The 115,343-nt window shown below is 60.2% G+C and carries 101 protein-coding genes and 7 tRNA genes (2 of these 108 running past the window's edge); 82 read left to right on the forward strand and 26 right to left on the reverse strand.

The genetic code is table 11. The features are described from left to right. From F8O05_RS03925 to F8O05_RS03940, 4 genes are all read right to left on the reverse strand, one after another. Window positions 1-2,320 carry the 5' portion of an AAA family ATPase gene (locus F8O05_RS03925; protein WP_158051462.1) on the reverse strand. The gene continues 713 nt to the left of window position 1, outside the view, so only the first 2,320 of its 3,033 coding nucleotides appear in the window; it begins with the start codon at window positions 2,318-2,320; its stop codon lies off the left edge, out of view. Continuing rightward, window positions 2,317-3,483, reverse strand: coding sequence for an exonuclease SbcCD subunit D (locus F8O05_RS03930; protein WP_158051463.1), 1,167 nt, complete (start codon window positions 3,481-3,483; stop codon window positions 2,317-2,319). The genes F8O05_RS03925 and F8O05_RS03930 overlap by 4 nt, the downstream gene beginning before the upstream one ends. Window positions 3,484-3,537: 54 nt before the next feature. Continuing rightward, the gene (locus tag F8O05_RS03935; protein WP_158051464.1) at window positions 3,538-4,014 is read right to left on the reverse strand and encodes a hypothetical protein; all 477 of its coding nucleotides are present in this window, start codon (window positions 4,012-4,014) and stop codon (window positions 3,538-3,540) included. Between the two features lie 77 nt (window positions 4,015-4,091). Further along, a complete protein-coding gene (locus tag F8O05_RS03940) occupies window positions 4,092-4,937 on the reverse strand; it encodes a DUF3097 family protein (protein ID WP_158051465.1) in 846 nt (281 codons plus the stop codon). A gap of 125 nt (window positions 4,938-5,062) precedes the next feature. On the opposite strand from F8O05_RS03940, the gene F8O05_RS03945 reads away from it, so the two are divergent. From F8O05_RS03945 to def, 6 genes are all read left to right on the forward strand, one after another. Further along, entirely contained in the window at window positions 5,063-5,563 is a 501-nt protein-coding gene (locus F8O05_RS03945) for an FHA domain-containing protein (protein ID WP_158051741.1), read from the forward strand. A 5-nt stretch (window positions 5,564-5,568) separates the two neighbouring features. Then, on the forward strand, window positions 5,569-6,285 hold the full coding sequence (gene ftsR / locus F8O05_RS03950) for a transcriptional regulator FtsR (RefSeq protein ID WP_158051466.1): 717 nt from the start codon (window positions 5,569-5,571) through the stop codon (window positions 6,283-6,285). Between the two features lie 328 nt (window positions 6,286-6,613). Further along, window positions 6,614-7,159, forward strand: coding sequence for a MerR family transcriptional regulator (locus F8O05_RS03955; protein ID WP_158051467.1), 546 nt, complete (start codon window positions 6,614-6,616; stop codon window positions 7,157-7,159). Between the two features lie 110 nt (window positions 7,160-7,269). Continuing rightward, window positions 7,270-10,698, forward strand: a complete 3,429-nt coding sequence (locus F8O05_RS03960; RefSeq protein WP_158051468.1) for a pyruvate carboxylase — start codon at window positions 7,270-7,272, stop codon at window positions 10,696-10,698. A 42-nt stretch (window positions 10,699-10,740) separates the two neighbouring features. Beyond that, window positions 10,741-12,171: a mycothione reductase gene (locus F8O05_RS03965; RefSeq protein ID WP_158051469.1), complete on the forward strand. Its 1,431-nt coding sequence runs from the start codon at window positions 10,741-10,743 to the stop codon at window positions 12,169-12,171. Beyond that, window positions 12,168-12,659 (forward strand): peptide deformylase, encoded by a 492-nt coding sequence (gene def, locus F8O05_RS03970; RefSeq protein ID WP_158051470.1) that lies wholly within the window; start codon window positions 12,168-12,170, stop codon window positions 12,657-12,659. The genes F8O05_RS03965 and def overlap by 4 nt, the downstream gene beginning before the upstream one ends. Before the next feature lie 123 nt (window positions 12,660-12,782). Here def and F8O05_RS03975 read toward each other — a convergent pair whose 3' ends face one another. Beyond that, window positions 12,783-14,639, reverse strand: coding sequence for an AMP-dependent synthetase/ligase (locus tag F8O05_RS03975; protein ID WP_158051471.1), 1,857 nt, complete (start codon window positions 14,637-14,639; stop codon window positions 12,783-12,785). 276 nt (window positions 14,640-14,915) lie between these two features. Between F8O05_RS03975 and F8O05_RS03980 the strand changes: the two genes are divergently transcribed. Continuing rightward, window positions 14,916-15,608 carry a lysophospholipid acyltransferase family protein gene (locus F8O05_RS03980; protein WP_158051472.1) on the forward strand — a complete coding sequence of 231 codons (693 nt, stop codon included), beginning with the start codon at window positions 14,916-14,918 and terminating at the stop codon, window positions 15,606-15,608. A 120-nt stretch (window positions 15,609-15,728) separates the two neighbouring features. Beyond that, a complete protein-coding gene (locus F8O05_RS03985) occupies window positions 15,729-17,129 on the forward strand; it encodes a class II 3-deoxy-7-phosphoheptulonate synthase (RefSeq protein WP_158051473.1) in 1,401 nt (466 codons plus the stop codon). A gap of 128 nt (window positions 17,130-17,257) precedes the next feature. Here F8O05_RS03985 and pknB read toward each other — a convergent pair whose 3' ends face one another. Next, window positions 17,258-19,279: a Stk1 family PASTA domain-containing Ser/Thr kinase gene (pknB, locus tag F8O05_RS03990; protein WP_158051474.1), complete on the reverse strand. Its 2,022-nt coding sequence runs from the start codon at window positions 19,277-19,279 to the stop codon at window positions 17,258-17,260. 90 nt (window positions 19,280-19,369) lie between these two features. Between pknB and F8O05_RS03995 the strand changes: the two genes are divergently transcribed. Further along, window positions 19,370-19,714 carry an Rv2175c family DNA-binding protein gene (locus F8O05_RS03995; protein ID WP_158051475.1) on the forward strand — a complete coding sequence of 115 codons (345 nt, stop codon included), beginning with the start codon at window positions 19,370-19,372 and terminating at the stop codon, window positions 19,712-19,714. A 53-nt stretch (window positions 19,715-19,767) separates the two neighbouring features. Here the strand turns inward: F8O05_RS03995 and F8O05_RS04000 are convergent, their stop codons facing one another. Beyond that, entirely contained in the window at window positions 19,768-20,856 is a 1,089-nt protein-coding gene (locus tag F8O05_RS04000) for a polyprenyl synthetase family protein (RefSeq protein ID WP_158051476.1), read from the reverse strand. Between the two features lie 85 nt (window positions 20,857-20,941). Here F8O05_RS04000 and F8O05_RS04005 point away from each other — a divergent pair, with 85 nt between their 5' ends. The 24 genes from F8O05_RS04005 to F8O05_RS04120 all read left to right on the forward strand — a co-directional run bounded on the left by F8O05_RS04005 (window position 20,942) and on the right by F8O05_RS04120 (window position 47,945). After that, complete coding sequence (locus tag F8O05_RS04005) at window positions 20,942-21,346, forward strand: DUF3040 domain-containing protein (RefSeq protein WP_158051477.1); 405 nt, start codon at window positions 20,942-20,944, stop codon at window positions 21,344-21,346. Between the two features lie 332 nt (window positions 21,347-21,678). Beyond that, the gene (gene mraZ, locus F8O05_RS04010; protein WP_158051478.1) at window positions 21,679-22,110 is read left to right on the forward strand and encodes a division/cell wall cluster transcriptional repressor MraZ; all 432 of its coding nucleotides are present in this window, start codon (window positions 21,679-21,681) and stop codon (window positions 22,108-22,110) included. Window positions 22,111-22,254: 144 nt separating this feature from the next. Beyond that, complete coding sequence (gene rsmH, locus F8O05_RS04015) at window positions 22,255-23,223, forward strand: 16S rRNA (cytosine(1402)-N(4))-methyltransferase RsmH (protein WP_158051479.1); 969 nt, start codon at window positions 22,255-22,257, stop codon at window positions 23,221-23,223. Then, a complete protein-coding gene (locus F8O05_RS04020) occupies window positions 23,220-23,768 on the forward strand; it encodes a hypothetical protein (RefSeq protein WP_158051480.1) in 549 nt (182 codons plus the stop codon). The genes rsmH and F8O05_RS04020 overlap by 4 nt, the downstream gene beginning before the upstream one ends. Before the next feature lie 64 nt (window positions 23,769-23,832). Further along, on the forward strand, window positions 23,833-25,614 hold the full coding sequence (locus tag F8O05_RS04025) for a peptidoglycan D,D-transpeptidase FtsI family protein (protein ID WP_158051481.1): 1,782 nt from the start codon (window positions 23,833-23,835) through the stop codon (window positions 25,612-25,614). Between the two features lie 15 nt (window positions 25,615-25,629). Then, window positions 25,630-26,745, forward strand: coding sequence for a Mur ligase family protein (locus F8O05_RS04030; RefSeq protein ID WP_158051482.1), 1,116 nt, complete (start codon window positions 25,630-25,632; stop codon window positions 26,743-26,745). Beyond that, the gene (locus tag F8O05_RS04035) at window positions 26,742-28,160 is read left to right on the forward strand and encodes a UDP-N-acetylmuramoyl-tripeptide--D-alanyl-D-alanine ligase (protein ID WP_158051483.1); all 1,419 of its coding nucleotides are present in this window, start codon (window positions 26,742-26,744) and stop codon (window positions 28,158-28,160) included. Before F8O05_RS04030 ends, F8O05_RS04035 begins: the two co-directional genes overlap by 4 nt. Beyond that, window positions 28,157-29,266, forward strand: a complete 1,110-nt coding sequence (gene mraY, locus F8O05_RS04040; protein ID WP_158051484.1) for a phospho-N-acetylmuramoyl-pentapeptide-transferase — start codon at window positions 28,157-28,159, stop codon at window positions 29,264-29,266. The genes F8O05_RS04035 and mraY overlap by 4 nt, the downstream gene beginning before the upstream one ends. Next, window positions 29,266-30,780 (forward strand): UDP-N-acetylmuramoyl-L-alanine--D-glutamate ligase, encoded by a 1,515-nt coding sequence (murD, locus tag F8O05_RS04045; protein ID WP_158051485.1) that lies wholly within the window; start codon window positions 29,266-29,268, stop codon window positions 30,778-30,780. Before mraY ends, murD begins: the two co-directional genes overlap by 1 nt. Further along, complete coding sequence (gene ftsW / locus F8O05_RS04050) at window positions 30,737-32,077, forward strand: putative lipid II flippase FtsW (protein WP_158051486.1); 1,341 nt, start codon at window positions 30,737-30,739, stop codon at window positions 32,075-32,077. The genes murD and ftsW overlap by 44 nt, the downstream gene beginning before the upstream one ends. Next, a complete protein-coding gene (locus F8O05_RS04055) occupies window positions 32,074-33,156 on the forward strand; it encodes a UDP-N-acetylglucosamine--N-acetylmuramyl-(pentapeptide) pyrophosphoryl-undecaprenol N-acetylglucosamine transferase (protein WP_158051487.1) in 1,083 nt (360 codons plus the stop codon). Before ftsW ends, F8O05_RS04055 begins: the two co-directional genes overlap by 4 nt. A gap of 172 nt (window positions 33,157-33,328) precedes the next feature. After that, complete coding sequence (gene murC, locus F8O05_RS04060) at window positions 33,329-34,753, forward strand: UDP-N-acetylmuramate--L-alanine ligase (RefSeq protein WP_158051488.1); 1,425 nt, start codon at window positions 33,329-33,331, stop codon at window positions 34,751-34,753. Between the two features lie 3 nt (window positions 34,754-34,756). Then, the gene (locus F8O05_RS04065; RefSeq protein ID WP_158051489.1) at window positions 34,757-35,548 is read left to right on the forward strand and encodes an FtsQ-type POTRA domain-containing protein; all 792 of its coding nucleotides are present in this window, start codon (window positions 34,757-34,759) and stop codon (window positions 35,546-35,548) included. 245 nt (window positions 35,549-35,793) lie between these two features. Then, window positions 35,794-37,080, forward strand: coding sequence for a cell division protein FtsZ (gene ftsZ, locus F8O05_RS04070; protein WP_158051490.1), 1,287 nt, complete (start codon window positions 35,794-35,796; stop codon window positions 37,078-37,080). Between the two features lie 9 nt (window positions 37,081-37,089). Beyond that, on the forward strand, window positions 37,090-37,818 hold the full coding sequence (locus F8O05_RS04075) for a YggS family pyridoxal phosphate-dependent enzyme (protein ID WP_404811356.1): 729 nt from the start codon (window positions 37,090-37,092) through the stop codon (window positions 37,816-37,818). Window positions 37,819-37,857: 39 nt separating this feature from the next. Continuing rightward, entirely contained in the window at window positions 37,858-38,385 is a 528-nt protein-coding gene (locus F8O05_RS04080; RefSeq protein WP_158051491.1) for a cell division protein SepF, read from the forward strand. 184 nt (window positions 38,386-38,569) lie between these two features. Further along, complete coding sequence (locus tag F8O05_RS04085; protein WP_158051492.1) at window positions 38,570-38,866, forward strand: YggT family protein; 297 nt, start codon at window positions 38,570-38,572, stop codon at window positions 38,864-38,866. 158 nt (window positions 38,867-39,024) lie between these two features. Continuing rightward, complete coding sequence (locus F8O05_RS04090; protein ID WP_158051493.1) at window positions 39,025-39,738, forward strand: DivIVA domain-containing protein; 714 nt, start codon at window positions 39,025-39,027, stop codon at window positions 39,736-39,738. 66 nt (window positions 39,739-39,804) lie between these two features. Further along, entirely contained in the window at window positions 39,805-40,380 is a 576-nt protein-coding gene (gene lspA / locus F8O05_RS04095) for a signal peptidase II (RefSeq protein WP_158051743.1), read from the forward strand. Beyond that, complete coding sequence (locus F8O05_RS04100) at window positions 40,377-41,306, forward strand: RluA family pseudouridine synthase (protein WP_158051494.1); 930 nt, start codon at window positions 40,377-40,379, stop codon at window positions 41,304-41,306. The genes lspA and F8O05_RS04100 overlap by 4 nt, the downstream gene beginning before the upstream one ends. A gap of 109 nt (window positions 41,307-41,415) precedes the next feature. Beyond that, entirely contained in the window at window positions 41,416-44,922 is a 3,507-nt protein-coding gene (dnaE, locus tag F8O05_RS04105; protein WP_158051495.1) for a DNA polymerase III subunit alpha, read from the forward strand. 27 nt (window positions 44,923-44,949) lie between these two features. After that, window positions 44,950-46,269, forward strand: coding sequence for a histidinol dehydrogenase (gene hisD / locus F8O05_RS04110; RefSeq protein ID WP_158051496.1), 1,320 nt, complete (start codon window positions 44,950-44,952; stop codon window positions 46,267-46,269). 8 nt (window positions 46,270-46,277) lie between these two features. Beyond that, entirely contained in the window at window positions 46,278-46,787 is a 510-nt protein-coding gene (gene nrdR, locus F8O05_RS04115) for a transcriptional regulator NrdR (RefSeq protein WP_158051497.1), read from the forward strand. Window positions 46,788-46,844: 57 nt separating this feature from the next. Then, entirely contained in the window at window positions 46,845-47,945 is a 1,101-nt protein-coding gene (locus F8O05_RS04120; protein WP_158051498.1) for a quinone-dependent dihydroorotate dehydrogenase, read from the forward strand. A gap of 75 nt (window positions 47,946-48,020) precedes the next feature. On the opposite strand, the gene F8O05_RS04125 is transcribed toward F8O05_RS04120, so the two are convergent. Continuing rightward, complete coding sequence (locus F8O05_RS04125; protein WP_158051499.1) at window positions 48,021-48,695, reverse strand: DUF3043 domain-containing protein; 675 nt, start codon at window positions 48,693-48,695, stop codon at window positions 48,021-48,023. Between the two features lie 228 nt (window positions 48,696-48,923). Here F8O05_RS04125 and F8O05_RS04130 point away from each other — a divergent pair, with 228 nt between their 5' ends. The 13 genes from F8O05_RS04130 to F8O05_RS04190 all read left to right on the forward strand — a co-directional run bounded on the left by F8O05_RS04130 (window position 48,924) and on the right by F8O05_RS04190 (window position 65,069). After that, on the forward strand, window positions 48,924-50,519 hold the full coding sequence (locus F8O05_RS04130) for an ABC transporter substrate-binding protein (RefSeq protein WP_158051500.1): 1,596 nt from the start codon (window positions 48,924-48,926) through the stop codon (window positions 50,517-50,519). A 3-nt stretch (window positions 50,520-50,522) separates the two neighbouring features. Further along, window positions 50,523-51,467, forward strand: a complete 945-nt coding sequence (locus F8O05_RS04135; RefSeq protein ID WP_158051501.1) for an ABC transporter permease — start codon at window positions 50,523-50,525, stop codon at window positions 51,465-51,467. Window positions 51,468-51,479: 12 nt separating this feature from the next. Next, window positions 51,480-52,385, forward strand: a complete 906-nt coding sequence (locus F8O05_RS04140; protein ID WP_158051502.1) for an ABC transporter permease — start codon at window positions 51,480-51,482, stop codon at window positions 52,383-52,385. After that, on the forward strand, window positions 52,382-54,022 hold the full coding sequence (locus F8O05_RS04145) for a dipeptide ABC transporter ATP-binding protein (protein WP_158051503.1): 1,641 nt from the start codon (window positions 52,382-52,384) through the stop codon (window positions 54,020-54,022). Before F8O05_RS04140 ends, F8O05_RS04145 begins: the two co-directional genes overlap by 4 nt. Then, entirely contained in the window at window positions 54,019-55,227 is a 1,209-nt protein-coding gene (locus F8O05_RS04150; protein WP_158051504.1) for an LLM class flavin-dependent oxidoreductase, read from the forward strand. The genes F8O05_RS04145 and F8O05_RS04150 overlap by 4 nt, the downstream gene beginning before the upstream one ends. After that, the gene (locus tag F8O05_RS04155; RefSeq protein WP_158051505.1) at window positions 55,224-56,546 is read left to right on the forward strand and encodes an NtaA/DmoA family FMN-dependent monooxygenase; all 1,323 of its coding nucleotides are present in this window, start codon (window positions 55,224-55,226) and stop codon (window positions 56,544-56,546) included. Before F8O05_RS04150 ends, F8O05_RS04155 begins: the two co-directional genes overlap by 4 nt. After that, window positions 56,543-58,627, forward strand: coding sequence for an FAD/NAD(P)-binding protein (locus F8O05_RS04160; RefSeq protein WP_158051506.1), 2,085 nt, complete (start codon window positions 56,543-56,545; stop codon window positions 58,625-58,627). The genes F8O05_RS04155 and F8O05_RS04160 overlap by 4 nt, the downstream gene beginning before the upstream one ends. Before the next feature lie 80 nt (window positions 58,628-58,707). Continuing rightward, window positions 58,708-60,102: a dipeptidase gene (locus F8O05_RS04165; RefSeq protein WP_158051507.1), complete on the forward strand. Its 1,395-nt coding sequence runs from the start codon at window positions 58,708-58,710 to the stop codon at window positions 60,100-60,102. A 128-nt stretch (window positions 60,103-60,230) separates the two neighbouring features. After that, window positions 60,231-60,596 carry a HesB/IscA family protein gene (locus tag F8O05_RS04170; RefSeq protein WP_158051508.1) on the forward strand — a complete coding sequence of 122 codons (366 nt, stop codon included), beginning with the start codon at window positions 60,231-60,233 and terminating at the stop codon, window positions 60,594-60,596. 254 nt (window positions 60,597-60,850) lie between these two features. After that, window positions 60,851-61,732, forward strand: coding sequence for an aa3-type cytochrome oxidase subunit II (gene ctaC, locus F8O05_RS04175; protein ID WP_225735724.1), 882 nt, complete (start codon window positions 60,851-60,853; stop codon window positions 61,730-61,732). A gap of 11 nt (window positions 61,733-61,743) precedes the next feature. After that, window positions 61,744-63,462: an aa3-type cytochrome oxidase subunit I gene (gene ctaD, locus F8O05_RS04180; RefSeq protein ID WP_158051509.1), complete on the forward strand. Its 1,719-nt coding sequence runs from the start codon at window positions 61,744-61,746 to the stop codon at window positions 63,460-63,462. Window positions 63,463-63,471: 9 nt separating this feature from the next. Continuing rightward, window positions 63,472-63,888, forward strand: a complete 417-nt coding sequence (gene ctaF / locus F8O05_RS04185) for an aa3-type cytochrome oxidase subunit IV (RefSeq protein ID WP_158051510.1) — start codon at window positions 63,472-63,474, stop codon at window positions 63,886-63,888. A 56-nt stretch (window positions 63,889-63,944) separates the two neighbouring features. Then, window positions 63,945-65,069: a winged helix DNA-binding domain-containing protein gene (locus F8O05_RS04190; protein ID WP_158051511.1), complete on the forward strand. Its 1,125-nt coding sequence runs from the start codon at window positions 63,945-63,947 to the stop codon at window positions 65,067-65,069. A 108-nt stretch (window positions 65,070-65,177) separates the two neighbouring features. Here F8O05_RS04190 and qcrB read toward each other — a convergent pair whose 3' ends face one another. The 4 genes from qcrB to ctaE are packed head-to-tail and all read right to left on the reverse strand — an operon-like array spanning window position 65,178 to window position 69,418. Beyond that, on the reverse strand, window positions 65,178-66,791 hold the full coding sequence (gene qcrB / locus F8O05_RS04195; protein WP_158051512.1) for a cytochrome bc1 complex cytochrome b subunit: 1,614 nt from the start codon (window positions 66,789-66,791) through the stop codon (window positions 65,178-65,180). Next, complete coding sequence (gene qcrA / locus F8O05_RS04200) at window positions 66,775-67,857, reverse strand: cytochrome bc1 complex Rieske iron-sulfur subunit (RefSeq protein WP_158051513.1); 1,083 nt, start codon at window positions 67,855-67,857, stop codon at window positions 66,775-66,777. The genes qcrB and qcrA overlap by 17 nt, the downstream gene beginning before the upstream one ends. A 54-nt stretch (window positions 67,858-67,911) precedes the next feature. Next, window positions 67,912-68,748: a cytochrome bc1 complex diheme cytochrome c subunit gene (gene qcrC / locus F8O05_RS04205; RefSeq protein ID WP_158051514.1), complete on the reverse strand. Its 837-nt coding sequence runs from the start codon at window positions 68,746-68,748 to the stop codon at window positions 67,912-67,914. A 34-nt stretch (window positions 68,749-68,782) separates the two neighbouring features. Then, window positions 68,783-69,418, reverse strand: a complete 636-nt coding sequence (gene ctaE / locus F8O05_RS04210; RefSeq protein ID WP_158051515.1) for an aa3-type cytochrome oxidase subunit III — start codon at window positions 69,416-69,418, stop codon at window positions 68,783-68,785. 128 nt (window positions 69,419-69,546) lie between these two features. On the opposite strand from ctaE, the gene trpD reads away from it, so the two are divergent. The 8 genes from trpD to paaZ all read left to right on the forward strand — a co-directional run bounded on the left by trpD (window position 69,547) and on the right by paaZ (window position 77,209). Continuing rightward, window positions 69,547-70,617, forward strand: coding sequence for an anthranilate phosphoribosyltransferase (gene trpD, locus F8O05_RS04215; RefSeq protein WP_158051516.1), 1,071 nt, complete (start codon window positions 69,547-69,549; stop codon window positions 70,615-70,617). 40 nt (window positions 70,618-70,657) lie between these two features. Continuing rightward, window positions 70,658-70,918, forward strand: coding sequence for an HPr family phosphocarrier protein (locus F8O05_RS04220; RefSeq protein ID WP_192497031.1), 261 nt, complete (start codon window positions 70,658-70,660; stop codon window positions 70,916-70,918). Between the two features lie 15 nt (window positions 70,919-70,933). Then, a complete protein-coding gene (locus F8O05_RS04225) occupies window positions 70,934-71,443 on the forward strand; it encodes a hypothetical protein (protein ID WP_158051517.1) in 510 nt (169 codons plus the stop codon). A 126-nt stretch (window positions 71,444-71,569) separates the two neighbouring features. Next, complete coding sequence (locus tag F8O05_RS04230) at window positions 71,570-71,851, forward strand: GlsB/YeaQ/YmgE family stress response membrane protein (RefSeq protein ID WP_192497032.1); 282 nt, start codon at window positions 71,570-71,572, stop codon at window positions 71,849-71,851. Window positions 71,852-72,027: 176 nt separating this feature from the next. Next, the gene (locus tag F8O05_RS04235) at window positions 72,028-73,242 is read left to right on the forward strand and encodes a thiolase family protein (protein WP_158051519.1); all 1,215 of its coding nucleotides are present in this window, start codon (window positions 72,028-72,030) and stop codon (window positions 73,240-73,242) included. Beyond that, window positions 73,242-74,069 (forward strand): enoyl-CoA hydratase/isomerase family protein, encoded by an 828-nt coding sequence (locus F8O05_RS04240; RefSeq protein ID WP_158051520.1) that lies wholly within the window; start codon window positions 73,242-73,244, stop codon window positions 74,067-74,069. Before F8O05_RS04235 ends, F8O05_RS04240 begins: the two co-directional genes overlap by 1 nt. Then, window positions 74,070-74,933 (forward strand): 3-hydroxyacyl-CoA dehydrogenase family protein, encoded by an 864-nt coding sequence (locus F8O05_RS04245; RefSeq protein ID WP_158051521.1) that lies wholly within the window; start codon window positions 74,070-74,072, stop codon window positions 74,931-74,933. A gap of 143 nt (window positions 74,934-75,076) precedes the next feature. Further along, complete coding sequence (gene paaZ, locus F8O05_RS04250; protein ID WP_158051522.1) at window positions 75,077-77,209, forward strand: phenylacetic acid degradation bifunctional protein PaaZ; 2,133 nt, start codon at window positions 75,077-75,079, stop codon at window positions 77,207-77,209. A gap of 87 nt (window positions 77,210-77,296) precedes the next feature. Here the strand turns inward: paaZ and F8O05_RS04255 are convergent, their stop codons facing one another. The 3 genes from F8O05_RS04255 to F8O05_RS04265 all read right to left on the reverse strand — a co-directional run bounded on the left by F8O05_RS04255 (window position 77,297) and on the right by F8O05_RS04265 (window position 79,866). Next, the gene (locus F8O05_RS04255) at window positions 77,297-77,917 is read right to left on the reverse strand and encodes a TetR/AcrR family transcriptional regulator (protein WP_318655807.1); all 621 of its coding nucleotides are present in this window, start codon (window positions 77,915-77,917) and stop codon (window positions 77,297-77,299) included. Between the two features lie 23 nt (window positions 77,918-77,940). Beyond that, window positions 77,941-79,320, reverse strand: a complete 1,380-nt coding sequence (locus F8O05_RS04260) for an AMP-binding protein (RefSeq protein WP_158051523.1) — start codon at window positions 79,318-79,320, stop codon at window positions 77,941-77,943. An 87-nt stretch (window positions 79,321-79,407) separates the two neighbouring features. Next, window positions 79,408-79,866: a hotdog fold thioesterase gene (locus tag F8O05_RS04265; protein ID WP_225735725.1), complete on the reverse strand. Its 459-nt coding sequence runs from the start codon at window positions 79,864-79,866 to the stop codon at window positions 79,408-79,410. A gap of 246 nt (window positions 79,867-80,112) precedes the next feature. Here F8O05_RS04265 and paaA point away from each other — a divergent pair, with 246 nt between their 5' ends. From paaA to F8O05_RS04295, 6 genes are all read left to right on the forward strand, one after another. After that, window positions 80,113-81,105, forward strand: coding sequence for a 1,2-phenylacetyl-CoA epoxidase subunit PaaA (gene paaA / locus F8O05_RS04270; RefSeq protein WP_158051524.1), 993 nt, complete (start codon window positions 80,113-80,115; stop codon window positions 81,103-81,105). Window positions 81,106-81,176: 71 nt separating this feature from the next. Further along, complete coding sequence (paaB, locus tag F8O05_RS04275) at window positions 81,177-81,494, forward strand: 1,2-phenylacetyl-CoA epoxidase subunit PaaB (RefSeq protein WP_158051525.1); 318 nt, start codon at window positions 81,177-81,179, stop codon at window positions 81,492-81,494. Beyond that, entirely contained in the window at window positions 81,491-82,321 is an 831-nt protein-coding gene (gene paaC, locus F8O05_RS04280) for a 1,2-phenylacetyl-CoA epoxidase subunit PaaC (protein WP_158051526.1), read from the forward strand. The genes paaB and paaC overlap by 4 nt, the downstream gene beginning before the upstream one ends. 6 nt (window positions 82,322-82,327) lie before the next feature. After that, on the forward strand, window positions 82,328-82,882 hold the full coding sequence (paaD, locus tag F8O05_RS04285; RefSeq protein WP_158051748.1) for a 1,2-phenylacetyl-CoA epoxidase subunit PaaD: 555 nt from the start codon (window positions 82,328-82,330) through the stop codon (window positions 82,880-82,882). Further along, entirely contained in the window at window positions 82,882-84,096 is a 1,215-nt protein-coding gene (gene paaE, locus F8O05_RS04290; protein WP_158051527.1) for a 1,2-phenylacetyl-CoA epoxidase subunit PaaE, read from the forward strand. Before paaD ends, paaE begins: the two co-directional genes overlap by 1 nt. Before the next feature lie 89 nt (window positions 84,097-84,185). Continuing rightward, window positions 84,186-84,956 carry an enoyl-CoA hydratase/isomerase family protein gene (locus tag F8O05_RS04295; RefSeq protein WP_158051749.1) on the forward strand — a complete coding sequence of 257 codons (771 nt, stop codon included), beginning with the start codon at window positions 84,186-84,188 and terminating at the stop codon, window positions 84,954-84,956. A 45-nt stretch (window positions 84,957-85,001) separates the two neighbouring features. On the opposite strand, the gene F8O05_RS04300 is transcribed toward F8O05_RS04295, so the two are convergent. Next, window positions 85,002-87,491, reverse strand: coding sequence for a DNA gyrase/topoisomerase IV subunit A (locus F8O05_RS04300; protein ID WP_158051528.1), 2,490 nt, complete (start codon window positions 87,489-87,491; stop codon window positions 85,002-85,004). Between the two features lie 77 nt (window positions 87,492-87,568). On the opposite strand from F8O05_RS04300, the gene F8O05_RS04305 reads away from it, so the two are divergent. After that, window positions 87,569-88,699, forward strand: a complete 1,131-nt coding sequence (locus F8O05_RS04305; RefSeq protein ID WP_192497033.1) for an alkaline phosphatase family protein — start codon at window positions 87,569-87,571, stop codon at window positions 88,697-88,699. A 16-nt stretch (window positions 88,700-88,715) separates the two neighbouring features. On the opposite strand, the gene sepH is transcribed toward F8O05_RS04305, so the two are convergent. Further along, on the reverse strand, window positions 88,716-89,798 hold the full coding sequence (gene sepH, locus F8O05_RS04310; RefSeq protein WP_158051530.1) for a septation protein SepH: 1,083 nt from the start codon (window positions 89,796-89,798) through the stop codon (window positions 88,716-88,718). A gap of 190 nt (window positions 89,799-89,988) precedes the next feature. On the opposite strand from sepH, the gene F8O05_RS04315 reads away from it, so the two are divergent. Further along, window positions 89,989-90,285, forward strand: a complete 297-nt coding sequence (locus F8O05_RS04315; protein WP_158051531.1) for a DUF4193 domain-containing protein — start codon at window positions 89,989-89,991, stop codon at window positions 90,283-90,285. Between the two features lie 180 nt (window positions 90,286-90,465). Here the strand turns inward: F8O05_RS04315 and F8O05_RS04320 are convergent, their stop codons facing one another. Then, window positions 90,466-90,924 carry a DUF3093 domain-containing protein gene (locus F8O05_RS04320; RefSeq protein WP_158051532.1) on the reverse strand — a complete coding sequence of 153 codons (459 nt, stop codon included), beginning with the start codon at window positions 90,922-90,924 and terminating at the stop codon, window positions 90,466-90,468. Window positions 90,925-91,009: 85 nt separating this feature from the next. Here F8O05_RS04320 and dut point away from each other — a divergent pair, with 85 nt between their 5' ends. The 5 genes from dut to dxs all read left to right on the forward strand — a co-directional run bounded on the left by dut (window position 91,010) and on the right by dxs (window position 98,133). Beyond that, a complete protein-coding gene (gene dut, locus F8O05_RS04325) occupies window positions 91,010-91,444 on the forward strand; it encodes a dUTP diphosphatase (protein WP_158051533.1) in 435 nt (144 codons plus the stop codon). Window positions 91,445-91,515: 71 nt separating this feature from the next. Further along, window positions 91,516-92,283, forward strand: a complete 768-nt coding sequence (locus F8O05_RS04330; protein WP_158051534.1) for a DUF3710 domain-containing protein — start codon at window positions 91,516-91,518, stop codon at window positions 92,281-92,283. 3 nt (window positions 92,284-92,286) lie between these two features. Beyond that, window positions 92,287-93,090: a DUF3159 domain-containing protein gene (locus tag F8O05_RS04335; protein ID WP_158051535.1), complete on the forward strand. Its 804-nt coding sequence runs from the start codon at window positions 92,287-92,289 to the stop codon at window positions 93,088-93,090. A gap of 68 nt (window positions 93,091-93,158) precedes the next feature. Then, window positions 93,159-95,975: an aconitate hydratase AcnA gene (gene acnA / locus F8O05_RS04340; RefSeq protein ID WP_158051536.1), complete on the forward strand. Its 2,817-nt coding sequence runs from the start codon at window positions 93,159-93,161 to the stop codon at window positions 95,973-95,975. A gap of 187 nt (window positions 95,976-96,162) precedes the next feature. Next, window positions 96,163-98,133: a 1-deoxy-D-xylulose-5-phosphate synthase gene (gene dxs / locus F8O05_RS04345; protein ID WP_225735726.1), complete on the forward strand. Its 1,971-nt coding sequence runs from the start codon at window positions 96,163-96,165 to the stop codon at window positions 98,131-98,133. Window positions 98,134-98,268: 135 nt separating this feature from the next. Here the strand turns inward: dxs and F8O05_RS04350 are convergent, their stop codons facing one another. From F8O05_RS04350 to F8O05_RS04365, 4 genes are all read right to left on the reverse strand, one after another. Further along, window positions 98,269-100,422, reverse strand: a complete 2,154-nt coding sequence (locus F8O05_RS04350) for a 3-hydroxyacyl-CoA dehydrogenase NAD-binding domain-containing protein (RefSeq protein ID WP_158051538.1) — start codon at window positions 100,420-100,422, stop codon at window positions 98,269-98,271. 8 nt (window positions 100,423-100,430) lie between these two features. Continuing rightward, on the reverse strand, window positions 100,431-101,642 hold the full coding sequence (locus F8O05_RS04355; RefSeq protein WP_158051539.1) for a thiolase family protein: 1,212 nt from the start codon (window positions 101,640-101,642) through the stop codon (window positions 100,431-100,433). A 73-nt stretch (window positions 101,643-101,715) separates the two neighbouring features. After that, window positions 101,716-102,924, reverse strand: a complete 1,209-nt coding sequence (locus F8O05_RS04360) for an HRDC domain-containing protein (RefSeq protein WP_158051540.1) — start codon at window positions 102,922-102,924, stop codon at window positions 101,716-101,718. Then, window positions 102,911-103,498: a DUF3000 domain-containing protein gene (locus F8O05_RS04365; RefSeq protein ID WP_225735727.1), complete on the reverse strand. Its 588-nt coding sequence runs from the start codon at window positions 103,496-103,498 to the stop codon at window positions 102,911-102,913. Before F8O05_RS04365 ends, F8O05_RS04360 begins: the two co-directional genes overlap by 14 nt. Before the next feature lie 86 nt (window positions 103,499-103,584). On the opposite strand from F8O05_RS04365, the gene F8O05_RS04370 reads away from it, so the two are divergent. Continuing rightward, the gene (locus tag F8O05_RS04370) at window positions 103,585-104,763 is read left to right on the forward strand and encodes an alpha/beta hydrolase family protein (protein ID WP_158051541.1); all 1,179 of its coding nucleotides are present in this window, start codon (window positions 103,585-103,587) and stop codon (window positions 104,761-104,763) included. Here F8O05_RS04370 and F8O05_RS04375 read toward each other — a convergent pair. The 3 genes from F8O05_RS04375 to F8O05_RS04385 all read right to left on the reverse strand — a co-directional run bounded on the left by F8O05_RS04375 (window position 104,760) and on the right by F8O05_RS04385 (window position 106,945). After that, entirely contained in the window at window positions 104,760-105,524 is a 765-nt protein-coding gene (locus F8O05_RS04375; RefSeq protein WP_225735755.1) for a dihydrofolate reductase family protein, read from the reverse strand. The genes F8O05_RS04370 and F8O05_RS04375 overlap by 4 nt on opposite strands. A gap of 75 nt (window positions 105,525-105,599) precedes the next feature. Then, window positions 105,600-106,043 (reverse strand): SufE family protein, encoded by a 444-nt coding sequence (locus F8O05_RS04380; protein WP_158051543.1) that lies wholly within the window; start codon window positions 106,041-106,043, stop codon window positions 105,600-105,602. Continuing rightward, complete coding sequence (locus F8O05_RS04385) at window positions 106,040-106,945, reverse strand: sulfurtransferase (protein WP_158051544.1); 906 nt, start codon at window positions 106,943-106,945, stop codon at window positions 106,040-106,042. Before F8O05_RS04385 ends, F8O05_RS04380 begins: the two co-directional genes overlap by 4 nt. 208 nt (window positions 106,946-107,153) lie before the next feature. Between F8O05_RS04385 and zapE the strand changes: the two genes are divergently transcribed. The 3 genes from zapE (at window position 107,154) to F8O05_RS04400 (ending at window position 110,413) form a co-directional block, all read left to right on the forward strand. After that, window positions 107,154-108,164, forward strand: coding sequence for a cell division protein ZapE (gene zapE / locus F8O05_RS04390; protein WP_158051545.1), 1,011 nt, complete (start codon window positions 107,154-107,156; stop codon window positions 108,162-108,164). Window positions 108,165-108,411: 247 nt separating this feature from the next. Beyond that, window positions 108,412-109,047 (forward strand): GntR family transcriptional regulator, encoded by a 636-nt coding sequence (locus F8O05_RS04395; protein WP_158051546.1) that lies wholly within the window; start codon window positions 108,412-108,414, stop codon window positions 109,045-109,047. 166 nt (window positions 109,048-109,213) lie between these two features. Next, the gene (locus F8O05_RS04400) at window positions 109,214-110,413 is read left to right on the forward strand and encodes an amidohydrolase (RefSeq protein ID WP_158051751.1); all 1,200 of its coding nucleotides are present in this window, start codon (window positions 109,214-109,216) and stop codon (window positions 110,411-110,413) included. A gap of 134 nt (window positions 110,414-110,547) precedes the next feature. Here the strand turns inward: F8O05_RS04400 and F8O05_RS04405 are convergent. Further along, window positions 110,548-110,619, reverse strand: a tRNA-Val gene (locus F8O05_RS04405). Window positions 110,620-110,876: 257 nt separating this feature from the next. Here F8O05_RS04405 and F8O05_RS04410 point away from each other — a divergent pair. The 11 genes from F8O05_RS04410 to thrS form a co-directional block, all read left to right on the forward strand. Next, a tRNA-Gly gene (locus F8O05_RS04410) sits at window positions 110,877-110,949 on the forward strand. 50 nt (window positions 110,950-110,999) lie between these two features. Next, window positions 111,000-111,070: transfer RNA gene (locus tag F8O05_RS04415), tRNA-Cys, on the forward strand. Window positions 111,071-111,099: 29 nt separating this feature from the next. Next, window positions 111,100-111,171 (forward strand) — tRNA-Val (locus F8O05_RS04420). A gap of 189 nt (window positions 111,172-111,360) precedes the next feature. After that, the gene (locus tag F8O05_RS04425; RefSeq protein ID WP_192497034.1) at window positions 111,361-112,143 is read left to right on the forward strand and encodes a ribonuclease HI; all 783 of its coding nucleotides are present in this window, start codon (window positions 111,361-111,363) and stop codon (window positions 112,141-112,143) included. A gap of 84 nt (window positions 112,144-112,227) precedes the next feature. Beyond that, window positions 112,228-112,300: transfer RNA gene (locus F8O05_RS04430), tRNA-Gly, on the forward strand. 60 nt (window positions 112,301-112,360) lie between these two features. Beyond that, window positions 112,361-112,431, forward strand: a tRNA-Cys gene (locus F8O05_RS04435). 27 nt (window positions 112,432-112,458) lie between these two features. Then, window positions 112,459-112,530 (forward strand) — tRNA-Val (locus tag F8O05_RS04440). A 232-nt stretch (window positions 112,531-112,762) separates the two neighbouring features. Then, entirely contained in the window at window positions 112,763-113,878 is a 1,116-nt protein-coding gene (locus F8O05_RS04445; RefSeq protein WP_158051548.1) for a cystathionine gamma-lyase, read from the forward strand. Continuing rightward, the gene (locus F8O05_RS04450; protein WP_225735728.1) at window positions 113,875-114,468 is read left to right on the forward strand and encodes a helix-turn-helix domain-containing protein; all 594 of its coding nucleotides are present in this window, start codon (window positions 113,875-113,877) and stop codon (window positions 114,466-114,468) included. The genes F8O05_RS04445 and F8O05_RS04450 overlap by 4 nt, the downstream gene beginning before the upstream one ends. Before the next feature lie 58 nt (window positions 114,469-114,526). Further along, a complete protein-coding gene (locus F8O05_RS04455) occupies window positions 114,527-114,940 on the forward strand; it encodes a hypothetical protein (protein WP_158051549.1) in 414 nt (137 codons plus the stop codon). Between the two features lie 208 nt (window positions 114,941-115,148). Continuing rightward, on the forward strand, window positions 115,149-115,343 hold the start of the coding sequence (thrS, locus tag F8O05_RS04460; protein WP_225735756.1) for a threonine--tRNA ligase. Its footprint extends 1,725 nt past the window's final position; the window shows 195 of its 1,920 coding nt (coding positions 1-195); its start codon is at window positions 115,149-115,151; the stop codon falls past the right edge of the window.

Raw genomic sequence — 115,343 nt, forward strand, 5'->3', positions numbered from 1 at the left:
GCGACTCGAGTTCGATCGCTTCTTCGGGGAGATCTTTCAACTCCGGTTCGGCGAGCGTTTGCTCGGCGACGTGCAGATTCTTCGCGTGCGTTTCGCGTTCTGTCTCGAGGAGTTTGCGAGTTGCCTCGGTGAGGCGGGCCTTCGCGGCCGCTTCCGAAGTTTCGAATGGGCTGTCCGCAAGTGCGGTCGCCAGTTGGGCACGCTCCTGCGCCAATTGCTGCTCAGCCCGTTCGAGGATCTCCGCGGCGCTAACGACGTATTGGCAGGCAGTCTCCATGGCGCGAGTCCGAGCTAATCGTTCTTTCACGGAGGCAAATTTGCCGCGTAGAGCCTCTGCCCGCGTGCGCAAGTCACGCAATTGCGCTTCCAAGGTCGCAAGCTGCGAGCGAGCTTCGTCACGGGTGGAATTGAGCGACACCAGGCGTGCATCGTCGGAAGCGGCTGCTGCGTCGAGTGTGGACAATTCCGACTGCAGCGTTGCTATGCGCTTTTCGGCAGCCTGCGCTGCCGCAAGCGTTTCCTTTGCTGCGGTATGTCTTGCTTCGGCGTTCTCGAGGTCGAGGCCTGCCGCCAGGGTCCGGATGCGTTCTGCCTCTTGGGACGCGGCCCCACGCTTGTTCCGATGGGTTTCGGCGGTGACTTGGGCTTGTTTGACCGCCCGTTCAGCAGCTTGCAGCTCTTCGTCCGAGACTTCTGCCACTTCGCTCCGGGCGGGATCGGGGTGCTCTGTTGCTCCGCAGACCGAGCAGGGTTCACCATCGACGAGTTCTCCAGCGAGGTAGCTTGCTGCGCCGAGCCAGCGGCGATTAATGAGTTCCCGTTCGGCATCGGTGGCGGCAGTAGCTGCCGCCAAGGCGCGTTCGAGCTCCTGGGCTGCGTCGGTAACGTTTTGTTCAGCTGCAGGGAGCGCCTTCACCGCCTGTAACTGTTCGGTGGCCTTCGCGAGGGCTTCTGTCGCCGCAGCTATACCGGCTGCCGCCTCCGTAGCGGTGGAAAGCGCGGCGACTCGCTCTTCACGGATTGCCGGTCGTACAGCAATTTGTTGCTGTAAGGCGTCAAGATCTCCTTGGGCACGCGTTGTCGCCTCGCGTGCTTCCGCTACGTCCTTGGCTTTCTTCGAGATCAAGGTTTCGATGGCCTCATTTTCTCGCAGCGAACCCATTTCTTCGGTCAGTGTGCGAGCGACTCGGCGAATATCGGAAACGTTTGCCGCAGCATCGAGCATTGCGGGCCGATCGGCATTGGCCTCGACCTGGAGTTCTTCCGTAAGCCGTTGGCGCGCCTTGTCGTAGGACTCGGTTGCCGCCGTCAGCTGTTCCACGGCACGCTGCGTTGCCTTAATCACTGGGACCAGCGGGGCCGCCTGGGCATCAATCTCCAGTCGGTTGATTACCTCTTGCTGCATCCGGTCTTGGTCCGCAAGCAGAGTCCGCCGACTTGCTTGTGCCTTATCGCGTCGCTCTTGGCGGTTGCGTAACTCCGAGGCGCGTTGGAGGTGGGCTGCAGCTTCGGTGCGTGTTGCCGCAGCTTGATGGCGTGCAGCTTCAGACCGATGGTGGTGTTCCTTGGCTAATTGGACACAAGCCTGGAGCCACGCTTCGGAGACCTGCTGTGGTTCTGTTTCTGCGATCTCGACCTGATCGGGGGCGAGATCGTGACGACGGCGCTCGAGACGCTCTGCGTCTTCCGCGAGCTTGTCTTGGAGTCGCGCTAGTTTTTGCCCGGATTCTTTGGCGCGCTCGGCGAGTAGATCTGAGACTGTTTTGTAGCGCTCCGTACGGAAGAGCTTTCGCAGAAGATGCTGTCGGTCTTTAGACTCCGCTTGCAAGAATTTTTGAAACTGGTTTTGCGCGAGCATGACCACTTGCAAGAACTCCGTGGCGCTCAACGGGAAGATTTCCCGCAGCTTCTCGTCAACCACCCTGGGTGAATCGGCTGTGCCACGCCATTGGTCAGCTTGCCACTGCTCGAGAAACGCTTCCGATTTGCGGGTGGTTGTCCCAGTGCCGCGCTTTTTTGCCGCCTCATATTCGGGTGAGCGAGTGACCCGATACCGCTTGCCGCCGTGTTCGAACTCCAAGGACACACTCGACTCTTCGGTAAGGTCGGCGAAATTGCTGCGCACTCCTCGCGCAGCTCCCTCAAATCTCGGTGTCTGCCCGTAGAGCGCAAAGGTGATGGCATCAAGGATGCTGGACTTTCCCGCACCGGTTTTCCCACCGATCAGGAACAGTCCTTCTTCGGCAAAACGAGTGAAATCAATACTCTGCGGACGCCGGAAGGGACCGAAACCCTGGAGGTCCACCTTGAGGATTTTCATCGATTCGCCTCCTGTGCATTGAATTGGGCGAACACTTCCGCCAAGATGTCCCGTTCGATATCCGAGGCTCCTACTCCGTTGCGGGTGTGTTCCAGAAAACGTTCAACCCGCTGTTCATCGGTAATCGCGGCCGCGAGTTTGGCTTGATACGTCTGTTCATCGCGGTCCACCCGTACCTCGGGTGTGTGCTCGACATGGACCGCGTGCGGGAACCGAGTCCGAAGCCGTGCCATCGCATCGAGCGGGCGGGCTTGGTCAGTGAGGGCGGCCGCAACCCAATTGTCGCGATATGGCGAGAACGACTCATCGTGCAAGAGCTCCGACAGCGTGCCGTGCAGTCGAGATAGTGGCCGGGGGACCGGGAGATCAAGCCACTGTGCGCCCGCGAAGCCCTGTGCATCCAGCTCAATCAGCCACGCGCCGCGCACGGCCCCGGCCTCTGAGAAGGAATAGTGCAGCGGCGCGCCGGAATAGCGAATCTGTGGCCGTAGCTGCGCACGAGTGTGAATGTGACCGAGCGCCACATAGTCGAAGCCCTCAAGGGTGTCGAGCGGCACCACGTCGAGCCCACCCGCGGTCAAGTCTCGTTCGATGTCTTTGGCGTTGGCTTCTTCGGGTACGCCCGCAGCAAAGCAGTGCCCAATCAACACTGAACGGGTTGGGTTTGCAGCAAGATGCTCTCGCGCAAGGTCGGTTGCCCAACGCATCACTGCGGCCTGTGCCCGTGACTGCGGAGCACCGTCCAGATGCCGGACTAGGACGGGTTCGAGATAGGGCACACCGTAGAAGGTGACCGGCCCGAACTCATCACTGAGCGCAACTGACTCAAACGCGAGTTCGGGCCTCGCGATCACATGAATACCTGAAGCCTGCGCCCAGCGAGATTGAAAGCGCAAGCGTGCGGCGGAATCATGATTTCCACTGGTCAAAATGACCTGGGCGCCGGTACCGTGCAGTTCGATCAGCACATCAGTGAGCAGATCATAGGCACTTGCCGCTGGCATGGTGGAGTCGAATACGTCGCCAGCGACGACAACCACATCCACCTCGTTGTCACGCACGATCTCGACGAGCGTGTCGAGTACCTCACGGAGGTGCTCGTTCACCTGTTCACCGAAGAAGGTGCGACCGATATGCCAGTCCGAAGTGTGCAAAATCTTCATGTTCGCAGGGTATCCGTACCCGGCGACATCGATCGCTGTGGCGAGTGAGGGGCCCTAGGAAATCGGCTCGGCGGTCGCTGCCACCGCAACTTTTGGAATGATTCGTTTGACCTGCGATACCAGCATCCAGACAAGCAAGAACGCGATGACCGCATCCGCCGCAATGTAGAAATAGTGGGTGGTCGACCCACCTTCGGAGGTGCCGGCGAGCACGGCGTTGGTGTGCTGAGCCAACAGCGGTCGAATGATGGTCATCTTGACCGCAAACATCACGACCAGCGCACCGTAGAGCGACCAGGTTCGCCGATCCGCCCGCGGTTTCCAGAGGGATATCGCCATGAGGACCGCGAGTACAAGTTCCACGATGTTCATGGCGAGAAACACGAGTCGGCCGATACCCAAACCGAGCGGAATTGTGATGCCGGGGGCCTGGAACTTCAGCGGGGCTTCAATGAGATCGATCGCAATAATCATGCCAATCCAGATTGCCGGGAGGATGATTCGAAGCGCATAGGAGACACGAACAGACATGTCAGCAAGCCTACGGTGAGCGGTGTGCCAGCCTCCCCGCTAATGGCCGGGTTTATTCAATCGACTGGATGCGTACGTCAGGATCCCGGGGCCGTAACGAAGTCAATGAGTTCCTCCACGCGACCAATTACCGAGGGCTCTAGATCCTTCCAATCGCGGACACGATCAAGAATGAGTCGCCAGGCACGGGCGATATCAGCTTGGTCTTCGTGGGGGAGACCGAGCGCAGCACAGATTCCGTGTTTCCACGACTGCCCTCTGGGGATGACCGGCCACGCCTCGCGACCGAGTCGTTGCGGGCGCACCGCTTGCCACACATCGACATAGGGGTGCCCAACGACGAGCACCGCATCGGCACCGAACTGTTGGGTAATACCCTGTGCGATTCGGGTTTCCTTGGATCCCGCCACGAGGTGGTCGAGCAGCACTCCGACACGACGCGTGGATGTGGGGCCAAACTCACTCAGCACCGCATCCAGGTGATCAGCACCTTCCAGGTACTCAACGACGACACCCTCGACCCGCAGGTCGTGCCCCCACACCTTTTCGACGAGCTCTGCGTCGTGCCTACCCTCAACAAAGATGCGACCGGCGCGCGCGACTCGAGCCGGTGCATCCTTAACGAGGAAGGACCCGGAGGCGCTGCGCGCACGCGCAGCCGGAGCGGACGAGCGGAAAACCAGCGTCACTGCACCTTCGTCATCCATAAACGTGCCGTGGCGCGGAAAGGCCCTTGTCGAACCGTCAGCATCACGTAGCGTGACCGTCTCGCGGGTGGCTGCAACTAACTGGCCATAGAACTGTGTCGGTGCATCCTCAAGCCACATGCCCTTTCGTGCTGTCACCTCGCGCGGCTTGCTGGGCCGCTTGTTTGCACGGAACTTGGCTAGTGGATCGCGGTCATAGCGGTCATCGAAACTCACGCCGTGCAGTGTAGCCCGAGGTCGGATGATTTAGAGTTGTCCCAGGAAGCCCGGGCAGAATTGGGGAGATTGCCATCGCCGCGGGTGCGGTAGGGTTGACAGTCTTGACCAAGCAGGAGGATTACATGGCGCAGTTCGACGAGCGAGATTCCGAACAGGGCTCCAACGCCGGCGCCACCCCGGAACCGGACACATCTTCGACGATGTCGTTCACCGGGGACTTTAGCGCGCAACTTGCCGCGCTTATTGCCGGTGGAGTGTCCAAAGAAGAGATGGATTCGATTGGCGCGCTGCCGTCAGGCTCCGCCCTGCTCATCGTGCGTCGCGGGAATAACGTCGGTGCCCGGTTCTTGCTTGACACGGACCTGCAAATTGCGGGTCGACACCCGAACGCGGAAATCTTCCTCGATGACGTCACGGTTTCGCGCCGCCACGCCGAGTTCACGCGTCAGGGGCGTAACTTCCAGGTCCGCGATCTCGGTTCGCTGAACGGTACCTATTACAACGGCGAGCGCATCGACCAGGTACAGTTGGCAAACGGTGGGGAAGTGCAGATCGGTAAATACCGACTCACGTTCTACGCTTCGCCGCTTGACGCCAACGTAACCCCGATGGCAACTGAGTAAGCCCAATGGGTTTCGGTTCTGCGGCGTCGCGGTCTTCCGGGGCGCTGCCAAAGCTATCCATCGGCCAAGTACTACAGCGGCTGGCCAACGAACATCCTGATCTGACTCCCTCAAAGATTCGATTCTTGGAGGAGCAGGGGCTCGTTCACCCGGCTCGAACCACTTCCGGGTATCGCAAGTTTTCGGATGCCGATGTGGAACGAATCCGCACGATCTTGGCGCTGCAGCGTGACCATTACTTACCGCTCAAGGTCATCGCCGAGCACCTGGCATCGCTCGACCGTGGGGAGCGTCCGGAGTTGCCGACCCCGGTAGCCTCGCGACCGAAGACGAACGGCAGTATCCTCGCGAATGATGCGGAACTCAGCCGCGATGAGCTCCTACGTCGCTCAGGCGCTTCAAAGGAATTGCTCGAACAAGCGCAGGCAGCGAGCCTGATTCAGCGCACGAATAGCTTCCACGCAGATGACTTGAATTTGCTCGTGGCGCTGGCCGAACTTGAACGTAGCGGCATTGGCCCGCGCCATCTGCGACCGTTCCGCACGGCTTCGCAACACGAGATTGGTCTCATCGAGCAGGCACTCAGCGGCGTGGCTCGCAAGCCTGAATCCACGCATCGATCCCGCTCAGAAGCGAAAGCGGACGAACTCGCCGACGCGCTCGAGCGTGTCCGTCGGGGGCTCGTGCGGCAATCCCTACGTGGGCGAGCGCACGGTCGCTAGCGAAGAATAATGAGCAGCCCCGTGTCGTCACAGTGAAGATACGGGGCCTGCCTTTTCCGTGCGCAGTGCAGCGCAAGGTTACGGTTTGATCTCAACCTCAACTTGAACGTTAATCTTTCGGCGTGGCTCCCAGAATCTGGACGCGCTGATGAAAGCATCACATCGTTGTATTTCGACCCTCGAGGTATGACACGGCCTCACCTAGACTGAGTGTGGCCTATTAGTTCGCCGAGAGGCGGAAGATTCAGCGGGCGCGCCTTAGATGCGGTGTCGCCGGTGGAAGCTACCGTGAATGACAGGCAATGCGACGGGCAAGAAAGGTGACGTCATGAGTGCGCAGAACGATGGAGGCTCGGAAGGGCTTCAGCAGGAGCTGCTGTTTACCGACGGGCTTCCCGACCTCGATCCAACCCTCGGGTACCGCGGCGCAGTCGCTGCACGTGTCGCTGGGATCACCTACCGTCAGCTTGACTATTGGGCACGTACGCACTTGGTCGAGCCGAGCATCCAGGATGCGACCGGTTCGGGCTCGAAGCGGCTGTATTCCTTCCGGGACGTCTTGGTGCTCAAGCTCGTGAAGCGACTGCTTGAGACAGGAATCTCGCTGCAGCAAATTCGCATCGCCGTAGAGCAGTTGCATGATGCCGGCATCACCGACCTCGCCCAGACGACCCTCATGTCGGATGGTGCGAGTGTGTATCTGTGCACCTCAAATGATGAGGTGATTGACCTCGTACAACGCGGACAAGGTGTGTTTGGCATTTTTGTTGGACAGGTACTACGCGAAGTCGAAGATAACCTCGTGGACATCGAAACCGACGAGGTCGACCCGCTGGATGAGCTCGCTGCGCGCCGAAAGAACCGCGCCAGCTAGCAAACAAAGAAGCTCATTTGTAGCTAACCACCAAATCTCAATGCGAGGTTTTGTGCCCTCTTCGGATATATTCATGGCAACCGTTGTGAATCAGCCAAAGGGGGCATCGTTTGTTCAAGAAGATCCTTGTAGCAAACCGCGGCGAAATCGCGATCCGTGGATTTCGTGCCGCAGTCGAACTGGGAGCCCGTACCGTTGCGGTCTACCCGTTCGAAGATAGAAACTCGCTTCACCGCCTCAAGGCTGATGAGGCCTATGAAATTGGGTCAGAGGGCTCGCCTGTCCAGGCGTACCTCAATATCGATGAAATTATTCGCGTAGCGCTCGAGAGCGGCGCCGACGCGATCTACCCTGGATACGGCTTCCTCTCGGAGAACGCCGAACTGGCACGAGCCTGTGCCGACAATGGGATCACCTTTATTGGGCCCTCGGCCGAAGTCCTTGCGAACGCAGGAAACAAGGTCCACGCGAAAGAACAGGCGATCAAGGCCGGCGTGCCGGTACTGAAGTCCTCGGCACCTTCGACTGATGTTGAAGAGCTCATTGCCGCGGCCGACGAAATCGGTTTCCCGGTCTTCGCCAAGGCAGTTGCCGGCGGTGGCGGTCGAGGGATGCGCCGGGTCGAGTCGCGGGAAGACCTCCGCGGTGCCCTCGAATCGGCCATGAAGGAAGCGAAAGCAGCCTTCGGTGATGACACGATGTTTATCGAACAGTGCGTGCTTCGTCCTCGACACATTGAGGTGCAGGTCCTCGCCGATAGCCACGGCGACGTGGTGCACCTCTTCGAGCGCGACTGCTCCGTGCAGCGTCGCCACCAGAAGGTCGTGGAGATCGCTCCGGCGCCAAACCTTGACCCGGAGCTCGCTCAGGCGCTTTACCGCGACGCTGTGGCCTTTGCCAAGTCGATTGACTACGTCAACGCGGGCACGGTTGAATTCCTCGTGGACACGGCTGGTGAGCGTGCGGGCGAGCACGTGTTCATCGAAATGAACCCGCGTATCCAGGTGGAGCACACCATCACCGAGGAAATCACCTCTGTGGACTTGGTGCAATCGCAAATGCGTGTCGCTGCCGGTGAATCGCTTGCCGAGCTTGACCTTACGCAGGACCAAATCTCCATGCGCGGTTCGGCGATCCAATGCCGTATCACCACGGAAGACCCGGCCCACGATTTCCGTCCCGACTCCGGCACGATCACGACCTACCGTTCGGCCGGTGGCTCGGGCATCCGCATCGACGGTGGGACGATTTCGACCGGTGCCGAGGTGCTGCCGTACTTCGATTCACTGCTGCTCAAACTGATCGCACACGGTCGTGACTTTGCCACCGCCGTCCAGCGTGGTCGTCGCGCACTGGCAGAATTCCGCGTCCGGGGCATCGCCACAAATATCCCGTTCCTTACCGCGGTGCTGGATGACGAAGACTTCCTCAAGGGTGACCTGTCGACCGGATTCATCGAGGAACGACCGGAACTCTTCCACTACCGCAAGCCCGGCGACCGCGCGACCAAGATGCTCAACTGGCTCGCCGATGTAACCGTCAACCAGCCCAACGGCGAGCGACCGACTTCCACCCGCGCGCGGACGAAGCTGCCAGAGGTCGAGTCGTTGCCAACCCCGCGTGGTGAACGCGACGCCCTGTTGGAATTGGGTCCCACCGAATGGGCTAAGGCGCTTCGGGCAGATCAGCGACTGCGTGTAACCGACACGACCTTCCGGGACGCCCACCAGTCGCTCCTTGCCACGCGTGTGCGTACGAAGGACCTGGTGCTGGCAGCGCCGTACGTTTCGAAGAAGCTGCCAGAGCTTGTCTCGGTCGAAGCCTGGGGCGGTGCGACCTATGACGTAGCCCTTCGCTTCCTAGGTGAAGACCCGTGGGAGCGTCTCGAGAAACTCCGGAAGACGCTGCCCAACGTCCCGATTCAGATGCTGCTGCGTGGTCGCAATACCGTCGGATACACCCCATCGCCGACTGAGATCACTAAGGCCTTCGTTGAGGAAGCCACCGCAACCGGGGTAGACATCTTCCGCATCTTCGATGCGCTCAACGACGTTGAGCAAATGCGCCCCGCCATTGAAGCGGTGCTGGAGACCGGTACCGCCGTGGCAGAAACAGCCATGTGCTACACCGGAAACCTGCTCGATCCGAATGAGGACCTGTACACCCTCGATTACTACCTACGCCTCGCCGAGCAGATCGTTGACGCGGGGGCCCACGTGCTTGCGATCAAGGACATGGCAGGCCTGCTGCGTCCCGCCGCTGCGAGCAAACTCGTTACGGCACTGCGTGAGCGGTTCGATGTGCCGGTGCACCTGCACACGCACGACACTGCGGGTGGTCAACTCGCGACGCTCCTTGAGGCAAGTCGCGCTGGCGTGGACGCAGTCGACGTGGCATCTGCGCCGATGAGTGGCACCACCAGCCAGGTTTCGATGAGCGCCCTGGTTGCGGCTCTTGAAGGCACCGACCGCGACACGGGACTCAACCTTGACGCGGTGACCGACCTTGAGCCGTACTGGGAAGCAGTGCGTCACATTTACGGGCCATTCGAGTCGGGCCTGCCGGGCCCCACGGGGCGCGTGTACCGTCACGAAATCCCAGGCGGTCAGCTTTCGAACCTGCGTCAGCAGGCTATCGCACTCGGCCTCGCGGACCACTTCGAGAAGATCGAAGACATGTATGAGGCGGCCGACCGCATCCTTGGCCGGATCCCGAAGGTGACTCCGTCCTCCAAGGTGGTTGGCGACTTGGCGCTGCACCTGGTGGCCGTCGACGCCGACCCGAAGGAATTCGAGGAAAATCCGGAGCGATTCGACGTTCCGGACTCCGTGATCGGCTTCCTCGGTGGCGAACTCGGAAATCTCCCGGGCGGCTGGCCGGAACCGTTCCGCACGAAGGCACTCGCTGGTAAGCAGGTGAACATTGAAGTCAAGCCACTGACATCTGTGGAGCAGGAAGGCCTCGCCGGAGACTCCGCGGCACGTCGGCAGACGCTGAACCGCTTCCTCTTCCCGCAGCCGAGTGCAATCTACGAGGACATCAAGGAACTCTTCGGAGACCTTTCGGTGCTCGATTCCATCGAATACCTCTACGGTCTTGAACAGGGTGAAGAGAAGCGAGTTCGGGTCGCCAAGGGCGTGGATATCTTCGTGACACTCGAAGCGATCGGCAAGCCCGACGAAGAGGGTAAGCGCACGGTGATGACCACGCTCAATGGTCAGCTGCGTCCGGTCCTGGTGCGTGACCGCAATGTGCAAGTGGACTCGGTCAGCCGTGAGAAGGCCGATTCGAGCAACCTCGGACACGTCGCAGCACCTTTCTCGGGCGTGGTGACGGTACGCATTGAACCGGGAGCCAAGGTCTCGCAGGGTGATCAGGTCGCCACGATCGAGGCGATGAAGATGGAGGCATCCATCACCGCTCCGACCGCGGGTATCATCGAGCGAGTGGTGCTCAACGCACCTGAGGAAGTCGACCACGGGGATCTGCTCGTGGTGATCCGTCCGGAAGAAGCGGGCGGGGCTGTCGTTAGCGAGTAATGTGCTCGCTGGTCATGGTCCTCGTCCACGAGAGTGAGGGCCATGACCAGCAGTACCGCGCCGATTGAGGAATTCGACCTCATCATCATCGGGGCCGGATCTGGAAACTCCATTCCAGCTCCGGAATTGAAGCACCTGAAGATTGCGATCGTCGATGATGGCCGCTGGTTTGGCGGAACCTGCCTCAACGCTGGGTGCATCCCAACCAAAATGTTTGTCCGTCCGGCCGACCTCGTGCGCAATGTGCGCGAGGCCGGCCGGCTCGGCGTTTCCACGGCTGAAGTCAGCCTCGACTGGGCGGCGGTGCGAGACCGGGTCTTTGGCCGAATTGACCCGATCTCGCAAAGCGGTGAACAGTATCGTGCCTCGGGCGAAGCGAATATCTCGCTCGTTCGGGAGACTGTGCGCTTTACCGGCATGCATGAGCTGACCACCGCATCCGGTCGCGTACTGCGCGCCACGCAGATTGTCATCGGTGGTGGCTCGCGGCCCCGCGAACTCGAGGTACTGCCCTTCGGTGAAACCGTATTCTCGAGCGATGATGCGATGCGCCTCGAGCACCTGCCGGAGCGGATTGCCGTCGTTGGCGGTGGCGTTGTTGCCGCAGAATTTTCCGCAATCTATTCGGGGTTCGGAGCGCACGTCACGCAGCTCAACCGATCCGAACTCTTCCGTGGCCTCGACCACGATATTGCCGAGACGTTCACCGAGGTGGGGTCGCGGAACTGGCAGATCCGCGCCGGCATAGAAATCACCGAGGCAAAGCAGACAGCCGCGGGATGGACGCTAACGCTGTCCGATTCGAGCACACTCGAGGTGGATGCGGTCCTCGTGGCCGTGGGCCGTGTCCCCAATAGTGACCGCCTTGCGACCCCGGAGGTTGGCTTCGACCACGAAGAAGACGGTCGGCTGTCGGTGGATGCTTATCAGCAGGTCCTCAAGAATGGCAAGCCGGTCGGGGGAGTATTCGCGCTCGGGGATATCTCATCGCCCCACCAGCTCAAACATGTCGCGAACCACGATGCCCGGGTGGTGGCGAGAAACCTCCTCGCCGAGGCACGCATTGCCCGCGGTGAGGATGCACAGCTCACCGAGAATACGCTCGGCCCAGTCCCATACACGGTATTTAGCGCACCCGAGATCGCTGTGTTCGGAATGAGTCTTCCGGAAGCGCAGGCCGCCGGGTATAAGGCCATCGAAGTACGCCAGGACTACGGCGGCACGGCTTGGGGATGGGCGCTGGAAGACGAAGACAGCTTCTGCAAACTGGTCGTGGAACGCGGCAGCGGCGTAATCCTCGGGGCACACATCATTGGGCCCGACTCGCCGATCCTATTGCAACCCCTGCTGCAGGCCGCGAGCTTTGGACAATCCATACGCGGACTTGCTCGGGGACAGTACTGGCCGCATCCGGCCGCCACCGAAATTATTGAAAACGCCCTGCTGCAGGCCGAGGAGGAAATACAGAAGTGACCGTTCGCGAGATCCGCTACTACGGTGATCCTGTGCTGCGCACACCCGCCGACCCGATTACGAAGATCGATGACAACATCCGCACGCTGGTGCGAGATCTGCTCGAGACTACCGACATGGAAGGGCGAGCCGGAGTCGCGGCACCGCAAATCGGTGTCGGCCTGCAAGCATTCAGCTGGCACATCGATGGCAGGACCGGGTACATTCTGAACCCGGTCCTGGAAGAAGTCTCCGGAGAACCCGAAGAGATCGACGAGGGATGCCTATCGGTACCCGGATTGTGGTTCAAGACTCAGCGCTATCCCTTCGCACGGGTACGGGGCATTGACCTGGAAGGTAAGGAAGTGGTGCTGGAAGGCGAAGGGCTGATGGCACAGATGCTGCAACACGAAACCGACCACCTCAAGGGCACCGTCTACGTGGACACCCTCGCCAAAGATGAACGCCGTGCTGCGATGCGGCAGATCCGGGAATCGGACTGGTTCTAACGGCGGAGTAATCGCCTCAATGCCCAAGACGGCACGAACCACAGGCAAGAATCAAGCGGGGCGGGTTGAGAGGAATACCTCTCGACCCGCCCCGCTTATTGCCTTGCAGTATGCCAGCGTTGGCTATTCCTTCGGCGAGCTACTGGTCCCCGCGTACATGCCGTCAATGACATCGGCGTAGCGTTCGAGCGCCACGTGTCGCTTCAGCGACAGCTTGGGGGTGAGCGTGCCATCTTCGACCGAGAAGACCGTGTCGAGAATTTCGAACTTACGAATCGACTCGGCACGAGATACCGACCGATTTGCTCGATCGATGAGGTTCTGGAGACGGTCACGAACCCGTGGGTGCTTGGCTGCCTCGGAGAGCGGCATCGACGCACTCAGACCCTGCAACTCAAGCCATTTCGGCAGCATTTCCGGGTCAAGGGTTATTAGCGCCGCAACGAAAGGACGCCCGTCACCCACCACCATGCACTCACCTACAATCGCGTCCGCCCGGATCTGATCCTCGAATATTCCGGGCGCCACGTTCTTGCCACCGGCGGTCACAATGATGTCCTTCTTGCGACCCGTGATGGTGATGTAACCCTCGCTATCGAGCTGTCCGATATCGCCGGTGTGGAACCAGCCGTCTTCGGTGAAGGCCTCCCGTGTCGCCTCTTCGTTTTTCCAATACTCGCGGAAGATATTGACACCCTTGGTGAGGATTTCACCGTCATCGTCGATGCGTACGGCGCACCCGGGCAGCGGTGGACCGACGGTGCCAATCTTGAACGCGCCCGGCAAATTCACCGAAATCGGTGCCGTAGTCTCGGTCAGCCCGTAGCCCTCGAGTACCTGCACGCCAAGAGCGCGGTAGAAATGACCGAGGAAGAGACCCAGTGGAGCGGAACCGGAGATAGCATGCGCCACGTTCCCGCCGAGCGTTTCGCGGAGCTTCGAGAAGACAAGTTTGTCGAAGAGCTTGTACTGGAGCTTGATACCGAGGGGGATTTTGCCCGTGTCACTCGCTTTGGACCAGGTCACGCCGACCTTCACCGCACGGCGGAAAATTTTCTCTTTGCCTCCGGCACTTGCCTTCTGGAGCGCCGAGTTATAGACCTTTTCGAATACGCGCGGCACTGCGAGTAAGAAAGTCGGTTTGAACGAACCCAAGGAAGGGACCAACTGGGTGGTGTCATTCTGGTGTCCGATTCGAATCCCGGAGGCGACCCCAATCACCGAAATTAACCTGGCGAATACGTGGGCGAGGGTGACGAAGAGGAGCGTGGAAGCGCCCTCACGCGAGACAACCTCCGCTAGCGGTGGCTCAATGTTCCGCGAGAGTTCCACAAAATTGGCGTGGGTAAGGACGGTTCCTTTGGGGCGTCCCGTGGTGCCCGCGGTATAGATGAGCGTGGCAATATCATCGCCGTTTGCGCTGGAGCGAGCCGCTTCGAGTTGCTCGTCAGTAACGGCTTTGCCTTCCTCACGAAGGTGATCAAGAGCACCGTCATCGAGCAGCCACTGCCATCGCAATGGCGGTTTCTCGCCCTCAATATTTTCGTAACGCGCAGCCAATTCCGGAGTCTGTGTGATCAGACCCTCAGCGCCGGAATCCTGCAGGATCCACTGCAATTGTGAAGAGGAATTTGTTTCGTACACGGGCACCATCACGGCACCCGCGTACCAGAGCGCGAAATCGACGAGTGTCCACTCATAGCTGGTGGTGCAGATAAAGGCGATCTTGGTGCCCGGGGTAATACCCGCGTTGATCAGGCCCTTGGCAATGTCGCGCACATCGGTGGCGAATTCGTAGGCGGTGATGTCGCGCCAACTGTCACCTTCCGGAACGGAAAACAGCGCCCGCTGCGGTGTGCGGGTCACTCGAGATTCGAGAAGGTCGGTGACATTGAGCTCAGGTGCGGGCTCGGCGACAGCGGGGGTGATCCACTCACGAACTGCTCCCGGGGAGAACGCGGTGGCTGGCGATTCAGTCATCGGTGCTTGGCCTTCCATCATCGGCGTGTATTCACGCGGCGTCCTTGCCAATCGGAAATACGATTCGCGGCGTCCTTGCCAATCGGAAATACGATTCGCGGCGGCCTTGCCGCTCTGTATAGCTACATCGTACTGGTCTAGCCTCGAAACAAGCGGTCAAGCGCACAATTGTGGTCAACGTGTCACATTTCCTTGGAGCACGCCACACTGGGGCGGAATAGGGGTCAGCGGCAATCGGTGGGTATGATGTGAGTCGCTCGACTGGAGGATCACCGCATGTTTTATTGGCTGCTTAAGCACCTCGTTGCTGGCCCGATAGCCCGGCGCCTCTTCCCGACCGTCGTTGAGGGCGAAAAGAATATTCCGGATAAGGGTGCCGTAATCCTCGCATCCAACCACCTTTCGGTGATCGATTCGTTCCTACTGCCGTTGGTAATCAAACGGCGCGTCAACTTTCTGGCGAAGTCGGAATACTTCACCGGTAAGGGCATTAAGGGTGCGTTGACGCGGTTGTTTTTCACCTCCACGGGAATGATCCCGATGGATCGCTCGGGCGGCAAGGCCTCGGAAAGCTCGCTTCGCACCGGACTTGAGGTTCTGGAACGCAAGGGATGCTTGGGAATTTATCCCGAGGGTACGCGCAGCCCGGATGCTCGGCTCTACCGAGGCCGCACCGGCATTGCCCGGATGGTCCTGGAAGCGGAAACGAACGTGCTCGTCGTCCCGGTGGTCATGGTCGACACCGAGAAAATTATGCCGATTGGTGCCAAGCGGCCGAAGATTGGCACGCAGATCGGGATCAAGATTGGTGAACCGATTGACTTCTCGCGATATCGTGGGATGCACACGAATCGGTTCATCCTCCGTTCAGTCACGGACGAAATCATGTCTGAGATCGCCAACATGTCGGAACAGGTCTATGCCGATGTGTACGCATCCAAGCTTCGTAAGGCCATTCCCAGTAGCTAGGTTCCCTAGCAAACAGGCGAGGAATACACAATTCCGCTCTGGCGTTACTGCGAAGACCGCCAGAGCATTTTGGCGTAGCAACAACACAACAAAACCAACCCGTAGAGAAATACGAGAAATATGACTATTACCCAGCAGCTCCAGCAACAGGTGAGTGCGGCAGCAGGTCTCGACAACTGGCGCGAACTTCCAATTCGCCAGCAGCCGACCTGGCCCGACCCTGAGGCTGCGAACTATGTGGTCAGTGAGTTGGGTAAGCGCCCGCCGCTCGTATTTGCCGGCGAAGTTGATCGCCTTCGTGACCGTCTCGCCCAGGCTGCCGCGGGGAACGCCTTCGTACTCCAAGGCGGCGACTGTGCCGAAACGTTCTCGGCTGCAACGGCGGACAAGATTCGCGGACGGGTATCCACGCTCCTGCAAATGGCGCTGGTGCTTACCTACGGTGCCTCGATGCCCGTCATCAAGATGGGCCGCATGGCGGGTCAGTTCGCCAAACCGCGCTCGAAGGACACCGAGACTCGCGACGGCGTAACGCTGCCCGCATACCGCGGCGACATCGTTAACGACTTCGCGTTCACCGAGGAAGCCCGCACGCCGAATCCCCAACGGATGCTTGACGGCTACCACGTATCGGCATCCACACTGAACCTCATTCGGGCCTTCACGACCGGCGGCTTCGCGGACATGCGCGAGGTGCACTCTTGGAACCAAGGCTTTGCTTCGAACCCAGCGAACGCTCGGTACGACATGATGGCGCGAGAGATCGATCGCGCTCTCAAGTTCATGGCTGCAACGGGGGCTGACTTCGAAGCGCTTAAGGAAGTCGAGTTCTACATCGCCCACGAAGGTCTGCTGCTCGAATACGAACGTGCTCTGACGCGAATTGACTCGCGTACCCAGCTGCCGTACGACACCTCGGCACACTTCATCTGGATTGGGGAGCGGACGCGGGACCTCGACGAAGCTCACATGGACTTCTTCTCGCGGGTGCGCAACCCCATTGGGGTCAAGCTCGGGCCGACGACCGACGTTGACACCATGAAGCGCATCATCGACAAGCTCGACCCTGAGCGCGAGCCGGGTCGACTCACGTTCATCACCCGCATGGGGGCCCAGAAGATCGGCGATGTGCTGCCGGGTCTGCTTGAGGCAATCAAGTCGGAGGACGCCACCCCGCTGTGGATCACCGACCCGATGCACGGCAATGGTTTTACCACCGAGCGCGGCTTCAAGACTCGTCGATTCGACGATGTGATGGATGAGGTCAAGGGCTTCTTCGCCGCACACAAGGAGGCGGGTACGCATCCGGGCGGCATCCACATTGAGCTGACCGGTGACGACGTCACCGAGTGCCTCGGCGGCTCGGAAGAGATTGACGAGGCGGGACTCGAGACCCGCTACGAGTCGCTCTGTGACCCGCGCCTGAATCACATGCAGTCGCTGGAGCTCGCGTTCCTGGTTGCCGAACTTCTCCAAGAGTTCCCGAAGGCCACCATCGTGGACGGCCAGGATAACTGGTAGTCACACGTCCAACACGAAACTGCCCCCGGCTACCGCAATCTGGTAGCCGGGGGCAGTTTCGTGCCGCGCTGTTGCGGCGCGAATATTGCTTAGGTGAATCCCGCTAATCGGCCTAGTGCCAATCTGGCCTATGGCTTAGTCGTGGAGGTCGGCGGCACATCACAGTTAATGTTCACGGCGGAGCCAAGCTCAGCCTCTTCACCCGCCGCTGGTGACTGCGTGGTCACCTTGCAGGTAGCGAGCTGGTCTTCAGTAACCCCGTGCACCACGCTAAAGCCGGCACCTTCGAGGGCTGACACCGCAGCGGCACCAGTACTGCCCTTAACATCTGGAACTTCAGCCATCTCTGGCCCGAGAGACGTGACAAGGTCAATTGTGTCGCCGGGACGTACCGGATCGGACGTGGCAGTTGCGCTGATAATGACGCCCTGAGGGACAGTCGACGAATATGCCGACCAGGCAAGATTTGCCACGAGGCCAGCATCCTCGAGCATATCGATCGCCACGGTTTGGCCATAGCCAGCAACCTGCGGTAGTGCACCCGCCGAGACCACCAAACGAATCGGTTCTTGCTCCGCCATCGTGACCGGCAGCGCTTCTCCGACTTCGTTCGTGCCGTAGAGGACGGTACCTTCCTCAGCATCCTCGTCGAACTGCAAAATATTGGTGTCCGCGTCGTAGGTGAAGCCCGCAGTTTCGATGGCCGCCGCCGCATCCTCGACCGAGAGTCCGCTGAGCGCAGGAACGGTAAGCACCTCGGGGCCAGAAGAAATCACCAAGTCGATCACCGACTCGGGCGCGAGCCGGGTATCAGGACCGGGGCTCATGGAAATTACGGTGCCCACGGGGGCCTCAAGCGAGCTTTCTTCAGTAACGTCGCCGACAAAGAACCCGCGGGCGGTAATTTGCGCCATGGCTTCCTGCTGGGATTCGCCAATCACCGCGGGTGCCGCGAGATATGAGCCCGGCCCGAAGCCTTGCCACCAGCCAATAAAGGCAGCGAACACGACGAGTACCGTGACCACCGCGGCCGCAATCAGCCCGGATCGACGCTTCTGCCGGTTGATTTTCTCTAACCGCACCGCAGCGTGCGTGCTCGTGGCGGAGGTGGATTCCTCGTGCCGCATCGCCGTGAGTACCTCTGGGCCGAGCGCATCCGCAATCCGCGAGGGATCGGTCGGGGTCGTGAGGTTTTCCCAATCTGGGTCGGCAGTTTCGCTATGGGTTTGTGCGAAGAGTTGAGTGTTCGGGTCGGTGGCTACCGGAACGATGCGCGTCGCCGGGGGAGCGGTTGCGGTATCCGAGGCGACGATGTCGCGTTCGGCCTGCCGCAGCGCGGCCAACATGGCACCGGCATCCGCGGGGCGATCTTCTGGATCACGTTCGGTGGACCATACGACGAGGTCATCGAGTTCGCGGGGGAGATCAGGCTGCTTTTCACTCGGTGGAGGCACATTGTCGTTCGCGTGGCGATAGGCAATATTGACGGGCTCATCACCGCGGTACGGCTGCTCGCCAACGAGCATCTCGTACATCATGATCCCAGCGGAATAGATATCACTGCGCACATCCGCGGTGCCTTTAGTGACGAGTTCGGGCGCGAGGTAGGCGATGGTACCGAGGAGCACGGAGCCGGATGCGGTATTCGAAGTCGCAGCGCGGGCAAGACCGAAGTCGGAGAGCTTGATTCGGCCATCGTCCGCGAGGAGAACGTTCTCCGGCTTAATGTCGCGGTGGATGATGCCCTGCCGGTGCGCAACCTGAAGGCCCGCCAGCAGCGCATCCATAATGTCGATGGTTTGCTCCACAGTTAATCGATGGTGATCGTGGAGCAGGTCCCGCAGCGTGATGCCGGGCACATATTCCATGACGATATAGGCAAGACCTTCATCCTCGCCCTGGTCATAGACATTCACAAGATTGGGATGCGCGAGGCGGGCAGCGGCTCTGGCCTCCCGGATGAATCGCTCGCGGAAGGCGTCATCCGCGGCGAGGTGATCGTGCATGATCTTGATGGCAACCCGACGCTCGAGACGCAGGTCAGTGGCGACGTAGACCGTGGCCATCCCACCGCGCGCGATAAGAGAGCGCACTTGATAGCGGCCGTCGATGAGACGTCCGATCAATGTGTCCGGGTTGGCAGGGCTCACGGATTGCAGGTTAGTCCTAACGTCGTTGAATATTCGATTGAAACTCCGAGCCGGTACGCAGGAAGCGCTGGGATCTGAGAACATTGAAAGGTGTCAACGCAATACTCAACCACTGAATGGTTCTCACTACCCGAAGCGGCGAAGGAGCTTGGTGTTTCTTCGGGTCGTCTCCACCGGCTCCTGGAAGACCGATACCTTCTCGCAGTGAAGCATGAAGGAGCCCTTCGTGTTCCGAAGCTATTCATCAAGAATGGCGAACCCTTGGCCGGACTTCGCGGCACACTCACCCTGCTCTCTGACCACGGGGTCGTCGACCACGAGGCCATGGAATGGTTGTTGAGTGAAGACGAAGTACTCGGGGTGACCCCGACTCAAGCCCTGCATGAAGGCCGCAAGTCGTCGGTCCGCCGCTCAGTACAACTCCTCGCGATTTAGGTCTCGCGCTGTAGTCACGAAGTCCGATTCTACTGGGGCCGCTTGCCGGAGTGCTACTGCTCTCGGCGGGCAGCCTCAGTGGCTAGCTTTCGGAAGTGTTCCCGCGTGGTGTCGTCGAGGTCGATGGCAGCCATTGCGGTGAGCGCCTCATCCAGCCACTGCTGAATCTGCGTTTCGACGGCGTCGAGTGCTCCGCAGTCGCGGATGGCCTGCTGCATACGAATAATTTCATCCGCATGCAGGTCCTGTGCGCCGAGTCGCTGCTCGAAGAATGCCGCAGTTGTAGCATCCGCACGCTGATCGACTTCGGCGATGATGAGCGTGCGCTTTCCCTCGCGCAGATCATCACCGGAAGGCTTCCCGGTCACACGCTCATCGCCAAAGACGCTGATTACGTCGTCACGAAGCTGAAAGGCTAGCCCGAGAGGAAGGCCCATGGCGCGGATTTTTTCGACCAGGTCGTCATCGGCGCCAGCGAGCCGGGCGCCGATGACCAGAGGTGCTTCGACGGAATAGCGGGCGGATTTTGACGTCGCAATCGCAATTGCTCGATCGGCGCGATCTTGCGGCGCGATCTGTTGCCAGGAGAGTTCCGCCGCAACGTCAAGGTACTGTCCGGCAGTAACTTCGGTGCGCATCCGCGAGAATTCAGCGATCGCCCTCTGCCCGCGGCTGGTGCGGACGCGTGAGGCCGCCTCCAAACGAAGATCATCGCTCCACATGAGGAGCAGGTCGCCCGCCAGGATCGCTGCAGATAGTCCGAAGTGGTCGGCATCCCCCACCCAGCCCTGCTTTTGGTGCAGCGCTTCGAAGGCTCGGTGTGTTGACAGCTGACCGCGGCGGGTATCGGACCGATCGAGAATGTCGTCATGCACGAGGGCAGCCGCGTGAAAGAGTTCGAGTGCCGTAGCGGCATCGACAACCGCACGGCCGAGCTCCGGATCGGGGGCGCTCGGCGACATCCGTGCGCCGGCCGCGAGGAATCGTGCGCGGGTGCGTTTTCCCCCCGCGGTAAATGTGATCAGTTGGTCCATCACCGGGCCGAGCTCAGGGCTGAGTGATTCGAGGACGGGGCGGCGCTCGGCGAACAGCGCATCAAGCCGAGCGGACACAGACTCTACGAGGGGCAGACTTTCAGGCACTCCCTAACCTTATAAGGGTGTGAGGCCTACAATAGAGAGTCAGGGTTATAACCGCGGGATTTTTACCGCAGAGTGCGAGGGAATCATGGCACTGTCGGAGCAAGAGCAACGTCTGTTGGAGGAGATGGAGCGCAGCCTCTATCAAAACGACGCGGACGTGATGTCAACTACGCCCAAGGGCGGTCAAATGGCGTCAGCGAAGGCAATCACGATCATCGTGCTCTCGGTCGTAGTTGGTCTCGGCATTGTCGTCGCCGGGATCGCATCCTCGTACTGGTGGATTGGCCTAATCGGTTTTGTTGTCATGATCGCTGGTATCGTCTGGGCACTTCGCGGTGCGAATAACTCAGAGCTAGGTGAAGCCGCAGAATTCCCGTCCTCGGGCAGTGGACGCAACCCCGGTTCGAGCGCGAAGCCACGAAAGACTGGCGGTTCCTTTATGGACCGCGTCGAGGACCGCTGGGAGCGTCGTCAAGATGGCGACCTCTAACGGTTAGCAGGTGAGGGTGCAACAACTCGTCACGTAGACGCACCTCCACAACCCTCCCCGCATCCCTCCCGTTCGCCTTGGGGTCGATCAATCGATCGGCCCCAAGGCGTTTTTTGTGCCGTTTATCGACTGATGAGCCCAAGGAACGGCCCAGGTGAGCGCAGTCGTGAAGTTTCCCTCCACATCCCTCCCCGTGCGTACTGCCCAGCATTCTCAATGGAATTGTCAGGAAGTTACCCGGTCAGGATGTCCTTTTTCGGTAGCGTGTGGGGTGATGTGGAGTAAAGTGGGGGCATGTGGGAGCCCTGGGAGACGAGAGGAGGGCGATCGCGATGTTTCTCGGCACGTATTCGCCCAAACTCGACGACAAGGGGCGACTGATCTTGCCGGCGAAATTTCGTGAAGATCTCGCGGAAGGCGTTGTGCTCACGCGAGGGCAGGACCGATGCGTCTACGTGTTCTCCAGCAGTGAATTTGAGGGTTTCCACGCGCAGATTCGCCAGGCGCCGGTCACGAGCAAACAGGCCCGTGACTATCTCCGACTGTTGCTCAGCGCCGCTCACGCTGAGACGCCTGACAAGCAGGGGCGGATCACGATTCCGCCACAACTGCGGAAATATGCGGGTCTTGATCGCGAACTCGCGGTCATTGGTGCGGGGACTCGCGCAGAAATTTGGGATGCAACCGCATGGGATGCATACGTGGAGGCCAATGAGGCGGCCTTCTCTGAGACCGCTGAGGAGGTGATTCCGGGATTGCTCTAGCTCCTGTTCTGAGACCCCAAGCCGTTTCTCGCTCTGAGGCACCTTCCCCGGCAGCAGATCGAACATCCTGCGGCAATTTCGACAGCAGGTCGGAATGGCTCGGGCTCTGGGAACAGGAAGTGGGAAGAGAAATTCCCGAACATTATGAATGACGCACAGAACTTCAATGAGATTCACACCCCGGTGCTGGTCGACCGTGTGGTTGAGCTCGTGGCGCCAGCGCTGCAAGGTGAAAACGCGCTCTATGTGGATGGCACGTTGGGCATGGGCGGTCATGCCGAAGCGGTGCTGCGCGCCTGCCCCAACGCAAAACTGATCGGATTTGATCGGGATGCTGAAGCGATCGCCATTGCGCGTGAACGCTTGGCAGGTTTTGCTGACCGAGTGCAGACGGTGCACGCCGTCTACGACGAATTTGCGGACCGACTTGACGACCTCGGCGTAGCTGAAATTGATGCGGTCTTCTTCGACCTCGGGGTCTCATCCCTGCAGTTAGACGAGGCCGAGCGAGGCTTCTCTTATATGCAGGATGCCCCGCTCGATATGCGAATGAACCGAAGCGAGGGGATCACGGCGGCCGATCTCATCGCTGAACTCTCGGAAGCAGAACTGCGGGAACTGTTCTATCGCTACGGTGATGAGAAGCTTGCGCCGCGCTACGCCCGTGCCATCGTGGCGGCCCGCGAGATCTCGGCGATCGAGACTACCGGTCAACTCGTCGACATCCTGCAGAAAGCGACTCCAGCGGCCAAGCGAAATGCGGGGCATCCGGCTAAACGTGTTTTCCAAGCGTTGCGCATCCGCGTCAACGGTGAGCTTGACGCACTCGAGTCCGCGTTGCCCCAGGCCTTAGACCGCACTCGGCTCGGTGGTCGAGTCGTGGTGGAGGCGTATCAGTCGCTCGAAGACCGATTTGTGAAGCGGACGTTCAGCGAAGTTACGGAATCTTCGGCGCCGCGAGACCTGCCGTTTATCCCGGATGACATGCAGCCCGAATTCCGACTCCTGACAAGAGGCGCAGAACGTGCCACGGATGCTGAAGCCGAGCTCAACCCTCGTGCCAAGCCCGTGCGTTTGCGTGCGGTTGAGCGAATCCGGAGCCGCAAGTCATGAGCGCAGCACCACAGTCAGTACCTCAGCGGCCGCTACGCTCCGATGGCAGCGGCGGGCCGCGGCTCAGGCTTGTCGAGGGGCTGCGGAATGCGACGAAGGTTTCTTCTCGCGGTATTTGGATTGCCGTCGCGATCGTGATCGTGGCCTTTGCCGTGCAGTTATTCCTCTCCACGATCATCGTGGAGGATGCGTACCGAACGAGTGAACTGGAACAGCAGCATCTTGAACTCGAGCGCGAGCACACGGCAGCGCTGGAGAAATCAGATGCTCAGGATTCGCCGCAATATCTGGCGGAGCAGGCTACGGAGCTCGGGATGGTTCCGGCCGGAAGTAGCGTGTTTCTCGACCTGGAAAGCCAGACAGTAGTGGAAGGCGATACTCAGGTAGCGCCCCGCGCAGAAGTCGACGCCAGTCTCGTGCCGAATGCAGTGTTGAACCCGGCTGACGAAGATGAGCAGACGGAGGAGAACGGTGAGTCAGGTGAGAAAAAGACCGAATCTGCCGTACCTTCAGAGTTCGAAATGCACTCGCCGAGCACCCGGTAAATTTTCCTCGGTGAAGCAGTAATCGTGAGCGGGATGTGCATCCGTTCGCCGGAAGGGATCAGACTTGGCCAAGCCTCGCAAAGCCAACGTGCGGGCCATCCTTCCTATGTTTGCGGTGGCCATTGTGGTTGTCGTGTTTATCGGTCGGTTGGTGAGCCTGCAGGTCCTCGACGCGGCCGCGATCAACTCGGAAGCTGACGGCCGCCGGGGCGTGGTGCAGACGCTCTGGGGGACTCGCGGGTCCATCGTTGACACCAACGGTGCGGTCCTGGCCTCCTCAGTGGATCGCTTTGACATCACCTTTGCGCCAGTGAACATGAGCGACTACCCGGTGATCGATCCCGAAACCGACCAGGAAGTCACCGTCACGGTGGAAGAGTCACTGCAAAAAATTGCGGAAATCACCGATCAAGATCCGGCCGAGCTGCAGACCAGTGTGGATGCGATTATCGCCGGCGACCCGGAGTCACAGTTCGGCTATTTGGCCAGAATGGTGACGCTGGAGGAATTTCAGCAGGTTCGCGAGCTCCGCATCCCGTGGGTGTACGACGAACGGCACCCCGAGCGGGTGTATCCCAACGGGGCCGTTGGTGGAAGCATCACGGGGTTTCTTGGGAGCGATGGAACGCCGCTGGCGGGCTTGGAGCTCCAATATGACCAATGCTTGGCGGGCGCGAATGGTCAGGAAACCTATATTCGCTCGCGAGACAACGTGGCAATTCCAGGGTCGATCGTGACGCTCACGGAACCGACCAACGGCGGTACTCTGCAGACCACGCTCGATCTCGATACCGATTACATGATGCGGCAAATCCTCGCGGAGAACGTCGAGGCGATGGAAGCGAAATACGGCACCATCACCGTGGTCGAGGTTGAGACAGGCGAAATTCTCTCGGCAGCCGAGTACCCAGCGGTAGACCCCAACGATCCCTCGTCGGTGGATGCGGAGTATCGCGGCTCGCTCACCTTCACGGCGCCCTATGAGCCAGGCTCGATTATGAAGCCAATCACGGCGGCGTACACGTATGACAAAGGTGCCATCGACCCATTCGAGACCATCACGGTTCCGGATACCTGGCCGGGAAGCGAAGCGAACTTCAGTGACGACTCGCCTCATGATCCCGAAGAAATGAACCTCAACGGGGTCATGGCGCAATCATCCAACGTCGGAATCGTGCTGTACGGACAGCGGGTTGATGCGGCCAGCCGATACCAATATCTGCTCGACTTCGGTTTTGCGAATCAAACCGATGTGGGATTCATCGGTGAAGAGTCCGGCATCCTCTACGAGCCTGAGCAGTGGGACTCACACACCGCGCTGAGCATCATGTTTGGCCAGGGTATTTCGGTCACGGCGGCGCAGATGGCCAGTGCCTATCAAACGATTGCCAACGGTGGCACTTCGGAGTCACTCAAGCTCGTCAAGGGGTGCCTGCAGGAAGACGGAGAACTCACCGATGTTCCCGAGAGTTCTTCTAACCAGGTCATCTCTGCGGATGCCGCAGCGCTCACCCTGCAGGCCCTCGAGGCGACCGCCCAAGACAGCTGGCTCGCCGACGAGGTGGCGATTCCCGGGTATCGCGTGGGGATGAAAACGGGTACCGCTCAGGTGGTCAATCCGGAGACCGGTTTATATGAAGAAAACAGCTACATCACCTCGATGGCGGGGGTCGCACCCATCGACGATCCGAAGTACGTCGTGATCGTCACGCTCGCCAACCCGGTTAAGATCACTACTAGTGCTGCAACGGCCTCAGCCTGGCAACAGGCGATGTCGTACATGCTGACCTCGAATGATATTGCGCCCTCGCCAACACCATGGCCGCAGATCACGATAGAACCGTAACTCACGCAGGAAATCATGCCCGAACCCAGTCTTCGCCCACACCATCCCAGGGCGCGCATCCTCTCCGAGATGTGCGCCGAGTTTGGCTTAGAGCCACACACCGATGACTTTGATACCGAACAGATCGAAGTCACGGGAGTGGTGAGCGACGCGGATCGGGTTGAATCCGGTGACATGTTCGTGGCGGACATTGCCGCCGGACACAATCCCACCTCGCAGTTTGAGTTGGCGGTCGAACGCGGCGCCTCGAGCATCATGACTAATGCGCTTGGCGCCGAGCACGTGCAAGGAGACACAGTCCCCGTGCTGGTTGTTGAAGATCCGCGACTCGCACTCGGCCACATTGCGCGTTGGGTGTATCGAACTGATCCTGACTCGCCAAAACTCTTGGGCGTGACCGGTTCCCGAGGGAAAACCTCCGTGGTGTATCTCATCGACTACCTCCTGCAGACGCTGGGGGTCAAAACCGGAATGTCCACCAACCAGGAACGTCATGTTGGTGACGAACGTCTCGATGCCCGGGGCGTAGCTGCGGATGCTGATGAGCTCCACGCGATGCTCGCGCGGATGCATGAAGTCGGTGTGCATGTAGCCAGCGCGGAGCTTTCGACTCAGGCTGTCATTAGGCATAACTTTGCTGGCCTTTATTTTGACGTCGCCGGCTTTTTGAATTTTGAAGCGACAGCGGAACGGCCGGGAAGCCCTGATTCCAGCTTCGAAGCCCTCGTGGAGTTATTTTCGCCGGAACAGACCCGTCGCGGTGTGATCAACATCGACACCGAAGACGGTCAGCGATTGCTGGAAGAGACTCGCGTGCCAGTCAGCACAATTTCTATTCGAGAAGATGCTGGGGCAGACTGGTGGGTCTGCGCAGAACCGACCGAAACCGGCACACAGTTTTCAATGTACGGTCCCGATGACCGAGAACTCCACACGTGGACATCGCAAGAGGACCCCCACAGCGCCATCAACGCCGCAATGGCAATTCTGATGATCGATGGTGCCGGGTGGGATGTGGAACAGATGCAGGATGCGCTTGGTCGCGTGGACGGGATCCAGCTGGAGCCGCGAAGCCGCGAAACATTAGACGCAGAAGCACGGGGCAGAATGAGACAGGACGACAACTTATGATTCCGATGACGCTACGCGAGATCGCCGAGCGGATTGACGGCAGACTCCTCCTGGCTGAAGGCACCGGCGAGGGCGACATTATTCGTGGTCTCAGCGACACCGACTCCCGCAAGATCGGGACGGGCGATATTTTCTTTGCCAAGCCGGGGGAAGTGACCGACGGCCATCTCTATGCGCCCAAAGCCGTCGAAAACGGCGCCGCGCTCGCCGTGGTAGAGCGAGAACTTGAGTTGGGCATCCCACAAATCGTGGTTGACGATGTCGTCGCTGCCTTGGGCCAGCTCGCGACCGAAGTCGTGGAACGAGTCCGGCAACACGGCCGGATGCGGGTAGTGGCGGTCACAGGATCAAACGGCAAGACGACCACAAAGAACCTTCTGAAAGCAATATTTGAGCGGCACGGCAATGTCGTAGCTCCCATCGCATCCTTCAATAACGAAGTTGGTGCTCCGACCACTTTCCTGCAGGTCACTGAAGAGACCGACACGCTGATTGCCGAAATGGGCGCCAGCAAAGTCGGTGAAATTCGCTACCTCACGAATATGGCACGTCCGGACATTGGCATTGTGCTGATGGTCGGACTCGCTCATGCGGGCGAATTCGGTGGCATCGAGATGATCGAGAAAGCCAAAGCCGAAATGGTCGAAGCTCTCGGCGAGGGTGGCGTTGCGGTGCTCAACGCGGATGACCCACGTGTTGTGAAGATGGCGCAGAAGGCTCCAGGCGAAGTGGTCTGGTTCGGACGTGGCGAAAGCGCGCAGATCAGAGCCACCGACGTTGAAGTCTCGCAGCAGGGGACCCGCTTCGTGTTGCACTCACCAAATCACGATCCAGTGTCGGTGGAATTCTCGGTGATCGGGGAACACCACGTGATGAACGCATTGGCCGCCACTGCCGCCGCACACGCTGCGGGCATCCCAATCACCGATGTGGTGGAGGTGCTGACCACGGTCACTCGCGCCGAGCGCTGGCGCATGGAGGTGCTTACGCGCGAGCCAATCACGGTGATTAATGACGCGTACAACGCCAACCCAAACTCGATGGCGGCTGCGTTGCGCACGCTGGCACAGATCGCCAACCCCGGTCAGCGCACGGTCGCGGTGCTCGGGCAGATGTCGGAACTTGGCGATCAATCTGTGTTTGAACACGACAAACTTGGCGAATTGGCGGTGCGCCTGGGAGTTTCTCAAACCGTTGTAATCGGCCGTGACGCCCGGCCGCTGTACCTCGCCGCCGTGGCGCAGGGCAGCTGGGATAATGAGGCGACCTTTGCCGAGGACGCAGATGAAGCGTTCGATTTTCTGCGCGGATATTTGCAGCCCGGTGACCTCGTACTCGTCAAGTCTTCCAATTCGGCTGGCTTGCGTATGCTTGGTGACCGACTCGGCGACTATGTGAAGGGAACCCTCGCTTGATCGCAATTCTGATTGCCGGCGCGATCGGCATGTTGTTTACGCTTCTACTCACCCCCGTCTTCATCAAGATGTTCAACAGGCTCCGCTGGGGCCAGTACATTCGCGAGGATGGGCCGAAGGAGCACTACGCCAAGCGGGGTACGCCCACGATGGGCGGTATCGTCTTCGTGCTCGGCGCCACCATTGCCTATTTCTTGGCAGTGTGGCTCTCCGGTGAAGGACCAACAGCGGTTGGCTTGATCGTGCTCTTCATGATGCTTGGCCACGCCGTGATCGGCTTCATTGACGACTTCCTGAAGGTGCGTAAGCACCAATCGCTCGGTCTCGGTGGGTGGCAGAAAATCCTTGGCCAGGTAATCGTCTCCTCGATCTTTGCGCTCGTTGGCCTGCAGTTCACGAACGAGCAGGACATCCCACTCGTGTCGAGTGCCGTGTCCTTCATCCGTGACACCGACTTCAACTTCATGATGTTTGGTGCCCTGGCCGGCACCATCCTGGTCGTGATCTGGATTGTGCTGATCACCACGGCCACCTCGAACGCGGTCAACGTGACCGACGGTCTCGATGGGCTCGCCACCGGTGCATCCATTTTCGCGATCGGTTCGTTTGGCATTATCGGCTACTGGCAGTTCAACCAGGCCTGTGGCACGGACCGACTGAATTCTTCCGTGGTGCAAGCCTGCTATGAGGTGTACGCTCCGCTCGATATGGCGATCGTGGCCGCTGCGATTGTGGGTGCCCTCGTTGGCTTCCTCTGGTGGAACACCTCACCCGCACAGATTTTCATGGGAGACACCGGATCATTGGCACTCGGTGGCGCACTCGCCGCGTTCGCGATCCTCTCGCGTACGGAACTGCTGCTGCTCGTTATCGCTGGGCTGTTCGTGATCGACACCGGTTCGGTGATTGTCCAGCGCGCATACTTCAAGATCACCGGCGGCAAGCGCATCTTCCTGATGAGTCCAATTCACCACCACTATGAGCTCAAGGGCTGGGCTGAACAAACCGTCGTGGTTCGTTTCTGGACCGTTGGCGGGATCTTCGCCGTGATCGGTATTGCGATGTTTTACGCCGAGTGGTCGTTTATGAGTGGGGTGTTGACCTAATGTCGAATCGTTTGGATGCACTGACGAGTTGGCACAGCGACTGGCAGGGCCTGCGCGTCGCTGTTTTTGGCCTCGGCATGACCGGATTCTCTGTGGCCGATACCCTCGCCGAACTTGGTGCCGAGGTATTGCTGATTGCCGGAGCCCCGGATGAGGACCGGGAACGAATCCTTCAGGTACTCGGAGTGCCGGTCGTCATTGCAGCCTCGAAGGATGACGTACCCGAACAGCTGCGTGAATTCGGGGCCGATCTTGTGGTCACCTCACCCGGCTACCCGCCGCACCATGCGTTGCTGCAGTGGGCGGATGCGCAGGGCATACCCGTGTGGGGCGACATTGAGCTCGCGTGGCGGTTGCGCGACAAGGTCGGGGCACCATCGAAGTGGCTGCTCGTAACGGGAACTAACGGCAAGACGACGACAACGCAGCTTGCCGCGCACATGATCGCCGCCGGTGGAATTAAGGTGGCCCCGGCAGGAAATATCGGAATTCCGGTGCTCGATGCGGTGCGTGACCCAGAAGGCTTTGACGTCCTCGTGGTGGAGATCTCGAGCTATCAGCTCCACTACACCCACACCGTCGCACCGTGGGCCTCTGTGGTGCTCAATATCGCCCGGGATCACCTCGATTGGCACGGCTCATTTCAGGCTTATCGCGAGGCGAAAGGGCGAGCGTATGAGCGAACCCAGGTTGCTTGCATTTATAACCTCGGTGATCCGGAGACCGAGCGGCTCGTGGAAAACGCCGATGTTCAGGAAGGCGCACGAGCGATTGGATTCGGTACGGATGTGCCAGCCCGCAGCAATTTTGGTGTGGTCGATGGTGTGCTCGTGGACCGTGCGTTCCACGAAGATCGTGCCAATAGTGCCCTGGAGCTTGCCACCCTGGATGACCTGCGAAAGCGGCAACTCGCCTCGAAGCACCTCGTCGAAGACGTCCTCGCAGCGGCGGCACTAGCGAGGTCTTTGGATGTCTCGCCCGCTGACATTAACCGTGCAATTCTGAGCTTTACGCCCGACAATCACCGTAACCAGCTGGTACTGGACGCAAATGAAGTGCTTTGGGTTGACGACTCCAAAGCCACCAATGCTCATGCGGCGGATGCTTCGCTGCGGGCCTATCGCTCGGTCGTGTGGGTCCTCGGGGGCCTGCTGAAGGGCGTCAATATCGCCCCGCTGATTGCTTCGCATTCGGAGCGGATCAAGGCGGCTATCCTCATCGGCGTCGAGCGACTGGAACTGCGAGAGGCGTTCGCACAACACGCGCCCGAGGTCCCCGTCATTGAGATTGATGTCGAGGACAATGATGCGGTAATGCCGTTCGTGGTTCGGGCGGCGAAGAAGTTTGCGTCCTCGGGCGACACAGTTTTGCTTGCTCCGGCAGCAGCGTCAATGGATCAATTCGAGAGCTACTCGGATCGCGGCGATAAATTCCAGCAAGCGGTCCGTGATGCGGCACAGGAGGGAGAGGATGCAGATTCAGAACTCCCAGACCAGCCGTCCAACAACGCCTGAGTCGAAGCAAACCTCAACCACCTCCGGGCGGGCGTTTCGGATCTCGCTGCCGAAAACCAATACCCCCGCGAGCCTGAATTCGACGCTGCTCCTCGCGGTAGTGGCGTTGCTTGTGGGCTTCGGGCTGATCATGGTGCTCTCGAGCTCGGCCGTGGAGGAATTTGCCGCGGGACGGTCCTTTTCCAGCAAGTTCCTGAAGCAATTATTGTTCGCAGTCATCGGTGTGCCGGTCATGTTGATCATTTCGCGCATGCCGCTTCGCTGGCTCATTGGCAATTTAGCCTGGGTCGCACTGGCCGTGGTTTTTTTACTGCAGGTGTTGGTATTTACACCGCTCGGCGTAGAAATCAACGGAAACCGTTCCTGGCTGGACTTTGGCTTCACGACCGTACAGCCGGCAGAATTTGCAAAGCTGGCCCTGTGCATGTGGCTGGCCATGATGGTGACAAGACTCGGCAATCGCCTTGAGGATTGGCGCAAGTTCATCATCCCGCTGGTGGTACCGGTCGCTGTAGTGGTCGGACTCGCGCTTTTGGGAAAGGACCTCGGTACCGTGATGGTCCTCGGTGCGCTGGTCCTCGGTGCGCTGTGGTTCGGCGGGCTCAAGGGCAGGTACCTCACCGTCGGAACCCTGTTCGCCGTCGGTGGGGCCATCCTGATGGCGATCATTTCGCCTAACCGTGTCGCGCGCATCACGAGCTTCTTTACGGGCGACTGTGACTACGAGGGCTTGTGCTGGCAGACCTCTCACGGATTCTTCGCGCTGGCGCGAGGTGGCATTCTTGGTGTGGGCTTGGGCAACTCAACGGCAAAGTGGTCCTGGCTTCCCGAAGCCGACAACGACTACATTTTTGCGATCATCGGGGAAGAATTCGGCCTCGTTGGTGGCGCCGCGGTGATCTTGATGTTCGCCGTGCTCGGGGTCATCCTGCTGCGCATTTGGCGGCAGACTGAGACTCGGGCTGGGCGAGTGATCGTCGGTGGGGTGTTCAGCTGGTTCATTTTCCAAGCGTTTGTCAACATTGCCGTGGTGATTGGCCTATTGCCCGTACTCGGTGTGCCATTACCGTTTCTCTCGTCGGGTGGATCAGCCCTTGTGACCACGCTCGCGGCCGTGGGACTTGTGCTCGCTGTGGCTCGCGATAACGCCGCGCGCGAGAGTGAGCGAGCCGAAGCGCGTCGCAATCAGACGGGTACGAAGTGGCCGAAGAATAAAAAATCGGCAAAGAATGCTGCGGCAGACGTCACCAACCCACCACGTGCATCATCGTCTTCGAGAAAGCGGGCAAAAGCATGACGACCTACCTCCTCGCAGGCGGCGGAACTGCCGGACACGTCAATCCGCTGCTGGCGACCGCGGATGCGATTGTGGCCGAGCATCCGGACGCGGAAATCATCGTGCTGGGCACGCATGAGGGCCTCGAAACACGACTCGTTCCCGAGCGCGGCTATGAGCTCGTCACGATCGACAAAGTCGCTTTTCCGCGCAGCATCAACGCAGCGGCAGTGAAATTCCCGGTTAAGTTTCAGCGTGCCGTCAGACAGGTGCGTCGCTTGATTGCGGCTCGGGGTGTGGATGTGGTGATCGGGTACGGCGGATTCGCGTCGACACCCGCCTATGTCGCGGCCCGAAAGCGCGTACCGGTCATTGTCCACGAGGCGAACTCGGTGCCGGGACTGGCCAATAAGCTCGGAGCGCGTTGGGCGGCGGCGAGCGCGATCGTGTTTGCAAATACGCCGCTCGCAGGCGGCCAGGTGGTCGGAATGCCACTGCGCAAGGAAATCGCCAAACTTGATATACCGCAGGCCCGCAGGGAGGCTTACGACTACTTCGGGCTCGATCCGGCGCGAAAAACGCTCGTGGTCACCGGCGGCTCGCAGGGCGCCAAGCGCATTAATGAAACCATCCGCGAGCTTGCGCCACAAATTGTGGGGGAGCCACACGGTGAGAGTAGCTGGCAGATTTTGCACATCGTCGGTCGACTTTCACCGTTCGAGGATCCGGGCATCCCGCACTACCAAGTGATTGAATATTGCGATCGGATGGATCTCGCTCTCGCAGTGTCAGACTGCATCGTGTCGCGCGCCGGTTCGTCCACGGTTTCGGAGCTCGCTGCGCTCGGGCTACCCGCAATCTATGTCCCGTATGCGGTTGGTAATGGTGAGCAGGCGAAGAACATCGCATCCCTATTGGACGCCGACGCGGCGCTGATGGTTCACGACCGTGACTTCACCGCCGAGCACGCTGGGGCCACAATACTCTCGCTGCTTGCCGACGATGAGCGTCGTCGGCAGATTGGTGAGCGTGCGGCAAAGCTCGGCATCCGTGATGCTGCGGAGCGTATTGTCACGCTCATTGACGGCGCCTTGAAATAGGTGCACCTACTAAGCTGAGACGCTGCAGAATCACCCTGCAAAGCGGTAACGCGACAACGCCACACACGGCGACATCACAACACGGCGGCGCAATACCCAGGCGTCACGCGCACCAACAACCCCGACCGGAGCGGTCGAGCGAGAAATCGCATACAGAACGAGGAGCATCCAGTTGATTAGTCCTGACGCGAACGCCCAGATCCCCGACACGATCTCGAAAGCTCATTTCATCGGGATCGGTGGTTCGGGGATGAGCGGCATCGCACGCATGTTCCTCGGCCACGGACTTCGTGTGAGTGGCTCTGATCGCTCGGGTAACGCCGCCACCGAACAGCTCGCTGAACAGGGTGCCGATATCAAAATTGGCCATGCTGCCGAAAACCTCGCTGACGATGTAGACACGGTTGTGGTCACTTCTGCACTTTGGCCGGACAACCCGGAACTCGTCCTCGCAAAAGAACGAGGTCTGAATATCCTGCACCGGTCGCAGGCCCTGGTGTGGTTGTCCCGAGGCGCACGAGTGATCTCGGTTGCCGGGGCGCACGGTAAGACCACGTCAACCGGCATGATTGCAAGTGCGCTGCTGGAACTCGGAGCGGACCCTAGCTTTGTTAACGGGGGAGTGATCCAGTCACTCGGCACAAATGAACACCTCGGTAAAGACCGCGAATTTCTCGTCGAAGCGGACGAGTCGGATGGTTCATTCCTGTTCTATGACACCGCAATCGCGCTGATCACCAACATCGACAATGACCACCTCGACCACTATGGGACCGCGGAAGCCTTCGACGCCGCCTTCCGGGCCTTCGCCGATCGGGCATCCGAGGCGGTCATTATTTCGGCCGATGACCCGCAAGCGGTCGAGCTCACCCCAACACTGACACACCGCAGAGTCACCACATTCGGTGAGGCAGCAAATGCCGATGTACGAGTCAGCGGTATCGAGCCGACCGGTACCGGTGTGCGCTTCACCGTGAGCGCTGGTGAAGAAAGCGCCAGCGGTGAGCTCAGTGTTCCCGGTCACCACAATGCTCTCAACGCAGCTGGTGCGGTGGCGGTGCTGTTGGAGCTCGGGTACTCGCTGGCAGCGTCGGTTTCGGCGCTGCGCGCGTTCGGTGGCACCAAGCGACGCTTTGATCTCCAGGGCGTGATCGCCGGGATCTCCGTCTACGACGATTACGCTCATCACCCCGCCGAAGTTGAAGCTGCACTGAGTGCGGCACGGACTGTTGTGGGGGAGGGTCGCCTCATCGCGGTGCACCAGCCGCACCTGTATTCCCGCACCCAAGCGATGAGCGATGTGTTCGCGGAAGTGTATGAACGGCTGGCTGATCACACCATCGTGCTCGACGTGGATGGGGCCCGAGAGGACCCGGTTCCAGGTGTCACCGGGGAATATGTCACCCGTGAATTCAAGAATCCCGACCTCGTGGAATACCAGCCAGAATGGCCAAATGCGGCGGCAGCGGCAGCGGCTTGGGCGAAACCGGGTGACTTCATCATCACGCTCGGTTGCGGCAATGTCTATCGGATTGTGCCGCAGCTGCTCGAGGCGCTCGAGGAGGCCACCAAGACGGGTCCAAACGAGGACGCCTAAATCGTGGGCAAGGAAGAACCGGAAGCGGAAGAGCGCGTCGGACTCTTCGCTGTTTGGCGGGCGAGCTTGACGCGCCGCCAGCTTGAGCGGAAGGAAGTTCGACGTTTCACCCGTGGTCGCAGACGCGCGCTCACCGCGTGGCTGATCACGGGCGGCACGGTTTTTTTCCTCGCTGTGTTTGTGGCAGTGGCAGTATTTTCACCGATCATGTCGGTGAGAGAAATTCGGGTGGAGGGCACAGAGAACCTGGATGCAGAAGCGGTCGCCGAAGCTCTTGCCTCATTGGAAGGCAAGCCTCTGGCACAGCTGACCGCCGCGGACGTGGGAGCGCAACTGGAGCAGTTTGTGCTGGTGCAGAGCTATTCCGTGCAGCGACAACCGCCTTCGGAACTGGTGGTGCAGATCGTTGAGCGAATTCCCGTGGGTGTTACCGTGACAGATGATGAGGTCACCGTGGTGGATGCCGCCGGTGTCTCGCTCTGGATGGATGCGGCGGCAGTTGATTCGCTGCCAACTATCACGGTGGCTGCAGGCCCCGACTCTGAAGCTTTTTCGGGTGCTGCAATGGTGTCCTTGGCGCTGCCGGTCGACCTGCGGATGCAAGTGGCAACCATTACCGCGAGTTCGGCAGAAGACGTGCAGCTGACGATGCGAGACGGCACACAAGTTCTGTGGGGAAGCGTTTCCGATACTCCCCGGAAGGCGGAGATCTTTGCGGCGTTAAAAGCCGCCACTGAAGATGAGGGCGTGAGCGTGTATGACGTCTCGAGCCCAGAGCATCCGGTAACGCGATAGGGCGACTCGGAATGGAGTTCGGACGCGGAGCAATGGGCCGGAAAGTTTCAACCCCAGGTTGAAGCGATCTTTCTGACTCGGGCAACACGCGCAGGGTCACAAGCCTGTTGGCGGCATTCCGCCATAACGTTGCCAACAGAACACCACCCGACCGAAGACTCTAACCTTAAACCGCAGCTTAAAGGTTTGCAAAACCCACAAGCGGGGAATCGGGAGAGTACCGACCACGACAAGGGGACTGTCACGTGTCGAATAACAGCTCACAAACCAACAACTACCTCGCCGTCATCAAAGTTGTCGGTGTCGGCGGTGGCGGTGTCAACGCCGTCAATCGAATGATCGAAATTGGCCTGCGTGGCGTCGAATTCATCGCGATCAACACCGACGCCCAGGCACTATTGATGTCGGATGCTGACGTCAAACTCGACGTCGGTCGCGAGCTCACGAAGGGCCTTGGGGCCGGCGCTGACCCCGAGATTGGTCGTCGCGCTGCCGAGGATCACGTAGAGGAGATCGAAGAGGCACTTGCGGGGGCCGACATGGTCTTTGTGACCGCCGGTGAAGGTGGCGGTACCGGTACGGGTGGTGCGCCCGTGGTGGCGAGAATTGCAAAATCCATCGGTGCGCTCACTATCGGTGTCGTGACCAAACCGTTTAGCTTTGAGGGCCGTCGCCGTATGGACCAAGCTGAGCAGGGCGTTGCTGCACTCAAGGAACAGGTCGACGCACTCATCGTTGTCCCCAACGACCGGTTGCTGGCCATTAGTGACCGCGGCATTTCCATGCTCGAAGCATTTGCGACCGCCGACCAGGTACTCCTCGCCGGTGTCCAGGGCATTACGGACCTCATTACCAACCCCGGCGTGATTAACGTGGACTTCGCCGATGTGAAGTCGGTCATGCAGTCTGCGGGTTCGGCACTCATGGGGATCGGTACCTCGCGCGGCGCGGATCGTTCCGTGAAGGCCGCCGAGCTCGCCGTTGCCTCACCGCTGCTGGAATCCTCCATTGAGGGAGCGCACGGCGTGCTGATGTCGGTGCAGGGTGGCTCGAACCTCGGCATGTTTGAGGTTGCCGAAGCGGCACAGCTGGTTCGGGATGCGGTCCACGAGGGCGCGAACATTATCCTCGGTACCGCAGTCGATGACACACTCGGGGACGAAGTCCGCGTCACGGTGATCGCTGCGGGCTTCGACGGTGGATCGCCGAAGGCTCGCACCGATGAGGCTGATGCCAGCGTCACCCTGCAGGACACCCTCGGTGCCATGCTGCCGCGAAACAACGAACTGCCGACGGTAGAAGAGGCAACCTCGCGCAACCAGGCGGAACCCGCATCCGCGCCAGAAGAGGTCGCTGCGCCCGTTGCGCAGGAAGCCGAAAAGAAGGCATCTCCCGCAGAGGAGGCCCCTCCACGTTTGGGACAAAGCCCAGCCTGGTCGACGGCGGAAGCGCCGACGATCACCCCGCGCAACGGTGAACCCCGCTACACCGATGAAGATGCAGATCTCGACATTCCTGAGTTCTTGCGATAGATCGGCGGGATGTTCTTGAGTGAGGACAACATGAGCCAGGCGTATTCCGGGGGGGACCTCGCAATGCGCCTGGCTGCGGTTCGGCAAGAGATTGACGACGCCGTCCGCGCGGCGAACCGGCACCCTGATGAGATCACCCTGATTACGGTGACGAAGTACCACCCGGTGGCGTTGCTGGATGCCCTGTATGCGCTTGGCGTGCGTGACTTCGGCGAGAATCGTCACCCGGAGTCGCGGAACAAAGCCGAGCACCTGCACGAGCGATATCCGGATGCGCGACTGCATTTCATTGGACAACTGCAGCGCAATAAGGCACGCCAGGTCGGCAGGTATGCGGACTGCATCCAATCCATCGATCGCATCGAATTGGTCGAGGCACTCGCCAAATTGGAGCGCGAACCGAATGCGCCACTCGAGGTTGCCATGCAGCTGTCACTGGACGGCGATACCGCGCGTGGCGGTGTGCCGGTGGCCCAGGCAGAGGCCCTGGCGGAGGCGATTGCTGCGACACCCACGCTGCGCCTGTGCGGGGTGATGGCGGTGGCACCGCTTGAGGCCAATGCCGAGGAAGCATTCGCGTCCACTCGAGAAGCCTCTGAGCGAATCCGGAAGATTGTGCCCGAAGCCACCATGCTGTCGATGGGCATGAGCCACGACTTTCGTTCAGCAATTTCACAGGGTGCGACACACCTTCGAATTGGCACGGCAATCACCGGAAAACGCCCGGATCAGCCGTAACGTAGGTTCACAGCACGCACACCAACAGGAGGCAGCAGAATGGCCAATCCACTTCGCAACGCCATGGTTTACCTGGGGCTCGCCGAAGAGCAAGAGGAAACCCACGTCCCGTCGGAGTCACGCGAGCGCGAACGGCAACAAGTGATTCCAACGGAGAGTGTCGAACCGACTCCACGCGAGGAACGCCCAGCACCGGTGACCCCGATTAATCGAGCTGCGGCAGAACGTCCCGAGTCGACGCTCGTGAACAAGCCAAAACCAGTACCTACCCCCAGCGCAGTTGGAGCGATGAACGAAATCCTGACCGTCCACCCGAAGGCCTATGACAAGGACGCACAGCTCATCGCTGAGTCTTTCCGTGATGGCGTACCGGTGATTATGAACCTGTCGCAGATGACTGATGCAGATGCCCGTCGCATCATTGACTTCGCGTCGGGCCTGACCCAGGGTCTGCTCGGAAAAATTGAGCGAGTCACCAACCGCGTATTCCTGCTCACGCCCGAACACGTCAATGTTCAGGGCGATGAAGCAAACCCGTCGAACGAGGATCCGACCTTCTTCGCATAGCCGCTGGTAGCTGCCGCTAACGCGCGAGTTTTCACTGCGTGCTCACGCCATGCGCGTATCGACCGATACGCGCATGGCGTGATTTTGATTTCACAAGATCAGACTCTGGCTGGAAGAATAGAGCTACACCCGTCTTCTCTTCGAGTTCGGAGATGAGGGCCACGACCCAGAAAGACCACTCACGTTGGCGATTATCGGACACGCGCTGCTTTTCCTGATTAACCTGTACACACTCGTAATGTGGGGTCGACTCATTCTCGACTGGGCAATGGTGCTCGTGCCGAGCTTCCGACCCAAGGGGCCAATTCTGTTGCTGGCGGAGGTTGTCTACACCCTGACTGACCCACCGCTGAAATTTATTCGCCGATGGATCAAGCCGCTGCGAATCGGGCAGATTGCCCTCGACCTAGCGTGGATCGTGCTACTCATTAGCCTCACGGTGCTGTCTTGGATCGTAAGAATTATGTTCTTTTCCATCTAAGAGACCGCTTAACTGCGGCAACAATGTGACGTGCGGGGCAATTGTGCCGTAATGTGAACGGTACGTTGTTTCTAGGCACCGCCTAATTACTACGCCCTACACGGATTTCTCGCGATAGGGTTTGATCACTGACCGCAAGCCGCAAAGAAAGGGCCGCCATGGCACTGACTCCGGAAGACGTTGTCAACAAGCGCTTTCAACAGACCAAGTTCCGGGAAGGCTATGACCAGGACGAGGTAGACGACTTCCTTGACGAGGTCGTAGAAGAACTTCGCCGCCTGACCTCCGAGAATGAGCAGCTCCGCGCTGAGAACGAGGAACTCCGTGCCGGTGCTGGCGCAGGCGCTGCTCCCGCTCCCGTCGCTGAACCGACCCCAGTGGTTCAGGAAGCCGCTCCAGTCGAACCTGTTGCTATTGCTCCTGCTCCGGCTGCTGTGCCGGAAGGTGGCGACGAAACGGAAAGCTCGCAGTCGCTCCTGGTGCTTGCCCGTCGTTTGCACGACGAGCACGTCGCAGAAGGTACTCGCAAGCGGGACCAGCTCGTTGCAGAGGCCGAGTCGCGCTCCTCGAAGCTCATCCAGGATGCCGAGAATGAGTCTCGTCGCCTGCAGGAAGAGTCCGAAGCCCGTGCACAGCAGATCGTCACCGAGGCGGAGCAGCACGCGCAAAAGGTTGTCGGCGATGCAGAAACTCGCGAGCGCGAGATCACCACTTCGCTCGAGACTGCAAAGTCGAAGCTTGAGGAGCGAATTGAAGAGCTTCGACTCTTTGAGCGTGACTACCGCACCAACCTGCGCAGCTACATTGAGAGCCAGCTGAACGACCTCAACGCCGCAAACAATGAGTTCGACAGCGCCGCGGGTGCTCAATAGTCACGAGTGAGCACTTCAAGTAACCCTTCCCGACCGCGATCGTCTGTCCACTTGCCCACCGTGGCAATGTTGACAACGATCGCGGTCGCGGTGTTTGCCGCTGATCAGCTGGTCAAGCAACTCGTCGTCAGCAATATGCGCGAGGGCGAGGTCATTGATGTCATTGATGGCGTGTTGCAGTGGTATTTCGTCCGTAACTCCGGCGCCGCATTCTCAATGGCCTCCGGCCAAACCTGGCTGCTCACGATTGTCGCCCTCGCGGTCATTGTGGCGGTGATCGTACTCTCGCGCAGGATTCATTCGGCACGCTGGGCGGCGGTATTCGGGCTCGTACTCGGGGGAGCGCTCGGTAACCTCTTCGATCGACTCTTCCGTGAACCGGGCTTTTTTCGCGGTCACGTCGTTGATTACATTTCCACGCCATGGCTGATACCGGCGATCTATAACATTGCCGATATTGCGATCGTGGTGGGCATGATCTTCTTCGTGCTGTTGACGATCCTCGATGTGCGCCTCGACGGTACGCGGCCAAAACGAGTGAAGGAGACCGCGGGCGACGCTGATTCCGAGGGCGCAGTGGAGTCGAGTGAGGCAGAGTCGAGTGCGGCAGAGGATCCGACTGACCGGACGGAGTCCGCATGACCGAGTCTCGAATGGTGCCCGTCCCGGATGGGCTCGATGGTCAGCGGGTGGATTCCGGAGTCTCCAAACTGCTCGGGTTGAGCCGATCAAAAGTCGCCCAGATCGCCGAGTCCGGCAATATCCTGCTCGACGGCCGAGCCGTCGGAAAATCTGATCAGCTGGTGGCCGGGGCCATGCTTGAAGTTTCGTGGGAAGCCGATCGACCGCTCGCCATCGAGCCGATTGAAGTTCCCGAATTGGAAATCGTGCACGATGAGCCGGCGTTCGTCGTGGTGATGAAGCCGGTCGGCGTGGCGGCGCATCCATCCGTGGGGTGGACCGGACCCACGGTCCTCGGCGCACTTGCGGCAGCGGGGTTTCGAATCACCACCTCGGGTCCGCCGGAACGCCACGGCATTGTGCATCGTCTCGATGTGGGCACCTCGGGGCTCATGGTCGTGGCCAAAATGGAGCGCTCGTATTCGGTGCTCAAACAGGCGTTTCGTGATCGGACCGTGGAGAAGGTGTATCACGCGGTGGTGCAGGGGCTGCTTGACCCCTTGGAGGGCACTATTGATGCGCCCATCGGCCGCGCCCCCGGGGCAACGTGGAAGTTCGGGGTGGTTGCTGACGGCAAGCCGTCGATCACGCACTATGAGACGCTGGAAGCTTTCCGGCGCGGTTCCCTGGTCGAGATTCACCTCGAGACGGGGCGTACGCATCAGATTCGCGTGCACATGTCGGCGCAGCATCACCCCTGCATGGGCGATCCGCTCTATGGCGCTGACCCCAAGCTTGCTGCCGCTCTCGGCCTCGAGCGCCAGTGGCTGCACGCGGTCGGACTCGGCTTTGCGCATCCATATTCTGGCGAATGGGTGCAGTTTGAGTCGGAGTATCCGGCCGATCTGCAACACGCCCTCGACACGCTCCGTACCGGCACACTGTAGCCGATATCGCGCCGATTGGCGGCGTCGTGGTGGGTCGGTGCGGATTGCCGCTCACTACGATGGACTCGGCTACTAGGCTGGGTAGTTCATTTCGCTATGGAGGAACATCTTGGGCTCGTCGGACTCATTCGTACATCTGCACAATCACACCGAGTACTCAATGCTCGATGGTGCGGCCAAGATCGAAGAACTCATCAAGACGGCTGCGGAAATGGGTATGCCGGCGGTTGCCACGACCGACCACGGCAATATGTTCTCCGCCTACGAGTTCTATAAGACGGCGAAGAAATACGACATCAAGCCGATCATCGGCACCGAAGCATATCTTGCTCCCGGCACACACCGCAGCGACAAGACTCGAGTGAAATGGGGAAACGGCGGCGGCGACGATGTCTCCGGTGGTGGTGCATACACGCACATGACCATGCTTGCCGAGACCACCGAGGGGATGCACAACCTCTTTCGGCTTTCGAGCTACGCCTCGATTGAGGGGCAGTATTTCAAACCGCGAATGGACCGCGAACTCCTGCAGAACTATGGCAAAGGCGTCATTGCCACGACCGGCTGCCCGTCGGGGGAAATCCAGACCCGGCTGCGGCTTGGCCAATACGACCTTGCTATCCAAGCGGCATCCGAGTTTCAAGACATTTTCGGGAAAGAAAATTTCTATCTCGAACTGATGGACCACGGTATCTCGATTGAACGTCGAGTCCGAGATGATCTGCTCAAGCTCGGTAAAGAGCTAAATATCCCGCACCTGGTGACCAACGACCTGCACTACACCCACAAAGAGGATGCGGTCCACCAGGAAGCCCTGTTGTGTGTGCAATCGGGCTCGACGCTGAACGACCCGAACCGCTTTAAATTTGACGGTGAGGGGTACTACCTCAAATCGGCAGAGCAGATGCGGCACGAGTTCCGTGACTTCAAGGAGGGCTGCGATAACACGCTGCTAATTGCCGAACGCTGTTCGGCCGAGTTCGATGAGAACGCGAACTACATGCCCGTGTTTCCCGTACCCGAGGGGGAGACCGAGGCCACCTGGTTCAAGAAGGAAATCGAGCGGGGCCTCCACTACCGCTACGGCGATTCAATTCCGGACGATGTGCGTGAACGTGCCGACTACGAACTCGGGATCATCACCCAGATGGGATTCCCCGGCTACTTCCTCGTAGTCGCCGACTACATCGAATGGGCAAAGAACAACGGCATTCGAGTGGGGCCCGGTCGCGGTTCCGGTGCGGGATCGATGATCGCCTATGCACTTCGCATCACCGATCTCGACCCGATCGAACACGGCCTGATCTTCGAGCGCTTCCTGAACCCCGACCGCGTTTCGATGCCGGACTTCGACATCGACTTTGACGACCGTCGCCGCCTCGAAGTCGTGAAGTACGTCACCGAGAAATACGGTTCGGAACGAGTCGCCCAGATCGTGACCTACGGCACGATCAAGTCTAAGCAGGCGCTGAAGGATGCATCCCGGGTGCTTGGCTACCCATTCTCGGTCGGTGACCAGCTCACCAAAGCGATGCCCGCCGCAGTCATGGGCAAGGACATCCCGCTCGCAGGCGTGTATGACCCCGACCACCCGCGCTATAAAGAAGCCGGGGAAATGCGTACGGTCATTGACTCGAACCCCGATTTTCAAAAGGTGTTTGAGACAGCGCGCGGTATTGAAGGGCTGAAACGCCAGTGGGGTGTGCACGCCGCCGGTGTGATCATGTCTTCGGACCCGATCATCGACGTGATCCCGCTCATGAAGCGCGAGCAGGACGGTCAGATCGTCACTCAGTTCGACTATCCGGCCTGCGAATCGCTCGGCCTGATCAAAATGGACTTCCTGGGGTTGCGAAACCTCACGATCCTTTCGGATGCGCTCGAGAACATCGAGTCCAACCAGGGGATCGAAATCGATCTCGAGCGCATGGAACTCAACGACCCGGAGACCTATCAGCTCTTGAGCCGTGGCGACACCCTGGGCGTGTTCCAGCTCGATGGTGATGGTCTGCGGAGTCTGCTGCGGCTAATGAAGCCGGACAACTTCAATGACGTCTCGGCAACCATTGCGCTTTACCGCCCTGGCCCGATGGGCGCTAACTCGCACACGAACTATGCGATGCGCAAGAACGGCCAGCAGCCGATCACGCCGATTCATCCGGAACTGGAAGAGTCGCTGGACGAGATTCTTGCGGAATCCTACGGGCTGATCATCTACCAGGAGCAGGTGATGGCGATCGCGCAGAAGGTCGCCGGGTACACGCTTGGTCAAGCCGACCTGCTGCGTCGGGCGATGGGCAAGAAAAAGAAGGCCGAACTGGACAAACAGTTCGACGCATTCAAATCCGGGATGAACACCAATGGCTTCTCGGACGCCGCGGTGCAAGCACTCTGGGATATCCTGCTGCCGTTCTCGGACTACGCATTCAACAAGGCCCACTCGGCCGCATACGGTGTGGTGTCCTACTGGACGGCCTACCTCAAGTGCCACTATGCGCCGGAGTACATGTCGGCACTGCTTACCTCGGTGGGTGACTCGCGTGACAAGCTCGCGGAATACCTCAATGAGTGCCGTCACATGCGCATCGCGGTGCTCCAGCCCGACGTCAATGAATCTACGCTGCGCTTCCGCGCGGTGGGGAAAGACATTCGTTTCGGCCTCGGGGCCGTGAGGAACGTAGGCGCGCAGGTCGTCGCCGACATTGTCGCGGAGCGTGAAGAAAATGGGCCGTTCAGCTCCTTCCACGACTTCCTCAAGCGCTGCTCGCTGAACGTACTGAACCGACGCACGATCGAGTCGCTCATTAAGGCCGGCGCGTTCGACTCGATGGGCTACACGCGCCGCGCGCTGGTAGAAATCCACGAGGATGCGATCGACGCGGCAGTCTCACGGAAACGTAATGAGGCCCACGGTCAGGTCGACTTGTTTGCCGGACTCATGGACTTTGAAGAGGAAGAGTCGGTCGTCCCCGAACGGCCCGAGTTCACCCGCCGTGACAAACTCGCCTTCGAGCGCGACATGCTGGGCCTGTATGTCTCGGACCACCCGCTCAAGGGTCTCGAGGTAGAACTCTCGAAACTCGGTGCCATGCCGATTCTGAACCTGCTCGGCGATACGCATGTCAAGGATGGCGAAGAAGTCCAGATCGCGGGCCTTTTGACCACAGTGCAGCACCGCATTGCGCGAAACTCCGGGAACCCCTACGCCATGGTGTCCATCGAGGACTTCGGCGGCGAGATTTCGGTGATGTTCCTCGGCAAGACCTACACGGAATACTCCACGGAGCTCGTCAGCGACACTATCGCGGTAATTCGCGGACGGGCGCAGCAGCGAGATGACGGGCTCAGTATCACTGCGAAGAGCATTACTATCCCGCACCTGACGGTTGGGGAAGACAAGCCGGTGACGTTGACGCTCGCGGATACCCTCGCCACCGAGTCGTTGATCGAGCAATTAGATGAGTTGCTACGGCGAAATTCGGGGGAATCGGAGGTTCGCCTGCGGTTAGAAACCGCGACGTCGATTCGGAAGTTTGAACTGCCCCACCGGGTCGAACCGGGATCGGCACTCTATTCGGAACTTGCGGCCCTACTTGGACCTGGAAGTGTTGACTAACTCGATCCGCCGTAGACTGGATGCATCATGATGCAGACTATTGATCTGCGCGGTCAGACGCTCTCCACGAGCCAGCTGCGCACCGTTATCCCGCGACCAGAACTCGACGTTACGGAAGCCCTCGCCGGGGCAACCCAGCTCATCCAAGAGGTTCGCGAGCATGGCGAGGAGGCGCTGCTTGAACAGGCCGAGCGATTCGATCGGGTTCGACCGAACGCGATTCCCGCCACGGGTGAAGCCATCGATGCTGCGGTAGAGGGACTCGATCCGGCCGTCCGCAGTGCGCTCGAGGAGATGATCCGTCGAGTCCGCCTCGCATCCGCGGGGCAGGTACCCGCCCCCGCGATAACTGAAGTTGCGAACGGCGCGATCATTGAGCAGCGCTGGGAACCGGTGGAACGCGTTGGGCTGTATGTCCCGGGCGGCAAGGCCGTGTACCCGTCAAGTGTGGTGATGAATGTCGTTTCGGCCCAGGTCGCCGGGGTGAAATCAATCGCCATCGCATCCCCACCGCAGGCCGACTATGGCGGTGCGATTCACCCGACGATTCTTGCCGCGGCGGGACTACTTGGTGTGACCGAGGTGTATGCGATGGGCGGTGCCGGTGCCATCGGTGCGTTCGCCTATGGTGTCGAAACGCTCGGCCTGGAACCGGTCAACGTCATCACCGGTCCGGGAAATGTCTGGGTTGCGGCGGCGAAGCGGGCTGTGACCTCGGTCGTTGGCATTGACGCTGAAGCTGGCCCAACCGAGGTATTGATCATCGCCGATGACAATGCCGATCCGGAACTGATCGCCGCCGACCTGCTGGGCCAGGCAGAACACGATGAACTGGCCGCAGCCGTGTTGGTCACCGACAGTGCCGAACTCGCAGCTGCGGTAGAGCCCATCCTGGCACGGCGCACGAATGCCACCAAGCACTCGGAACGCGCGAGCACCTCGCTCCGGGGACAGCAGTCAGCAATCGTGCTGGTCGACAACCTCACCGAAGCGGCTCGGGTGTCGAACGCGTACGGACCGGAACACCTGCAGATCCAGACCGCTGATGACAACGGGGTACTCGAGCTGATTACGAGCGCCGGGGCCATTTTCGTGGGGCCGTATGCTCCCGTTCCGCTGGGCGATTACATCGCCGGTTCCAACCACGTGCTGCCGACCGGGGGCCAAGCAATTCACGCTTCGGGACTCGGCGCGCACACCTTCCTGCGGGCACAGCAGATCATCCGCTATGACCGGGAAGCACTCGATGAGGTGCGCGATCGGTTGCGCGTGATCGCAACGGATGAAGACTTGCCCGCGCACGGTGAGTCCGTGGATGCGCGGTTCGGCGCAGGCCGCGACGCGTAGGGGAACGAATGCACTGTCCATTTTGTCGTCATGATGACTCGCGCGTGGTCGACTCTCGAACCACGGATGATGGTTTCGCGATTCGCCGTCGCCGCCAGTGTCCCAACTGCTCGAAGCGTTTTTCGACGCTTGAAACCGCGAGCCTGAGCGTCATTAAGCGCGCTGGCGTGGCCGAGCCGTTCTCGCGGGACAAGATTGTCTCGGGCGTTCGCAAGGCCTGCCAGGGTCGTCCCGTCACCGACACGGACCTGGCGCAATTGGCGCAAAAGGTCGAGGAAACGATCCGTGCGGGTGGTTCCTCACAGGTGGAGGCGAATGACATCGGCCTCGCTATCCTACCGTTCTTGCGCAAGCTCGACGACGTCGCCTATCTGCGTTTCGCGAGCGTCTATCAGGGCTTCGCCTCGGCGGATGACTTTGAAGCGGCGATCCAACAGCTGAAAACTGACGGCGTCACGCCAAAGTATGCGAATGAGGATGCTGACGGGGAGTCTGTCGTCGAACCATCCGGGCAATAGGGCTGGCGCCTGACACATAATTACGTGGATTTACCCATTAGGAAAAGGACTTCTCACTTGCTTACCAGTCTCGCGCGGTGCGCCTATGGTGCTGTTTTCAACACCGTCTTTCGTCGAATGGATGCGGAAAAGGCGCACGGGATCGGTGCCAAAGTGATCTCAACCATCGGCGAACTCGGTGTTGTGCAACGGCTTGCGTACCGCTACTGTCAGCCGGAGCGGTCGCTGCGGGTGCACGCTATGGGACTGGAATTTCCCTCACCCTTCGGTTTAGCAGCGGGTTTTGATAAGGATGCCGAGCTGATCGACGGGCTCACCGCACTCGGTTTCGGGCACGTTGAAGTCGGTACGGTGACTCCGCGGGCACAACCCGGCAATCCCAAACCGCGAATGTATCGGCTCCCTGCTGACCGGGGGCTCATTAACCGGATGGGCTTCAATAACGGGGGCGCGACTGCCGCCGCGGAAAACATTGCCGCTCGCAAGACGCGCGATGCCATCGTGGGTGTCAACATCGGCAAGAACAAAGACACCGCCGCGGAAAATGCGGTCAATGACTATGTGACGGCCGCGCAGACGGTGCTTGACTACGCGGACTATCTCGTAATCAACGTATCGTCGCCGAATACGCCGGGCCTTCGTGGCCTACAAGAACTTGATGCGCTGGAACCCATTCTCCGGGAGACCAAAGCGGTGACCGGTGACACGCCCTTGCTCGTGAAAATTGCGCCGGACCTTGAAGAGGACGCGATACGGAAGATTTGCGGTCTGGCCGAGCAGGTTGGACTCGCCGGGGTGGTCGCAACCAACACCACGATCGCGCGCTCGCCGCTGTCAACGAGTAAGCGCGTGGTTGAAGCCTACGGTGCGGGTGGACTTTCGGGAAAGCCCGTCGCCGATCGCTCCTTGGCCGTGCTCAAGGTGGTACGGGATGTGCTTCCCGAACACATGTGTGTCATTTCGGTTGGTGGGGTAACGAGCCACCACGATGTCCAAGACCGATTGGCTGCGGGAGCCACCTTGGTCCAGGGCTACACGGCATTTCTGTATGAGGGACCGCTCTGGGCGGCGAGCATCAACCGCGGGCTCACCGCACCGAAGTACAACGGGAAAACAAGACTCGACGCGAAAGTCGCCAAGGCTGCCGCGAAGAAATAACAAGCTAGAGCCGTAACGCCAAGGACGGGTACCGAAGTAGACCTTCGGTACCCGTCCTTGGCGTTGACGTAGTTGCTAGCGTCCGGTGAACTCGACCTTGGTGAAACGCTTAACCTGTGGCTTCGGCATCCGCAGAAAGCGCATCTGCATTGAGCGGCCAACCGACGCAAAATAGAAGCCCTTCTGAAGCTTTTCCGCGCCCAGGACCTCCGCGATCTTCTTGCGCACGAGGCGCCCATAAATGATGCCTTCGATAATGCACACCGCGAGATAAACCCAGATGAAGCCCATCGCCCAAAGCGCCGCGTTGGTTGACGGGAAGAACGTCGCAATGATGACGAGGAACATCATCGGAACGAGCGCCTCCCCGAGCGTGAAGTGCGAGTCGATGTAGTCACGCATGAAGCGCTTCTGCGGTCCGCGATCGGACTCCCGAAGGTATCGATCATCGCCACGGGCCATACCCGCGCGCGCTTCGGCTTGATTTGCACGCAGACGTTCCTGTGCCTGCCGCTTTGCTTCCTTACGGTCTTCGGGAACGAGCGGGCGGAAGTTTGCCGCCTGCGCTTCGCTGCGTTTGGGGGTTGGGCCCTTTTTGCCCTGGGCTTTGGAGGGTGACGCCTTCGACGACTCCGTCGGGGTTTCCTCGCTTGCCGGTTGCTGCTTGGCCATGTTGTCCTTTGAACTGAAGATGGTGCGTTTCGCGGTCTTAGCTGCGTTAAACGCGTACTCCTCCATCTTAAGGGGCACGGCCCTGCCTCGTCATAATCCGAGGTCTCACACGGCACATCACTAACAAAGAACTCCCTGAAACACCAATTCTGTGACGCGAAATTCTTCGTGTGACGTTTCATGTCCGAAGGCGTCGAGTATGACGTAACAATCCAGCAGAATTCCCTTGAGATTCCTAGGATTCTAAGGCCTAAACGATTTATGACCGCCTGAATTGGTGCTGCACCATTCGACCGAAGGAACCTGATGACTTCACGCTCGCGCTTTCTCGCCACCCTGGCGACTGCATCCGTAGCCGCCCTTGCTCTTGCCGGGTGCGCCGGCGGTGGCGGATCCCCGACGGGCACGAGTGGCGAGCCGGTGCACGGAGGCAGCCTCGCCTTCGGAATCCCCGACGACAACGGCTGCGTTGACCCGCAACAGGTCAGCAATAACGACAACATCAATATCGCCAAGCAAACGGTCGCCAGCCTGACGGCACAAAACCCAGAAACCGGAGAAATCGAGCCCTGGCTCGCGAGTGACTGGACGGTCAGCGATGACGCGACCGAGTTCACCTTCACCCTGCGTGATGACGCCACCTTCTCGGACGGTTCCCCGATTGACGCCGAGGCAGTCAAAGCGAACTTCGAGAAGATCGTGGAACTCGGCACGGTAGCCCCGCTCGGCTCAAGCTACCTGCTCGGGCTCGACTCGATCACGGTGGTGGACCCGAGCACCGTCACAATTAAGTTCGCGCAGCCCTCGGCCCAGTTTTTGCAGGCAACCTCAACCCACGCACTGGGTCTGATTTCGGTCGACTCGGTAGAACTCAGCCAGGAAGAACGATGCGCGGGTGACTACATCGGCTCGGGCCCGTTCATCCTGGAAAGCTACACCCCGAATACCGGGGCTGAACTCTCCAGTCGGGAAGATTACGCCTGGGCACCGGCATTCTCGGAGAACCAGGGTGCTCCCTACCTGGACACACTGAGTTTCACGGTCATCCCGGAATCCTCCACGCTGACCGGCGCACTGCAGTCGAACCAGATTCAGTCTTCGGCAAACATTGCCCCGCTCGATCAGACCGTCCTATCGGACGCCGGTTACTCGCTCGACAATCGTGCGAATCCCGGCATGGTCTACACCTGGCAGCCGAATATAGAGCACCCGGTGTCGGGTGACGAGGCCGTGCGGCAAGCGATGCTGCGAGCAATTGACCGGCAGGCAATCGCCGACCTCCTCACCGAGTTCGATCGTCCCGCAACCTCGCTGCTCTCGGACTCCACACCGAACTACAGCGACCAGTCCGACTTGCTTGCGTACAACCCCGAGGAAGCAAAACAGATCCTCGATGACGCCGGTTGGGTTGAAGGTAGCGACGGCATTCGGGAACGCGATGGCGAAAAGCTCTCCTTCACGATCCGCTATTGGCAGCCGACCACCGACCAGCTGCAGCTGATGCAGCAGCAGCTGCGCGAGGTGGGCATCGACATGCAGATCGAGCAGACCACAGTTGCCGACATGTTCGCGACCATGAACGATGAGGGCAACACCGGCCAGTGGTCAAACCTGACCCGTGCCGACGCGGACGTCCTCACCTCGACCTTCGGCCCGAACGCGCTGTTCAACGCCCATCGAAACAACCCGGCCACGGATGAGCACCTCGCTGCACAGGCAACGCTGCTCGACCCGGAAGAGCGCCAGGTTGAGGTTGACGCAACAGTTCGCTCGATCCTAGAAAGCGCCGACGTAATCCCGGTATTCCAGCTTTCGACCACAATCGTGTCGGCTCCGAACACCCACGGCGTCGCCTTCGACGGCTCCACCCGCATCGACTTCCAGAATGCCTGGACGGAGTAACGCTTGGGCTTATACCTACTGCGTCGAATCGGCTTCGGAATCTTCGTAATCTGGGCCGCATTTACGATCGTCTACTTCATCCTCTACCTGCTGCCCGGCGACCCGGTCGCCGCGGCAGTGGGTGCAGGGGGAGTGGGCTCTACGGAGCTCATTGAACAAAAACGCGAAGAACTCGGGTTTAACCGGCCCTGGTATGAACAGTACTTTTCGGCGCTGTTCGGCTTGATCGTGGGCGACTTCGGGGCAACATTTGCAACCGGCGAGCCCGCCATAGACCGCGTACTCGCGGCTCTGCCCAGCACCCTGCGCCTTGCTGGCCTTGGATTCGTATTCACCATCATCATCGGCATCGGTATGGCACTTCTTGCCACGCTTCCGCGCGCGAACTGGGTTCGACAGTTCATCGGCGGGCTTCCGCCAATCGCCGTTGCCGTGCCGTCCTTCTGGCTCGGTATCGTGCTGCTGCAGGTGTTCTCCTTCGGACTGGGCTGGTTTCCTGCCTTTGACAACCACGACTTTGCCTCGCTGGTGCTCCCGGCGTTGACCCTCGGAATTTTCACCGGCTCCTACCTCGCCCAGGTACTGACTTCGAGCCTGCGCTCGGAAATGAGTTCGGCCTACGTTGAACAGGTTCGCGCGAAAGGTGCTAGCCGTAACTACCTTGTATTCCGTCACGCCTTCCGCAATGCATCTCTTCCCGGACTGAACATCGCGGGCGTACTCATCGGTGGGCTGCTTGGTGGCACCGTGGTGACCGAAAAAGTCTTCTCCCGAGACGGGCTTGGCAGAGTGCTCCTCGACGCCGTATCGGCTCAGGAAATCTCAATCGTGCTGGCAGTCGTTGTCCTCGCCGCAATTGCCTTTGTCGTGATCACACTCATCGTGGACTTTTTAACCCCCCTCATCGACCGACGAATTGTAGTCCGCGCGCAGCGCGCGAGCGCCTAGGAAGGAGCGATTATGACCGAAGCAATTGTTGTCAACGCTCAGACCGAGACGCCGAACACCTCGCCGGTGAAACCACCCAGCGCGAAGGGCTTTCGCGGTCCGAATCGTTGGCGCGCCATCGGCAGCAATATCGCTTTTGGCATTGCCTGTCTGATCATCGCGGTTGTCATTGCCTGGGCAATCTGGCCGGAGTTCTTTACCAAATACGGTCCGACCGAACCGATTCCTGGTGGCCGCCTGTTGCCGCCGTCTGCGGAGCATCCCTTCGGTACCGATAATCTCAGCCAAGATGTCTATTCGCGCATGGTGTTCGGAACCTACACCTCGGTCACCGCAGCGGCTCTCGCAGTACTCGGTGGATTTCTCGCGGGAAGCCTGATTGGCCTCCTCGCCGGTTATCTGCGCGGTTGGGTGGATGAGGTACTCATGCGGATTGTGGATGTGTTGCTGTCGATCCCTTCCATCCTGCTTTCGCTCGCCATCGTGGCTTCGCTCGGCTTCGGTATCGTGAATCTCGCTATTGCCGTTGGAATTACCTCCACCGCGGCCTTTGCCCGGGTGATGCGATCCTCGGTGCTTCGAGAAGCGGAAGCGGTCTATGTGGAAGCCGCACGGATGAGCGGTGCCCGCTGGCCAGCAGTGATCGGCCGCCACGTGCTTCCGAACTCCATTACCCCGGTGCTCGCCATGGCAGCCCTGGAGTTCGGTACCGCGCTGCTGGCGATCTCAGCGCTGAGTTATCTGGGCTTCGGTGCACCGGCCGACGTCCCCGAATGGGGGTCACAGGTCTCGCTGGGCCGTGACTACATTGCCACCGCAGGCTGGCTGACCACATTCCCCGGGCTCGTGATCGTTGCCGTGGTGCTCGCCGCCAATGTTATTTCGAACCGACTGAACCGAGGAGTGCGCCGCAAATGAGTGAAGACACTGCACTGCCGCTGCTCGAAGTCACGGATCTCCACGTGAACTATCTGGTGCGTGGCCAAGAAGTACCCGCCGTTCGTGGTGTCGACTTGACCCTGAACGCCGGTGAAATCGTCGCCATTGTGGGGGAGTCCGGTTCGGGTAAATCCACTGTGGCGAAGGCGATATTGCACCTGCTCGCCGAGAACGGACGCGTGCGTGCCGAACGCATGAGCTACGCCGGCCAGGATCTACGCACCCTGAGCCGCCGGGAATGGCGGAAGATCCGCGGCGCCGAGATCGCGCTCGTCCCGCAGGACCCGACCCTCTCGCTGGACCCACTCATGGCGGTGGGCACGCAGGTTGCGGAGACCATACGCATCCACAAGCAGGGAACGAAGCAAGAAGCCCAAGCCCGAGCAATTGAATTGCTTGCCAATGCTGGAATCCCCGATGCCGAGCACCGTGCCAAACAACTGCCATCCGAGTTCTCCGGTGGGATGCGCCAACGCGCACTGATCGCCTCAGCCCTCGCCGGTGGCCCCAAACTGCTTGTGGCAGATGAACCGACTTCGGCTCTGGACGTCACCGTGCAGCGACAAATCCTCGATCGTCTCGAACAGCTTCGCGATGAGCTGGGCATCGCCGTGCTGCTGATCACCCACGATCTCGGCGTGGCAGCAGACCGAGCAGACCGTGTCGTTGTGATGCAGCACGGAGAAGTCGTGGAATCGGGCGTCGCGGCCACCGTGCTCGCGAACCCCGAACACGACTACACCCGCCGACTGCTTGCGGCCGCTCCCGGGCTGGGAAACACCGCGGTCACGCAGCGCACCCCCGAGCCGCAGGCAGAAGCGAAGACCGTATTGCGTCTGACGGACCTTCGCAAGGAGTTCTCGATTCGCGGCTCCACGGAAAGCGTGGTCGCCGTAGACGGTGTTTCCCTGACGATTCGTCAAGGCGAAACTTTTGGACTTGTCGGTGAATCCGGTTCGGGCAAATCGACCACCGCGCGTGTGGCCCTGCACCTCGAGCGCGCAACTGCGGGCACCATCGAGTTTGCTGGTGAGGATGTGACCGAGATCCGTGGCGAAGCGCTGCGGCAACTCCGGCGTCGCTTCCAACTCGTGCACCAGAGCCCCTACGCATCCCTCGACCCGCGCATGCGCATCGGCGAGATTATTCGTGAACCCCTGCGCTCATTCAAGATCGGTTCCCGAAGCGAACAACTCGCGCGGGTGACGGAGCTCCTCGACGCGGTGGCTCTTCCCAAACACTATGCCGACCGGCGTCCGGATGAACTCTCCGGCGGTCAGCGCCAGCGCGTGGCCATCGCACGGGCACTCGCCACCGGACCCGAGTGCATTGTGCTCGACGAGGCGGTCTCAGCGCTCGACGTCTCCGTGCAGGCACAGGTACTGGAACTCCTCGCGCGGCTGCAGCGAGAAACCGGGGTGGCGTACCTCTTCATTAGCCATGATCTCGGCGTAGTTCGCGAGATCTCGCATCGCGTTGGCGTGCTTCGCCGCGGTGAACTGGTTGAGACCGGACCCACCGACTCGGTACTCGCCCGTCCCGAACATCCCTACACCCAGGCCCTCATTGAGGCGATCCCGGGTGGTCGACTTCGACCTCAGGAGAATTACTCATGACTAAGACCGCATTTGGACTGGCACTGGGCATCGACGGAGTCGGTTGGCACCCCGCCGCCGAGCGCACGGATGCCGCATCCCGCCCCGCTGATCCCAAGTTCTGGAGCCGCATCATCGGGCAAGCGGAAAACGCGGGGTTCGACCTGGCCACGTTCGAAGACCAGTTGGAGCTTCCTGCCGGCAGCGGCCACAGTGCACGCTTCGACTCCTTCTCCCTGGCGAGTTGGCTGGCACCGCAGACGAGCCGGATCGGTCTCGTACCTGCCGCAACAACCGCGACCCAGGAGCCTTTCCACATCGCGACCGCCACGCAGACCCTGGATTTTACTTCCTCGGGCCGGGCCGGGCTGCGACTGCGAATCGGTCTCTACCCGGAAGAGCTTCGGGCAGCCGGACGTAAACCCCTGTTCAAGAGCACCGAAGAGTTCCTGCAACTTGAGCCTGCCGAGCAACAGCGGAACTATTACGAGGGCTTCGAAGAAGGGTGGGAATTCGCGCAGATCGTGCGACTGCTGTGGGACTCTTGGCAGGACGATGCTGAGATCCGCGATGTCGCAACCGGGCGCTTCCTCGACGCCGAGCGCATCCATAACCCTGACTTCCAAGGGGACTACTTCTCGGTATTTGGTGCCTCCATCACCCCGCGGTCGCCACAGGGGCAGCCGCCAGTCTTCGCACTTGCGCACCAAGAAGTCCCATATGAATTCGCATCCGCAGCCGCTGACGTCGCATTCATCACACCCTTCGATGAAGCTGACCTGATCCGTCGCCGGGAAGGCGCGGAAGCAGCCGCCAAGCGAGTGGGCCGCGAGGGGACGCCACTGCAAATATGGCCAGATATCGCTGTCTCCGTCGGTGAAGAAGGCCAGAACCGACTCGATGAACTCAACGAGGTCCTCGGCGAAGAATTCGTAACCGACACCGGAATCTTCGCTGGCACCGCTGGAGAGCTGGTTGAACTCATCGTCTCCTGGCATGAACAGGGGCTTCACGGCGCGCGACTGCGCCCACTTAGCACCAGCGCCGACCTCGCAGTGCTCGCCGATGAGGTACTCCCGAAGCTGCACAGCGCGGGCATTGCACCTGCGGACGCCACCGCAGCTACCCTCCGAGCACGACTTGGACTTCCGATCGCCGAGAACCGCTTCGTCGGCACCGCACCATTCACCGCAGATTTCCACGCCGCCAAGGAGACCCTCGCATGACTCAGCACCGTCAAATTCACTTTGCTGCGCACTTCCCAGGCGTCAACCAACAGACCGTCTGGTCACATCCAGAAGCCGGTAGCCAAATCGAATTCGAATCCTTCCGCCGGTTTGCGCAAATCGCGGAGGCCGGTTTCATGGACTATGTCTTCCTCGCGGAAGGCCTGCGACTGCGTGAACAGAAAGGGAAGCTGCACGAGCTCGATGTTGCCGGACGCCCCAACACCGTGGGCGTGCTCTCCGCACTCGCCGCGGTGACCGAACACATCGGCTTGGTCGGTACGCTGTCCGCCACGTTCAACGAGCCCGCTGACATTGCTCGACAGCTGCAAACCCTCAACGTGCTTTCGAATGGTCGCGCCGGATGGAATGTGGTGACCACCTCGAATGAGTTCACCGGGGCGAACTTCCGACGGGGCTTCTACCTCCCCCTCGAAGAGCGCTACCCGCGGGCACAGGCCATGGTTGATGCGGCGCGCCGAATTTGGGGCACCAAACCCGGCGATCGCGAGCACCTCGTCGCAGAACACGGGGGCCTCCTCGACTTTGAAACCACCGGCACTGTCCCGAGCGCGCCGGGTGAATATCCGGTCTTCGTCCAGGCCGGGATGTCCCCGCAGGGCCGTGACTTCGCTGTCACGAACTCGGACATTATTTTCTCGCACTACGGTGGCTTCGAAGCGGCACGCGCCTTCCGCGCGGATATTTCTGAGCGCCTGGCAGCGAAGGGCCGCGCCGCCGATGACCTCAAGGTGATGCCAGCGATGACAATCGTGCTGGGTGACACCGAGGTCGAGGCAAAAGAACGCGCACTCGAGATTCGTCGCGCGCAGGTGAGTCCGCAGACCGCCATTTCTTACGTTGAGCAGGTGTGGGGACGAGATCTGTCCGACTACGACCCGGACGGACCGCTACCCACCGTCGAACCCATCGAGGCAAAGGCCGCCGAGGGCTGGGTAAACACCTACGACGACCGCTTCGAGCGCGTCGCGAAGTGGCGCGAGCTTGCCGAACGAGAGAACCTCTCGATTCGCGATATCGCCGTTCGTGAGTACACCCGCGACGAGTTTGTGGGAACGCCCGAACAGGTCGCGGACACACTCATCCAGGCGGTCGACGGCCGCGCTGCTGACGGATTCACGCTTGTCGGACACCTGGTCCCCGAAGGACTCAAAGACATCGTGGAGCGCGTCATCCCAATCCTGCAGGAACGCGGCGCCTACCGCACCGAATACCCGCAGAACGCCAATTTGCGCGAGCTCATGGACACCACGGCGGCACCCCTGGAACAACTCGAACCGGCCGGAACGTCAGCATGACGGGTTCAACGCGCCGTGCTGCCCGACTCGTCGACCACGACGGGCATCTCGCGACCCGCTGCATCACCTTCGTGGGCGCGGGACCGCGGACAGCGGGCGTTGTTGAGCGGCTTGTCGCCAGTCAGGCAGAGATTGATCAACGACCGCTGATTTTGCACCTGATTGACCCCTATCCGCCGGGCGCCGGTCGGATTTGGCGGGATGACCAGTCGGGTCTGTTGACGCTGAACTCGATGGCCTGCGACGTCACGATGTTCACGGACGAGTCCTGCACGATTGATGGTCCCGTCGTGAACGGACCCGACCTGGCGACGTGGGCAAAAGAAGTGCGCGAGGGGCGCATCCGTAATATCGACATTGACCCGATTGCCGATCCGGAACTCGCGGAAGAACTGCAATCGCTCACCCCGACCAGCTTTCCCACTCGACGCTTGCATGAGCGTTATATGACCTGGTTCCTCGAGCAGGCCGTAGACAGGCTCAGCGAGGGGTCGAAGGTGATGTGGCACCGGGAAGAGGTCGTCCAAGTTGCCGATGACGCTTCTGGTGCACAGGTTGTCACGCTCTCGAATGGTGACCAGCTCACCACCGATCTGGTGATCTACTCCTTCGGTCACCTCGGGAGTGAAGTCACGGGTGAAGCACGCTACTTCAGCGACTTTGCTGCCCTGAAAGGTTCGCTATATCTGCCACCTTCCTACACCGCCGATATTGACCTGGGTGGCTTTGAACCGGGCTCCGAGGTGATCGTCCGCGGCCTCGGACTCGTCGGGATTGACCTGATGGTGCTCCTCACCCTCGGTCGGGGTGGGAAATTCGTGCGCAATGACGACGGGGTACTCGAATACCGGCCCTCGGGACACGAACCGAAGCTGCTGTTCGGGTCACGACGGGGGGTTCCCTATCGCTCCAAGGTGTCATCCAGCCCACGGGGTGCGAAATACACCCCACGCTATTTTGATGCGGATGTCGCGAGGCAAGTCGCCGAATCAACTCCGGGACTGGACTTCAGCGACCATATTTATCCACTCATCCGACGCGAAGTGCTGCACGCGTACTACCTCGAACTGTTCACCGGGTCACCGGATCGAGTCGCCATCGAGTGGGCGGAATTCCTGGTGGGACTCGATAGCCTCGACCTCGACGGTGATGAATATGCGGCGTTGACCGAGCGGGCTATTCCGGACCCGGCGGACCGTATGGACCTCGGTCACTTCGACCGTCCGCTCGCGGGTGTCCGCCTGGGATCGGCGGATGCGCTGCAACAGTGGATGCGGGAATACATCCTGCACAATCTCGAGCGCAGCACGAATCCGCGGTATTCCGAGATGCAAGCACTCTTTAATGGGCTGCTCTACGCATACATGGCTGCATCCGAGATCGCGACATCGCCGAACTGGGATCCCACTTCATTCGCGCGCGAATACCAGCGACGCTGGTACAAGTTCTTCAGCTATATTGCCTCCGGCCCGCCACCCGAACGGCTAGAACAGCTGCATGCGCTTTCCGAAGCGGGTGTCGTCGAGTTCCTTGGCGCCGGGGTGCTGGTCTCGGCGGATAATGAGACCGGTGAATTTGTCGCGAAGAGCGCGACAATTCCCGGCGAGCGACGCACCCGCGCGCTCGTGGATGCGTGGCTGCCGGAAGCGAGTGTCGAACACACCGACTCGCGAGTGCTGCGTGACCTATTGGAATCCGGTGCGGGGCGTGAACAAAGAGTTGCTTCGATCGGCAACGGTCTTGTCGAAGTTCGCATCTCAGACTCGCGCGTGATCCGCAAAGGCGGGGGAGTGCATCCTCGTCGTTTCGCGGTCGGCCCCGGCACGAGTCGGCCGAACGCGGGTGCCTTCTCGCGTCCGAATATCAACGCATTGGCATTCAGAGAATGGGACGCCCTAGCGAGAGCAATACTTACGGAACTGCGAAGTATTCGCGACGCTGCTGGTACTCCGGAGACCACACCGGGAGGGCAGGAACGTACGTCCGAGGGGAGTACGGACACCAACGATCTCGAATCAGCGTTTGATTCCGCGGCATACTACAGTCCCGAAGGTGATGTAGAGGACCTCATTCCTCGCTGACCCGTGCCTGAACGGCGGGAGCATCCTGTGAGGAAGGACCGGGTTCGGTCTTGCAGGATGCCAGCCGTAGGCTAAGGCGCATGAGTGAATCTGAGAACGTCTCGATTGGTGACCAGCTCCGCGACCGTGTCCAACTCGGTATGCCCGGTGTGGTCCGCCGATTGAGTGAGCTTGTGCGCATCCCCTCGGTGAGTTGGGATGACTTTGACCGGGCCGAGGTGCAGCGCAGTGCCGAAGCCGTGCGAGAGCTCTTTGCCGCCACCGAGCTTTTCGACGAAGTGACAATCCACCAGTATGAGGATGCAGACGGTCGACTCGGCCAGCCGGCCGTCCTCGCGCACCGCGATCCGCTGCCGGGGTATCCAACAGTGTTGCTGTACGCGCATCACGACGTCCAGCCTCCGGGGGATGCGGAGAAATGGCAGACACCGATCTTCGAACCCACCGTGATTGGCGATCGCCTCTACGGTCGCGGTGCGAGCGATGATAAAGCGGGCATTTTGGTGCACGTCGGCGCCCTGGAATCGTTGCGAGATGTCCTTGAAGCGCGACAGGAACCCTTCGGCATTGGCGTATCCATTCTGATTGAAGGCGAAGAAGAAAACGGATCCCGCAGTTTCTCGCGTTTCCTTGAGGAGCACCGCCGGGAACTTGAAGCCGACTACATCATCGTCGCCGATAGCGACAATGCGAGCCCCGAGACACCCTCACTGACCGTGGCATTGCGGGGCAACGTTACGTTTAACCTCACGGTCCGAACACTTCGCCATGCCTCGCATTCGGGTATGTATGGCGGACTCGCACCGGACGCCATGCTTGCGACGATCCAACTTCTGAACACGCTGTGGGACGAGCAAGGCGCCACTGCCGTGGCCGGGCTCGAGAGCCATGAGGCAACCGTGCCGGATGCGGATGAAGCGCAATTGCTTGCGGAGGCCGGGGTGATTGGTGGGCAACTGGTCGGTCAGGGACCGCTGAACTCCCGGATGTGGTACCAACCAGCGATTACCGTGACGGGCATTGACGCACCCAACGTGGCTAATGCATCCAACACCCTCTTACCGGAAGTGCGTGTGCGTATCTCTGCTCGAGTAGCACCCGGGCAGCCCGCGCGGGAATTTGCGGATGCACTCTTGGCACACCTTCGCGCACACGCACCGTTTGGTGCCGAACTTGAAATCGACTCGCTTGATATCGGCGAACCTTTCCTCGTGGATGCGCAGGGTGAAGGTGTTGCCCGGATGCTCACGGCGCTTGGGGAAGCGTGGGACACGACTCCGGTCGAAGCCGGCATCGGCGGATCCATTCCGATGATCTCCGAATTGATGGCACGGTTTCCCGCCGCACAGGTACTCGTCACCGGCGTAGAAGATCCGGGAACCAAGGCGCATTCACCAAACGAATCACAGCATCTTGGGGTGCTCCGGCGTGCAATCGAGGCAGAAGCGAGATTTCTTGCGAGCCACCTCAAGTAGTGAGGATCGCCCGATTGCAGCAGTCCGCTGCGGAAGAATTCGGCAATTGGTGGAATAATTTCCTGCGAGTCGGCGTTGAGGCGAAGACGACGCACGAACGTGTCGAGGACTGTTGATGAGGAGGAACCATGACGACTGCGCTGAACGGCATTACCGTCACTGAAAACAGCCACAATGTGACGCTTACCCAGGCTGCGGTGGACAAGGTGAAGGCACTGCTGAACCAGGAGGGCCGCTATGATCTGCGCCTGCGCGTAGCAGTGCAGCCCGGTGGCTGTTCCGGTCTGATTTACCAGCTCTATTTCGACGAGCGCGAGTTGGAAAACGACGCGAGCGTCGACTTCGACGGCGTCGAACTCATCATTGACGAGATGAGCATCCCGTATCTGGACGGTGCGTCGATCGATTTTTCCGACACGATCGAAAAGCAGGGCTTCAACATTGACAATCCCAATGCCGGCGGGAGCTGTGCCTGCGGTGATTCGTTCCACTAAAGCTATCGATCCCCGTCCCTTCGCGGACGACAGTGGCGTCAGTGCGGCGCTCACATCCTGCTGGGTGTGGGCGCCGCACTGCTTTCCGAAAGACCCCTTGCAGTCAGTGAACTATTTGGTGAAACACGCCACGCGGGCTTTGCCGATTGACAAGCGAGTGTCGGAATAGGGCTACACTGGGAATCGTCTGTATGCGTCTTCTCGAAAGGTCCAACGTGCGGAAGAACCACCGTAAAAAGTGGACAGCGCTCTCGTTGAGCGGTGTCCTAGCGCTCGTGCTCTCTGGATGCACGGCTCAGGAACTCAATGGCTACATGCCTGGCCTTCCGGGTACGACCGACGTCGGTGACATGACTGCTACCTTCTGGGTGAACTCCTGGGTAGTCCTGTTGGCAATCGGTTTCTTTGTCTGGGGCCTCATCATTTGGGCGACGGTTGTGTACCGCCGCCGGAAGAATGAGGTGGGTCTTCCCGTCCAGATGCGCTACCACATGCCGATTGAAATCCTCTTCACGGTTATCCCGGTTGTGCTGGTGGGTGGCTTCTTCGCCTTCACCGCACGCGACCAGGCCATCGTGGAGGACAACTGGGCTGCTGACGAGCTTGACGTGCGCATTGAGGTGTACGGCAAGCAGTGGGCTTGGGACTTCAACTACCTCGAGGTTGAAGGCTCGCAGTACGACGGCGACGTCTACTACCAGGGTGTTCAGGCAGTCGAACTTCGTGACGCAGAGGGTAAGACGACCGGTGAAGTTGACTACGGTCAGCTCCCCACTCTCTATGTACCCGTGGGCGCGAACGTGACGCTCGACCTCAAGTCGCGCGACGTTGCTCACTCCTTCTGGGTTCCTGAATTCAACTACAAGGAAGACACCATCCCGGGCAAGACGAACGAATTCTCTTTCGTCGCCGAGCGCGAGGGCGTGTACATCGGCAAGTGCGCCGAGCTCTGTGGTGAATACCACTCGATGATGCTCTTCCAGGTCGAGGTTGTCTCGGAAGCCGAGTACAACGACTACATCCAGTCGCTCCGTGACCAGGGCAACACGGGCGCACGCGGTGACGAATACAACCGCGAACTTGACAACCCGGGCACCAGCGTCCCGGTCATCCAGCATGAAGAAGAAGAGCACTAGGGCAGGGTGAAATGACTTCTACATTGAATAGACCTGCTGCCGCTGGCTCCGAGCCAGTCGCAGAGCAGGACCTATCGGTCAACAAGACCGGTAGGAAGGGCAATCTGATTTTGAAGATGCTCACCACCACCGACCACAAGATGATCGGGTACATGTACTTCGTATCCTCGGTCGTGTGGTTCTGCATCGGTGGTGTGATGGCACTGCTTATCCGTGCGCAGCTCTTTGAGCCGGGCATGGAGCTCATCGCCAACAAGGAGCAGTACAACCAGCTGTTCACGATGCACGGCACGATCATGCTGCTGATGTTCGCGACTCCGCTGTTCTCGGGCTTTGCGAACGTCATGGTTCCGCTGCAGATCGGTACCGCCGATGTCGCGTTCCCGCGACTGAACGCATTCGCATACTGGCTGTACTCCTTCGGTGCCGTCATCGCGGTGATGGGCTTCCTGACTCCGGCAGGTGCGGCGTCCTTCGGTTGGACCGCATACACGCCCCTGTCGCTATCGACCTACTCACCGGGCGTCGGCGGTGACCTGTGGATCGCCGGACTGGCGATGACCGGTTACGCCACCATCTTCGGTGCGGTGAACTTCATCACGACCACGATCACGATGCGTGCTCCGGGTATGACCATGTGGCGTATGCCGGTCTTCACCTGGAACATTCTGATCACCTCGATCCTCGTCCTGTTCGCATTCCCGGTGCTCACCGTGGCCTGGTTCGCGCTGCTGATGGACCGCGTGCTGTTGACCCATATTTATGACGTGGATGCTGGCGGTGCGATCCTCTACCAGCACCTGTTCTGGTTCTTCGGCCACCCAGAGGTGTATGTGATCGCGCTACCGTTCTTCGGTATCGTGTCCGAGATCTTCCCGGTGTTTAGCCGGAAGCCGATCTTTGGGTACAAGACGCTGGTTCTGGCCACGATTTCGATTGCCGCGTTGTCTGCTTCGGTCTGGGCTCACCACATGTACGTGACCGGTTCGGTGCTGCTGCCCTTCTTCGCTTTGATGACCATGCTCATCGCCGTGCCAACCGGTGTGAAGATCTTCAACTGGCTCGGTACGATGTGGCGCGGTTCGATCACCTTCGAGACACCGATGCTGTGGTCGCTGGGCTTCATCGTGAGCTTCCTCTTCGGTGGTCTGACCGGTGTCATCCTGGCTTCGCCGATGCTCGACTTCCAAGTCTCTGACACCTACTTCGTAGTTGCGCACTTCCACTACGTGATCTTCGGTACCGTGGTATTCGCCATGTTCGCTGGCTTCTATTTCTGGTGGCCAAAGTGGACCGGCAAGATGCTCAACGAAAGCCTCGGTAAGTGGCACTTCTGGTTGCTGTTCATCGGCTTCCACCTGACGTTCCTCGTCCAGCACTGGCTGGGTGTCATGGGTATGCCGCGTCGTTACTACACGTACCAGCCGGAAGATAACTTCACGTGGATGAACCAGGTGTCGACCATCGGTGCAATCATCCTCGCGGTATCGATGATTCCGTTCTTCTTGAACGTCTTCCTGACGCACACCCGTGGCAAGAAGGTGACCGTGAATGACCCGTGGGGCTACGGTGGCTCGCTCGAATGGGCGACCAGCTGCCCGCCGCCGCGTCACAACTTCACGTCGATCCCGCGCATCCGCTCGGAGCGTCCGGCATTCGACCTCAACCACCCGGAGTACTCGGCACCTGGCGCACACGATGAGCCGGTAGCTGTTGGCGGAAAGGCATAACGACTTACCATGCGTACAATTCGCAATATGCTCTGGGCGCTTACCGCCTTCTATCTGATCATGACCGTCGCCTATGCGGTATGGACTTCGATTGATGGAAACCCGGAATGGGTTGGTATTGTCGCCTTCTTCCTGATGACGCTGTTCAGCGCCTTCATCGCGTTCTACATGGGCTTTGAGAACAAGCCCTTCGCGAAGAAGCAACTTCCGGAAGACCGTGAGGATGCTGAAATTGCCGACGCCGATGAAGACCTCGGATTCTTCATGCCGCACACCATGTGGCCGTTCATCACGGCTGCAGCGGTTGCTGGAGTCTTTTGGAGCATCGCTGTTGGCTGGTGGCCGATCTTCTGGTTCATTCCGTTCGCGGTTGTGGGCCTGCTCGGTTGGATGTTTGAAACCTACCGAGGCAAGTTCGGCCACTAGGGTTTAGCCACTGCCAAAGAGGAGCCTGTTGGGACTCGTCGCATATACTCTGCGACATGTCCGAACAGGCTCCTTTGGCGTTCCAAGACCTCGTGAGCCATCGGCTCCTATCCCAGGGACTCGTATCGCCCACTGCGTCGCAAACCCCGCTGCAGGCCGCCGAACGGCTCGCTTGCACGCAGGGACAACACCTGGGCGGAGTCATTGCTGCCCTGGCCCTACGAAGTGGCGGCAACCCCACAGATGTGGTCGCCGCCTTTGACTCTGCCCATATCGTCCGCGCGTATCCGATGCGTGGCACCGTGTTCGCCGTTCCCGCAGCCGATGTGCAGTGGATGAGTGCAATAGCCGGTACCCGGTCGGTCCGCGCGGCCACCCGCAGGCGCATCGAACTCGGACTCACTGATGAGTATCTCGGCAGGATCAAAGAAGCGATCCTCCGGTTACTGGCGGAAGCGCCCGAGGGCGCGCTTTCCCGCGGCGAATTGAGTGACGGCCTCGAACAGAGCGGAACCCTACTCAACGCGGCACAGCGATATCACGTGCTGTTCACGCTGATCGCCTCCGGAACGTTGGTCTATGGCCCGCTGCGGGGGCGCGAGCATCTTGTGGTGAGCGCTGCCGATTGGTTGCCGGCGTCAGGAACCCTCGAAGCTCGGTTTAACGGCGATGAGCTAGCTGCCACTGCTGAATGGCTGCGTCGCTATCTCGTCGGCCACGGGCCTGCCACACTGCGAGATTTTGCGTGGTGGACGAAGCTGCCGCTGGGGCAGGTTCGAAAGGCAATGAATACTTTCCTGGGTGGTGCGGAGCTGGAGCATTATGGACTGAACGCCGCAGGCGAGCCGCTGTGGGGCGCTGGCGGATTGACTCCGTATGTAGAACAGAACCACGCTGCAATCGCCGCTGCGAGGCTCCTGCCGCCGTTTGATGAGCTGCTGCTGGGATATCAGGACCGCAGCGCCATAGTCTCGGACGACCACCACCGCAAAATCGATACGGCTCGCAACGGTGTTTTTAAACCCGTGGTGTATGCCAACGGCAGGATCGTGGCTACCTGGGGGAGCGAAGGATCTGGAAAAAACCGGCGACTCGTGGTTCGGCCATTTGAGAAACCCCTGTCCAAAGCTGCCATGCGGACGCTGGAACGCGCCTTTCTCAACTATCCGGAACGTCGCTAGTTCGCTCGTCGCTAGCACGCGCAGTGAACGAGTTGACGTAAAAGGGAAAAGAATGAGGGCTCCGATAAATCGGAGCCCTCATTCGATACTTAGGTTGTCGGTAGACCGCTAGTGCAGTTCACCGTGGCCGTGGTGCTTTGCAGCCTCCACTTCGGCCGGGGTAGCACCCTCGACGCGGTCAGCGAAGAACCAGCGCGACAGACGTGAGCGCAGCTTGCCCTTGGTCTTCCCCGTTTCAGGGTCGATGTATGGCTTGACCGGTGCAAACGTGTCGTAGTTGCTGAGCTCGAACTGCTCGGTCTCGGTAAGCGGCACGTGGATCTCCTGGAATTCACCGTGCGGCAGGCGAATAACGCGACCAGATTCGTGACCGTGGAGCGCAACCGCGCGGTCCTGCTTCTGCAACGCAATGCACGCGCGGTGCACCACGAAGAAGACGATGAACGTACCCGGGATGAGCCAGAACTGCAGGAAGTGAATCACGTGCTCCATCGCGAGCTGGAAGTGCGTCGCAATAAGGTCCGAGGAAGCCGCTGCCCACATAGTTGCGTAGAAGCTGATCCAAGCAGCACCGAGTGCCGTGCGGAACGGGGCATTGCGCGGACGATCGAGCAGGTGGTGCTCGCGCTTATCACCGGTGATCCACGATTCGAGGAACGGGTATACAAACAGGCCGATAACGAAGACACCCATGAGTGCGAACGGCACAAGGATCGCGAGTGAGAGCGTGAAGTTACCCAGCGGTACCTCCCACCCTGGCGGGATAAGACGCAGGGCGCCGTCACCGAACCCGATGTACCAGTCAGGCTGCGTACCAGCCGAAACAGGGGAGGGGTCGAAGGGGCCGTAGTTCCAGACCGGGTTGATTTGGAAGAACGAAGCGATCGTGAAGATCAGACCCATGATGATGAACATGAAGCCGACTGCCTTACCTGCGAAGACAGGCAGCACAGGGTTTCCGACAACATTGTTCTCGGTCTTACCGGGCCCAGGCCACTGCGTGTGCTTGTGGACGACCATCAGCAGCAAGTGCATCGCGAGGAACACGATCAGCAGCGCCGGCAGGATCATGATGTGCAGCGAGTACAGGCGGCCAACAATGTCGGTGCCAGGGAATTCGCCGCCGAACATGAGGAAGGAGATCCAGGTACCCACGAGCGGAATTGCCAGGATCATGCCGTCAACAATGCGAAGACCGTTACCCGAGAGCAGGTCATCGGGGAGCGAGTAGCCGGAGAAGCCCTCTAGCATCGCGATGATCCAAAGCACCAGACCGATAATCCAGTTCAGCTCGCGAGGCTTGCGGAAGGCGCCGGTGAAGAACACGCGGGCCATGTGGAGCATGATCGATGCCACGAACAGCAGCGCTGCCCAGTGGTGGACCTGACGCATGAGCAGGCCCCCTCGAATATCAAAGGAGATATCGAGGGTTGAGGCCATGGCGCCGGACATGCCAATACCCTTCAACGGCACGTACTGGCCGTTGTAGGTGGTGTGGGTCATGGTCGGGTCAAAGAAGAACGTCAGGAACGTGCCCGAGAGCAAGATAGCGATGAAGCTATATAGCGCCACCTCACCCAACATGAATGACCAGTGGTCGGGGAAGATCTTACGGCCGAATTCCTTGACGGCCCCCGAGATGCTCGTGCGCTCATCGATCCAGACCGAGGCCTTGGCAATGGCGCTGTCTTCTGCGACAGGCGACTTATACGTTGTAGTCATTACGACGCTCCCAGAAGGTCGGGCCAACAGGTTCGTGGAAGTCGCTCTGCGCAACAAGATAACCGTCATTGTCGACGGTGATCGGCAGCTGCGGCAGCGGGCGACCGGCCGGTCCGAAGATGACCTCACAGTGGTTGGTCACGTCGAACTGCGACTGGTGGCAGGGGCAAAGGAGGTGGTGAGTCTGCTGCTCGTAGAGTGCCACGGGGCAACCCACGTGCGTGCAGACCTTCGAGTAGGCCACGATGCCGTGATAGGACCAACCCTCGCGCTCCGGACGCTCGTTGAGGCGGTCTTCCGGCAGACGCATGAGCAATACGACGGCCTTTGCCTTGGCGTTCAGCAGCTCGTCGTGACCGAGGTCATTAAGTCCTTCGGGGATGACGTGGAACGCAGAACCAACGGTGACGTCGGAAGCCTTGATGGGGGTGCCCGATGGATCGCGAACGAGGCGCACACCCTCATCCCACATGGTCTCGCTGAGGAGCTTGACCGGATGCTCGTTATTTCCGTTGTAGAGGTCACGCAGCAGCACAATGCCAGGCAGGGGGAGCGCTAGGACTGCAGTAATCAGCGAGTTGCGGAGCAGCTTGCGACGGCTGAACCCTGATTCTGCGTCCGCCTGAGCAAAGATTTCCCCGACGCGCTTCGCGGTCGCGGGGCTCGCGCCGGTCTTGTGGCGCGCCTCGGACATCTCCTCGTCCTTCATGAGGTACTTCGCCCAGGCAACCGTGCCGACACCCACGGCCAGCATTGCCAGTGCGATACCGATACCGATGAAGAAGTTATTCCCACGTACGGAAGTGATGTCCTCACGCGAGATCGGCCAAACGAAGTACGCGACAATCGCGAAGATCGAGGCGACCAATGAGACCCAGAACAGCGCGACGATCCAGCGCTGTGCGTTCTTTTCCTTATTCGGGTCGCTGTCGGTCACTCGGTGTCCGTGTTCCGGATGACCCGGGTCTTCGAAACTTTCTGCGGCGATAAGCGCCGTTCCGGAGTTCCCCGAGCGATCGGACGAATTGGCGGTACGGAGCTCCCCGCCGTGTTCGTCTTCAGCCATGGTTGTCCCTTTCTGGGTTGAAATTCGGAGTTAAAATCTTGTGCTTAGGAAGAGTTAGTTCGGGCGGTTGGTGAGCCAAATCGCAAATGCGACTGAACCACCGATGCCGAATACCCAGATAAAGAGACCTTCAGCGACGGGGCCAACACCACCGAGGTTGTAGCCACCGACCATGTTGGTGTTGTCAGTCATCCACACGATTGCTGTGATGATGTCTGCCTTGTCCTGTGCAGTGAGGTTCGTGTCACTGAACACAGGCATGTTCTGTGGGCCGGTCTGCATGGCTTCGTAGATGTGGACCGGATCCACAGTCTGCAGCTCGGGAGCGTACTTACCTTCGGTCAGCGCACCACCGGCGGCAGCAACGTTGTGGCACATGGCGCAGTTGATACGGAAGAGCTCGGCACCGTGCGCGGCATTGCCATCAGCCTGCGTGTACTTGGAGTCGGGAATCGCGGGGCCAGGGGCGAGTGATGCCACGTAGGCAGCCATCTGCAGCGTCTGTTCTTCGGTGAACTGGTTCTGCTTGGACGGCGCTTGCGGTGCGTTCTTCTGCATGGGCATACGACCGGTGCCAACCTGGAAGTGGACCGAGGCGGAACCGACACCGATCAAGCTCGGACCGTTGTCGGTACCGACGGCGTCCATACCGTGACAGGTGGCGCAGTTTGCGCTGAACAGCGCCTCACCTTCGGCGATGGTCTCGGTGGCGGTCATGTCGACCTCCACGGTGTCTTCAGCAGCATTCGCAACCAGCGTGTCTACTGCTCCGTAAGCACCACCTGAAAGCAGGAGTCCGACGCCGAGTAGTGCGGCCGTTGCGAGCGGTGTCCGACGTGAGCGTTTGCGTGACTTCTTCGCAGACGACGGGGACTTCGTGGCAAGTGACATTGAAAAAACTCTCTCGACTGGGGCTAATGCGCCGTTAGGCGATGAACGGAAGGAGGTAGATGACGAAGAACAGGCCTACCCAGACCACGTCAACGAAGTGCCAGTAGTAGGAGATGGCCATCGCGCTCTGCATTTCGCGCTGCCCCATCTTCTTTACCGCGTACAGACGAGCAATCACCACGAAGAAGGCAAGGATGCCGCCGAGCACGTGGAGGCCGTGGAAGCCAGTCGACATGAAGAACACGCTGGTGTAGGCGTTCAGGTTGAGGACATAGCCCTCGCTCACGAGGGTTGCGTACTCCCAGACCTGACCGCCCATGAAGATCGAGCCGAGCACTGCCGAGAGGTAGTACCACTCAACCGTGCCCCAGCCCTTGCCCTTGATGCGGAAACGCTGGCCGCGTTCGGCAGCCATAACGCCAAGCTGGCAGGTCACCGAACTCGAGACCAGGATGAGCGTGTTAATGACGGCGAAGGGGATGTTCAAGACATCGTGGCCAGCAGCGAACTGCTCTGGCGCCATCGCGCGGAGCGTGAAGAAGATCGCGAACAGGCCCGCGAAGAACATCACTTCCGAGCCAAGCCACACGATGGTGCCAATGGCTACGGTGTTTGGACGGTGCACACGAGGTGCCGATGATGCAGGATTTAGGGAAGTCACAGTTCCCATTATGACCGATTTCTCAGGTTCGCAAAGTTTGCGCACCCTGGCGAGTCTCGCTATCGAGAAATTATCGCGCCCGCATCCGAGAAGTCTCGTTCCACGGGGAGTTAATAGGTGGATATACACTTCTTCCCATGACGGATCTCCAGACGTGGCCCCAAATGCTCGAATCCCTGCTTGACGGCCTGAATCTCTCGGTTCGACAGGCTACCTGGGCGATGGAACAAGTCATGCAGGGCAAAGTATCCGAGGCCAAACTTGCGGCGTGGTTAATAGCGTTGCGCGCCAAGGGAGAAACGGTGGAGGAACTGGTCGGGTTTCGGGATGCCGTGCTCGCCCACGCGCTACCGATCGATATCACTCCGTGGGGCCTAGATATTGTCGGCACCGGTGGTGACATGATCGGTACGGTGAACGTCTCAACGATGTCGTCGTTTGTGATCGCGGCCGCGGGCGTGCCAGTGATTAAGCACGGCGGACGGGCCGCCTCTGCGAAGTCCGGTGCCTCAGACGTCCTCACAGCCCTGGGCGCCCATCACAGCTCGGCACCAGCGGCCCTGAAGCAGGTGTTTGAAGAGACCGGCATGACCTTCCTCTATGCCTCTTTGTTCCATCCCGGTTTTGCTCATGCTGGTGTCGTCCGCAAGGAGCTCGGCGTCTCGACGGTATTCAATTACCTTGGGCCGCTCACGAACCCGGCGCGCGCGGAGGCCTCTGCAGTCGGCGTCGCTAAGCATGAAGCGATCCCGCTTATTACCGGTGTGTTCCGCACACGTGGTGCGGCGGCGCTCGTCTTCCGCGGGGATGACGGGCTGGATGAGTTGACAGTGACCGGGTACTCCCACATTTGGGAAGTCGCTCGAGGTGACATTGCGGAGCATGACATCCACCCGCGAGATCTGGGTTTGGGGACCTATGATCTGGAGGAGCTCTTGGGTGGCACTCCGGAGGAGAACGCTGAGATCGCCCGCGAGACGCTTGCCGGGCGAGGAAGGAACGCGGTGCGTGACATTGTGCTCCTCAACTCTGCGGCTGGCATGGTTGCCTTTGACCTCGCCAAGGACCCTGATTCGGTCGAACGGCCCATCCGCGACCGCCTCGTGGAGAAGATTTCGGTGGCTCGTGAGACGATCGAATCGGGCGCAGCCCTGAAACAAATTGATTGTTTTGTCGCGACGACGAATCGCTTGAAGTCAGCCGAATAATCAACACTGCTCAGACGTAAAAAACGAGAGGGGAACCACTATGTCCGAGGAAATCCGCAGCACCGTGACGTTGGTGAATGAGACCGGCCTGCACGCGCGCCCCGCAGCCGACTTTGTGAAGACCGCGAGTTCCTTTGACGCGCAAATCAAAGTGAACGGTGTGGATGCAAAGAGCCTGCTCGGAATTATGGCAATGGGAGCCAAAAAGGGTACCGAGCTGGAACTCGTCGCCACGGGCGCACAGGCACAGGAAGCAATTGATGGCCTGGTTGCTCTCGTGGAGTCTGGCTTCTCCGAATAGGCATACACTGCTGCAATGGCCAAATCTCGAGATTCGGATGAATCCGAAACCCGCGTCCTGGCATTGGAATTTCGTACTCCGTTACGCCAGACAAGTCTCTCGATCATTGGCATTACGTTTGTGGCCTGGGTCGTTTCCTTCTTCCTGTTTGGATATGGAACCGACTTGGGCCGCACCCAAATCCAGGTTAGCGGCCTAGGCGACGTATTCTTCAGTTGGCTGCTGATTGCGGTGCTCGTTTGTGCGGGTTACGGGCTGGGCTATTTGCTGCTTCGTAAGCTCGCACAAGGACAGCGTGCATATCAAGAGCGCGACGTTATTCGTCTGGTGCTCGCCGAATCCTTGGCGACCACCTGCGGCGGTTATGCCGTTGGATTCTTGCCGATGACACTGATGGAGAATATGTTTGCGATGCTCGTGTGGTCGTTCGCAATCGGCTTTCTCTTTACCTTCGCAATTCTGATGCCGCGTTATGCCGCCGCGTGGAAGCGAGCTGTGGCCGAAGGCCGTCAATACTCTGGGTGAGTCGGCAGCTTTAAATTAGCTCCCGCATTTCGTTTTTGGGCCAATAAACCATGAACAGCGGCTAGCCTGGCGTCAATGCGGTCTTCGCATTGCAACGCTGAGTTTCACCGTAAGGGGGAGGACATCATGCAACTGAGCTGGATAAGTTGGATAATCATTGGTCTGATCGTCGGGCTGATAGCGCAGGCGATTACGAAGGATAAGCGAAAGCACCCGCTGTGGTTGACAGTAATTCTTGGCATCGTCGGCGGGATTGTTGGTGGCTGGATAGGCGGCTTCATTGTTGGGCCAGAAGCGCTTGAAGGCTTCTTCAATATCTGGGTGTGGCTCTTTGCGCTGGTGGGCGCCGTCATCGTCACCGCGATTTTCGAGGCAATCACCCGGGGTCGATCCAAATCATCGCGTTGATCGAGGCGGCTTGCCCGCTTCAGCTAGTCGGTCGGACCGTGTTGGTCCGGCCGATTTCTTTTCCTGAAGGCTCTTGAAGCGTGGCAATGTGTTGTGGCTTGCTCAAAGCGTTAACAAAACTGACCGAGTCCACAGTAATGTAGGCGTCGAGAGTTGGCCGACAAAGGAGTTGTCACATGTCAGAGGCATTCATTATCGATGGAGTTCGCACGCCAGTGGGGCGCTATGGCGGCGCACTGGCATCCATCCGACCCGACGATCTGGCCGCACTTGTCATCGGCGAGGTGGTAAAGCGTTCCAAGATCAATCCTGCAGCTGTGGAAGAGGTCATCTTTGGCAACGCCAACGGTGCGGGCGAGGAAAATCGCAATGTGGCGAGGATGGCCTGGCTCCTTGCTGATTTGCCACGCGAGGTTCCGGGTTATACCGTGAACCGGCTTTGCGCATCCGGGATGACCGCGATTATCAGCGCATCCCAAATGATCCGCTCCGGTGACGCGGACATTGTTGTCGTTGGCGGTGTCGAGTCAATGACCCGAGCTCCCTGGGTGGTCGAAAAGCCCGGGAAAGCTTGGGCGAAACCGGGGGAGTCCTATGACACCTCGATTGGTTGGCGCTTCCCAAATCCGCGCTTCGAGTCGGGTGAATTGTCTCGAGAAGGAAAAATGACCTACTCGATGCCCGAGACCGCCGAAGAGGTTGCTGAGCGGTTTGAGATTTCTCGGGAGGATGCAGACGCCTTTGCGGTGGAATCTCACAAGAAGGCCTTCGCCGCGATAGCAGCCGGGCGTTTCGATCGGGAAATTGTTCCCGTAGATGTTGTTGGTCGCAAGGGCGCGATCACGGTAGTGGACACCGATGAGGGGCCACGCGAGGGCACCACGATGGAGGTGCTGGCAAAGCTTCGTCCGGTGGTGAAACAGGGCGGTGTGGTTACGGCGGGTAATTCCTCTTCGCTTAACGATGGCGCCTCGGCGGTTGTGTTGGCATCCGAGGCGGCGATCAGCAAATACAACCTGGTGCCTCGCGCTCGAGTGGTGCGTGGCGCATCCGCCGGTGTTGATCCCGAAATCATGGGCATTGGTCCGGTACCGGCTACGCAGAAAGTTCTTGACCGCGCAGGGTGGTCGATTTCCGATCTGGGTGCGGTGGAGCTCAACGAAGCATTCGCAACCCAGTCACTGGCAACCATCCGCCAGCTTGGTCTCGACCACGAGATCGTAAACCGCAACGGTGGCGCGATCGCCCTCGGGCACCCGTTGGGTTCCTCCGGTTCACGGATCGCCATCACCCTGCTCAACCGGATGGAACAAGAGGGTGTCGATAAGGGGCTGGCCACAATGTGTGTGGGTGTCGGACAGGGCACCGCGATTCTGCTGGAGCGTGTGTAGTGAGCGGACTCGACCGAGAATTTGCACGGCTACGTCTTACCGAGGCCGAAGATCGTGTGACTGTGACCCTTGACCATGCCCCGACTCGCAACGCGATCGATCAACAGATGGTCGATGAACTGCACGCGATTTGCGCGGAGCTCGAGCGGCAGCCGCGCATCCTGATCCTCACCGGAGCGAATGGGCTGTTTGTTTCGGGTGCGGATATCGCGCAGCTCAAAGAGCGGCGTCGCGATGACGCGCTGCTGGGCATCAATTCCGGCATTTTTGATCGCATTGCCAGACTGCCGATGCCGGTTATTGCTGCTCTCGAAGGCTATGCGCTTGGCGGTGGTGCAGAGTTGGCGTATGCGGCAGATTTTCGGATTGCGACACCCAACCTGAAGATCGGGAACCCCGAAACGGCGCTCGGAATCATGGCTGCGGCCGGGGCCACATGGCGACTTAAGGAACTCGTTGGTGAACCCCTTGCAAAAGAGATTTTGCTTGCGGGGCGGCAACTTACCGCACAAGAGGCTTTGGCCTGCCATCTCATTACGGAGATCCATGAGCCGGATGACCTGCTCACGGCAGCCCACGCGCTGGCCGACCGCATCGCGCAGCAGGATGCACTTGCCGTGCGGATCACTAAATCGGTATTCCATACGCCACGCGAGGTGCATCCGCTGATCGACAACCTCGCCCAGGGAATGCTCTTTGAGTCTGACGCGAAATTCGCTCGGATGCAGGGATTTCTTGACGCGAAAGCGGAGCGTCGCGCTCGACGTGCGGCACAGGAAGCGACCAAGAGCGAGGCCTCGGCGCCGGACACTGAGGGACAGGAGTAAATGATGAGCACAGCCATTCCATTTCCGAGCCATGTTGGTGTGATTGGTGGTGGCCGCATGGGTGGCGGCATCGCGCACGCCTTCTTGATGGCGGGATCGCGGGTCACCGTTATTGAACGAGAACCGATTGCAGCAGCTGCGGCGCGCGAGCGGATTGAAGCTTCGGTCGCGAAGTCGATCGAACGGGGGGCCACGGACGCGAATCTCGATGAGGTCGTGCAGCGACTCGAGGTTGAGATTGACTACGGCGCGCTCACCAAATCGAATCTTGTCGTGGAGGCGGTGTTCGAAGACTTTGATGCCAAGGTCGAGGCGTTACGGAGCGCCGAACAAGTTATTGCCGCCGATGCCGTGCTTGCGTCCAACACCTCCTCGATCTCCCTCGCAACCTTGGCGGAAAATCTTTCGCGACCGGCACAGTTCCTGGGCTTGCATTTTTTCAACCCGGTACCCGCCTCCACGCTGATCGAAGTGGTGATCGCTCCGCAGACTCGACCGGATGTTGCCAGCTGCGCGCCGAGTTGGGTGGAGCAGCTTGGGAAGACTCCGGTGGTGGTGAAGGACTCACCGGGCTTTGCCTCCTCACGATTGGGAGTTGCGATCGCGCTCGAGGCCATGCGCATGGTCGAAGAAGGAGTGGCCAGCGCGCAAGACATTGACGCAGCTATGGAACTCGGCTATAAGCATCCAGCTGGACCGCTGAAGACCACCGACATTGTTGGCCTGGATGTGCGACTCGGCATCGCTGAATACCTTGCCGAGCACCTCGACGAACGGTTCGAGCCGCCGCAGATTCTCCGGGACAAAGTTGCGCGCGGGGAATTGGGCCGCAAGAGCGGCAAGGGATTTTACGACTGGGAGTGACCAAAACGAAACGGATGGGTGCTGCGAAAACTCGCACCACCCATCCGCTTCTTGTAGTCTGGTGAGGATTCCCGACCATTCGGTCAGGAAACAGGAGAACCTCAATCCGTGCGAAGTGGCACGGGAGACAGAAACGGACAAGGATGACCGACACGATGCCTCAATCGCTGGCAGCAGATATTGTTCCGAGCTATGTATGCGGTGCGTGGTGGACACCACCGCAGGGGACAACCGGGACATCGATTCGCGACACCTCAACCGGCGCAGAAATCGCGCGAGTTTCGAGTGAGGGGCTCGATACCGCCAGGGTTATTGAATATGCCCGCACCGTCGGGCGAGATGGGCTGGGGGCTCTGACGATTCACCAGCGTGCTCTCAAACTCAAGGAACTTGCCCTCTACCTCAACGAACACAAGCAATCGCTATACGACCTGTCAATGGCGAACGGCGCCACCAAGGGCGACTGCTTCTTCGACGTCGATGGCGGTATCGGTGTGCTCTTTACGATGAGTTCGAAGGGGCGGCGTGAGCTGCCGAATTCGAATGTCATTATCGACGGCGCCGTGGAGCCGATGTCAAAGGATGGCTCGTTCATCGGTGAGCACATCTACAGCCGTATTCCCGGTGTCACCGTGGAGATCAACGCCTTTAACTTCCCCGTCTGGGGCATGCTTGAAAAGTTTGCTCCAGCGTTCGTGGCGGGCGTCCCCAGCATCGTCAAACCGGCCACACCAACGAGTAACATCACCGCCGCCTGCGTGAAGCTCATTATTGACTCGGGCATCCTCCCGGAAGGTTCGCTGCAGCTCATTGCGGGTTCCGCACGGGACCTCCTCGATCACCTCGATTACCGCGATATGGTCACGTTCACGGGGTCAAAGGCAACCGCAGACCGGCTTCGCCAGCATCCGAATGTGCAGGAAGGTGGGGTGCGGTTCACCGCCGAGGCCGACTCGCTGAACGCGGCAATCCTCGGCTCCGATGTGACTCCCGAGGCGCCAGAATTCCCGACCTTCATTCGCGCGGTTGCGAACGAAATGCAAGTCAAGGCGGGACAGAAATGTACCGCGATTCGCCGGGTGATCGTGCCGCATGCGCTCGTAGAACCGGTGGTGGATGCGTTGGCCGCGCGGCTGGCTGAAAAGGTCACCGTGGGTGATCCGCGAGTAGAGGGCACGACGATGGGTGCGCTTGCTTCCTTCGAGCAGCTTCGTGACGTGCGTGCCGCCGTGGATTCGCTGGTCGCCGCCGGCGGTCAGATTGCCTATGGCAGCAATGCCTGGGATGCCGAGCAGCGCGGTGCATTCTTGTCGCCGGTGGTGCTGAAGTGGGATGACAATCGCGTGGAGGCGCTCCACAGTACCGAAGCGTTCGGGCCGGTCACTTCGGTGCTGGGCTATGACACCGTCGCTGAGGCAGTGGAATTAGCGGCAATGGGTGATGGTTCGCTTGTCGCCACCGTCTGCAGCTATGACATGGGCGAGGCCGGAGAGCTTGCGCGCGGAATTGCCGGGTACCACGGACGCATCCACATGCTCAACCGCGATAACGCTCGTACCTCGACCGGCCACGGGGCGCCGCTTCCCACCCTCGTTCACGGCGGGCCGGGGCGCGCCGGGGGCGGTGAGGAACTCGGTGGTGTTCGGGGTATCAAGCACTACATGCAGCGCACGGCAATCCAAGGCACACCTGATCTGCTGACTGCGGTGACGGGGCAGTGGCACCGCGGCGCGGCACAGAATCGTGTCGGCGACCCCGCGTTTGGTGGGACTCCGGAGGGCGAGAATGGGGCGATTCATCCCTTCCGGAAGTCGCTCGAGACACTCCAAATCGGTGACGCATTCGTGTCCGGGTTGCGGCAGGCCACCGAGCAGGAGATCACTGACTTCGCAAACACCACTGGGGATGTCTTCTACGCCCACACTGATCCGGTGGCGGCCGCGGTAAACCCCTTCTTTCCCGGCATTGTGGCGCACGGCTACCTGCTGGTGAGCTGGGCCGCGGGCCTGTTCGTCGCACCTGGACGCAGTGCCGTCTACGCGAACTATGGCATGGAGAACCTGCGGTTCATCACTCCGGTGGGAATCGACGACTCGATTCGCGTGGAGCTCACGGCGAAGCGCATTACTCCGCGCGAGACCGAGGACTACGGAGAGGTCGTCTGGGATGCTCTGCTGCTGAACCAGAACGAAGAGATTGTCGCAACGTATGACGTCTTGACGCTCGTGGCGAAGCGGGAGGAGCAGGCGCTCGGCGGGGAGAACACCGCGCAATAGGAGCGTCTGTCTGCAGCCATGCGGGCGGGAGCGGAAAATGCGAGTGGGCCGGAGCAAATCATTGCTCCGGCCCCATTCATGAGTGCGTTAGTGGCTGCGTGGACGCAACCCGTTAAACACGAGGTTGACGATTTGATCCCCGATTTGCTCGGCGCTGAGCGCCCCGCCAGGGCGATACCACTCGGTAATGGAGTTGACCATGCCGAACACGTAGCGGGTCGCTACGCTCGGATCGATGTCGGCGCGAAGTGCCCCGGTATCGTCTGCCTCGGTGACGAGTTCGGCCACCGCGACGTTGAAGTTCCGGCGCCGCTGGAGGGCTTGTCGCTCAAGATCGGTATTGCCACGCAGCCGCAGTAACAGCGTCACCGATTCCAAATCATCGATCAGCACCTGTACGGTGCCCCGTAATACGTACTCAAGGCGTTCGAGCGGCGAGCGGCCCGAGGAATTTGCCGTCTCAAGCATTCCTTCCAGGGAAGACAGTGCTCGGTCGAGGGCGCTTGCCAGGAGTTCTTCCTTGCTGGCCACGTGATGGTAGATCGCTGATTTGGATACCCCGAGTTGCTCGGCGATCATGCCCACCGTGGTGGCCTCGTACCCGTGTTGGTTGAAGAGGCTCACGGCGGCAGTGATCACGTCGCCGCGGTCATTACCGGGGCGACCACGGCGAGGGGCGGTAGTGGAATGCTGCGTCATAGTGGTCATTGAGCTTAGTTCGCCAAGGCAAGTTAGCGGTGAACCGGCAGGTGGTGTGCCGGGTATTCGCTGTGGTCACGATCGCGGTAGTCGTAGATCCGTTTGGCTTTGCCTTCCGAACGCGCAACGGTGTTTGGGTCCACGACGTGGATGCGCACCGAGGAACCAATGCGCACCTTAATGTCACTCTGGAGTGCCCGGGCACAGGCCTCGGCTTCCTCCATGGTGAATTCGGGACGACGCTCGATTACCACGGTGAGTTCGTCCATGCGCTTGGGATTCGTGAGTTCAAGGTGGTAGTAGGGGCTGAGCGCCCGTTGGTTGAGCGCGAGTTCCTCAATCTGCGAGGGAAACATATTCACGCCGCGCAGAATAATCATGTCGTCGGTACGGGAACGTACCTTCCGCATCCTTCGCATATTCGGGCGCGCGTCACCCGGCATGAGCACGGAGAGGTCCTTGGTGCGATAGCGAATAATCGGCATCGCTTCCTTGGTGAGTGAGGTGAACACGAGCTCGCCCTCTTCGCCATCAGGAAGGACTTTAGTCAGGTCGTCCTTGTCGAGAATTTCCGGGATGAACAGGTCTTCCCAGATTGTGGACCCGTTTTGGAATTCGGCGGATTCGCCAGCGACACCCGGTCCCATCAGTTCCGACAGGCCGTAGATGTCGACCGCCTTGAGATCAAAGCCCGATTCAATTTCGCGACGCATTTCCTCGCTCCACGGTTCGGCGCCGAGGATTGCAATCTCAATCGAGGTGTTGCGTGCATCCAGGCCGTTCTGGCGCATGTAATCGAGGATCGTGAGGAGGTACGAGGGGGTGCACATGATGATGCGGGGTTCGAAATCGGCCATCATCTGTACCTGGCGCGCGGTTTGGCCACCGGACATCGGGATCACTGTCAGGCCGGCACGCTCAATTCCGTCGTGCGCGCCGAGCCCACCCGTGAACAGCCCATATCCGTAGGCGTTGTGCACGCGATCGCCCTTGCGTGCCCCGGCGAGCCGCAGCACTCGAGCAACCACCTGTGCCCAGACGTCCAGGTCGTGCTCGGTGTACCCCACCACAGTGGGGCGACCGGTCGTTCCGGATGAGGCATGGATGCGGCGAATCTGATCCATCGGCACCGCGAAGGTTTTGAACGGGTAGTTTTCGCGGAGGTCTTCCTTGGTTGTGAACGGGAACTTTGCCAAGTCCTCGAGGCTCTGGAGGTCATCGGGGGAGACGCCGTGTTCGTCGAACTTCTTGCGGTACATCGGCACGTTCTCGTACGCATGTCGAACGGTCCACTGAAGCCGCTCCAGTTGTAGCGCTTCGAGCTCCTGCCGGCTCATTTGCTCTTCTGGATCGAGGGTGTCGAGATCGAATGGGATAGTCACTGCGGTTGCCTTTTCTCTCGGTGTCGTCATTGACGGCATTAAGCGTGATGTGAAGAAATCGATGTGGGGAAGGGTGATGTATCGAGGCTGCGCCGGAACCGGTTGGTGGGTTTGCGGCTAGTCGGTTTTGGGTCGCGGAATCGTGCGGCTGCGGCCGCGGAAAACGAGGATGAGTTCGGGTTGCGAACCCTTCGAATCCTGCGCAGTTACCTCGATGTCGTAGAGGCCGCTGCGGCCCTGGTGGACGGCGCGCGCACGGGCTGTGAGGGTTTGTCCGGCACGCGCAGAACGTAGGAAATTTACATCTACACCGGAAGCCACGGTGATGTGCTCGGTGTCTGTCGGGTCATTGCATGCCATTGCAAATGCACTGTCCGCGAAGGCAAATACCATGCCACCGTGCGCCATGGCGAAGCCGTTGAGCATCTCCTGACGAAGCTCCATCTGGATTTCGACGTCGCCGTACTGGGCCTTGTTGACGCGGATGCCCATCCACTGGCTCGCAAAGTCATCTTTCAATACAGGATGGTGCTGTGCGAGGTCGCGTTCCGCGATGGTGTTCTTCGTTGAATTCATTGTCTCCATCCACTTCGTCGTGAATTCCTGAACAGTCTTACAGAAAAGTTTGAATTTTGGCGAATGTCATATTGAAACGAACTGATTACGAAGTCCTGAACATCCGCCATGGGGTGACTTGACCTGGCAGAAATAACGCATAAACTGAACGCACGGTCTGTAATGTTGAAGCAGTGCAGCTTTGGGTGATTTCACCCGCATCACGACCCTGACCACATCGCTAGTTACGTCGAAGGAGACCTCCGCATGACGAACAACGTAACCGAGATCCCACACCGCGACGACGCTGACCTCGAGCGCGCCCAGGCGTATTTCGACGACATCATCGCGCGGGACTCCCGCATCGAACCCGCTGACTGGATGCCCGAGGCATACCGCAAGACACTCACTCGGCAGATCGCCCAGCACGCTCACTCCGAGATCATCGGCATGCAACCCGAGGGCAACTGGATTACGCGTGCGCCTTCGCTAAAGCGCAAGGCGATCCTCACCGCGAAGGTGCAGGACGAAGCGGGCCACGGACTCTATCTCTACTCGGCCGCCGAGACGCTTGGCACACCGCGTGACGAACTTGTCCAGCAGCTGCTCGATGGCAAGGCAAAGTATTCCTCGATCTTTAACTACCCCGCGCGCACCTGGGCAGATATGGGTGCAATCGGCTGGCTGGTTGACGGTGCCGCGATCTGCAACCAGGTTCCGCTGTGCCGCTGCTCCTACGGCCCCTACGGCCGAGCCATGGTTCGCATTTGCAAGGAAGAGTCCTTCCACCAGCGCCAGGGTTGGGAAATTCTCTACACGCTTTCCAACGGCACTCCAGCGCAGAAGCAGATGGCGCAGGATGCGGTGAACCGCACGTATGGGCCTGCGCTGCAGATGTTTGGTCCGCCCGATGACCAGTCCCCGAACTCCCAGCAGTCAATGGCCTGGAACATTAAGCGCTTCTCGAATGACGAGCTGCGTCAGCGTTTCGTCGACATGATCGTCCCCCAGGCGGAGGCGCTCGGGCTGACGCTCCCGGACCCGGACTTGAAATGGAACGAGGAGCGCGGCCACTACGACTATGGCGAGCTCGACTGGGACGAGTTCTTCGGTGTGATCAAGGGCCACGGTCCGGCCAACGCACAGCGCCTCGCACACCGCCGGGCCGCGCATGAAAACGGCGCCTGGGTTCGTGAAGCCGCTGCAGAATACGCCCGCAAGCAGGCCGAAGCCGAGGCACAGACCGCCGCGGTGGCCTAACTACATTCCGACATCAACTGTTCGGGTGGGTTGTGCGAGAGCAACCCACCCACTCAACGGAGAGAAACGCAATGAGCGAAAAGAGCAATGTCGCTGCGCCGATTCAGCGAAACCAATGGCCGCTGTGGGAGGTGTTCGTCCGCTCCTCGCGTGGTCTTAGCCACGTGCACGCGGGTTCCCTTCACGCGCCCGATGCCAAGATGGCGCTGCGCAATGCGCGCGACCTGTACACCCGCCGCAATGAGGGTGTGTCGCTGTGGGTGGTGCGCAGCGAGGACATCGTCGCGTCCGACCCCGACTACAAGGACGCGTATTTCGAGTCCTCGCAGGGGAAGAACTACCGTCACGCGACGTACTACACGAAATCCGAAGGGGTGAAGCACCTATGAGCGGGGGAGCAGGCTTCGATTCGGCCACCCTCATCTCGGCGGGCTATGCGCTCACGAGCGAGGAACTGCAACAAGCCGGCGTGCAGGCGAGCGATGACGTCGCCCAGTACGCATTGCGCTTGGGCGATGATGCGCTGATTTTGGCGCAGAACATGCTGTGGTGGGTATCGCGAGCCCCCGAGCTCGAAGAGGACATTGCGCTTGGAAATATCGCGCTGGACCTGATTGGGCACGCGCGCGTACTGCTCACCTTTGCTGGTTCGGCCTGGGATAAGACCGAGGATGATCTGGCCTACTTCCGCGAGGAAGAGGAATTCCGTTGCCTGCACCTGGTGCAGTTCCCGGGACACGACTTCGGCGAGATGGTCGCTCGTCAGCTGATCTATTCCCACTATGCCTTTGAGCAGTGGAAGCGGCTGGAACAGTCTGCGGACGAGACGATCGCTGCCATCGCGGCCAAAGCATCCAAAGAGCTTGACTATCACGTCGATCACGCGGAGGAATGGACCCAGCGACTCGGCCTCGGCACAGAAGAATCGAACCGTCGCCTGCAGGCAGCGCTCGAGTATTTCTGGCCCTATGTGGATGAGCTCTTCCAAAATGATGAACTCATCGAAACGCTCGGCCCGATCGCAGTGCGCCCATCGGAACTGCGTGAAGCGGTAATGCCTCGAATTACCGAGGCGATTGAGCAGGCCGGCCTCAAGGTCCCAGACGTCAAGCAAGCCGTTACCGGCGGTCGTCGAGGCGAGCACCGCGAAGCGCTCGGGCCCTTGCTGGCGGAAATGCAGGTGCTTGCCCGCAAGCACCCCGGCGTGACCTGGTAGGGAATGATGATCGATCAACTCGACAAAAATGACCAGCTCGACAAGAACGTGGCGCAGCGACCCACCGATCCGGAGGCAGCGCGGGTGTGGGATGTCGTGGGCACCGTGTGTGATCCAGAGATTCCAGTGTTGACGCTGATCGACATCGGGATCCTCCGCGAGGTGCTCATCGCATCCGATGGCACCCCGCAGGTAATCCTCACCCCGACCTACTCGGGTTGCCCAGCCATGGACACCATCAAGGCTGATGTGGAGCAGGCGTTGCGCGAAGCCGGTTATGAGCGATTCGAGGTAACCATGGCCCTCGCCCCCGCGTGGACAACCGACTGGATGACCCCGGCGGGACGCAAGAAGCTCGAAGAGTACGGCATCGCGGCCCCCAGCGGGAAAGCTGCCGTGGGGATGCAGCGGGGGCCGAAGCGACTTACGCTCGCGATCCGTTGCCCTCGCTGTGGCTCCATTAAGACGAACGAATTGAGCCGATTTGGCTCGACGGCCTGCAAGGCGCTGTACCAGTGCGCCAACTGCAAGGAACCGTTTGACTATTTCAAGGTGCACTAGTGACTGAAGCAACTGTTGAATCCGGCGCCGAGAACCTTGGCGCCGAGAACGCTGGCGGCGGAAATGAGGCGGGCCAGGCGCGTCGCCGAGCTGTCTTTCACACCCTCGCAGTGAGCCAGGTGCGCAAGCTCACCGACAACGCGATTGAGGTTTCTTTCGCGGTGCCGGAAGCCTTGCAAGACGAGTATGACTACGTGGCCGGCCAGTATGTCGCCCTGCGCGCGAACATCGAGGGCCAAGATGTCCGTCGTAGTTATTCGATTTGTGAGGCACCCACTCCGGGCACCATTAAGGTCGGTATCAAGCGTGACCTGGGTGGGCTCTTTTCGAACTGGGCGAACGACAACCTCGCAGCCGGTTTCGAAATGGACGTGATGAGCCCGCAGGGCGTATTCGTCTCGAAGCACCAGCTCACGGGGATGAATGACCCGGAAAAGGTTAGCGCCGAAGTAATCGCCACCGGTGCGGATCACTTCGTGGCCGCGGCGGCCGGATCGGGAATTACCCCCGTGATTGCGATTGCAAAATCGCTGCTCGAGCATCCGGGGACGCAAGTCGACCTAATTTATGCAAACCGCGCGGCTTCGGACGTGATGTTTCTGGAGGACCTTGCCGATCTGAAGGACCGCTATCCCACACGGCTTGCGGTGCACCACGTGCTCTCGAGGGAGCAGCGACAGGCACCAATCTATTCCGGTCGTCTCGATGCTGAAAAACTCGCGCAGATCTTTGAGTACATCATCGACGTGCCGAATGTGGACGAGTGGTTCCTGTGCGGACCATTCGAGCTGGTGCAGATGATTCGGGATGAGCTCAGCGAACGGGAAGTGGCCGAAGAGAGGGTTCGCTTTGAACTGTTCTCGACCGGTCAGCCGGGGGAGGGCGCTCAGTCCAGTGCGGGGCGTCCGGTGGAAGTCGATCCGGAGGGCGATAATTTCGAGATTAGCTTTGTCCTCGATGGTCTCAGTGGCGACGTGAAGTCCCCCAAGGATGCGCGCGAGACGGTCCTGAACGCGGCACTTCGTGTGCGCCCAGACGTCCCCTTCGCTTGTGCGGGCGGCGTCTGTGGCACCTGCCGGGCAAAGGTCACCTGCGGCAGCGTCGACATGGCGGAGAACTACGCGCTCGAAAAGGATGATGTCGATAACGGCTACGTACTCACCTGCCAGGCCCGGCCCACAAGTGACAAGGTCACCGTCGACTTCGACGCCTAATTGCACCCGCATCACGGCTCGACTGTCAAAATGCTCAGCCGTGACAAATGCTCAGCCGTGACGAACAGAGAGGGACCACCTGCATGGGAATGATCGAACTGCACATCGCTGAGGATGTCGCCGAGATCGTATTGAATGCGCCAAAGAAACTGAACTCGCTGGGCCAAGCGGACCTGGTGGAATTGAGCGCAAGACTCGATGAGGCGGCAGCCGCGGAGGTAAAGGCACTGCTTCTTCGCGGCGAAGGTCGCGCATTCTGCGCCGGACGCGACATTGCTGGAGTCGACCCGCAAACGGATGACGTCGCCGACTTTCTGGGAAATCGAGTCACCGGGGTCTTGCAAAAGATCAGTAGCTTCCCGGCTCCCACATTTGCCGCGGTGCAAGGCGCCTGCCTCGGTGTGGGATTGGGACTCGCGATCGCAACGGACGTGGTCTACGTTGCCGAATCGGCGAAGATTGGGTCGCCCTTCGCGAACCTCGGGGCCACGCTCGATTCGGGCGGCCACTGGTTGTTCACCGAACGGCTCGGGACCCACCGCACCCTGGACCTCATCTACACTGCGGAATTCATGACGGGTCGCGAGGCGGTAGAGCAGGGGCTGTTCAGCCGCTGGGTGCCAGATGAGGACCTCCTCGAATTCACTCGAGAACGCGTGCATCGCGTTGCCGGGGGAGCGCAACTTGCCTTCGCCACCTCGAAAGCCCTCGTGCAGCAGATCCGCGATCAGCGGATTGGTATGTGGGAATCGATTGCTGATGAGAACAAAGCGCAGGGTCAACTCTGCCTGAGCGAGGACTACGCGGAAGGCTTCAAAGCCTTCCAAGAAAAGCGTAAGCCTGAGTTTCGAGGTAAGTAACTTCAGCTCCTTGAGTAGCGTGTTGCGCTACTCAAGGAACGTTTGTTATTCGCTCGCTGCCTCGGGGTCGCCCATGGCGCGGCCCAGTGCATCCACCTGGGCCTCGAGCTGTGTGCCGGAAGCATCCCGCTTGGCGAAGCCCTGCGGGAGCCCGCGCACCGCACCGTCTTTCGCGGTAGCTCGCACCGGACCGGGCCCAACCCAGGCCAGAGCAAGCTGCGACTCCGAGCGAACAAAGCGCTGCGCACGCACACCACCGGTGGCGCGGCCCTTTCCGGGGAACTCGGAAAACTCGCTCACCTTCGCGCTTCCGAGCACATTCCCAAAGAGTGCCTCGTCGGCTGGGGGCTCCGCGATGGTGACGACCACAGCACGTTCGGACTCATCCGGGGTAAGTACCGAGAAGCTGATGACGCGTGCGTCATCACCCACCCGGATGCCCGCCATGCCTCCGGCGGCTAAACCCTGTGGGCGCACTAGCGACGCCGAGTAGTGCAGCAGCTGGGCATCGCTCGTGACGAACACGAGCTGCGCACTGTCGTCGGCGTGGGCGGCTCCCACCACTTCGTCGCCCGGCTTCAATGTGATGGCGCTCAATTCGTGCTGTGCCTTCCACTCTGCCGGATTCACGCGCTTCACGACGCCCTGCTTCGTTGCCAGCGCCAGCGGAGTGTCCACACCGAGCGGCACGAGCCCGACGATCTGCTCCTTGCGATCGGTAATGCCGAAGTACTCGCGGGCTGAAACTCCGGCGCTCATGAGCGCCGATGCCGCGGGGGATGCGGGAAGGGAAACCGGTGTTGCTCGATACACCACACCGGTATTCGTGACGGCGCCAATATGCGAGAGCGTTGAGGTTTTCACCTCCGCGAGAATCGCATCGTGTTTCGAACGACGTCGTGGCTGTGGGAAGGTATCGTCTTCGCCAAGCTCGATGCGCAAGATCTTGCCGGTGGTCGATAGCAGCACGCGAGTAGGCACATCCGGCATCTGCAGGGACTCTGGGGTCGCGGACTTTGCGGACTTGGCCGAAGCCTGAATCTGGGCATCACCTTCGATGAGCACGGTGCGACGCGGGGTTGCGAAGGCATCTGCTGCCTCACTGAGCTCGCGGCTGACCTGACTGCGCAGCAGGGCTTCGGATGCGAGGAGCGCCTCGAGTTCTTCGATTTCCTTTCGCAGCTGGTCGGCTTCTGCCTCAAGCTCGATGCGGGAAAACTTCGTGAGTCGACGCAAACGCAACTCGAGGATGTACTCGGCCTGACGTTCGGACAGATCAAACACGATCTGCAAACGTCCGCGGGCAGCCTCAGCGTCATCCGAAGAACGAATGATCTGAATGACTTCGTCAATATCGAGGATTGCGATCAGCAAGCCTTCAACCAGATGGAGCCGGTCACGGCGCTTACCGAGTCGGAATTCGCTGCGGCGACGGACTACCGAGACACGGTGTCGCAGGTAGACATCGAGGAGATCCCGCAGCCCGAGTGTCTGCGGAGCCCCGTCGACGAGGGCAACGTTATTGATGTGGAAGGACTCTTCCAAGGGCGTGTGCCGGTAGAGCTGTTCCAGTACCGCCTCGGGCACGAATCCGGTCTTGAGCTCGATGACGAGCTTCATGCCGTGTTTGCGGTCGGTGAGATCGGTGACCGAGGAGATGCCAGTGAGCTTCTTCGACTGCACACCCTGCTTGATGCGCTCAATGACCTTTTCAGGCCCGACAAGGTAGGGCAGCTCAGTGACGACAATGCCTTTGCGCCGGGCGGTGACGTTCTCAATTGCAGCGGTGGCCCGCATCCGGAATGAGCCGCGGCCGGTCTCATAAGCATCACGCACGCCATCGAGACCGATGATCCGGGCACCGCCGGGTAGGTCCGGGCCGGGCACGTGCTGCATGAGATCGACGAGCGTGGCGTCCGGGTGCTCGAGCAGGTGCTGGGCCGCCGAAATCACCTCGCCGAGATTATGCGGAGCCATATTCGTGGCCATACCCACGGCGATGCCGGAAGCGCCGTTGACTAGGAGATTCGGCCAGGCAGCAGGGAGCACCTCCGGTTGCTGAATGGAATTGTCATAGTTCGGAACGAAGTCGACCACGTCTTCGTCGAGCGATTCGGTGAGCGCCAGTGCCGCCGCTGTCAGGCGCGCCTCGGTATAGCGCGGCGCTGCGGGGCCATCATCGAGGGAGCCGAAATTGCCGTGGCCATCGATGAGTGGTACACGCTGGGTGAATGGCTGCGCGAGGCGCACCATCGCGTCATAGATGGCGCTGTCACCGTGGGGGTGAAGCTTACCCATCACATCGCCCACCACGCGGGCGGATTTCACGTGGCCCTTGTCGGGGCGCAGCCCCATCTCGGTCATTTGGAAGAGGATGCGTCGCTGCACCGGTTTCAGGCCGTCGCGCGCATCCGGGAGGGCACGCGAATAAATCACGGAGTATGCGTACTCGAGGAAGGAACCACGCATCTCGGCTGAGACGTCGACGTCCTCAATCCGTTCGAAATCGGATTGTGAAGAATCTGTCTTCGCCATGCGTCTCACTTCGTACCTGTCGGCCCGTGACCACGGGCGTTCGTTCTGGGATATTCCGCCTGTGGGAGGATAAGCGGATGGAGCCAATCGTATTCAACCGCCCCGAAAACACGCCAACTCTCGCCGACGTGTTGCCGAACTGTGTCGCGGCGATGCAGGGTGAGTCGGGAAGTCTTGGACTCCCGGCGGTTCGCGGGGTAGTGGTTGTGCTGGTCGACGGGCTCGGTGAGTCGCTGTTGCGCACGCGCGGCGGCCACGCACGGTTCACGGTCCGCGGGTGGCAGCCGGAGGAGATCGCCGTGAGCTTCCCGTCTACCACGGTGGCTGGCATCACCTCGCTGATGACCGGCGCCGCTGCAGGGGCGCACGGTTTGGTCGGCTACTCGATTTGGGATCGCAGGAACGGTGAATATCGCAATCAGCTTTCGGGCTGGGGCGACGGCATGGACCCGGCCACTTGGCAGCTTCGCAGCACGGTGTTTGAATCGCTGGTTGCCGAGCGCGCCCCAATATCCCCGGTCGTGGTGTCCACTGAGGACTACCGCAACTCGGGACTCACGCAGGCAGCGCTCCGGGGCGGCGCCTACCACGGTGCCGAGACGATGGTTGAGCGTGCGGAGCTCGCCGCCCAGCTCTGCCGAAAACTGAAGCGCCCGCTCGTATATCTCTATCACGCGGAACTCGACCAGGCGGGGCACAAGCACGGTTCTGAGTCGGGCACCTGGCTCGAGAAACTTGAAGAATTGGACTACTCGGTGGCTCAGCTGCTGGATCAGCTCCCCGAGGATATCGGTGTCCTGATCACCGCGGATCACGGCATGATCGATATTCCACACGCGGACCAGATTGATTTTACGCCGCCTCTACTCGACGGTGTGGTGGCGATCGCGGGGGAGCCTCGCTTACGGCACATCTACCTCGAGGACGGTGTGGAAGCCAATGCGCTGGCGCAGCGATATCGGGATGCGGAGGGCGAACGCGCCTGGATTTTCACGCGGGATGAACTGGTCGCCACCGGTCTGTACGGTGCGGAAGTTGCGGCGCCGGCCTTTGAACGTCTCGGCGATATTGTGGTTGCCGCGCGTGATTGTGTTACCTATTTCGGTCCGGAGATGCCCGCGAGCATGCGTCTTATGGTGGGGCAGCACGGTTCACTCACCAATGAGGAAACGATCGTGCCGCTTATCAGGCACGGAGCCTTCCGCTAAATCCCGGGCGATAACGTTAGTCGTCGTCGCCCTTGGTGCCGAAGACAATTTCATCCCAGCTGGGCATCGAGGGTCGACCACCGCGCTTACGGCTCATTTTGCCTCGCTGCCCGCGTCCTGCGGGTTCCGGCTCGAGGTTCCCGAGTGGAACCTGGTGGGGCCGAAGGTCAGCTGAATCAGCGCTGGCCGGTGCCAGGGGCTCGGAGGATGCTTCCGCGGGCTCGCTCGCGGCGTCCTGCTGCACAGGACGAGCGAAGGGGGTCACCCGCGAGGATGAGGCTTCCTCTTGGTCTTCGACGGCAACAGAGGCGTCGTTGTCGTCGAACGCAAATTCTGCCTCTTCGTCGTACGTGGCGTGCTGGCGCTCACCGCGTCGGCGACGGAGCGCCTCCAGCAAGTCTTCGGTCTCATGCGTCGTGAGGTCGGTGTGATCCTGAGGGGACATGGCGTCGCCCAGGTCATCCAGATTGTCGACGGGGATGACGCGATCGGTGGGTTCTCGTTTTACCGCCCGCAAGTGCGGACCCATGAGGGCGGTGGGCTCGCCTTGCTGTGAGAGCGTGATTGCGGCGGGTGAAGCGGGCTGCAGAGTGTGTGAGCGCGGATCAAAGTTCCACAGGGCATTGCGCGCCACGTCTTCGGTGATGAAGTCGAGCCCCACGTGCCACCCGGTCTCGGGGTCCTTCCACGCATCCCAGTGAATTTCACTCGCACCCAGTTGCTCGAGACGGTCGTCGATGGTCGAACCGAAAGTGGCGCCATCGCGGGAAAGCGGGTCGATTTGTGGCTGCAGCCGCACACCAACGGCGCGAGCCTGCTCGACGATATAGCCGCGTTCGGCAAGGATTGGACCTTCAAACCGCGCGACGGTTTCGGCATCGGCGCCGGTCTGCTCGACGACTTCCTCGACCGTTCGACCGGCACGGATGAGCTGCTGAATTTGCCGAGGCGGCACGCGCGGGCCTTCAGGTCGGGCGGCCGGACGCGGGCGCAGCGCCTCACGAAGGGACTCGTCCGCGCGCAGCCGGAAGCGATCGCCATTTTCATTGGTGGCAATGAGCCAATCGTCTTCGAGGCCGACGAAGCGAAGTTCCTGCATGAGTGCCTCCTCCAATTCGGATCCAGCTAAGGATCACAGACAGAAGGCAAAGACTCTGGAAACGCGCCCGCGCGCCGCGGAATCAATAGGATTCAGAGGCTTAAGTTGCGAACTGACAAAAGTTGGTGCAGAATAGCGCGCCGACGGGGTAAACGAACCCCCTTACAGATCTCGACTTTATTGGACGGTTATGGCCACCGACTACGACGCCCCGCGTAAGACAGACGAAGACACCGACTCAATTGAGGCGCTCAAGGAACGAGTCCCCGCATCCGGTTCACCCAATGTGGATATTGACCAGGGTGATGGTGTTCACGGGTTCGAACTTGAGGCATCGGACCTGAGCGACGTCGAGATTGAAACCGTCGTGATTCCTCGTCAGGATGACGAGTTCACCTGCATGGAATGCTTCCTGATCAAGAACCGTTCGCAGCTCTCCCCGGACTCGACAGAAGACAATCCGATCTGCAACGACTGCGCAGCGTAAGTTCGCCTGTACGACGCCGTTCACACAATACTGTGGCGCGATCGGACTCAGCCGAGTCTGATCGCGTCACAGTTGTTTTCCGGTCGCGTGTTTTCCAGTTGCGTCACATTCGCGACTCCGTGGGGAGTAGCTGCCATGGCCCGGGCTTCATTTGCGGTTGCTGCGGATGCAGTTCGGCGACTATTTCGTCTCGGGTAATTGTGAAGTGGCCTCGCGGATAGCGGCAACGACCTTCTCCGGTTCCCGCGTGGAAAACAGCCAATACGGGATGGGATCGTGTTCATCCACGATTTCCACTTGAGCGGATGTCGACACCCAACCGCGCAGGCAGGTCCAGGCGCGTGCATCCAAGTTGGGGCCAGCCTGTAAACGGGCGTCGTCTGCCGTGGGGTGTGCGGTGGCCGTGCCTACATGTTGTAGGGGTACCTTGGCGGAGCCCACGCGCAGCGTGGTCTTGTCGACTTCGATCATTGGGGATCCCGTGTACAGCGTAATCAAATAGCCCGCGTAGAGCGCGATCGCGAGGATGCCGCCAACCAGCTTATTGATGGGCATGAAGACCACGAAGACTGCCGGGACAATCATGGCGCCGATAATGTAGACCCAGATCGATGGAGAGACTCGTTCGCGGTAAATCACTTCCTCATTTCACCATCTTGATTAATGAGGATCCTGAGATTTTTCGCGCAATGAGTCTTCAAGCCAAGTCGGCTAGCCTTTGATCGTGACTGCTCCGATTCAGATTCCGTTCACTGGCCAAACTCCGACCCACGCTAATCCCGGCGACGCTGGCGCGGACCTCTACGCGGCCGAGACCGTAACGCTCGCGCCGGGGGAGCGCGCGCTCATTGGCACCGGTACGTCGATCGCGTTGCCGGAGCGAACCGTTGGCCTGGTGGCGCCTCGATCGGGGCTTGCCGCGAAGCACGGCATCACGATCGTGAATGCACCGGGAGTGATCGACTCTGGTTACCGCGGCGAGCTTAAGGTCACGCTGCTGAACACCGATCCGCGAGAGCCGTATATTGTGAGCGCCGGTGACCGGATTGCCCAACTCTTAGTGCTGCCGATTCCAGCAGTTGAATTCGTGCCCGTGGCGACGCTTCCGGATGGCGAGCGCGGGGATGCCGGGTTTGGGTCGACCGGGTACAACGGATAGGTAAATAACCGTACGCACCGGTTGTAAGAATCGAACGGCGTCCAGGTGAGAAAGGTCTAGGCGAGGAAAACATGGGACTGTTTGACATTTTCAAGCGCAAAGAAGAGGTCATCAAGGCTGATCGGCTCGTTATTGAGGACGAAGAAGCCGATGCCGCTGCGCTCGAGAATGACGCCGCTGAGGACGAGCCTGCGGAGTACGAGAAAGAAGCGCCGAAGGACCGTGCGGAGCACGGTCCCCTGGATATTTCCGAATACGACGGTGAGGGCTCGTATATCGACCTCGGGCCGCTTCGTATCCCGGCCCGCAGCGGTTTGGCCTTGCGGTTGGAATTTGAAGACAAAACGAAGCGCGTGATTGCTGTGGGGCTTGATTTCGAAGGCTCGACGCTACAGGTGCAGGCGTTCGCCTCGCCGCGTTCCAGCGGGCTGTGGCGGGATGTGCGCACCAAGCTGGCGGCGCAGGTTGCGAAGCAGGGTGGGCGTTCGGAAGAGAAGAGCACCGCGCTTGGTATTTCCCTACGCACCTCGGTTCCGATTGTGCAGGGCGGTGACAAACTTCGCGTCGTTCAATTTTTCGGAGTGGATGGGCCGCGCTGGTTCTTGCGCGGCGTCGTCTCTGGGCAAGCTACAGCTGATGACTCAAAGCTCAAAACAATGATTGAGATTTTCCGCGGGGTGGTGGTTGATCGAGGAAATAACCCGATTCCGCCTCGCGATTTGTTGCCACTTACGGTTCCCGAAGCCATGGCGCAGCAGATGGCTGCCGCGGCGGCCAAGCAACGTGAGCAGCGAAACCAGTTGGCTGCGAAGCAGCGCGAACAGCAGGCGGGTAAATAGCCAATGGCCGAGGAAGTAACGCCCGAATCGATGAGCGCTGAGGACGCGCAGCTGCAGCAGAAGATTCGTGCTGCCGCGCAAAACTCTGCCCTCGGGAAAGTTGCGGACTCTTCCTCAACTGGTGAGGCACTGCTGGTATCTATGGGCGGGTGGCGAGGCATCGTGGAGGCACTGCTGCCGGGCCTGCTCTTCCTGGTGCTCTATGTGGTGACCACGAGAGTCGTCGCGGATAGCGGAATGCTGCCTTTCGGGCTGGAACCGCTGTGGATTTCGGTCGGGGTACCCGCACTTGCCGGTGCGATCTTCCTGCTGATTCGATGCCTTCGAAAGGAACCCACCGCATCGGCACTTGGCGGGTTGATTGGGCTCCTCGTGAGCGGCTTTTTCGCCCTGCGCAGCGGCGAGGGTACGGACTATTTCTTAGTCGGGTTTTGGACAAATACGGCCTATGGGCTCGCCCTGCTGGTGTCGATGCTCGTGGGTTGGCCCTTGCTCGGGATCATTTCTGGTGCCATGTACGGTTCGTGGCGGGATTGGCGGAAGCAGCCTCGCATCCTCGCTTGGATGCAATTGATCACCGGAGTGTGGGTGGGGCTCTTCGCCGCGCGGCTGGTAGTTCAGCTGCCCATGTACTTCGCGGGTGCGGTAGAGGCACTCGGCGTTGCGCGCCTGCTGATGGGCGCACCACTGTTCGGCGTGTTGGTTGTTATCACTGTGCTGTTTGTGCGCGCGGTGTTCAAGCCACTGGTCGAAGTAGAAGATGCGGAACAATCCGCAACCACAGCGCCCGACTCGGGTCGGGCGTAATTGAGAGATAGAGCAATGGGGTAAGGTATCTTGATATCGAGAGACTTTTCCCGATCGTAAGGAGCACCGTGAGCGCAGTGAACAGCTTCGGGGCCAAAGACGTTCTTAACGTCGACGGCACCGATTACGAGATTTATCGAATTGACAAGGTTGAAGGCTACGAAAAGTTGCCATTCAGCCTTAAGGTTCTGCTTGAGAACCAGCTTCGTACCGAGGACGGTGCGAACGTCACGGCCGACCAGATCAGTGGCATCGGTAACTGGGACCCGAAGGCAGAGCCCAACACCGAGATTCAGTTCACCCCCGCGCGCGTGGTGATGCAGGACTTCACCGGTGTGCCGTGTGTTGTGGACCTCGCCACCATGCGCGAGGCAGTGAAAGAACTCGGCGGTAACCCCGAGCAGATCAATCCGCAGGCTCCGGCCGAGCTGGTTATCGACCACTCCGTGATTGCTGAGTTCTTCGGTGACTCGGATGCCTTCGAGCGCAACGTCGAGATCGAATACCAGCGCAACGGTGAGCGCTACCAGTTCTTGCGTTGGGGCCAGGGTGCCTTCGAAGACTTCAAGGTTGTGCCTCCTGGGACCGGTATCGTCCACCAGGTCAACATTGAGTACCTTGCCCGCGTGACCTTCGTGCGCGAAGCAAATGGCGTCAAGCAGGCGTACCCCGACACTCTCGTGGGAACCGACTCGCACACCACGATGGTGAACGGTCTCGGTGTCCTCGGCTGGGGTGTTGGCGGTATCGAGGCAGAGGCCGCAATGCTCGGCCAGCCCGTATCGATGCTGATTCCAAAGGTTGTCGGCTTCAAGCTCAAGGGCTCGATCCCGATGGGTGTGACCGCGACTGACGTCGTGCTCACCATCACCGACATGCTTCGCCAGCACGGAGTTGTCGGCAAGTTTGTGGAATTCTACGGCGACGGTGTCGGCGCCGTGCCGCTGGCAAACCGCGCCACCATCGGTAACATGTCGCCCGAGTTCGGTTCGACGGCCGCGATGTTCCCGATCGATGAGGAGACGCTTAACTACCTGCGTTTCACCGGTCGTTCGGAGGAGCAGGTCCGTCTCGTCGAGGCTTACTCGAAGGAACAGCACCTGTGGCACGACCCTTCGATCGAGCCCGAATTCTCCGAGTACCTCGAGCTCGACCTGGCAACCGTGGTTCCCTCGATCGCGGGTCCCCGCCGTCCGCAGGACCGCATCGAGCTCACCGATGCCAAGAAGCAGTTCGCGAGCGACCTCGGCGACTACGCCGGCACCGAGATGGACTTCGTTGATGTCCTCAGCGAGGCGAGCTTCCCCGCATCCGACGCCGGCAAGCTCATGGGCGAAGACGTCGACTCGCTCCACTACGAGCGGGCAGGCCACGAGTTCAACCGTGCCACGAAGCCGGTGACCGTCAAGGACGGCGAGAAGGAATTCGAGATTGACCACGGTTCGGTCGCGATTGCCGCGATCACCTCGTGCACCAACACCTCGAACCCCTCGGTCATGATGGCTGCCGGTATGCTCGCGCGCAACGCAGTGGAGAAGGGCCTGCAGACCAAGCCCTGGGTCAAGACCACTCTGGCTCCGGGTTCGAAGGTTGTCACCAACTACTACGACAAGTCGGGCCTGACCGAGTACCTCGACAAGCTTGGCTTTTACCTGGTCGGTTACGGCTGCACCACCTGCATCGGTAACTCGGGTCCGCTCGACGAGCCGATTTCGGAAGCCATCAACGAGAATGACCTCGCGGTCACGGCAGTGCTTTCGGGTAACCGTAACTTCGAGGGACGCATCAACCCCGATGTCAAGATGAACTACCTCGCGTCGCCCCCGCTAGTTGTGGCGTATGCGCTGGCGGGCTCGATGGACTTCGATTTCGACAAGGAGCCCCTCGGTAAGGACAAGGACGGGGGCGAGGTCTTCCTCAAGGACATCTGGCCCTCGGCTGACGAGGTACAGAAGGTTATCGATGAGTCCATCGACACCGACATGTACACCAACGAGTACGCCTCGGTCTTTGAGGGTGACGAGCGCTGGCGTTCGCTGCCCACCCCGACCGGTGCAACCTTCGAGTGGGACGAGAACTCGACCTACGTCCGCAAGCCTTCGTACTTCGACGGCATGACCCTTGAGCTCACCCCGGTTGAGGACATCAAGGACGCTCGTGTGCTCGTGAAGCTCGGCGACTCGACCACCACCGACCACATTTCGCCGGCCGGTTCGATCGCTGCCGCGAGCCCCGCGGGTCAGTACCTTGCTAGCCACGGCGTTGAGCGTCGCGACTTCAACTCCTACGGTTCGCGCCGTGGTAACCACGAGATCATGATCCGCGGTACCTTCGCGAACATTCGTCTGAAGAACCTGCTTTTGGATGGCGTTGAGGGTGGTCACACTCGCGACTTCACCCAGGACGGTGGCCCGCAGTCGTACATCTACGATGCCGCGCAGAACTACGCCGCTCAAGACACCCCGCTCGTGGTCATCGCGGGCAAGGAATACGGCACCGGTTCTTCGCGTGACTGGGCTGCCAAGGGTACGAGCCTCCTCGGCGTCAAGGCCGTGATCACCGAAAGCTTCGAGCGTATTCACCGTTCGAACCTCATCGGTATGGGCGTTGTGCCGCTGCAGTTCCCCGAGGGTGAGTCGGCCGATTCGCTGGGCCTTGACGGTACCGAAAGCTTCTCGATTGAGGGTCTGACGGAACTCAATGAGGGCCGCACCCCGAAGACCGTGAAGGTTACCGCAACGCCCACCGACTTCTCGGCCGAGGGCCGCGAACCGGTTGTCTTCGACGCTGTCGTGCGGATCGACACACCGGGTGAAGCGGACTACTACCGCAACGGTGGCATTCTGCAGTACGTGCTGCGTTCGCTCGTTGAGAAGCAGAAGTAGTCACTCACCGCGAGTCTGACTCCTTGCCTTTGGCGGGCCAGGGCGGAGCGGAAGAGCATTCTTTCGACCGCGCTGGCCCGCCAATCACATTAACCGAATGGCAGGCTTCCAGGTGTGCCAGGGTTAGGATTGGGCGATATTCGGGCAGCAAAGGAAGCTCGTTCGGGATCGAATGCAGGGGGAGCACTTGGGCAAAGCAATTCTTCCCACCATTTCTCAGCCGAGCGATTTGCGCGGCCTGAGTTCGCGCGCGATGAAACAACTTGCCGCGGAGATTCGTGCTTTCCTCATCGAACATGTCTCACGCACCGGTGGCCATCTGGGTCCCAACCTTGGCGTGGTCGAGCTCACCCTGGCGATACATCGTGTGTTTGATTCACCACGCGATGCGATCGTGTTCGATACTGGCCATCAGTCCTACGTCCACAAACTCCTTACCGGTAGGCAGGATTTTGATCGCCTTCGAGAGCGAGGTGGTCTCGCTGGCTACCCGCAACGCGCCGAATCGGTGCACGACATTGTGGAGTCCTCGCACGCATCCAGCTCGCTGAGTTGGGCGGATGGGATCTCCCGCGCATGGCACCTTGCGGGGGAGGACGACCGGTCGGTGGTCGCCGTCGTCGGCGACGGCGCACTCACCGGGGGTATGACCTGGGAAGCGTTGAATAATATCAGTGACGACAACAGTCGTCGGATGGTTATTGTCATCAACGACAACGGTCGTTCCTATGCGCCAACAATCGGTGGCGTCGGCCGGTTCCTCAATCGAGTCCGCACCGACCGCACTTACACGACTTGGCAGCGCCGTTCCGGTGAAGCTTTTTCGAAGGTCGGTGGCAAGCTCGGTCGCAGCGTGTTTCGCGCGGTTCGTGGCGGGATGCACGGCTTCCTTTCGCGCTTTTCGAATGTGGATCGGCTGTATTCCAATCTCGACATCAAGTATCTCGGACCAATCGACGGTCACGATATCGCGGCGCTCGAGGAGGCGCTGCGACAGGCGGAGCGCTATTGCGGACCGGTGATCGTGCACGCGATTACCGAAAAGGGGCACGGCTATCGCCTCGCCACCGAGGACCGCAACGACCAGTTCCACGCGGTTGGACAAATCGATCCAAGCACGGGTGAACCGCTTGCTGTGGACGAGGGGCAGTCGTGGACCGGAGTCTTTGGTGAAGAGATGCTGAAGCTTGCTGGCGAGCGGGAAGACGTTGTTGCCGTGACGGCGGCAATGCTCCGACCGGTTGGCCTAGCCCCAATGAAGGCGGCATATCCCGAACGGGTGATTGACGTGGGTATCGCTGAACAGCACGCCGTCACTTCGGCCGCCGGCATGGCGTTCGGAGGCTTGCATCCGGTCGTGGCGATCTATGCGACGTTCATGAATCGCGCATTCGATCAGGTGCTGATGGACGTGGGGCTTCATCGTGCGCCGGTTACCTTTGTGCTGGATCGGGCTGGCATCACGGGGCCGGACGGGCCGAGCCACCACGGCATGTGGGACCTCGCGCTACTGCAAGTGGTCCCAGGAATTCGAATGGCCGCACCGCGCGATGCGACCCGGCTGCGCGAAGAGCTCCGGGAGGCTGTCGCCGTGGACGATGCGCCTACTGTTCTGCGTTATTCGAAAGGACTCGTAGGCGAAGATATCGAGGCGGTATCGCGACTCGATGACGGCGTGGATGTACTCAAGCTCGGTTCGGTGAGCGATGTCCTCATCGTCGCCGTCGGGTCAATGGCGAGGGTTGCGCTTGAGGTCGCGGATTTTCTCGAGGCGCAGGGCATCGGCGCCACGGTTGTTGACCCGCGCTGGGTGGTGCCGGTTCCGGAGTCCGTCATCGAACTCGCACGACATCACCGATTCGTGGTTTCTTTGGAAGATGGCGTCCGAATCGGCGGCATCGGTACCCGCATCCGGCAGGATCTACGTGCCGCGGACGTCGAGGTGGCAGTCACGGAACTGGGGCTGCCAGACGAATTCCTCGATCACGCTTCTCGATCCCAGATTTTGGAGGATGTGGGACTCACCTCGCGAAAAATCGGCCGGGACCTCGTGGCCCAGATTCTTGGATCTGAGGTACCTAGAAGCCGCCCCGCAGCGGACGTCACCGCAGCACTCTCGCTCGCAGAAATCATCCAGGAGCTCGAAGCGAATCAGTGATCTCGCGGGCGACCCTTTGGTAGGTGTTCACCCTGTGGAAATGCGGTTGAAGGTTCCCTGCGCGGATAGGAAGAAGCCCTTTTGGGACTGCTGGGCGCAGTCCCAAAAGGGCTTCCGGAAGCGAAGCTGTGGCGACTAGAGGTGTGCCACGCCTCGGATCACTGGCGAATGGAATGTCGTCCCAAAGGCCTTTTCGCTGGCCCCAACACGGTCGAGGTAGGGAGTGATGCCACCTGAGTACAGCGGGAAACCAGCGCCTAGAATCAGGCACAGGTCAATGTCCTTGACTGCTTGGACCACCTGTTCCTCAAGCATGATGTGGATCTCATCGGCGAGTCCCGTCTCGACTCGATCACGGAATTCAGGGCCGGTCATCGGGGTATTCGCCTCGGTGCCGACAATCTTCTTGAATTCCTTCGTGTAGCCCTTCTTCTGCCCCTTCCCATCACGTTCGATCAGCTTTGCTCCGGCATCGGCGAGCTGATCAAGGTTCTTCGATTCGAAGAAGCGCTCGGGGAAGGGTGCATGGTGTGACTCCAACACATGCGCGCCAACCTTCAAGCCAACGAGCTCGAGGAGCTCGAAGGGGGTCATGGGGAGGCCCAGGGGCTCTAGGGCGGTGTCGACCACGTCAATTGGCGTGCCGGTATCCACCGCGTGCATCGCCTCCCCGAGGATCTTTGCGAGCACACGGTTGACCACGAATCCCGGGCGGTCACGGGTAATGACAGCCGACTTCTTGAGGTTCTTGGCAACGGCCATGGCCGTGGCAAGCGTTTCCTCGTCGGTCTTCGTGGCGTTGACCACTTCGATTAGCGGCATTACCGCGACGGGGTTGAAGAAGTGGAAACCGACAAAGCGCTCGGGCCGCTGCAGGACGCTCGCGATCTCATCCACTGAGAGCGATGAAGTGTTGGTTGCAAGAATGGCGTCCTCGGAGACAATCTTCTCGAGGTCAGTGAAGACATCCTGCTTCACCTTGACCTCCTCAAAGACCGCTTCGATCGCCCAGTCGCAGTCGGCGAACTGCGAGCGGTCGGTGGTGCCGGTTACGAGAGCCTTGAGCCGGTTGTGGTTGTCCGCGTCGAGTCTTCCCTTGGCGGCAAGCTTGTCGAGTTCGGCGTGCACCCCCGCAACTCCGCGGTCCACGCGATCTTGATCAATATCAGTCATGATGACTGGGACTTTGAGTCGTCGCACAAAGAGCGTGGCAAACTGCGTGGCCATCAGACCAGCACCGACGATTCCGACCTTCGAAATCTTTCGCGCGAGTGATTTATCGGGAGCACCTGCGGGACGCTTCGCGCGCTTCTGTACGAGGTTGAAGGCATACATCGAGGCCACAAACTGGTCGCCAACGATGAGCTCGCCGAGAGCTTCGTTTTCGGCCTCAAAACCCTTGGCTCGGTCATTGTGTTTCGCGATCGCGAGAATGTCGAGTGCGCGGAAAGGCGCTACCGGCACGGTGCCGAGGCGCGCTTCGACGGCTTTGCGGGCAATCTTGATCGCGACATCCCATTTCACCGCACGCTCGACCTTGCCCGGTTGGTTGGGTCGCGAAACCTTCTCATTGCCGGAGAGCACCGCATCGGCAAACTTCAGCGAGTCCTCGAGGAAGTTCACGGGCTCGATGAGCCGGTCGAAAATCCCGAGTTCGAATGCCTGCTGCGGCTGCAACATCCGATTCATCTTCAGCGGGTTCTCGATAATGACCTTAAGCGCATTCTCAATGCCGATGAGGTTTGGCAGCAGGGTCGCGCCACCCCAGCCGGGAACGAGGCCCAGATAGGCCTCGGGGAGCGCCACCGCCGGGCAGGATGCGTCGATGGTCCGGTAATCGGAGTTGAGGGCAATTTCGAGCCCACCACCGAGGGCAAGGCCGTTGACGAAGGCGAAGCTCGGTACTCCCATATCGCTGAGCATGCCGAGAGTGTTGTGTCCGAGTTCTGCGAGGAGACGGCCTTCTCGAGGGCTCGGAATTTGGTCCACGAGGGAGAGGTCGGCGCCGGCGGCGAAGCTGAATCGTTTGCCGGTGATCGCGATGGCGTCGATCTCTTTTGCCTTGGCCCGTGATCGAAGGTTCTCGAGTGTCTGCCCAAGCGCGACGAGGGTGTTGGGACCGAGCGTATTGGGACGTTTGTAGTCCTGATTATTGTCGAGCGTAATCAGCACCAGCACCTTGCCCGAGGGCAGGGTGATATCGCGGACCTTCGCTTCGGTAATAACCTCGCCCTCAACCGCATTGGCGAGGGAATCGTAGTAACTGGGGTCGAATGGTTGGATCTTCAATTCCGCTTCTACTTTCCTGCTCGCGCGTGCTTCTTACGGTTCCAGTTTGGGTTCTCCCAAATCATGGTGCCGCCCTGACCGAGGCCGACACACATGGCGGTAACGCCGTATCGCACCTCCGGGTGCTCTTCGAATTGATTAGCCAGCTGCATCATGAGGCGAACACCGCTCGCGGCCAGCGGGTGACCGATGGCAATTGCGCCCCCGTAGGGGTTTACCGAGGGGTCATCGTCGGCAATCCCGAAGTGGTCGAGGAAAGAGAGTACCTGCACGGCAAATGCTTCATTCAGTTCGAACAGTCCAATGTCGTCGATCTTGAGTCCCGCGCGTTTGAGCGCGCGTTCGGTCGATGGCACGGGCCCGAGGCCCATGACCTCGGGCTGAACACCGGCAAATCCGAATGACACCAGGCGCATCCGCGGTTTGAGACCGAGTTCCTTGACGGCGTCCTTTGACGCGAGAATCGAGGCTGTGGCGCCGTCGGTGAGCGGGGAAGCGTTTCCCGCAGTGACCTTGCCGTGCGGGCGGAAGGGGGGCTTCAGACCGCTCAGACCTTCCATACTGGTATCGGGGCGTGGATGCTCGTCGCGGATCGCGAGGCCCCAGCCGGCTTCCGATTCGATGGCTACGGGCACGAGGTCACGGTCGAACTTGCCCGCCTCATACGCAGCGGCAGTCTTCTGCTGTGAACGCATCGCGTAGTGGTCGGCTCGTTCCTTGGTGAGTTCGGGGAATCGATCGTGCAGCCGTTCGGCGGTGTTGCCCATGTTGAGTGCTTCAGCATCGACGAGCCGCTCGGAAAGAAAGCGTGGGTTGGGATCGGCGTTGAAGCCCATCGGGTGGCGCCCCATGTGTTCGACGCCGCCGGCGATTGCGACATCGTACTGACCGAAGCCGATTGCGCCACCCATGAGCGAAGCAGCGGTCATCGCGCCCGCGCACATGCGGTCAATGGCCAGTCCCGGAACGGAATTCGGCAGACCCGCGAGGAGCGCCGAGGTGCGGCCGAGCGTGAGGCCCTGGTCACCCTGTTGGGTCGTGGCGGCAATGGCCACATCGTCATATCGATCGCCGGGGATTTCGGGGTTGCGTTCAATGAGCGCACGCATGCTCTTGACTACGAGGTCATCCGCACGCGTTTGCCAGTACATCCCTTTCTCTCCGGCACGGCCGAACGGTGTGCGAGCACCATCGATGAAATAGACCTCGGATCCGGTCACGTATCCTCCTAGCCACTTTGTGTCCGCCACTTCGCGGGCAACTCAGCTCACAAGTTTATCCATGCCGTACTAATCAGACAATATCATCTTGTGTAGCAGCGACAAAAGCCTCGGCGATGATTGGGGCTGTGATGTCGATTTGCCACTCGCGTGCTCCCAGCCTAGCGAGTTGTTGCGAAATCGATTCAGCATCCGCGCCGGTTGGCTCCCAGCAAACCTGGCGCAGGAAGGCCGGCGTGAGCAGGTTATCGGTCGGAAGCTGCAGCTCTTCGGCCATGGCCGCGATAGCCGGTCGGGTGATCTTGAATCGAGCATCCGCTTCCGGCCGCTTGTGTTGCCAGGATTTTGGATGCGGCACGCCATTGCGATTGCCGCTTGTGCGCTTCGGGAGGTCGCGGGTCTGCAACCCCCGTTCCACCGCGCTCCACCAGCGGTCAAGCTGCGAACGGGACTGCTTGCCGGTGAACTCCTTGAGCGCCGCAAGCTGGCCGCGGGTGCGCGGCAACGCAGCGGCAGCCGCCGTCAGTGCGCGGTCCGGGACAATTCGGCCCGGAGCAGTGTCAGTCTCCCTGGCGTATTCGTCCCGGGCCAGCCACAGCTCGCGGGCAATCGCGAGCTGGCGAGGAAACCGCAGCGAGTGAATCCTCGAGAGCCTTCGCCAGCGTTCTGGATCCTGCGGTTTTGGGCGAAAATCAAGCAGGAATTCAAACTCCTGCCGTGCCCATTCCGCCTTTCCCGACTCAACAAGCTGCCCTGCCAGCCGATCCCGGAGATCCACGAGGAGCTCAACGTCAAGCGCGGCATACGCGAGCCACGATGTTGGGAGGGGCCTGGTGGACCAATCGTCCGCAGAGTGTGCCTTGGCGAGTTCGATGCCGAGCAGCTCTTCGACCACCGCTCCGAGGCCAACGCGTTCTTTACCGAGCAGTCGAGAGGCGAGCTCGGTGTCAAAAAGGCTAGAAGGAATTAGATCGATTTCGCGCATGCAGGGCAGATCCTGCGTGGCGGCGTGCAGAATCCACTGCTCTTCTTGGATTGCCTCGGCCACCTCGGCCAAGGAGCCGAAGGGGATTGGGTCGATCAACAAGGTGCCGGAGCCCCGCCGAAAAATTTGTACCAAATAGGCGCGGTCGGAGTAGCGAAACCCCGACGCGCGCTCGGTATCGATGGCAACCGGACCGTGACCGGCGCGGAGTCGTTCAACGGCAGAAGTCAACTGCGCGGGGGTATCGATTACATCGAGACCGCCACGCGCTTCGCGACGTGCGTCAGCGGCGGCCATGGTTCCTTGCTTGATGTCGGATGGCGGGGACCTCACTTGAATCTACGGGTGGCAGTCCACTCAGCATACAAAGCAGCGTGCTCCACGCCGAAACGTGCGGCGCTAGATCATCCGACTGCGGTGACCAGGATGCGCGCATCTCGATCTGCGAGCCTTCACCCTGCTCAGTGAGTTCGCCAAACCCTTTGGAATTGACGACGGTAACGGTTCCGGAAGCAAAGTCGTAGTCAGCTTGGTCGTTCTCGAGTGCGTCAATGAGCCAGGACCACGCAACATCGGGGAGCATTGCATCCGCACCGATATCGGTTTCAAGGGGGGCCTGCGCAAAACAGACCACGCGGAAGGGGCCCCGCCAGGCTTCAGGCTCAGACAGATCGTGCAGCATAATGAAGCGGCCGGTGCCAAAATGTGAGTCCCCTTCAAGCTGACCGGGGCTAACATCGGCGGCGAGTGCCAAAGAATTTGGTGCCAAGTCCTCTGGCGGACGGATTTCTTGAACGCGCAGATCGCTTCGGAACTCGACCGCCCGAATTGATTCTGCGGCGCGATCGAATTCCGCTGGAACTGGATGCAAACTGACCACCACGAGACCGAGAGTAAGCACGCGTCACGCAGCGACTTCGCAGGCGCGCCGATGAGTAAGGGGACGACGGGGAAAGTATGGTTCGATCGACGAACTGGACCCTCCGCTTGGGTGCATTTGTGCTCGGAGCGAGTGGCTTTACCGGAGTGACGATTGCGGGTCTCGGCGTTCTACTGGCAAAAACGCTCGTGGCCAGTCGGCCGGTTGCGCCGGAAAACGTGCACGTGTACGCGGTGACCGAAAACCCCGGTACGCCCGGATCGGGTCAGATTGAGTTGCAACGCACGACGGAATCCGAACAGGCCGGACAGTACACGCTGTCCTGGGGCCACGGGCTGGGGCGAGCGATACTTGATGAGACCATCGACGCCACCGCATTTACCGTAACGCGGCGCTATCACGGTGTGGAGGGCGTACCAATTCAGGCAGCGAAGACCGTGCGGGTGATGTCCGCACCGCAACGTGGAATTAAAGACCTGGGACTGCCTTGGGAAACGGTGATGATTCCAACGGAGCTGGGCCGGGCACCGGCGTGGCTCGTGCCCGCAACAGAACCGAAGCCCGGACACTGGATGATTCATGTCCACGGGCGCGGTGCGACGCGCGTAGAGCCACTGCGGACCGTGCCGCTGGCAGCGGAACGCGGTTGGAATTCACTGGTGATCACGTACCGCAACGATCGGGGCGCCCCGTCAGCGCCGGGTGGTCGCTATGGGCTGGGCCTCACCGAATGGCGAGATGTAGACGCCGCAATTGAGTGGGCTGTCTCGAAGGGGGCTCGACGCATCCTGCTTGCCGGATGGTCTATGGGGGGCACCATCGCCGCGCAGGCGTACTTTCGCTCGCGGTACAGCCCGCTCGTCGAAGGGATCATGTTGGAATCGCCGGGCGTCGATTGGCGGGCCACGATCGAATTTCAACCGAGCGTGAAGCACCTGCCAGATCGCTCCAAGCGGTTCGCAAATTGGTTGCTGCACTCACGACTGGGCCGCGCAATTATGCGTCTCAAAGAGCCAATCAATCTGGAAGAAGTCGATCTCGTGGCCCGAGCGCACGAACTGGATGTCCCAGTACTGCTCTTGCATTCCACGGGTGACACTGTCGTCCCAGTTGGTCCGAGCCGGAAGCTCGCTGCCGCTATCCCCGAACTCGTGCAATACGAAGAGTTTGCGGGTGCTCGGCACGTGCGGCTGTGGAACCGAGAGCCGCAGCGCTGGGAACGGGTCGTTGGTCAGTGGCTGGATGAACGCGTCTAAGCGGTGGCCGACTGCCGGGGTGAGTTCGTCACGAGGCGTTGGTACAAGAACTGCGCGGAGTCTTCCAACAGCAACTCGCGCTCAAATTTTGTACCCGCGATGGAACCGGGTAAGGAAGTAGCCTCATTCGGTGCGAACACGGGGGCCTGAGTGAGACAAATCTCGTCGAGCTTGCCCTGATCAAGGAACTGGCTAATGAGCCGATTGCCACCTTCGACCACGATTTGGTGCAGTCCACGGTCTCGTAGGGCCGTGAGCACGCCGTCGAGCGGGAGCTTGCCGTCCTGCGACTCCAGGTGATGGATATGCGCGCCAGGCAGGGTCCGTTCGACCTCCGCTCGTGCAGCCGGAGGGCAACAGACCAAGACCGAAGCTGCCGCATCCTCGGTTGAGATTCGGTGGCCCGCGAGGTTCCCGGACGAGGTGACCACGCACAGCCAGGTAGGCCGAGTCGAGAGGTGTCGCTCATTGCGAAGCGTCTCAGCCCCAACCACGATTGCGTCACTCATCTTGCGGATGATGGTGAGGATGCGACGGTCCGCCCGGTTTGAGAGCGTGTCGGAGGTGCCATCCGACCCCGTGACACGGCCATTGAGCGACCCGATCATGTTCATCCGCACCCAGGCCTGCCGAGGGGGTGTGTAGAGCGCGCGGAGCTGTTCCTCGACAGCAGGGTTGCGCAGGTCGAGCATGTCCGGAGCCACTGCGCTTCTTGTCACCAGCACGTGCAGGAAATCGGGGTCGGGCATGGCCTCGATCACGTGGGACAATGTTCTTCCTTGCTGCAGGCTGGTGATGGATGCGATTGGCTGGGTTTGCCGTGACTTTGCCGGTGGCTAGCTCGCGGCAGCCGTGGTGTGGCTGAGGTGCTCCTGCACCTGGCGCTTGACGCGACCCAGCATCCCGACCATACCGCGAAGTCGCAGGGGGGAGACCTGCTTGGTGATCCCGAGGTCGAACGGGAAGTCTGCCGGGATATCGAGAACCTCTTGAGTGGTGAGGCCACTGAGGCCCTGCACCAGGATGGAGGCAAAGCCGCGCGTGGTGGGGGCTTCTGGCGGAGCTTTTGCGAACATCTTCACGCGGTCATCCACGACTTCGGTCGTGATGAACACGGGGGACTGGCATTCAATGACCTGTTCGAACTCAACATCCGCGTACTGTTCAGGAACCTCTGGGAGCTCGTCCGAAAATTCCAGCAATAGCGTGAGCTTTTCAGCGTCGGGAACGGCGTGGAAATCCTCGCGGATCTCCGCAAGCTGTGCGGGAATATTGCTCATCGCTGCTGCAACTCTCCGGGTTCTTCACCCTTTACGATCGGGACGCCGACAAGTGAACCCCATTCGGTCCATGAGCCGTCGTAGTTACGGACGTGGTCGAAACCAAGCAAATACTGCAGCACGAACCAGGTGTGGCTTGAGCGCTCACCGATACGGCAGTACGCGACAAGGCTCTTAGCCGGCTGATACCCCAACTCGTCTTGGTAGACCGCTTCAAGCTCGGCGCGAGTCTTGAACGTGCTGTCTTCGTTTGCGGCTCGTGCCCAGGGCACGTTCTTTGCCGTGGGGATGTGGCCGCCACGCAGGGCGCCCTCATCGGGGTAATCAGGCATCGTGGTGCGCTCACCCGAATATTCGAGCGGACTGCGCACGTCCAGCAGCGGGCCGCCCACTAGGAGGTGCTCTTGCACCTGGTCGCGGGTGGCACGAATCTTGACGTCATTGCGCGCGACGACCGGATATTCCACCGGGGTACGGGCCGGTATTTCGCGGGTGAGTTCGCGCCCCTCGGCAATCCACTTGTCGCGACCCCCATCAAGCAGCCGCACGTCTTCGTGGCCGAAGAGCGTGAAGACCCACAGCGCGTAGGCAGCCCACCAGTTGGAACGGTCGCCGTAGATCACGACGGTGTCGTCGCGGGAGATGCCAAGGCTGCCGAGCAGTTTCGCGAACCCTTCACCGTCGACGTAGTCGCGAACGACTTCGTCATTGAGGTCCGTGTGCCAGTCGATTTTCACTGCGCCCGGGATGTGCCCGGTGTCGTAGAGCAGGACGTCCTCGTCGGACTCAACTACAACGAGTCCGTCTCGGTCGAGATTCTCAGCAAGCCACTGGGTGGACACGAGACGCTCCGGGTGGGCGTACTCGGCGAATTTTGGCTGCTGATCAAAGTCAATGCTCACGAAACTCTCCTGATCTGATTACGAAACGGGTCGCGCATCCAAGGCTAGACGAGGGCTGTGCGGTGGTGAAGAATATGTCGTCCCGGTCATCTGAAAGCTTAATAATGGAAGCAAATCCGCGTACTGTTGAGTGTCCGAGTATTTTTCGACGCAGGAGCGTTAAGTGGTATCAGGTGGCATCGTCCAGCTAACCGATCGGGTCCCTCAGATGAGCGCCCACGACATGGTGCAGGCACTCGTACCGCCACCGCAGTTCAAGAACGCGAGCTTCGACAACTATATTCCGGACGAGAACCACCCCTCACAGGCCGAATCTGTGGAGCTTTGCCGCGCCTTTGCATGCGACGTCAAGGGTTCGACCAGCGGCGGCCGCGGGTTCTTGTCCCGCATTCTCTTCAGCAAAAAGTCGAGCAGCACGAAGCCAGGGATCTATCTCGACGGTGGCTTCGGCGTTGGTAAGACTCACCTGCTTGCTGCTACCTGGCATGCCTACCCTGGTCGGAAGTATTTCGGCACCTTCATCGAATACACCGCGCTCGTTGGCGCCCTCGGGTATCAGAACGCGGTGAAGGCCTTCACCGGCGCATCGCTGATCGCAATCGACGAATTTGAGCTCGACGATCCGGGTGACACGATGGTGATGTCGAAGCTGCTGGGCGAACTTGTCGCCACGGGCACCTGCGTAATGGCCACCTCGAACACACCGCCGAATGCGCTCGGCGAGGGGCGCTTTGCCGCGCAAGACTTCCTTCGCGAGATCACAAAGCTGGCCGCTGTCTTCGAGACGGTACGCATTGACGGTGTTGACTATCGCCGCCGCGCGGTTGAGGGCAAGGCAGTCGTGACGCCCGCGGCCGAAATTGATGGTCAGGTGGATGCACGGATCGCGTCAGGGGAGACCGTCAGTCGCGACGAGTTCTCGAGTGTGATTGAGCACCTCGCGAAGGTGCACCCCTCGAAGTATGTCCGGATGCTCGACGGGATCGACACGATCGTGATCGATGACGTTCGGGAACTTACGAACCAAGCCGAAGCCTTGCGATTCGTGGCGTTTATCGACCGCGTCTATGACGCGCAGATTCCGATCATTGCCTCAGGGCATTCGCTTGACCAGATCTTCGGTGGTGGGATGCTCGAAGGCGGGTACCGCAAAAAGTACCTGCGCTCGGTCTCGCGACTCATTGCATCCACGGGAGCCGCGACACCGTCGCTCGTATGAGCCGCTGAATGTCAAAACGTCCGGCCGGGAACCTTTCCCGGCCGGACGTTTTTGGTGGGTGGATGCGTGGGGTGCGATTGGCTACTCGACCTCACCCGAGACATCGATCGCTTCGCGGTTCACACCGGTGATGACCGCGTAGGTCAGGCCTGCGATGGCGGCACCGACCAGCGGAGCCAAGCCCGTCTTAATCTACCGAACCTAGCTGAATGGCTGCAGTCGCGATAGCAGGTAGTATACTAAAATTATGCCTCGGCCGAACCAGAAGACGAATGAAGTCCGTGACACGATCCGCGCACGGATTGCAGCAGGTGCGTATCCGCCCTCCTCTCGGCTGGTGGAGCATCGAATCGCAGAAGAACTCGGGGTCTCACGGGTACCTGTGCGGGAGGCGCTGCGTGACCTTCAAGCCGAGGGATACACCAGTGAACGCCCTGGTGGCGGCATGGAGGTGCGGTCCTATTCGGATGCCGAGATCGATGAGCTCATCCTGCTCAATGCAATGTTGGAAGAAGTGCTGGCTGCTAGGTTGGCGCGCACGGCGAACCCCGAACAGGTCGACGCGCTGAGAGACTCGGTATCACGAGCTGGCCTCGCCATAGAGGTGGGTGACGGCGAGAATGCCGTCGAGTTGAACGCACGATTCCACGACGCTCTCCTTGAGCAGTGCCTGGGTACGATCACGCACGAACTGCTCAGCCTGATCCGACCCCGCTTGGCCTGGCTGCACCGTCAGCATAGCGATACCGTGGTGATTCACGCCGAGCATGTCGCGCTAGTCGACGCGATCGCGTCGCACGACGCCGACTTGGTAACACGCCTGCTCCGAGCCCATACGGATACGAGCAGCGATGAAGTGCATGAGCTGAGGCGGAGTTCATGACGGCAGGCCGCGCTCGCGCTTCGCCAAGGAGTGATGAGCGAGACATGGGACCAGCACCAGAGGGCCCGAATGCCAAGGACAACATCGAGGATTCGACGTTCCTTTTCGTCGGTTCCCTGAGCTGCGACCGGATTGTAAACCTAAACGAAAGGAACCCTTGACCGTCATGCTAATCGTAAGCAATGTGCGACCGTGGGGCAAAGCACCCGTGGATCTGCTCATCGAAGCCGGGGTGATTACCGAGGCTCGGCCCCACCGCACCGTCGACCGTGCAGAAGAAGCATCCAGGGTCGAGGTCATTGACGGGCGCGGCCTGCTCGCCCTTCCCGGATTCGTGAACGCGCACGCACACGTGGACAAGAGCTGGTGGGGGCAACCCTGGGTCTCGTACGGAGGCGAGGATACGACGGAGGGCCGGATCGCCCACGAACGCGCCGAGCGAGACAAGTACGGTATTCCTAGCGCGGACGGCGCTACGCGGATACTCCGGGAGTTCCTCCGGCACGGCACTACAGCGACGCGCAGTCACGTCGATGTGGATCTCGGGACGGGGTTGCGCGGACTGCACATGGTGCAGGAGGCTGCCGCAAGCCTCGATGGCGCGATAGATGTGGAGTTGGTCGCATTCCCGCAAGACGGAGTGCTGCGTCGCCCCGGGGTGCTCGACCTGCTCGACCAGGCGGCAGCCGAAGGTCGGATCTCAGCTATCGGAGGGCTCGACCCTGCAACCATCGATCGCGACCCCGTCGGTCAGTTGGATGCGCTGTTCGAGATCGCTGACCGGCGTCAGGTCGGAATCGACATCCACCTCCACGACCATGGCGATCTTGGTGCGTTTCAATACGAGCTACTGATCGAACGCACTCGTGCGCTCGGCCTGGCCGGTCGGGTGAACGTTTCGCACGGTTTTGCTCTGGGTGAGCTTTCTGGTGATGTGTCCGAGAAGATGCTGAACGCGCTGGCCGAGTCAGGGATCAGCTGGACCACCGTCGCCCCTGTCCGCAGCGCACCGTTGCCCTGGCAAGGGATGCGGAACCTCGGAATTCTTCTGGGGTTGGGCACTGATGGCATTCGAGACCTGTGGTCGCCCTTTGGTGACGGTGACATGCTCGCCATTGCACTCGGATTTGCCCGGCTGCACGGTCTTCACACCGACGCAGACCTGACTTACGCTGTCGAGCTGGCCAGCAGTCATGCCGCAAGGTTCGTGGACCGTGACCAGCACGAGCTGAAGCCGGGTTGCCGGGCTGACATCGTGCTCCTGGACGCGCAGAACGTTGCCGACGCCCTGACGCGTGTCGCACCTCGATCGCTGGTGATTGCTGGAGGTAGGGTCGTCGCAACGGAAGGTGAAGTCATCCTGTGACTGGAAGTGGAGTCGGGTGAACCATCCGACACGATTCTTGAACCGTGGGCACGCTGGTCTGTGAGATCGGTATGCTCGCGGTTCGAGCGAGGTCAAACCCGAGGAAGTCGCATGTTTGAGCAGCGACACTTGGGTGGGCCATACTGGGTTCGAACCAGTGACCTCTTCCGTGTGAAGGAAGCGCGCTACCACTGCGCTAATGGCCCATAACGAAGATTTATCTTGCCACATAGTTTCCGGTCTTGGCTAATCAGAGGGTTCGGCGTGTCTGTGGATGTGTTGCGGGTGTCTGCAATGGCGTCCGCTCGTGTCTGACACGCCGTATGTGAGGGTCGCGATCCGCATGGTTGGGGGAATAGCGAAGGAAAACTGCGGGAATTTTCGCTTCAAGTTGGCATTCCTCGGGGGAGTGGTCTAATGTATTTCAAGTGCTGAGGCGCTCGAGAGAGTCGTAAGGCACGATGCGGATGTAGCGCAGTTGGTAGCGCATAACCTTGCCAAGGTTAGGGTCGCGAGTTCGAGTCTCGTCATCCGCTCGAGTGTGATCAAGGCCCACCTTGTTGCACGGGAAATAGAATCCCAACACGGTGACGTGGCCGAGAGGCGAGGCAGCGGCCTGCAAAGCCGTTTACACGGGTTCGAATCCCGTCGTCACCTCGTAACACAGCGAATCTCACAAGAGAAACGCGCGATTGGCGCAGCGGTAGCGCGCTTCCCTGACACGGAAGAGGTCACTGGTTCGATCCCAGTATCGCGCACGAGTCTACGTAGCACGGGTTACCGGCAGTGACCTCGCGAAAACAGGTCAGAAGCGATGCTTCCTCCCTCGAAGTTTTCGCGCTGGTTCGATCCCAGTATCGCGAACGAACAAACTCTGAAACCCCTGCTTCGGCAGGGGTTTTCTCGTCCTTGGAAAGTGTCGGGCAATTGCCCAGATGAGGAGCAAAATGACCTCACCACTCGTAGTTGGAACCGACGGCTCTGCAGTACCCAACCCCGGCCCGTGTGGTTGTGCCTGGGTGGCTGAAGATGGCCGCTGGGGAGCTGAGCATCTTGGGCAGGGAACTAACAACATCGGCGAGCTCACGGCAATCCTTCGGGCCATCCAAGCAAATCCGAACCAACCGCTGCATGTGCTGGCGGACTCTCAATACGCCATCAACTCCGTCACCACATGGGGGCCGGCGTGGCGGCGTAAGGGTGTAACCGGTAAGAAGAATATGGAGCTGATCTTCGAGATTATCGACCTCGTCGAAGCGCGCCGCGCAACCGTTCCGGTGACCTTCGAATGGGTGCGGGCACACGACCGGTCAAACTCCACGCCGCTAAACAGCTTGGCGGATGAGTACGCAAACGCGGCATCCAAGCGTGACTTCGGGGCGCAGACTGGTGTGATTGAGAATATCGCCGAACGTTCGGCCGCAGCGGCCGCGAGGCAGCCTTCTTCGAGTGGCACGAGTCGCACGAGTGGCGGGGATGGTTCTGGCGATAACGGCGCTGCAAAGCGCTCCACAGGGAAGTGGGCAACGATGACTGAACTCGGCAAGCCTCTCGGGCTGTCCGCGGTGCAGGTTGGGAAGATTTTGACGAATGCCGGGCTTCGTGATGGTTCACTCGCGACGGATGCTGCGGTTGCCGACGGCCTTGCGCGTCACCGAAAGATGAAATCTGGCACGGAGTTCTCGGTCTGGGACCGCAAACGAGTCACGGAAATCCTGCGACAACAGTAGGGCCAAAGGTCGATTTGGCAATCCCGATGAATTGCACTAATGTAGTTCGAGTGCTGAGGCGCTCGAGAGAGTCCTAAGCACGATGCGGATGTAGCGCAGTTGGTAGCGCATAACCTTGCCAAGGTTAGGGTCGCGAGTTCGAGTCTCGTCATCCGCTCGAGTGTTGAGGAGGCTAGCTTTCGAGCTGGCCTTCTTGCACGGGAGGCGAATCCCACACGGTGACGTGGCCGAGAGGCGAGGCAGCGGCCTGCAAAGCCGTTTACACGGGTTCGAATCCCGTCGTCACCTCAAAATAGCGAATCTCACAAGAGAAACGCGCGATTGGCGCAGCGGTAGCGCGCTTCCCTGACACGGAAGAGGTCACTGGTTCGATCCCAGTATCGCGCACAGGTTTACTTAGCATCGGTCGCCCGCAGTGACCTCGCAAAAACAGGTCGGAAGCGATGCTTCCTCCCCTGAAGTTTTCGCGCTGGTTCGATCCCAGTATCGCGCACAGATTTAAATACGAAATCATGCCGAGACAGCGTATGTCTCGGCATTCATGTCTTCCTTGACGACAAACTCGAGCGGTCCTAGCGTTTCCTTTATGAGACAGATGTCTCGTTAAGGAGTTCGTTTAATGCCCAATGCCGAGAACAGCAGCCACGTAGCCAAGATGCTGCACCGCCGAGCAGGCACGCTGCGCCCAGGTGACCCGCTGGTACCGCCGCTGGTGGCTGCGAGCGCATTTCTCTTGCCCGGAGAGCCAAACGCTCCATTCGGGTATGGCCGATGGAACACCCCGACCTGGGCGGCCCTCGAAACTTCTTTGAGCATCCTGGAAGACGCCGACACTGTCATCTTCCCTTCGGGGATGGCCGCGATTGCCGCCGTACTGATGACTCAGCTCGAGCACGGAGACCGCGTTCTCTTGCCCTCAGATGGTTACTACAACACCCGAAGCATGGCCGAGAAATACCTCACCCCGCAAGGCGTCCAGATCGAACTTTGCGCGACCCCTGACTACGGGGACAAAGACTTCACCGGTTTCAAATTGGTCTTCGTAGAGACACCGTCGAATCCACGATTGGACGTGTGCGAGATCGCGGACGTCGCGCGCCGAGCTCACCGGGCCGGAGCGCTAGTCGTGGTGGACAACACGACCATGACGGTCCTGGGGCAACAACCGCTCAACCTCGGCGCCGATATCGTCGTGGCATCCGATACAAAGGCTCTCAACGGGCACTCGGACGCATTGCTCGGCCACGTTGCTTCGCGTGATGCTTCGGTACTCGATGCGGTGCGAGAGTGGCGAACCTTGGCCGGTGGAATTCCCGGACAGCTGGAGGCTTGGTTGGTGCATCGAGGGCTCGAGAGTTTCGAGCTCCGATACGAACGGATGTGCACCAGCGCAGGTCTTATTGCGGAACGCTTCTTGGAGCATCCGGCGATTGTTGACGTGGTCTATCCGGGGCTTCCGACACATCCCGCGCGGGAGATCGTGGCTCGGCAAATGTCGAGCGGTGGCAGCTTGGTGGGCGTCACGTTCGCGCATGCGGATGCGGCAGAACAGTTCATTACGAGGGCGGAGTATGTCATACCCGCAACGAGCTTCGGCGGTACCCACACCACTGCCGAGCGGCGCGCACGCTGGGGCGATGAGGTCGCCGCGGGATTTGTGCGCTTGTCCGTGGGTTGCGAGCCGACCGAAGTGCTGTGGCAGGACTTCGCCGCCACGCTCCAGGAACTGTCGTGAGCACTCCGCCGATCAACGAATATGAGGGCGGTGACTTCGACGTTCGGCTTGGTGCGCGCATCCTTCGAGAGCGTGAAGCGCGCGGCTGGTCGCTGACCGAGCTGGCCGAGCGGTCACAGGTATCGCGAGCTCAGATCAATAAGGTGGAGCGCGGCGCGAGCAGTCCCACGGCCGCAGTGCTGGGGAAGCTCTCGGCAGCATTTGGCCTCACGATTTCTACTCTGCTTGGGGGAGTCGAAGGGGAGGAAGCTGTCCGCCTGACTCGATTTGCCGAACATCCGCAGTGGATGGACCCAGCAACAGGTTATGTGCGGCGGCAAATAGCCCCACACGCCGGCTCATCCCTGACCTTCGAGATCACACACGTCGAATTACCCGCGGGGGAGTCAACCTCGTATCCGGCCTCGGCCTTCGCATTTTTGCAACAGCTCGTGTTCGTGCTGGACGGGCAACTGGCTTTCACCGAAGGCGACACGGTGCACCGGCTTGGGGCAGGCGACAGCCTTGAGCTCGGGAGCTCAGCGGACTGCACGTTTGCTAACGCGTCGGGCGTGACCTGCACCTACTTGGTCGTAGTTGCCCGAAAGTAGACGGCTCGGGAGCAGAGACTTCACATGACAATGCCCGTCTCCAGGTAAGGTCAAGGGCGTGAATACGCCGCAGCCTCGCAAATCCATTCCGTTCCTCGTGACTCTCGGTGTCGCATCCATCGCCTTGGTTGGCTGCTCCGGCGGCGATTCATCCTCGGAACCCACCATCACGGGTGAAGCAACCACATACGACTCGCTCGAGGAGCTGCGCGATCTTTACGTGGAAGCTGGCGGCGAATGTCCCGAGTGGGAAGAACTCGACCCGGGCGATTGGGATGCGGTCGCGGGTCGCTGCAGCGACTCGGTCGTGATCACCGTCTTTAACGACACTTCGCAAATCGACGAAGTGGTGCAGAGCTCCCTCGATCTCATCGTGGAAACCCACCTGCTGGTGGGGGAGAACTGGATCATTAACACCGCGAACCCCGAGAACTACGTTGACGCACTCGGCGGCGCGGTCATCACCGGTTAGTCCGGCCTAGAATGAAACTCTGTGCCGGTGCGCGAAATCTATTGCAGCCGGGGCACAAAATCACCGTCACAAGACAAGCAATCAAGGAGCCGACGTGAGTCAATTCGACGTCAAGCAAGAAACCGCACCGCTGCGAGTGGAAGCGACGACGACGACTGACGGTTTCACGCTCTTCCAAGATGCACCGAAGAACCCCGCCGTGGTTGCGATGCGTGTAAACGGGGAACTCCTCGACCTCTTCCGCGAGGTCGAGGCGGGTCAGGTCGCCGAAGCCGTCACCATCGACAGCGAAGACGGCATGAACATCCTGCGGCACTCGGCCGCACACGTGACCGCTCAGGCGGTGCAGAAGCTCTTCCCGGGCACCACCCTCGGCATTGGTCCGTTCATTAAGGACGGCTTC

The organism is Gulosibacter chungangensis (assembly GCF_008831155.1).
GTDB classification, from domain to species: domain Bacteria; phylum Actinomycetota; class Actinomycetes; order Actinomycetales; family Microbacteriaceae; genus Gulosibacter; species Gulosibacter chungangensis.

Excerpts from the sequence above, each read along its gene's own strand:
- paaC (WP_158051526.1), top strand. The coding sequence starts at position 81,491 with ATGAGCGGGGGAGCAGGCTTCGATTCGGCCACCCTCATCTCGGCGGGC.
- F8O05_RS03965 (WP_158051469.1), top strand. The coding sequence starts at position 10,741 with ATGACCAGCAGTACCGCGCCGATTGAGGAATTCGACCTCATCATCATC.
- F8O05_RS04220 (WP_192497031.1), top strand. The coding sequence starts at position 70,658 with ATGTCCGAGGAAATCCGCAGCACCGTGACGTTGGTGAATGAGACCGGC.
- F8O05_RS04080 (WP_158051491.1), top strand. The coding sequence starts at position 37,858 with ATGGCCAATCCACTTCGCAACGCCATGGTTTACCTGGGGCTCGCCGAA.
- F8O05_RS04315 (WP_158051531.1), top strand. The coding sequence starts at position 89,989 with ATGGCCACCGACTACGACGCCCCGCGTAAGACAGACGAAGACACCGAC.
- murD (WP_158051485.1), top strand. The coding sequence starts at position 29,266 with ATGTCGAATCGTTTGGATGCACTGACGAGTTGGCACAGCGACTGGCAG.
- sepH (WP_158051530.1), bottom strand. The coding sequence starts at position 89,798 with ATGCAGGAACTTCGCTTCGTCGGCCTCGAAGACGATTGGCTCATTGCC.
- ctaF (WP_158051510.1), top strand. The coding sequence starts at position 63,472 with ATGCGTACAATTCGCAATATGCTCTGGGCGCTTACCGCCTTCTATCTG.
- F8O05_RS04190 (WP_158051511.1), top strand. The coding sequence starts at position 63,945 with ATGTCCGAACAGGCTCCTTTGGCGTTCCAAGACCTCGTGAGCCATCGG.
- F8O05_RS04245 (WP_158051521.1), top strand. The coding sequence starts at position 74,070 with ATGATGAGCACAGCCATTCCATTTCCGAGCCATGTTGGTGTGATTGGT.
- hisD (WP_158051496.1), top strand. The coding sequence starts at position 44,950 with ATGATGCAGACTATTGATCTGCGCGGTCAGACGCTCTCCACGAGCCAG.
- ctaD (WP_158051509.1), top strand. The coding sequence starts at position 61,744 with ATGACTTCTACATTGAATAGACCTGCTGCCGCTGGCTCCGAGCCAGTC.
- qcrC (WP_158051514.1), bottom strand. The coding sequence starts at position 68,748 with ATGTCACTTGCCACGAAGTCCCCGTCGTCTGCGAAGAAGTCACGCAAA.
- F8O05_RS04165 (WP_158051507.1), top strand. The coding sequence starts at position 58,708 with ATGAGTGAATCTGAGAACGTCTCGATTGGTGACCAGCTCCGCGACCGT.
- F8O05_RS04225 (WP_158051517.1), top strand. The coding sequence starts at position 70,934 with ATGGCCAAATCTCGAGATTCGGATGAATCCGAAACCCGCGTCCTGGCA.
- paaB (WP_158051525.1), top strand. The coding sequence starts at position 81,177 with ATGAGCGAAAAGAGCAATGTCGCTGCGCCGATTCAGCGAAACCAATGG.
- F8O05_RS04395 (WP_158051546.1), top strand. The coding sequence starts at position 108,412 with ATGCCTCGGCCGAACCAGAAGACGAATGAAGTCCGTGACACGATCCGC.
- F8O05_RS04305 (WP_192497033.1), top strand. The coding sequence starts at position 87,569 with ATGGAGCCAATCGTATTCAACCGCCCCGAAAACACGCCAACTCTCGCC.
- F8O05_RS04075 (WP_404811356.1), top strand. The coding sequence starts at position 37,090 with ATGTTCTTGAGTGAGGACAACATGAGCCAGGCGTATTCCGGGGGGGAC.
- ctaE (WP_158051515.1), bottom strand. The coding sequence starts at position 69,418 with ATGGGAACTGTGACTTCCCTAAATCCTGCATCATCGGCACCTCGTGTG.
- F8O05_RS04425 (WP_192497034.1), top strand. The coding sequence starts at position 111,361 with ATGACCTCACCACTCGTAGTTGGAACCGACGGCTCTGCAGTACCCAAC.
- F8O05_RS04170 (WP_158051508.1), top strand. The coding sequence starts at position 60,231 with ATGACGACTGCGCTGAACGGCATTACCGTCACTGAAAACAGCCACAAT.
- F8O05_RS04445 (WP_158051548.1), top strand. The coding sequence starts at position 112,763 with ATGCCCAATGCCGAGAACAGCAGCCACGTAGCCAAGATGCTGCACCGC.
- F8O05_RS04130 (WP_158051500.1), top strand. The coding sequence starts at position 48,924 with ATGACTTCACGCTCGCGCTTTCTCGCCACCCTGGCGACTGCATCCGTA.
- F8O05_RS04020 (WP_158051480.1), top strand. The coding sequence starts at position 23,220 with ATGAGCGCAGCACCACAGTCAGTACCTCAGCGGCCGCTACGCTCCGAT.
- F8O05_RS04035 (WP_158051483.1), top strand. The coding sequence starts at position 26,742 with ATGATTCCGATGACGCTACGCGAGATCGCCGAGCGGATTGACGGCAGA.
- F8O05_RS03935 (WP_158051464.1), bottom strand. The coding sequence starts at position 4,014 with ATGTCTGTTCGTGTCTCCTATGCGCTTCGAATCATCCTCCCGGCAATC.
- F8O05_RS04255 (WP_318655807.1), bottom strand. The coding sequence starts at position 77,917 with ATGACCACTATGACGCAGCATTCCACTACCGCCCCTCGCCGTGGTCGC.
- F8O05_RS04360 (WP_158051540.1), bottom strand. The coding sequence starts at position 102,924 with ATGGCCGCCGCTGACGCACGTCGCGAAGCGCGTGGCGGTCTCGATGTA.
- F8O05_RS04260 (WP_158051523.1), bottom strand. The coding sequence starts at position 79,320 with ATGACGACACCGAGAGAAAAGGCAACCGCAGTGACTATCCCATTCGAT.
- F8O05_RS04335 (WP_158051535.1), top strand. The coding sequence starts at position 92,287 with ATGGCCGAGGAAGTAACGCCCGAATCGATGAGCGCTGAGGACGCGCAG.
- F8O05_RS04230 (WP_192497032.1), top strand. The coding sequence starts at position 71,570 with ATGCAACTGAGCTGGATAAGTTGGATAATCATTGGTCTGATCGTCGGG.
- F8O05_RS03985 (WP_158051473.1), top strand. The coding sequence starts at position 15,729 with ATGACTATTACCCAGCAGCTCCAGCAACAGGTGAGTGCGGCAGCAGGT.
- paaD (WP_158051748.1), top strand. The coding sequence starts at position 82,328 with ATGATCGATCAACTCGACAAAAATGACCAGCTCGACAAGAACGTGGCG.
- paaA (WP_158051524.1), top strand. The coding sequence starts at position 80,113 with ATGACGAACAACGTAACCGAGATCCCACACCGCGACGACGCTGACCTC.
- F8O05_RS04235 (WP_158051519.1), top strand. The coding sequence starts at position 72,028 with ATGTCAGAGGCATTCATTATCGATGGAGTTCGCACGCCAGTGGGGCGC.
- mraZ (WP_158051478.1), top strand. The coding sequence starts at position 21,679 with ATGTTTCTCGGCACGTATTCGCCCAAACTCGACGACAAGGGGCGACTG.
- F8O05_RS04370 (WP_158051541.1), top strand. The coding sequence starts at position 103,585 with ATGGTTCGATCGACGAACTGGACCCTCCGCTTGGGTGCATTTGTGCTC.
- F8O05_RS04140 (WP_158051502.1), top strand. The coding sequence starts at position 51,480 with ATGACCGAAGCAATTGTTGTCAACGCTCAGACCGAGACGCCGAACACC.
- rsmH (WP_158051479.1), top strand. The coding sequence starts at position 22,255 with ATGAATGACGCACAGAACTTCAATGAGATTCACACCCCGGTGCTGGTC.
- F8O05_RS04160 (WP_158051506.1), top strand. The coding sequence starts at position 56,543 with ATGACGGGTTCAACGCGCCGTGCTGCCCGACTCGTCGACCACGACGGG.
- F8O05_RS04300 (WP_158051528.1), bottom strand. The coding sequence starts at position 87,491 with ATGGCGAAGACAGATTCTTCACAATCCGATTTCGAACGGATTGAGGAC.
- qcrA (WP_158051513.1), bottom strand. The coding sequence starts at position 67,857 with ATGGCTGAAGACGAACACGGCGGGGAGCTCCGTACCGCCAATTCGTCC.
- F8O05_RS03930 (WP_158051463.1), bottom strand. The coding sequence starts at position 3,483 with ATGAAGATTTTGCACACTTCGGACTGGCATATCGGTCGCACCTTCTTC.
- F8O05_RS04265 (WP_225735725.1), bottom strand. The coding sequence starts at position 79,866 with ATGAATTCAACGAAGAACACCATCGCGGAACGCGACCTCGCACAGCAC.
- zapE (WP_158051545.1), top strand. The coding sequence starts at position 107,154 with ATGAGCGCCCACGACATGGTGCAGGCACTCGTACCGCCACCGCAGTTC.
- F8O05_RS04380 (WP_158051543.1), bottom strand. The coding sequence starts at position 106,043 with ATGAGCAATATTCCCGCACAGCTTGCGGAGATCCGCGAGGATTTCCAC.
- F8O05_RS04295 (WP_158051749.1), top strand. The coding sequence starts at position 84,186 with ATGATCGAACTGCACATCGCTGAGGATGTCGCCGAGATCGTATTGAAT.
- F8O05_RS04150 (WP_158051504.1), top strand. The coding sequence starts at position 54,019 with ATGACTAAGACCGCATTTGGACTGGCACTGGGCATCGACGGAGTCGGT.
- F8O05_RS04145 (WP_158051503.1), top strand. The coding sequence starts at position 52,382 with ATGAGTGAAGACACTGCACTGCCGCTGCTCGAAGTCACGGATCTCCAC.
- paaZ (WP_158051522.1), top strand. The coding sequence starts at position 75,077 with ATGACCGACACGATGCCTCAATCGCTGGCAGCAGATATTGTTCCGAGC.
- lspA (WP_158051743.1), top strand. The coding sequence starts at position 39,805 with ATGTTGACAACGATCGCGGTCGCGGTGTTTGCCGCTGATCAGCTGGTC.
- ftsR (WP_158051466.1), top strand. The coding sequence starts at position 5,569 with ATGGGTTTCGGTTCTGCGGCGTCGCGGTCTTCCGGGGCGCTGCCAAAG.
- F8O05_RS04030 (WP_158051482.1), top strand. The coding sequence starts at position 25,630 with ATGCCCGAACCCAGTCTTCGCCCACACCATCCCAGGGCGCGCATCCTC.
- F8O05_RS04330 (WP_158051534.1), top strand. The coding sequence starts at position 91,516 with ATGGGACTGTTTGACATTTTCAAGCGCAAAGAAGAGGTCATCAAGGCT.
- F8O05_RS04100 (WP_158051494.1), top strand. The coding sequence starts at position 40,377 with ATGACCGAGTCTCGAATGGTGCCCGTCCCGGATGGGCTCGATGGTCAG.
- F8O05_RS04005 (WP_158051477.1), top strand. The coding sequence starts at position 20,942 with ATGGCACTGTCGGAGCAAGAGCAACGTCTGTTGGAGGAGATGGAGCGC.
- F8O05_RS04090 (WP_158051493.1), top strand. The coding sequence starts at position 39,025 with ATGGCACTGACTCCGGAAGACGTTGTCAACAAGCGCTTTCAACAGACC.
- F8O05_RS03980 (WP_158051472.1), top strand. The coding sequence starts at position 14,916 with ATGTTTTATTGGCTGCTTAAGCACCTCGTTGCTGGCCCGATAGCCCGG.
- F8O05_RS04400 (WP_158051751.1), top strand. The coding sequence starts at position 109,214 with ATGCTAATCGTAAGCAATGTGCGACCGTGGGGCAAAGCACCCGTGGAT.
- F8O05_RS04055 (WP_158051487.1), top strand. The coding sequence starts at position 32,074 with ATGACGACCTACCTCCTCGCAGGCGGCGGAACTGCCGGACACGTCAAT.
- nrdR (WP_158051497.1), top strand. The coding sequence starts at position 46,278 with ATGCACTGTCCATTTTGTCGTCATGATGACTCGCGCGTGGTCGACTCT.
- F8O05_RS03955 (WP_158051467.1), top strand. The coding sequence starts at position 6,614 with ATGAGTGCGCAGAACGATGGAGGCTCGGAAGGGCTTCAGCAGGAGCTG.
- F8O05_RS03945 (WP_158051741.1), top strand. The coding sequence starts at position 5,063 with ATGGCGCAGTTCGACGAGCGAGATTCCGAACAGGGCTCCAACGCCGGC.
- F8O05_RS04155 (WP_158051505.1), top strand. The coding sequence starts at position 55,224 with ATGACTCAGCACCGTCAAATTCACTTTGCTGCGCACTTCCCAGGCGTC.
- F8O05_RS03975 (WP_158051471.1), bottom strand. The coding sequence starts at position 14,639 with ATGACTGAATCGCCAGCCACCGCGTTCTCCCCGGGAGCAGTTCGTGAG.
- trpD (WP_158051516.1), top strand. The coding sequence starts at position 69,547 with ATGACGGATCTCCAGACGTGGCCCCAAATGCTCGAATCCCTGCTTGAC.
- ftsW (WP_158051486.1), top strand. The coding sequence starts at position 30,737 with ATGCAGATTCAGAACTCCCAGACCAGCCGTCCAACAACGCCTGAGTCG.
- qcrB (WP_158051512.1), bottom strand. The coding sequence starts at position 66,791 with ATGACTACAACGTATAAGTCGCCTGTCGCAGAAGACAGCGCCATTGCC.